Genomic DNA, 115,343 nt, shown 5'->3' on the forward strand with positions numbered 1-115,343 from the left:
AGGTAGTCATGGGATACGAAATTTGATCTTCAATATCCTGAGGGGAACGTCCGGGCCATTGGGTAAAAACAATCTGCTGATTTTCTCCAATATCCGGAATGGCATCTACGGGAACCGGATCCTTTGGTAAAAAACCAATATCCCAATTAAAGGGGGACGTAATTATGCCCCAAGTTACCAATGCCACCAAAATGAGCACCGTAACTACCTTATTTTCTAAAAAGTATTTTATCGCCTTATTTAACATGATCATACATTGTAAAAGAACCTAAATGAGGTGTTCTAGGGCACAAAATGCCATAGCCCCGTTAAAAAATTAACGAGGTCTGCTTTTTACAATGTGTATCAAATACGAAAAACCTGATCTAGAATAAGACGGTCTTTAATGAGTAAAGGAGGTGGGTAATGTTCATGCGGTATCGGTTGCCTTATAGTTCCCTCTAAAAAATCCAAATAGGCATACGTATAGGCAACCAAAAAGAGGTGTTGGCTTGCACTAATATCATTAAAAGCCTGTTTTAAATGGTCTTGACCATCTACCACAATAAGTTCATCACTACAGCACGAGGACACCTCTTGAATACCGTGATCAGCTTCATGATCCATTTGCATGGCCATATCGCAAGGTACAGCATTTTTAAAAAAGGCCATATCCATTAAATGCCCCATACAATAATGCTTGTCTACCATCCAATAGGTAGTAGAGGCCAATAGCATAACTGCCATGGTTACTGCAACGATTTTATGTACACAACGCATTATCATTCGCTACAAAAGTACAAAATACTAGTCAAACGTTTTAAATGTTAACTAATAATTGTGGGTTTTATTATCTGATAAGCACGTATTTAGCAGTTTCCTTTTTCTTAATTTTGCAAAAAATAGATTATGTTTCAAACACTACGCCCTCAAATAATAACGCTTCTTAATCAAAATAACCTATCTGTTAACGATAGATTGCAACAGCTTTGTAGGCTTCTAAAAAACGAAATTCCTCATTATGATTGGGTTGGATTTTACTTTAAAAATGGCACAAAAGAAGAATTAAAATTAGGCCCTTACGCCGGTGCGCCCACGGATCATGACATTATTCCCTTTGGGAAAGGTATTTGCGGCCAAGTGGCCATTTCTAATAAAAATTTCGTTGTTCCCGATGTTAACGCGCAAGACAATTATATTGCTTGTAGTATCTCGGTGAAGTCCGAAATTGTGGTTCCAATTTTTGTCAATGGCCAAAACATAGGTCAGATCGATATCGATTCAGACACCTTGGATCCTTTTACAGAAGCAGATGAACGCTTTCTAGAATTCGTTAATCAAAAAATAGCTGAAATTCTTTAAAACTTTTCTGATTTTGTTGATAACCGTGGCGGTTTTATACTTTCAAAAAAAGTACTTTTACCTGCTTAAAACCAATACGACAACAAATTCATAATGAGCACTAAAAAAGCAACGGCAGCACTTATATCGGTATTTCATAAGGAGGGACTGGAACCCGTAGTACGAAAATTAGATCAATTAGGCATAACCCTATATTCCACTGGAGGCACAGAGCAATTTATTAAAGAACTGGGTATTGATGTTATACCTGTGGAAGACCTTACCAGCTATCCGTCTATTTTAGGTGGAAGGGTAAAGACGCTTCATCCCAAGGTATTTGGAGGAATTCTTAACCGAAGCGACAACCCCTCCGATGCGGCACAGATGAAGGAATATGAAATACCGTCATTAGACATTGTTATTGTAGATCTTTATCCTTTTGAAAAAACGGTCGCCAGTGGTGCTACAGAGCAAGATATTATTGAAAAAATTGATATTGGGGGCATCTCACTTATCCGGGCCGCAGCCAAAAATTACAAAGATGTGCTCTGTGTTTCTTCTATGGATGATTATGCAGAATTTTTAAATTTGATTACCGTAGGTAATGGTAGTACTACCTTAGAAGCACGCCGACGTTTTGCCACCAAGGCTTTCGACGTTTCTTCCCATTATGATACGGCTATCTTTACTTATTTTAATCTGAATACCGCATTAACCAAACTTAAAATAAGCGAACAAAAGGGTCAGGAATTGCGCTATGGCGAAAACCCCCATCAAAAAGGATTTTTCTTTGGTGATTTTGACACTATGTTTACCAAACTTCATGGCAAAGAACTTTCGTACAACAATTTATTGGATGTAGATGCTGCGGTAAATTTAATAAACGAATTTAAAATTGACCCGCCTACCTTTGCTATCTTAAAACACAATAACGCATGTGGTTTGGCTACCCGAGACACGTTACATCAGGCCTATATAGATGCCTTGGCTGGCGATCCTGTTTCGGCCTTTGGCGGTATTCTGATTTGCAATACCGAAATGGATGCCAATACCGCTACCGAAATCAACGATCTATTTTGTGAGGTGGTCATTGCCCCAAGTTTCGCAAAGGAAGCCATTGACATCTTAGTCACGAAAAAAAACCGAATTCTGCTCGTACATCATGAAGCTAAACTGCCCAATAGTGTAGTTCGCACGTGCTTAAACGGCTTTTTGGTTCAAGAAAAAGACAACAAAACCGATGCCGTGGCCGATTTAACCTATGTGACCCATAAAAAACCCTCGCCCCAAGAGTTAGACGATTTAATCTTTGCCTCTAAACTATGTAAGCACACGAAGAGCAATACCATCGTTTTAGCAAAGAACAAACAACTCTGTGCCAGCGGAACCGGACAGACCTCACGGGTAGATGCCTTAAACCAAGCCATTCACAAAGCAAATTCCTTTCAATTTAACCTCCAAGGTGCCGTTATGGCCAGTGATGCTTTTTTTCCCTTCCCCGATTGTGTAGAAATTGCACACAAAAGCGGAATTGGGAGTGTCATACAACCTGGAGGCTCTATAAAAGATCAATTAAGTGTGGACTATTGCAATGAAAATGGGGTGGCTATGGTAATGACAGGCACCCGTCATTTTAAGCATTAATTTTACTACTTTTGTCGATGAAATGTACCGTTAAACCCGAAACCAAACGAAACTATGGGATTTTTTGACTTCTTAACCGAGGAAATAGCCATTGACTTAGGCACGGCCAATACTCTTATTATTCATATGGATAAAGTCGTTGTTGACAGTCCATCTATTGTAGCGCGCGATCGCATAAGCGGAAAAATCATAGCTGTTGGTAAGGAAGCGAGTATGATGCAAGGCAAAACGCATGAAAATATCAAGACCATACGGCCGCTGAAAGATGGAGTTATCGCCGATTTTGATGCTTCCGAAAAAATGATCAATATGTTCATTAAGAACATCCCGGCATTAAAGAAAAAATGGTTTCCGCCCGCACTCCGCATGGTCATTTGCATTCCCTCGGGAATAACCGAAGTAGAAATGCGTGCAGTACGAGAATCGGCGGAACGGGTAAATGGCAAAGAAGTCTATTTAATACATGAACCCATGGCGGCAGCCATAGGTATAGGGTTAGATATTATGCAACCCAAAGGAAATATGATTGTAGATATTGGCGGAGGTACTACCGAAATTGCAGTTATTGCCCTTGGGGGTATTGTGTGCGACAAATCGGTAAAAATTGCCGGTGACGTATTTACGAACGACATTGTGTATTACATGCGTACCCAACACAATTTATATGTTGGCGAAAGTACGGCCGAAAATATAAAAATACAGATTGGTTCTGCCACGGAAGATTTACAATCGCCTCCGGAAGACATGTCGGTACAAGGCCGGGATTTATTAACAGGAAAACCCAAACAAGTACAGATTTCGTACCGAGAAATTTCGAAGGCTTTAGACAAATCTATCCTAAGAGTAGAAGATGCGGTTATGGAAACACTATCGCAAACACCACCAGAATTAGCAGCCGACATTTATAATACCGGTATTTATATGGCAGGCGGGGGTTCTATGCTTCGCGGTTTAGACAAACGCTTATCGCAAAAAACAGATTTACCGGTTTACATTGCAGAAGACCCGTTGCGGGCGGTAGTACGAGGTACGGGAATTGCTTTAAAAAACTTGGAACGATATAGAAGTATCCTTATAAAATAAAGGGCTTTAATACTTATAAACATCGATTGCTTGCCTGAATGGTTTAGGCGAGTGAGTACTAAAAAAAAATGAACAATACCAACCCATATAGAAAAAGTCAAAGCAATGGCTCACGATTTTTTGTTGCGATAAGATGCTCCATTTAAAGCATGTATCGCTTGGAATTCACCAAAACGTAAACTAGGTAATGCAACAGATTATCAATTTTATCATAAGGTATAAAAACTTTCTGTTGTATATCTTTTTGTTTTTATTGGCACTGGTATTCACGATACAATCGCATTCTTATCACAACTCTCGATTTTTTAATTCTGCGAATTGGATTAGCGGTAACATCTACAGGACACAGAGCAGTATTACTGCTTATTTTGACTTGAAAGTGGAAAACCAAACCTTACTGGAAGAAAACAAACAACTTCGAAAGCAGCTCGCCAATCTACCTCAATTAGAAACCTTTGAAATAGATACAGCCGCACTTAGCTACCGCATAATGACCGCAAAAGTTATTAAAAACAGTTACGCTCATCTAAAAAACTACATCACCTTAAATAAAGGTCGTAAAGACGGTGTAGCCCAAGATATGGGTGTGATAACCAGCAAAGGTCTTTTAGGTATTGTGGAAAACACTTCTGCCAATTTTGCAACGGTACAGAGTATTCTAAATACAAAATCGAACATTAACGCTAAAATAAAAAACACCAATTATAACGGTTCTTTAGTTTGGGACACAAAAGCATATAACGTGGTGCAATTAATTGATGTACCTAGATTGGTAAAACTAACCATTGGCGACACTATTGTTACGGGGGGTATGTCTAGCATTTTTCCCGAAAACATACCTATAGGTCGCATTAGAAAATTTGATCTCAACACGGCTAAAAGTGCCTATACCATAGACATTTCCCTATTTAATGATATGACCAATATAAAAAATGTATATATCATTGAAAATCTCAATAAAGGTGAAATTAAAGAATTAGAATCGCAACAACAATAGCTCAAGAAGGAAGCTTATGGGAAACAACATCTCCTTTATTATTATCATACGTTTTTTATTGCTCGCTTTTGTTCAAGTGCTGATTTTTAACCATCTTAATTTCTTTGGATATATTAACCCCATGGTATATATCCTTTTCCTGTATTGGTATCCTATAAAGGAACAGAGGGGACTATTTATTAGTGTATGTTTTTTATTGGGCTTAACAATAGATATATTTTCGGATACGATGGCATTGCACGCCGCCGCAACCGTAACCATCGCCTATTTTAGACCCATACTCATGCGGTTTTGTTTTGGTGTGAATCTCGAATTTCAAAGTTTTAAACTAGCAAATGCCACTAAACTACAACAAATTACGTTTTTGGCGTTATTAATTATATTGCATCATTTGGTTTTCTTTTCGCTGGAAATTTTCAATTTTAGTAACTTGTTTTTAATTTTAAAGAAATTTTTCCTCGTAGGCATTGCAACCATGGTGCTTAGTCTTTTATTAGGCTCACTTTTTAGTACCCGAAAAGAATGAAAAAGATACTTTTATCGAGCATTATAGTACTGATTGGATTCACTTTCATCGGGCGACTTTCGTATTTGCAAATCTTTAGCTTTTCGCCGAATCAGGTTAAAGAAGATCCGGCCATAAAGACGATTTACGACTATCCGGAACGCGGGTACATTTTTGATCGTAATGGAGAACTTTTAGTAGCCAATCAGGCTGCGTACGATGTTATGGTGATTCCCAGAGAAGTGAAGGCCCTGGATACCTTAGAATTCTGTGCGCTTTTGGGTATAGAAAAAGAAACGTTTATCAAAACTATAGCCAAGGCCAAAAACTACTCACCGCGACTTCCTTCTGTATTAGTACCTCAGCTTTCCAAGGATGATTATGCGGGGTTGCAAGAAAAAATGCGCCACTATGAGGGTTTCTATATCCAAAAAAGAACGTTGCGCTACTACGCTACCCAAAGTGGAGCCAATGTATTGGGTTACATTAGCGAAGTAAACGATAACGACCTAAAAAACAATCCCTATTACGTAGCCGGCGAACTTACAGGAAGAACCGGAGTAGAGAAATCGTATGAACATGTACTTCGTGGTAGAAAAGGGGTAAAATACATTCAGAAAGACCGTTTTAATCGTGACATTGGGCCCTATAAAAATGGCCAACTGGACACGCTACCCGATCAGGGTACAGAAATTTACCTCACTATAGACAAAACATTGCAGGAGTATGGTGAAAAGTTAATGAACGGTAAACGGGGCGGTATAGTTGCCCTAGAACCTGGAACAGGAGAAATTTTAGCCCTAATCTCTGGTCCCACCTACGATCCGTCATTATTAGTAGGCAGAGAGCGTTCTAAAAATTATACAAAACTGTATTACGATACTATTGCCAAACCCACATGGGACAGGTCTATTTTAGCAGAACCTTCTCCGGGTTCGCCCTTTAAAACCCTAAATGCCCTTATCGCCTTACAAGAAGGAGTTATAGGGCCCGAAACCACTTTTCAGTGCTATAATGGATTTTATGTAGGCAACAAAAAGAGAGGGTGTCATTGTGGTGGTGGTACTCGCGATTTAAACACCGGTATTTTTAAATCGTGCAATGCCTATTTTGCCGGTGCTTTTCGTAAAATATATGATCATTTTCCAACGACCGATGAAGGTATGGATGTGTGGGAAAAACATGCCAAAAGTTTTGGATTAGGCCAATTTCTAGGCTATGATTTGCCAACCGGGAGGCCCGGTAGAATCCCTAATAAGGAATATTATGACAACGTCTACGGTGATAACCGTTGGTCTTCCTCATACATTATATCTAATGCTATAGGACAAGGAGAAGTAGCGCTTACACCCATTCAGCTCGCCAATATGATCGCTGCCATTTCCAATCGCGGACACTACTACACGCCCCATGTTATAAAAAAAATAGGAGATGACGATATAGACGACCCCAATTATACCACACGAAAATATACGACTATAGACAAAAAACATTTTGAACCCGTGGTTCAAGGAATGGCAGATGTATTCACGAAAGGCACGGCTCGCGGAGTTCAAATTCCGGGCATAACTGCGGCAGGCAAAACCGGTACCGTAGAAAATTTCACTAAAATTGACGGGGTACGAACGCAACTAACAGATCATTCTGTATTTGTGGCATTTGCCCCAGTAGATAATCCAAAAATTGTTTTGGCTGTATACATCGAAAATGGTTATTTTGGTGCCCGATATGCGGGACATATTGCATCGCTACTGATTGAAAAATACCTCAAAGGAGAGATCACGAGAACAGATTTGGAAAAAAGAATGCTAGAAAAAACCCTAGAGCACGAATATGCCAAGCCGTATAGCGGACAACCTTTCAAAATAAACGAACGTGTCTGGTAAAAGCATCCTTGGCCGGATTGACTGGTTTATTGTATTGTTATATGTCGTACTGGTCGCAATAGGCTGGATCAATATTTATTCATCTACGTTTACCGAAACAAATTCCTCTGTATTTAACTTTACTTCCTTACATGGCAAACAGCTTTTCTTTATTGGGGTAAGCCTGATAGCTATTGTATTAGTCTTCGCTTTAGAAACCCAGTTCTACGAGCGCTTTTCCAGTGTCATGTATATCTTTTCTATGGTTTCCTTGTTGGGGCTTTACGTCTTTGGAACAACTATTGCCGGAGCCACTTCTTGGTACAATCTTGGTTTTTTTAACCTTCAACCTTCCGAATTTGCTAAAGTAGCAACCAGTCTGGCCTTGGCAAAGTATTTAAGTGATATTCAGACCGATATTAAACGATATAAAGATCAACTTTATGCCCTGCTCCTTATTCTTATCCCAATAGTGCTTATTGTGCCGCAACCCGATCCTGGAAGCGCTTTAGTGTTCTTAGCCCTTCTTTTTGTGCTTTTTAGGGAAGGATTTCCTTTGTTTTATTTGGCCATAGGTGTCGTACTAATGATCATTTTTATACTCACTTTAATGTTTGGCACCATATGGATTGCTATTGTATCGGCCTTACTTATTGCGCTTTTCTTTTTGGTAAAAAAGAAAGATTTTAAGATTCCTGTCCTTTCGGTAGTGCTTTTTTTTGTGATTTCCATTCTGTTTTCCCTGTCGGTTAATTTTATTTTTAATTCTGTTTTTGAGCAACGCCATAGAGATCGTTTTGCTTTGTGGTTGCGACTGGAAAAAGATCCCGAAAAAATAGAGGAAATACGAAAAACAATTGGTTATAACACCTATCAATCAGAAAAGGCTATTGAGTCCGGAGGATTATGGGGAAAAGGATTTTTAGAAGGCACGCGCACAAAAGGCAATTTTGTACCCGAACAACATACCGATTATATATTTAGTACTGTAGGTGAAGAATGGGGGTTTTTTGGAACCGCTGCCGTGGTTCTTTTGTTTACCATTTTGTTGTTGCGCTTGCTCCATTTGGCAGAACGACAAAAAAGTGATTTTAGTCGTATGTACGGCTATGGCGTTATTTCCATATTATTTATCCACTACGTAATTAATGTAGGAATGGTTATTGGTTTATTGCCTACCATAGGTATACCTCTTCCCTTCTTTAGTTATGGAGGTTCTGGATTGTTGTTTTTTACGATATTACTGTTTATCTTTCTAAAACTAGACGCCAACAGATTAAACGAGTGGAATTAAAACGGCCAATCGGACATATTCGTTTTACTTTCCAAAATAGCTTCTAATTCATGGGGGAGTTCCTTAAAAAAATCGATGCCACTAAGCTGTTCTATGGAATCAACAGGCACCACAAAATGTTGTAAGGATGACCTATTTTCTTCGTGTTTTAGCAAAAATGCAATCGATGTTAGTGCATCTCCATTGTCGCGTACTACAATTTTATAGAAATAATCGGGTACAGCAACCTGCTCCTCACCTATCACAGAAAGATCTTTATTTAAGATACCTGCGGTAATTACATATAACGTAACGTATTGCTTGCCCCATTGACGCACTTTTTGCTCCAAACGATTCCAAATTCCGGCATTAAAATCTCGCTTTTGAGGACTTATATTACTGGTATAAAAGGTTTCATTATAGGCGTCTTCGGAAAATCTTCGATCTCCGGCCGGACATAAATGACCCCGGTCGTATCCACTTCCTTTGTAATTACGCCAATCCGCTGATTGGGTGATGACTTTCGGATCTTGTTCAAAATAAGGTCTTTTTCGGTCGTCATTCGTAAGTTGCTCTTTACTCAAACGATAAATAACCCATTCTGCCTGTTCAAAATTTTCATGGTAAGACAGGGCATAATACGCATGATGCACAATAGCACCTGTGGTAGAACTTGGCCATATACCCGCCGCAATAGCACCAGAAGGGTTTGTTGTTTTATACTGTTTGGTTCGGGGCGCATAGTAGGTATCAAATACCCAAAAGCTAGCTACCACAAAAGCCATTAGTACTGGATACACATATTTTTGTTTCATTATCGTTGCCTTCAATAAAAAATAATTTCCCTCCATGTGGGATGGTCTGCAAAAATAAGTGTAAAAAATAACATTTGATTCTGAAAAGAGTCTCCTATATTTTTGTATTCTTGAAGGAACAAATAAAAACGGTATGCTTACTTGGAAAGACATCATCCGATTTAGTGTTAACGGGAATCCCGATCCCGATAATAGAATTCTCAAGGATGATGGGGAATGGAAAAAAATCTTAACCCCGGAGCAATATAAAATAACCAGAAAAAAAGGTACAGAAATGCCGCATAGTGGATTGTATTGTACTAGCTATGAGGCAGGAAAATATCTGTGCATCTGTTGTAATACGCCGTTATTTGATGCTAGCATTAAATACGATTCGCATTCCGGATGGCCTAGTTTTACACAACCCATAAAAGAAAACGCCATAAAATACGAGAAGGACACGGCCTTTGGCATGGTTCGGGTAGAGGTTATGTGCAATAGTTGCGATGCGCATTTGGGTCATGTTTTTCCGGATGGTCCAGAACCCAGCGGACTACGATATTGTATTAATTCGGAATCCATACTCATAGAAAAACCTTAATATGGCTACTAAAATTTCTGCATTAGCTACCGTAGGTGGTGGATGTTTTTGGTGTACCGAAGCTATTTTTCAAGAATTGAAAGGCATAGAAAGCGTTGTTTCGGGCTATACCGGAGGGCAAGCACCCGGCAAACCTACCTACAGGGAAGTTTGTTCTGGCCTTACCGGCCACGCCGAAGCAGTACAACTTAGGTTTTTCCCGGATGAAATTTCCTATGAAACTATCTTACGGGTTTTTATGAGCACGCATGACCCTACCACATTAAACCGTCAGGGTGCGGATGTAGGAAGTCAGTACCGCTCTGTAATTTATTATCACAATGAAGCACAAAAACAAAGTGCACTAGATGTTTTTAAGGAAATGGCTCCCTTTTTTAACGCACCTATTGTCACCGAACTCAGTCCGGCTGTTATTTTTTACGAGGCGGAGACCGATCATCAAAATTATTATAAAAATAATGCTTCCCAAGGGTACTGTCGTATGGTTATTAGTCCCAAATTAGCCAAATTACGAAAGTTATATTCCAACACACTTAAAGGATCACAATAATACTGCGCAGGGCTAAACCTTCATCCCATCAACCTCATAAAAAATGTGATGTAGTAGGATGTGACTAAGGGTCACTTTTCTATTTGGCACATAATCCATTTTCAATTAGTTACTTTTTAGTCTCAAAATTAACTTTACCTACGGAAGAATCCATACCGGTAACGAAGGCATTTCTTTCCCTGCACTGTGTATATTTTAGTATATTTGAATCGTAAATCAGATTCCTCTTTTTCATGGGTAAAGACACCTATACTATTGCTGTTATTCAACTAAGTTTAAATAACACTGCCGAAGAAAACAGAAAAAAATGCGTTCACTGGATTCGGAAAGCCGCCCAACAAGGTGCCGAGGTAATAGCGCTCCCCGAACTCTACAGCAGCCATTATTTTTGTCAAAGTGAAGATGTTTCCAATTTTGCTTTTGCGGAGCCTTTAGGCGCTATCTCCTTTACCGCCTTTAGTGCCCTAGCCAAGGAATTAGGTGTAGTCCTTATTATTCCTTTTTTCGAAAAGCGTGCATCGGGCATTTATCACAACAGTGCTTATATACTGAATACAGACGGTTCGCAAGCCGGATTGTATCGTAAAATGCATATCCCCGATGATCCTTATTTTTATGAAAAATTCTACTTTACGCCGGGCGACCTAGGTTTTCAATCTATAAAAACGCAAAAAGGCAATATAGGCACTCTTATTTGTTGGGATCAGTGGTATCCGGAAGCGGCCCGACTTACGGCCTTAAAGGGTGCCGAGGTGCTGTTTTATCCTACTGCCATTGGCTGGCATCCTTCTGAAAAAGAACAATTTGGCACCAATCAGTACGGGGCTTGGATGAATGTTATGAAAGGCCATGCCGTGGCCAACGGAGTGTACGTGGCAGCGGCTAACCGTATAGGTTTAGAAAAATATATACCCCATACCGATGGCATTGAGTTTTGGGGAAATTCATTTATTTGTGGCCCCCAAGGCGAAATATTAGCACAGGCATCATCCGATAAAGAGGAAATTTTATTGGCTGAAGTAGATTTAAAGCTGCAAGAAAATGTACGCCAAAATTGGCCCTTTTTCCGCGACCGAAGAATTGATGCTTTTGGGGATATTACCAAACGGTTTATTGACTAAGGCATATGGCAGAGCGAAGATTCCCGGCAGAATGGGAAACCCAACAAGGCGTTCTTTTATGTTTTCCTGGAAATGGTAAAGATTGGCCTAGAAAATACGGAGCAGTTCAATGGGCTTTTGTAGAATATATCAAAAAGATAAGTACCTACGAAAAGGTCTTTTTATTGGTAGAAAATACTGCCCTAAAAGACAAGGTATGCAGTATGCTAAAATTGGCAGATACAACCCTCACCCAAATAACCTTTATCATCCAAAAAACTAACCGTAGTTGGATGCGCGACTCGGGGCCCATTATCGTTAAAAATGGAACAAACTCAGAGGCGTTAGACTTCAATTTTAATGGATGGGCCAAATATCGCAATTGGCATTTAGATGTGCAGGTACCCCAAACAGTAGCCAACTACCTCAACATTCCCCTAACAATTGTGTGCTACAAAGGAAAAAAGGTGGTGTTAGAAGGAGGTGCGTTGGAGGTTAATGGCCAAGGAACACTGATTACCTCCGAGGAGTGTTTATTACACCCCACCATACAGGTACGCAACCCGGGATTTACTAAAATGGATTACGAAGCTATTTTTAAAGAATATCTGGGCATTACCAATGTAATTTGGTTAGATAAGGGAATCGTAGGCGATGACACCCATGGCCATATCGATGATTTGTGCCGTTTTGTGAACGAGCATACTGTGGTTACCGTGGTTGAAGAGAATACCATGGAAAAGAACTACCAACCGCTACAAGAAAACCTTAGTCGTTTGCAAAATGCCACTTTGGAAAACGGAAAGGCACTGAATATAGTGACGCTCCCTATGCCCAAGAAAATTATTTTTGACAGCATTCCGCTCCCGGCAAGTTATGCCAACTTCCTCATCATTAACCAATGTGTTTTGGTGCCTACTTTTAATGATGCCAATGACCGGGTTGCCCTGAATATTTTGGGCAATTGCTTTCCGGATCGGGAAATTATAGGCATAAACTGTATTGATGTCATTTGGGGCTTTGGCACCTTACATTGTCTAAGCCAGCAGATTCCGTTGTAAGAAGATTTCATATTCGTTCTTAGAATAGGCGCTGTCCTTTTCATTCTGAAAAAAACTACACTAATTCTACGAGTTCCGGACATTGGAACTACTTAATCGCATAAAAAATCGAAAATCTAAATTCTTTGCCGATATATTTCAAAAGCAAGATTAGTTTGGTTGTACATTAAAATATTGTCCGTAATTTTGTCCGTGTACGCAAAATCGTCCGTAAATATGGCAACAATTAATTTTTATCTCGACAAACCAGACAAAAAAGGTCTTGCCCCCATTCATCTGCGAATTAATTGTAACGGAAGTCAAATCAAATTGGCTACTGGACAGAAAATTGCAACAGAAAATTTTGACAAGAAAAATCAAAAAGCGTTAAACTATTCAGCAGAAACGGCTGAAATAAATCACTATCTGAACTTTTTAAAAGAACGTGCAGACGAACTTTTGCACCACTCTAATAAAAAAACATTTTCACAGGAAGAAATCAAAGAAAAACTAACCCAACATATTGAAGGGTACAAAGAGAATCATTCTGTTAATATTGTGAAGGAGCAGGTATCACTTTACGGGAAACCTTTCACTTTTGTAGATTTATTTGCTGGAGCTGGTGGATTCAGTGAAGGATTTCTGCAAGCAGAAGTTAATAATAAGTTTTTTGATTTTATTGCTGCAAGTGACATAAACGAAAATTGCGAATTAACTCACGTTGTTCGTTATAATCATCAACTCGGACTAAATGCTGAATTTTTAAGGCAGGATATTACTGAACCTGATTTTCTCGATAACTTTCTTCAAAAAATAGGAGACAAAAAAATAGATGTTGTCTGTGGTGGTCCTCCTTGTCAAAGTTTTAGTCTTGCTGGAAAGCGAAAGAAATTTGATAAAAAAGATGATTTATTCTCACATTACCTTGAAGTAATCAAGATTTTACAACCTAAATACTTTGTGATGGAGAATGTGAAAGGCATTCTTACAAAGGAACAAGGAAAAATTAAAGACTTAATTATCCGAGAAATTAATTCCATTGTTGACACAAACGAAATTCCCGTTTTAGTTTCTTTCATTAGAAAAATGAAGTCTGATAAAAACAGCTTTCTACTTGAATGTATTGTAAAGCGTGTTGAAATTGAAAAGCTAAGAGATGCTGAAATAGAAACTGGTCGAGAAGAATTTATTCGATTTGTAGATTCTCGATTTAAGCAACTTACTCCAAAAATAGCTGACTACAAAACAAGTAAAACCGATTCCAGAATAAACACAATCAGACACGGATTTAATATTTTGGCACGTACTAAGGAATGGGAAAAACTAAAGCGTGATATCATTAAAGAAAAGGATTACTGTAATGTTGACGGTGATGCCTTTGTTGAACAATTCACTTCATTTTTAACTCATATAAGTTCTGACAGTATTATTGAACAAATAGAAAATGCGTTTAATGAACTGAAAGTACCTGCGACCTATAAAAAAGATTGCAAGGACATAATCACAGCACTGAAAATTTATACGGCATCATTTGATGAAACTGTCGAAACTCTCTTAAGCATTTCATCTGCAAAGGAACGAGAAGGATTAAAAGGTATTTTGGAAAGCATTAGGCTTTACAAAATTGAAAAACCATTTGTAGCAAATGCTTCCAATTATGGTGTTCCTCAAAATCGTGAACGAGTACTTTTTATTGGCTGTAGAAAAGACCAAAAATTCATTTCCGAAATACCTTCAACTGTTAAACCAGAAGAAAAAGTAACTGTATTTGAAGCTTTATATGATCTGGACTTTATCGGAAACAACCAAGAAGCTCACCATTATGAATTAGTTGATATTTCAAAACAGTTCAATGGAACAGCAAAAAAAATGATGAGTCTTCTTAAAAAAAGAGCCATTGATGGAAAAGAAAATTCTAAATCTGGAAAATCATTTGCAGAATGGTCTAAAGAAGGTCGTCTAATAGAAAGATATAAGCCTCAAACAAAGCCAATCTATGTTCGAAATTTTGAAGGACTTCAAAAAGGAGAAAAGTATTTCGACATTCTCAACAATCACAAAACAAGTAATCAAAATGATGATGTAGTGAAAAGACTAAAAATCATCTTGGAAAATGGGGATTACAAAAAAGCCCAATGTGAATTAGAAGAATGTGGTTTGTCTTCAAATAAAAGAAATTATAACGTTTTAAAACCAGATGAACAGAGTTCGACCATAATGACTATTCCTGATGATTATGTTCACTACAATTCGCCAAGAGCATTGACCGTTCGTGAAATGGCTCGATTGCAATCGTTTGACGATTCTTTTGTTTTCCAAGGCAAACGTTCAACTGGTGGAAATAACCGAAAAACGGAAGTCCCTCAATATACGTTGGTTGGTAATGCAGTCCCACCATTATTAGCAAGGGCAGTAGCATCAGAGATTTTAAAAAATATTAAATGAGAGTATTATCGCCAGCAGAACAATCCAAAATAAAGCTACTGACAAAAAATCAAGTTTCATTAGCACTTATTGAACCAACAGAAACAGGTTTAAAAAAGTCGATAATGGATGCCACAGGTTCTGTTAGGAGTTTCTTGAAAGAAAATAATATTCACGATTACGATATTCAAGGACAAGGCCCTGAAAATAAAGTACAGATTGACACAAAGATTTATGAAGATTTCCGCATAATAAACTCAACCGCTTCATTATACAGGCCGCAGACAAAGAAGGGCGACCCAAGAACCTGATTTTCTGGACTTACAAAGGTTGCTAATCCGAATGATATTGTTGCTTTAATCTTCTATTCTGGGTCGTTTCACATTTTCAATTTAACTCAATTGAATGTTGAATCTTTATTGAACTCTAACCTTGTAAATCCTTTGAAAGAACTCGTTACAGAGATTAATGGTAAAGCCAGCGAAATAGCATTTGAACTGCTGACAATGTTGAGAAAAGTTGCCAGTTCAGGATCTATTCCATCAATGGTTGCAGCTGACACTTCTGTTGGGAGAACTTTGGAAACCGCATTAGGAATTGACATTAATTCATCCAAACAACCCGACTACAAAGGAATAGAACTCAAATCATTTAGAAGTAGTCGAACAAACAGAAAAAACTTGTTTGGACAAGTGCCAGACTGGTCATTAAGTAAATTCAAAAGTTCGGCAGAAATTTTAGATGCATTTGGTTATCATAGGGAAGATGATTTTAAACTGTATTGTACGGTATCGGCAATAACCCGAAACTCACAAGGGCTATCGTTAAAACTTGACTCTGATATAAAACAACTCATTGAGAATTCAGATAAACCTGAAGTTGGCGACTTTGTAGTCTGGACTTTGGATACACTTCACAGTCGTTTAAAAGAAAAACACAAGGAAACATTCTGGGTTGAAGCAGATAGCACCTACATAGATGGACGGGAACATTTCCAGTATTCACTTGTAGAGCACACCAAAAAGCCAATTACATCTCAATTCGACATTCTTGTTGACCAAGGAATAATAACCCTTGACCATTTAATAAAAAAGAACTCAAAAGGAAAAGTAGTAGAAAAAGGTCCGCTATTTAAAATAAAACCCAAAGGACTTGACTTGCTGTTTCCTCCGAGTGAAAAATATAACTTGATTTAGTATGCCAACCGAAATTATCACTCATCCCAAAAAGTTTTCTTAGGATCCTCTAGCCACGACGATTACGCACTAATTCGTTGCAAAGTAGTTCTGTTATCAACACAAAAATAGCCTACAACCGCCATTAAAAGACAAATCGCAATAAACCCATGAAACTTGTTATATTTGTGCGTTGTGGTTGTCCGTAACATAAAAATTTCACTGCCATGAATCCGTCGTTCCCCAAAAGAATCGGTTTAGTATTAGGGCCTCTTAGCTATGCACTCATCCTTAACTTTTTTCATCCTGCCGGTCTAAGCCACCAAGGCATTGCAGTACTGGCAGTAACCCTTTGGGTGGCCATTTGGTGGATTACGGAAGCGATACCCATTGCCGTAACTTCCATGTTGCCTGTGGTATTGTTTCCCTTAAGTGGTGCCTTATCATTGTCTGAAACCACTGTAGCATTTGGCGATAAATATATTTTTCTCTACATCGGCGGATTTATTTTATCTATCGCTATTGAAAAATGGAATCTACACAAACGCATAGCACTTACCATTATTAATTACATTGGCACCAATAGTAGTAAAATTGTTTTAGGGTTTATGCTGGCTACGGCCTTTCTTTCTATGTGGATTTCAAATACAGCCACAGCAGTTATGATGTTGCCTATTGGTTTGGCCATTGTCAAACAATTTGAAGACCATCCGGATACTGTGAAAAATGAAAATCAAATTTTTGGGAAGGCGTTAATGCTTGCTATTGCCTATAGTGCTTCTATAGGTGGTATTGCGACCCTTATAGGTACGCCACCCAATATTATTTTTGCCGGGGTAGTTCAAAAATTTTACAATACTGAAATTACATTTTTGCAATGGTTCCAAGTAGGTTTTCCGCTAAGTATAATCTTACTTATTATAACGTGGCAATACCTTACTAAATTTGCATTTCCACTAGATAAACAAGCATTTCCCGGCGGCAAAGCGGAAATTAAAAAACAACTAAAAACCCTTGGAAAAATTTCAACAGAAGAAAAATGGATTTTAGTTGTTTTTATCTTTACTGCCCTTAGTTGGATGACCCGGAGTTTTGTATTAGCCAAATTAATTCCGGGTATAGACGATACTATTATTGCGATGATCGCTGCCTTTATACTTTTTATAATTCCCTCGAAAAAAGACATTGGCGGACAATTACTTCATTGGACCGAAGCAGAACGTCTTCCTTGGGGTATTTTATTACTATTCGGAGGCGGTCTTGCTATAGCCGGTGGATTTGATTCTAGCGGGTTGGCATCATGGATCGGAAATCAGGTAGCTGTGCTCGATCATATGCATCTTTTGGTTTTGGTGTTTATTATTGTGCTGATGGTAAATTTTCTTACCGAAATCACTTCTAATCTAGCCACCACAGCCATGTTGTTGCCTGTTTTAGTACCCGTTGCAGCGAAATTAGAGGTAAATCCCTTTATTCTTATGGTGGGTGCTACGTTAGCTGCTTCCTGCGCTTTTATGTTGCCCGTGGCCACACCGCCCAATGCAGTAGTTTTCGGATCTGGCTATTTACGGATTCCGGACATGATGAAAACCGGTATATTTCTCAACCTAGTCTCCATTATACTGATTACTATTTTTGTGTACTGGATTTTACCCCTGATTTGGGTATTGAACGGCTAAGTTTTCGTCTTAATATTACGGGTATTTACCAATAGTTACTGCCAAATTTTTATCTGATCCTCTTCATTATTTTTCAGTTCCCACGTTAAGAAGCTAAAGCAAAAGCTGTTTTTAATGATTGTCTATATCCATGATTTAGCTTTGGCGGTATGCGCTGCCTTTAAAGGTGCCCACAAAATTTGTTTTTTACATCATTTTCGTCTTCAATAATGATGGCGGTCTAAATAAAAAAACCGCCCTTGGCATCCAAGGGCGGTTTTTAGTTTAACGCTTTATACGCTTACATCATTCCGGGCATGCCACCGCCACCCATTGGAGGTGCGGCAGGAGCCTCTTCCTTAATGTCAATTAATGCGCATTCTGTTGTTAAGATCATTCCAGCCACAGAAGCTGCATTTTCTAATGCAATTCGGGTTACTTTCTTAGGATCTATAATACCTGCTTTAAGCATATCTACATAGGTTTCTGTTTTGGCATCGAAACCAAAATCACCCTTTCCTTCAAGAACCTTAGCTACGACTACAGAACCTTCACCGCCCGCATTTTCAACGATAGTTCGTAAAGGCGATTCAATAGCTCTTGCGATAATTTGAATCCCTGTTTCCTCATCAGTGTTTTCCGCTTTTAATTTGGAAAGTGCTGCCTTGGCTCTAACTAATGCTACACCACCTCCGGCAACAATACCTTCTTCAACAGCTGCTCTGGTAGCATGAAGTGCATCATCAACCCTATCTTTTTTCTCCTTCATTTCTACTTCTGAAGCGGCACCTATGTATAAAACGGCCACACCACCAGCTAATTTGGCCAAGCGCTCTTGAAGTTTTTCCCTGTCATAATCTGAAGTGGTACTTTCTATTTGCGCTTTAATTTGGTTCACTCTGGTTTTGATATTTTTCGCAGCACCGGAACCGTTTACGATGGTTGTATTGTCTTTATCAATAGACACTTTCTCACAACTTCCCAACATATCTACTGTGGTGTTTTCTAATGAAAACCCGCGTTCTTCTGAAATTACAGTACCGTTGGTTAAGATCGCAATGTCTTCTAACATCGCTTTTCTTCTATCTCCAAACCCGGGTGCTTTTACCGCAGCTATCTTTAAAGATCCTCTTAATTTGTTTACCACAAGAGTGGCTAAAGCTTCGCCATCTACGTCTTCACAAATGATAAGTAGTGGTTTCCCGGATTGAGCCACCGGCTCTAGTACAGGAAGCAAATCCTTCATGGAAGATATTTTCTTGTCGTACAACAAAATTAACGGATTCTCTAAATCGGCGATCATTTTTTCAGAGTCGGTCACAAAATAAGGTGATAAGTAACCTCTGTCAAACTGCATTCCTTCCACAATGTCCACATACGTTTCGGTACCCTTGGCCTCTTCTACAGTAATAACACCTTCTTTGCCTACTTTTTGAAACGCTTGAGAAATGAGCTCTCCAATGTTTTCATCGTTGTTGGCAGAAATGGTTGCTATTTGCTTTATTTTCTCTATGGAGTCACCTACTTTTTTGGTCTGTTTGCCCAATTCTTCTACCACGGCGCCAACGGCTTTATCTATCCCCCTTTTAAGATCCATAGGATTTGCACCAGCGGCCACGTTTTTTAAACCTTCCTTAACAATGGCTTGTGCCAAAACGGTAGCTGTGGTTGTGCCATCACCGGCAAGATCATTTGTTTTGGAAGCAACTTCCTTTACCATTTGTGCGCCCATATTTTCTAGGGGATCGCGTAATTCTATTTCTTTTGCTACGGTAACACCATCTTTGGTTACTGTGGGTGCCCCAAAAGATTTACTGATTATTACGTTTCTACCCTTTGGGCCTAAAGTTACTTTTACTGCATTTGCAAGAGCGTCGACACCACGTTTTAAACCATCGCGCGCATCTAAATCAAATTTTATGTCTTTTGCCATTTTCTAACTGTTTTTTAATTGATTAAATAATTGCTAAAATGTCACTTTCACGCATAATAAGGTAATCCGTGCCCTCTAGCTTTAACTCGGTACCTGCATATTTTCCATAAAGTACGGTATCCCCTACTTTAACAGTAACTTTATCGTCCTTGGTACCTGGCCCTACAGCCACAACTTTGCCTTTTTGAGGTTTTTCTTTGGCAGTATCTGGAATGAAGATACCTGAAGCTGTTTTTGTTTCAGCCGCTACAGGTTCAATAAGAACTCTGTCTGCTAATGGTTTAATGCTAACTTTAGCCATATGATTATAGTTTTTAAGTTTTAAAATTCTCTCTTAGGTAGGCAGAAATTGTGCCATGGCACATAAACTGACAATTTGTTTAACTAAAAATGCCAGCTTGTCATAAAGCTGGCATTTTTATATTTTTTCGCGAAAACATTAGTTCACCGTGTCTAACGGATTTGAATTGTTTGATGGTGGTAACGGAACCTCTTCCGGCACCACGGTTTCAATTGGAGCAACACCGTCGCCGTCTTGTAATAATTTAGAATCTGCTTCGCCATAATTGCCTTTTAGCGCTACGTTAGATAGGAGGATAAGTACCACCAATAGCGCCGCCAAGGTCCAGGTACTTTTATCTAGAAAGTCGCCTGTTTTTTTTACTCCTCCCACAATTTGGGTTCCACCTCCACCAAAAGAGGAAGAAATACCACCTCCTTTAGGGTTCTGTACCATGACAACAAGCATTAATAAAAGGCAGACAATGATGATTAATATGATAAATATTGAAAATGTACTCATCTCAGTATTATACGTTATTTTGTTGAATTTTTTCTATTTCTTCAATTCGGTCTGCAAAGAAACTACTTTTTTCCGGATATTTCAAACTTAAAATTTTATAGGACTGAATCGCTTTTTTATAGTTTTTCTGTTCCAAATACACCTTAGCCAGGGTTTCTGTCATTAGTTCATGTTTATCCCATTTACTGGATTCTTTGGGATCTATACTAGATGTGATTTTGTCCTGTGGTACAATTTTCGGATTTTGAGCAATAAAAGCATCTATGATCTCGAATTTCTTTGCTCTCTGTAGTGTCTTTTTTGGGGAGACCTTTGACTGCTTATCTTCGCCCACTTTTGCCGTTTTTGGAACAACTCCCGTTTGCTCACTTCTATTGGCCGTAAGTTGCAACCATTGATGAAATGAATATTTCTCTTTTTTTGTAAACGGCAAGGGGCTTCCTATTTCTAAATTTTCATTGGCTTTTTTTTTAGCAGAAGCCAGTTTTTCATCTATTTCAGGGTCTTTTGATGTAAATAATTGAGGATCTAAAATTTGCTCTGCGTCTTTAAGATTTTGAGGTAAGGCCGAATCTTCAGTCGATTCGATCAAAGAGGTATCTATTGCTTCATTGGGATTTACTTCTTCCGAAACTATGGGCGTTTCAGATAAGGGAGCAGTTTTCCCGGCAATAGTATCGGCTATATTGTTTTGCGAAAATTCGGGGGAGGTTATAAAGTCGAATAAAATTTCACGATCCGCAGTGTAGGCTGCGGTGCGTTTTAGGGCATTGTTGTATTTAAAACTGTTTAAATTTTTTAAGCCTTTCAGATGCAACGCATGCGCTGCCTGAAAATAAGGGTATTCGGCCAACACTTCTTCCAAGTGTTGTGTTTGCTCGGGGCTAACCACCTCATCGGGATGCTGCAAAAGATATGTAAAATCGGCCACATTCATAAGGTCCTACCAATTCGCTAAAGAAGCATTAAAGATATCTTGGGTAATCCGTTCAAAAATTGCTTGATGCGCTTCATCTTTAACAGCCGAAAGTTGCGAATTTGCCGGATAATCAAAAAAGAAAGAAAAACGGCGTTCAAAATCGGCATCGGTCTTGGTGCTGTTAAAAAAGCGTACATTAACACCTATAGACAATCTGTTCTGCGCAGCACGTTGCTCAGCCGTTGCCGTCATTGGCGAAATACGGTATTCTACAATTTCACCTTCAAAGAGTAAATCGCCTCCCGAACTTACTAGATCTAAACTGGTTTGATTTAAAATAAGGTCTTGTAATGCTAGCGTAAAATCCCGATCCATGCCCGGTTCAAACGTAGAACCTGCACTTTGGGACGAATAGTTTTGAAAATAATTTACCTGAAAGGTTTCGGCTGTACCCACATCGCCACCGGTAAAATTATACACTCCGCAACCCCAATAACACAACGTAAGGGCAAAGGCTATACTCCAGTTTTTTAAAGGGTTATTCATTTTTTTTTATTTTTCCTGACGGCAATGCCACCTAACCTCAAAAAAGACATTATAAATCGTATTGCTTTATTTTTCGATACAGGGTGCGCTCAGAAATACCTAATTCGTCTGCGGCAGCTTTTCGTTTTCCTCTATTGCGTTCCAGCGATTTTCTGATGAGTTCTAATTCCTTATCGTGTAAAGATAAGGTTTCTTCTTCTTGTATTTCTTCTGCAAAATGATACTTGTCTGTTTGCGTTACAGCAACGGTTTGCTTATCCGCTTTTGGTTCTGGAAGTTGAAAAACATTAACAGAAGCCTGTTCTTCTTCAACAAAAGCATCTTCTTCGTCATCGCCGTAAATTTTGCGAATCAAATTTTCGTTTTCCTTTTGCACTTTTCCGGAATCATTGTTCTTTAGCAATTCTAAGGTCAATTTCTTTAAATCGTTTAAATCCCCTTTCATGTCAAAAAGTACTTTGTACAGTATTTCTCTTTCGTTGCTAAAATCACTATCTCGCTTTTCTTGTGCTATTACTGCCGGCAAATGCGATGCTACCGCATGAGGCAAATAACTTTGTAAGGTGGTTGCTGTGATAGCCCTTTCTTCTTCTAACACCGATATTTGTTCTGCAATGTTGCGAAGCTGCCGAATATTGCCCGGCCAACGGTATTTTGTTAGGTGGTGCACTGCTTCGTCACTTAAACGGATCGTCGGCATTTTGTATTTCTGACCAAAATCGGCCGCAAATTTGCGAAATAACAGATGAATGTCTTCTTTGCGTTCCCGTAGTGGAGGTATCAGTATTTCAACAGTACTTAAACGATAATAAAGATCTTCCCTAAATTTTTCTTTTTTTATAGCTTCAAACATATTAATATTCGTTGCAGCCACAATCCGCACATTCGTCTTTTGCACTTGAGAGGAACCTACTTTAAGAAATTCGCCGTTTTCCAAAACTCGCAACAACCGAACTTGCGTGGTAAGGGGCAGTTCGCCCACTTCGTCTAAGAAAATAGTACCGCCATCGGCTACTTCAAAGTAACCGCTTCGCGTAGCGGTAGCGCCTGTAAAAGAACCCTTTTCGTGCCCAAAAAGCTCACTGTCTATGGTGCCTTCGGGGATAGCACCACAGTTTACCGCGATGTACTTACCGTGTTTACGATGCGATAGGGAATGTATAATTTTGGGAATGGCTTCTTTGCCAACGCCACTTTCTCCGGTAACCAATACCGAAATGTCTGTGGGTGCTACTTGCATGGCCTTTTCTATGGCACGGTTAAGTTTAGGATCGTTCCCAATGATTTCAAAGCGTTGCTTAATGGATTGAATGCTTTCCATGTGGTATTAAAGTCTTTTTCTTTTAAATGTACCCTACTAAAACGCAATATATAGTGTGTTTTTCGGTACTACAGTTTTAATTTCAATTATTGTTTGATAGGCCTTCTGCATGTCCCAATAAGGTAGCGGAGGTACAATCGGTAATAGTAACCATCACGAAATCTCCGAGCGCATAGTTTTCTTTGGGAAAAACGACGACCATGTTTTGCGAATTGCGACCCATCCAATGGGTATCGGACTTTTTAGAGGTTCCTTCCACGAGAACCTCTTCCGTTTTGCCCAAATGCTGTTGGGTTCTAAAATGGCAATGTGTGCGTTGTAGTGCAATTATTTCTGCCAATCTCCGCTGCTTTGTTTCGTTTGGTATGTCGTCTGTCAATTTTCTGGCCGCCATCGTTCCGGGACGTTCAGAATAGGCAAACATAAAGCCATAGTCATACTTTACATATTCCATTAGAGACAAGGTGTCTTTGTGGTCTTTTTCTGTTTCCGTTGGAAAACCGGTGATCATGTCATGAGAAATGCCACAATCCAGGATCATCGTTCTTATAGCGTCTATCAGAGCCATGTATTCCGCTCTTGTGTGCAACCGATTCATCGCCTTTAAAATACGATCACTACCACTTTGCACGGGGAGGTGAATGTTATTGCAAATATTCGGATACTTGGCCATGGTTTTAATGACTTCTAGGGTGAAATCTTGTGGATTTGAAGTAGAAAATCGGATTCTCATCTTGGGTTGTGCTTTGGCAACCATTTCCAGCAATTGAGAAAAATTAACCGCTGTAGCCTGCTGCATTGGTGAGACTTTGGCAAAATCTTTTTTTAATCCCCCACCAAACCACAGATAACTATCTACGTTTTGTCCCAATAGCGTAATTTCTTTGTAGCCTTTGTTCCATAAATCATTTACCTCATCGAGTATGGAAAAGGGATCCCGACTGCGCTCCCTACCTCTGGTAAAAGGCACTACACAAAAGGTACACATATTATCACAACCCCGAGTTATGGAAACAAAAGCAGTAACCCCGTTAGAATTGAGTCGAACCGGTGCCACATCGGCATAGGTCTCTTCACGAGACAGCAGTACATTGATGGCGTTATGGCCTTCATCAACCTCCTCGATAAGATTGGGCAGGTCTTTATAGGCGTCAGGACCTACAATCATATCCACTATTTTTTCTTCTACCAGCAATTGATCCTTCAAGCGCTCCGCCATACAGCCCAGTACCCCAACTTTCAGTTGAGGTTTGTGTTTTTTTACGGCACTAAATTTTTCAAGTCGTTTGCGTATGGTGAGTTCTGCCTTTTCCCGAATAGAACATGTATTAACCAAAACAAGATCGGCTTCCTCTAAAATTTGTGTTGTATTAAATCCTTCGTTCGCCAAAATAGAGGCTACTATTTCGCTATCCGAAAAATTCATTTGACACCCATAACTCTCAATATAAAGTTTACGGGTGTTTTTGTTGTTTTTAGCAATCTCCAGCGCAGTGCCTTGTTTGGCTTCGTCTATTATCTTTTCCATTGTAGTGTTTATGCTGCCCCGTTACGCAGAGGGCACGCAAAGATACTATTTCTGTAAGAAACGTGACAAACTGACAGATAAAAATTTACCATTGGTTGCGTTCACTACGAAATACGTATCGGGTAGTACCCAGCCATAATTGTTGCCGAATATCAGGTTCTTGGGCACAAAAAATTAGTGATATGGTGCATGATTTTTTTTGGGAATTTGGGAGATAAATCGTAAAATTAAAAAATTGATATACTTTTGTCTCACAAAAATGGATGAATGGCAAAGAATTTAGTTATCGTAGAGTCGCCTGCAAAGGCCAAGACAATAGAGAAATTTTTAGGAAAGGATTATAAGGTTGAGTCCAGTTTTGGGCACATTGCAGATTTGCCTTCAAAAGAATTAGGGGTAGATGTAGCCAACGGATTTAAGCCAAAATACATTGTAGACAAGGATAAACAGGCGTTAGTAAAAAAGCTCCGAGATTTGGCAAATAAAGCCGATACCATTTGGCTTGCCAGTGATGAGGATCGAGAAGGAGAAGCCATTTCTTGGCATTTGGCCGAAGAATTGCAGCTCGACAAGAAAAAAACAAAGCGAATTGTCTTTAATTCTATTACCAAAACAGCCATACAGAAGGCCATAGACAACCCACGCGATATTAATTATAATCTAGTCAATGCCCAACAAGCGCGTCGGGTTTTAGATCGTTTAGTGGGTTACGAACTTTCTCCGGTGCTCTGGAAAAAAATTAAACCCGGTCTTTCTGCCGGTCGGGTGCAGTCGGTTGCCGTGCGTCTTATTGTGGAACGAGAAAGAGACATTGAAGGGTTTACACCTGAAGCTTCTTTTAAGATAGCTGCTCAATTTAAAACCAAAGAAGGTACTGTTTTTACGGCAAAACTAAACAAGACATTTGCCACCAAAGAAACCGCTGCGGCCTTTTTAAAACAAAATTTAGAAGGGCAATTTTCGGTTGCCGATTTAGATAAAAAACCGGCAAAAAAATCCCCGGCGGCTCCATTTACCACTTCTACTTTACAGCAGGAGGCGTCCCGAAAATTGTATTTTTCCGTGTCGCGCACCATGCAAGTTGCCCAACGACTCTACGAGGCCGGACTCATAACCTATATGAGAACCGATAGTGTAAACCTGTCACAAGAAGCTTTAGATGCAGCCAAAGAAGCCATTCTTAAAAACTATGGCAAGCAGTACAGCACCGTTCGTAATTTTACTGGTAAAACGAAAGGGGCGCAAGAGGCTCATGAAGCCATAAGACCAACAGAAATGAAAATGCAATCGCCTTCCTTGGAGCGCGACCAGGCCAAATTGTACGAACTTATTTGGAAACGCACCCTAGCTTCGCAGATGAGCGATGCCGAGTTGGAACGAACCAACGTAAAAATAAATTGTAACAAGCACACGGAAGAGTTTACAGCTAACGGAGAAGTGATAAAGTTTGACGGCTTTCTGAAAGTCTATATGGAAGGCATGGATGACGAAGATCTTTCCGAAGAACAAGACGGAATGCTACCTGTAATGAAGGTAGGCGATCCGCTAGAAAACACCCTAATCACTGCCACCGAACGATTTTCTAGAGCGCCCTACCGTTATTCCGAAGCCTCATTAGTGAAAAAGCTCGAAGAACTAGGTATTGGTCGTCCTTCTACCTACGCCCCTACCATTTCTACGATACAAAACAGAGGGTATGTAGAAAAAGGAACCGTAGAAGGCGCAGAAAGGAAGTATGTGCAATTGGTGCTGCAATCCGACAAAATACAAGAAAAAAAATTAACCGAAAATGTAGGTTCCGACAAGGGCAAGATGGTACCTACTGACATCGGTATGATTGTGAACGATTTTTTAGTTACCAATTTTTCTACCATATTAGATTATCACTTTACCGCCAAGGTAGAGGAAGATTTTGATGAAATTGCCTCTGGTGAGGAAGACTGGCAAAAAGTAATGAAAGCTTTTTATGCCGATTTTCATCCGAATGTATTAGATGTAGAAGAAAATGCAGACAGGGCTAGTGGTGAAAGAGTATTAGGCGAAGATCCAAAATCGGGCAGACAGGTTTCGGTTCGTTTAGGTAGGTTTGGGCCCATGGTGCAAATTGGCACGGTAGAGGATGAAGACAAGCCCTTGTTTGCAAGCCTCTTACCGGATCAATCCTTAAACACCATTAGCTATGAAGAAGCCATGGAGCTTTTTAAGTTACCTAAAAAATTAGGAAGTTATAAAGGCGAGGAAATTGAAAGTAATGTGGGCCGTTTTGGGCCCTATGTACGCTATGGCAAAAAATTTGTTTCCTTAGGCAAGGATGAAAACGCTCTAGATCTCACTTTGGAAAGAGCCTTAGAACTCATTGCGGAAAAGGAAAAGGCCGACGCTCCCATTGCTGTTTACGAAGGTAAGGACGTTACAAAGGGCGTGGGTCGTTTTGGCCCCTTCATTAAATGGGATAATACCTTTATTAATGTGCCAAAAAAATACAATTATGACGCCTTGTCGGTTAAAGATATTGAAGAACTTATTGAAACAAAAAAACAAAAGGATATTGACAAGGTAGTTCAGGAATGGCCCGAAGAAGGAATTAAAATTGAAAAGGCCCGTTGGGGTAGGCATACCATTCTAAAGGGTAAACTTAAGATTGAGCTCGCAAAAGATGTTGATCCTACCAAATTACCCCTTGCTGAAGTAAAAGCGATGATAGAAAAACGAACACCCAAAAAAAAGACTAAATCCACCGCTAAGACCAAAAAGTAATCATGGCATTCGATTTTTTAGTCCCTGTTGAAGATATTGTATTGGCACATTGTCAATTGCTACCCGCTCAGGCGCTAGGAAAAAATATTCATATTCATAGCAAAAATGAAGGATTACCCGTTTTGGCCAATGCTACAGTTGCATTTATAGGTGTTCATGAATCGCGAAATGCGTTTCAAAAAAAGCCTTTACGCCTAGATATTACTCAAATACGGCTGCAACTTTACAAATTAATGCTGGGCAACTGGAATGCTACCTTGGTAGATTTGGGCGATGTTGAAGAAGGGCATACGGTGCAAGACACGTATTTCGTCGTTCAAGAAATTGTCTCCATACTATTAGAAGAAAAAGTAATCCCTATTATAATAGGAGCTACTCAAGATCTCACCTATGCCACCTACAGGGCCTTCGATGCGTTTACTAATATGGTCAATTTGGTAGCTGTAGACAGTAGGTTCGATTTTGGCGCGGAAGAGGAACTGATATCATCTAACAGTTACATGAGTAAGATTATTACCGATAAGCCCAATAACCTATTTAACTTTTCTAACATCGGATACCAAAGTTATTTTAACGCTCAGGAAGAAATCGATTTAATGGAGCGGCTGTTTTTTGATGCCTATCGTCTCGGGGAAATTACTGCAGATATTACCTTGGTAGAACCCATCATGCGAAATGCACATATTGTAAGCTTGGACGCACGCGCCATAAGAGCCTCAGAAATAGGCCTATCGGATAATTTTTCTCCAAACGGATTCACAGGTCGTGAAATTTGCGCCATTGCCAGATATGCCGGACTAAGTGAAAAGGTTTCCGTATTCGGTATTTATGAAAGTGAAAATACAGTACAGTCCTTTCAATTAATTGCTCAAATTATATGGTATTTTATAGAAGGGATTACCTACCGTAAGGAGGAGATTCCGCATTCCGATTCCGAAGATTTTATTAAGTATACCGTTCCTACCGATCTGGAAGAACTGATTTTCTTCAAAAGCGTTCGTACCAATAGATGGTGGGTAGTAGTGCCTTCTATTTTTTCTACACATACTAAATCAAACACCGCTGCGTTATTACCATGCACTGAAAAGGATTATCTGGATGCGTGCAGCCAACAGATTCCCGAACGGTGGTTTAAGGCCTACAAGAAAGGCTTTAATTGATCGAAATATTTTAACAGTATATCGGAAATTAAACAATAATTTATTCAAAAAGCAGTTTTAGAGAATAATCATTGTGTTTGCATTTATAACCTTAATCGAAAATTTAACCTAAAGTATGAAGAAGCTATTGTTATCATCTATAGCGTTTGTTTTTTTGCTCAGCAGTTGCGGGTCCAAAACAAAAGGGGAACTAGTTGGTGTCCAAGGAAAGAAGTGGTACCCGGAAAAACCATACGGTATGGTGCTTATTCCCAGGGGAGCATTTATTATGGGAAAAAGTGAGGAAGATCAGGCCAACCAACTCAATGCGCCTACCAAAACGGTTACGGTCCGTTCGTTTTATATGGACGATACCGAAATTACGAACAGCGAATACCGACAATTTGTGGAGTGGGTTAAGGATTCCATTGCACGAACCAAGTTAGCCATTTTAGTAGACGAGTTAGGATTGAGCGCCGAAGACGATGGAATAGGTGCCTATGCCTTTAAAGATGCCGATACCGCAAAAGCAACGGTATACGAAAAGTATATGTTGGACAATTATGCGGGGCTTGGCGAAACCGGATATGAAGGAAGAGCCTTGAACAGGAAGGCAAAACTTGTATGGGATACCAGCAAATACCCGGATGAATATTATGCAGAAGTTATGGACTCTTTGTACATCCCGGAAGAGGAATCCTATAACGGGCAGCGTACCATAGATGTCACCAAATTAAAATACAAATACAGCTGGATGGATATTGAGGCTGCCGCACGCTCCAAAACAGGAAGACGGAAAGACTTTGTGAAGCAAGAAGAAATTACGGTATATCCTGACACCACTGTGTGGATTCGCGATTTTGCCTATTCGTATAATGAACCTATGCATAACGATTATTTCTGGCATGATGCATATAGTGAGTATCCGGTGGTAGGCGTAAATTGGGATCAGGCAAAGGCCTTTTGCAATTGGAGAACCAAATTTAAGAATGACGACCAAAAAAGCAGGGGCAAGCAATTTGTAAACCAGTTTAGATTGCCCACTGAGGCCGAATGGGAATACGCTGCCAGAGGCGGTATAGAAAGTGGTACCTATCCTTGGGGCGGGCCTTACGTGATAAGTGACACCGGTTGTTTTATGGCTAATTTTAAACCCCAACGAGGTGATTATGCAGCAGATTCTGCCCTCTATACTGTAGAAGCGAAATCTTTTGAACCAAACGATTATAACCTCTACAATATGGCGGGGAATGTATCCGAATGGACCAACTCCAGCTACGATCCGGGTTCTTACGAATACGTATCTACCATGAACCCCAATGCAGGTAGTGGCGATAATGCCCGTAAAGTGGTGCGCGGCGGCTCATGGAAAGATGTAGCCTATTTTTTACAAGTGAGTAGCCGAGATTATGAATATAAAGATTCCGCAAGAAGTTACATCGGCTTCAGAACCGTTCAGGATTATATGGGCGAAGAAGACTCACAAAGAAATCTTAGAGTAGGCCGATAAATCCTTTTCATAAAGAACATCAAAATAATCAAATCTTATAGTAATCAAATCTTTAACCAAATAGTAATCAACATTAAATTTAAATCTAAAATTATGGCACAGTCAAAATCAACAAAAAAACTTTTTAACATGGCCTATGGGCTTGGCGCATCGGTAGTAATCATTGGTGCTTTATTTAAAATTCTTCACTGGGAATTTGGTCCGTTTACCGGTGGTTTACTGCTTGCAGTAGGTCTTATCACTGAGGCTCTTATTTTTGCGGTGAGTGCCTTTGAACCTGTCGATGACGAATACGATTGGTCTTTGGTATATCCGGAATTGGCGGGTGCTGAAACTTCAAAAAAGAAGAATGAAGTAGCAGAAGCCAAAGAAGCAGAAGGCCTTCTTTCTCGGAAATTGGATGATTTATTAAAAGAAGCTAATATTGATGCCGAATTATTTAACAGTCTGGGATCTAGCATTCGTAATTTTGAAGGTGCCGCTAAAGGCATTGCACCAACGGCAGACGCCATACAACACACCAAAAAGTATTCGGAAGAGTTGTCTCATGCAGCCGCACAAATGGAATCGCTTAACAGCTTGTACAAAGTACAGTTAGAAAGTGCCAGCAGACAAGCTTCTATTAATGAAGAAGTAGTGCAAAACGCAGGAGCGCTTAAGAATCAAATGGAATCTCTTGCCACAAACCTATCTTCTTTAAATGGCGTTTACGGTGGTATGTTATCTGCAATGAGCAGAAATTAATTAGAATGCTAATTGATCAAACCCAAATCAAATTAATAATTAATATCTAATTACATCACATGGCATCAGGAAAAGCAACACCACGTCAGAAGATGATCAATTTAATGTATTTGATCTTCATCGCAATGTTGGCGTTAAATATGAGTAAAGAAGTTCTATCGGCTTTCGGTCTTATGAACGAAAAACTAGAAGCTTCTAACCAAAAAACTACAGAGAATAACCTAGCATTCTTGAGTAGTTTGGAAACCAAAGCGGAAGAAAATGCGGAGAAGTTTGGCCCTCTTTTAAAAGACGCCAAACAAATAAAGAGTTTGTCGCAAGAATATTTCGACTATTTGGAAAATCTTAAAAAGGAAATGACCAAGGATCTTAAAGATCCCAAAGATTATCAGGTCATGGACAAAACCGATTTTCTAGACCAACGTTTTTTTCAAGGCGATAACCTTAGTAAAGATGGAAAAGAGTTTTTAGATCGCATCAACAATTACCGTACCCAAGTTGCCGGGATTCTACCGGAGTCTTTAGCAGGCGTAAAAGCGGCTTTAAATTCTAGATTTGAAACCGGAGATAAGGACGGCAAAGTGACCAACCGCGACGGCAATAAATTGAACTGGCTAAACTATCATTTTGAAGGATTTCCTGTAGTAGCCTCTTTAACCAAGATTACGCAGTTGCAAGCCGATATTAAGGCTACCGAGCAAGAAGCGTTAAAAGCGATGTTAGAAGGGCAATTGACAAGTGAAATTGCAATGACGAACTACACCACCTTGTTAGAGCAGGAAAAATCGGCCTATTATCAAGGGGAGAAGTTTACCGGAAGCATTGTGTTAGGGCGTAAAGATGCCAGTACAAGACCCAATGAAGTAAACCTAACCCTAGATGGTAGAAAACTAAATGAAGGAGCAGACTTCGTTATAGAAGATGGTAAAGTAAAACTTTTGGTAAGTGCCGGCAGTGCGGGTGACCACAAATTGGCCGGTAACCTCGTATTCTTGCAAGATGGCGAGCGTACTGAAGTTCCTGTTTCAGCAACTTTTGCAACCATTACAAAACCGAATGCTGCCGTAATTTCTGCAGACAAAATGAACGTGGTGTATCGCGGTGTAGCTAATCCTATCACGATTTCTATTCCCGGTATTGCGGATAATAATGTTAATGCACAGGCAGCTGGTCTGTCTAAACAAAGTGGTAGTAAGTATGTCATGAATCCGGGAACCGGAAGAACTGTAGAGATTGTGGCTTCTGGTAAATTGCCCGATGGGCAAACTATTAGGACCACCTCAGAATTCAGAATTAAAGATATTCCAAGACCTGAAGGTTCTATACGAGGCGAAAGCGGTAGCGTAAAAATGCCGAGAAACAACTTAGAAATATCTACGGTGGGCGCTTTATTAGAAGATTTTGATTTTGATTTGAATCTTGCTGTGAGCGGATTTAAATTTAAAGTACCCGGACAACCAACCGTAACGGTAAATGGCAACAAGTTAAACGACCAGGCAAAGTCTGCTTTAAGAAGAGCAGGACGCGGAGATGCCGTTCAAATATTTGATATTGAAGCCTACATAACCAATAATAAGAGTTACAAATTAAAGAAAGTATCTCCTGTGGTTGTTGAGATTACAAACTAGTAAATTTTAAAAGATGAATTGGAAAAATGTTTTTTTAATGGGAATGGTAACCCTGTTACCTTTATCTATCTCGGCACAGGCCAATATTTTAAACGCCAAAAAGCCGGAAGAGATAGGCATTAAAACAGAGGCACAAAAAAAGGTAGACAACGATGCGCCATTACCCTACGGTTATGTAGATGACAGGGATATTCTCTGGTCCAAAACCGTTTGGGAGATCATCGACTTGGATGAGCGTATTAACTTTCCTTTATACTATCCCATAGATACCATTGATATTGGTCCGGATCGTAGGTCGTTATATGATGTTCTGATAAAGAACATTAAGAACGGTAAGCTTCAGGATGTCTATGTAGACTCTTATTTCACAGAAAAGCGAAAGTTTAGTGATCTACAAGCAACACTGCAAAAAACCGATACCACCGATGCGGGATACGAGCAGTATAATGCCGGAGAACAAATCTCGGCAGAGTACATTAATCGTAGAGCGCTTACGGCAGCCGACATCAAAGAATACATGATAAAGGGAATCTGGTATTTTGACAAACGCCAAGGCGAACTAAAATACCGCTTGTTAGGAATCTCTCCTGTAGCTCCGGACGTTAACTTTATTGATAATGATGCCATGAGTACAGATGATGCCAAAGTACCTTTATTTTGGGTGTGGTATCCCAGCGCCCGCGAAATTTTGCACGAGGCGAAGGTGTTTAACCAACGTAATTCTGCACAGCCCATATCTTTTGATATGCTGTTGAATGCCCGAAGGTTTAATGCCGTAATTTATAAAGAAGACAACGTACACGGCGATCGATTAATTAAAGACTATATAGCCGATAATTCTTTGTTTCAGCTTCTGGAAGCCAAACGCATACAGGAGGTTATACGCGACAAAGAACAGGACATGTGGGCCTATTAAACATACGCTTTTATTCCAATTCAAAGCATATAAAAAACACTGCAAGAGATTGCGGTGTTTTTTTATGGTATTTTCAAAGATTGCTGTCCGTATTGCAGTACCGGCCTCTGTAGTGCTATAAGACCAAAATTGAGCTGCTATACCTATGGCTTACTGATGCGCTTTTTAGTATGTTTGCAGAATGATAGCGTACGTGGTGGTCGGGTTGGGTTTGGCCGGCATTTCTTTTTGCGAAATGCTACAAAAGCACCATAAATCCTTTTTGGTATATACCGATGATTCGCAAAGCGCTTCGATGGTGGCGGGCGGACTCTACAATCCGGTGATTCTAAAACGCTTCTCCCCTGTGTGGCAGGCCAGCCAACAGTTAGATATGGCACTCCCCTTTTACGAAAATCTCGAAAAAAAACTACAGTGCAAATTAGATTACAAAATCCCTGTATTACGACGTTTTGCTTCCTTACAAGAACAAAACAGTTGGTTTGAAGCAGCAGATAAATCACTTTTAAAATCATTTTTATCTACTCAACTTAGTACCAACAACAACCCCAATATCGATGCCCCTCATGGCTTTGGAGCCGTTCGGCATACCGGAAGAATAGCCACAAGAAAATTAATTCTTCAGTATAAAGATCATTTAAGAAGGGAAAAATGCCTCAGGGAAGAAACCTTTAATTTTGAAGCCTTACGCCTAAAACCAGATCATATTCAATATAAAGATATCAAGGCGAAACACATCGTTTTTGCAACAGGTTTTGGTCTTACACAGAATCCGTACTTCAATTACCTTCCCTTACAAGGTTCTAAAGGCGAATTGCTGACCATAGATGCACCGGATCTTAAAGAAACGTCGGTTATTAAATCATCTGTTTTCAGTATTCCCTTAGGAGCACATCAGTATAAGATAGGGGCCACCTATCAGTGGGCCGATAAAACGCCTGCCATTACCGTGGAAGCCAAAGAAGTGCTGCTGAACAAACTAAACACCTTTGTGCGATGCAGTTATAATGTAGTGGCACAGGAGGCCGGTATTCGTCCCACCGTCTCGGATCGCAGACCCTTAGTGGGGCGTCACCCAAAATACCAGCAACTGTATGTGCTTAATGGTTTTGGTTCTAGAGGCGTTATGATAGCTCCTTTTGCAGCGCACCAGTTATTTCAGCATATCGAAAAAGGACTGCCACTAGATTCTGAAATGGATGTTTCCCGATTTAATGGGAAGTTTCCTTTAGTTTAGGTTTTAGCTTTTGTGGATCAAAATGTATAAAAAAATTAATCCAAATATTGCGGGATAATCGGATAATAATGGGCAGAAAGGCAATTAAGGTAAGTACAATGGATATAAAGGCCTGCAGTAGCGTACTCCCCAAAAACAAAAAGGAAATCACAAAAGCCGCTACCCCAAATGCAATTCCTACGCCATAACTCACATACATAGCACCATAAAAGAAAGAAGGTTCTATTTTGTATTTGGTATCGCATTGGCAGCAACGTTCGTGCATATCAAAAATTTGATACAGTTTATAGGGGTTCTTGCAGACATACATACTTTCTTCATGGCATTTTGGACAACTTCCTGTTAAAATGCTGTAGACTTTGGTTCCTTTTTTTAACATTTGCAAAAAATTTGTACAAAAGTACGGTTTTGATAACGCTTTAAACGTAACACTGGTCACATAGCATGCTAAATATCCATAATCTTTCAGTTTCTTTTGGGGGCGCATATTTATTTGAAGAAATCGCATTTCGCTTAAATGCGGGCGACAGAGTTGGACTCATAGGAAAAAATGGTGCCGGAAAATCAACTTTGCTTAAATTACTAGCCAAGGATACCGTGCCCGATACGGGTGCCATTGCATCAGACAAAGATCTCAGAATAGGCTTTTTACGTCAGGATATCGATTTTGAGCAGGGCAGAACGGTTTTGGAAGAAGCCTATCAAGCGTTTGAGGAAATTAAACAGTTAGAAGCAAAACTTGATCGTATTAATGAGCAATTGGCCTCCAGAACAGATTATGAAAGTGAAGCCTATAGTCAACTCATTATAGATCTAAACGATATTTCCCAGCATTACGAAATTTTAGGAGGCTACAATTATCAGGGAGAAACGGAGAAAATTCTTCTTGGGCTAGGATTTAAACGAGACGATTTTGAGAAGAAAACCGATACGTTTTCAGGTGGGTGGCGCATGCGGATTGAATTGGCAAAACTTTTATTACAAAACAATGATGTGTTGCTGTTAGATGAGCCAACGAATCACCTCGACATAGAGTCTATTATTTGGTTAGAACAGTTCCTAAGAGCATATTCGGGAGCCGTCGTGATTGTGTCGCACGACAAGATGTTCTTAGACAATGTAACCAATAGGACCATTGAGATATCGCTTGGCAGAATTTACGACTACAAAAAACCGTATAGCGCATACTTAGAATTGCGAAACGAAATACGACAGCAACAGCTCAATGCTCAAAAAAATCAGGAAAAAGAAATACAGCAGGCAGAGCGCCTCATCGAAAAATTTAGAGCTAAAAGTACAAAGGCCTCCATGGCGCAATCGCTTATTAAAAAATTGGACAAAATTGAGCGCATAGAGGTAGATGAGGAAGATAGCAGCGTTATGAAGCTTCGATTTCCGATTTCAATTACCCCCGGAAAAGTAGTGGTAGAAATAGAGAAACTCTCAAAAAGTTATGGTGCGCATACCGTGTTAAACCAGATTAACCTACTCATAGAGCGCGATAGCAAGACAGCTTTTGTGGGTCAGAACGGGCAAGGAAAATCTACCTTGGCCAAAATCATCGTAGACGAACTTAGTTTTGAGGGGCATTGTAAATTGGGGCATAACGTGCAAATTGGGTATTTTGCGCAAAACCAAGCCGAGTATTTAGATGGGGAAAAAACCATTTTAGATACTATGATCGATGCGGCTAACGAAGCTAACCGAAGTAAAGTACGAGATATTTTAGGTTCCTTTCTGTTTCGGGGCGATGATGTTGATAAGTACGTAAGAGTATTGTCCGGAGGAGAACGCAATCGTTTGGCACTTGCCAAAATGTTATTGCAGCCCTTTAATGTATTGGTCATGGACGAACCAACAAACCATTTGGATATTAAATCTAAACATGTTTTGAAACAAGCCCTGCAAAGTTTTGAAGGAACACTGATATTGGTTTCCCATGACAGGGATTTTTTACAAGGCCTAACGAATAAGGTTTACGAATTTAAAGACGGTGCCATTAAAGAATATTTGGGCGATATCAATTTTTATTTAGAACAACGAAAAGTTGATGATTTTAGAGGGATAGAGAAAAAACAAAAAAGCACTCTCGCTAAAGAGAAAAATAAAGCGAAGGATTTTAATGGTGAAGACCTCAAAAAAGTAAAATCGCTCAAAAACCAATTGAGTACCGTGGAACGTGATATTGCCGCCCTTGAAAAGGAACTGGTACACATTGAAAAAACACTGCAATCCCCGCACCATAAATCGGCAGAGAATACAGAATTTTTTGATGTCTATCAAAAGAAAAAAGGAACTTTAGATACGCTTATGAAAAGTTGGGAGCAACTGACCATGGCACTCGAAGAATTTGCAATGTAAGGCCTGAGTAAGGCGACGAACACTTCTAAACCACATTTTTTAAGGGATACACAACAAATATGGACGCTTCGTCGATATTTTTTGCAGAAAGGCTTGGATTTGCTTTAATTTGTAGGGTAATTCTTTCTTTATATATCGATAAGGATTTCATTCATACTAAAGATAATCGCTATGAAAAACCGGATTCTAACCCTTCTAGTCGTTTGCATTGGTGTAGGAGTAACTTATGCCGAAGTGCCAAAAAAAGAGAAAAAAGCACTGTTAGATTTGTATCACAATACCAATGGTGCCCAATGGACTATCCCGTGGAATTTGTCTACACCTGTATCCCAATGGCACGGTGTAAAAGTGATGGATGGCCATGTGGTGGCAATAGATCTTTTTAGAAACAATCTCTCCGGAACTATTCCGAAGAGTATTGGTAAACTCCCTTTTTTGTCGACATTAAATCTGGCTTTCAATCGTATTTCCGGCCAAATACCGGAGAAAATCACAGATTTGAGACAATTGAAAATTTTAAAGTTAGAGATGAATACCTTAGAAGGAACGCTTCCTAAAGGCATGGCCAAAATGACCGCTTTGGTAGAACTCAGTCTTTTCAACAATGTACTATCAGGTAGCATCCCCGTAGGCCTAGGTGCTTTAAAGGAGCTAAAAATGCTTAATTTATCTAGCAATCAATTTTCAGGTCACATTCCTAAAGAATTAGGAACCCTTGTGAAATTGGAAACTTTGGGTCTTTTTGAAAATAAACTAGAGGGTCGTATTCCCAATGCAATAGGAAATCTCAGCAACCTAAAGGAACTGGTACTGGCCAACAATCAACTGGGTGGAGAAATTCCCGTAGAATTCGGAATGCTGGCAAGTCTAAAAGTATTACAAATACAAAATAATAAATTTGATTCCTTTAAAAATTTGCAGCAGATGGATGCGCAACAATTTTTGGTTTTTGATTACGATACCCAAAAAACCGGTATCGACTATAAGGCTACCGATTTTAATAGAACGCGAATGGCCGATACCCTATTTGAAGATGTTGATGATGAGTAGATTATAAAATGTAGTTGGTTTGGTTAAAGGGATGCTTTCGCATCCCTTTTTTAGTAAATGTCGTAAGCCATTTTTAAGACGGATTTAACTAAAACCGCTTAAACTAATACCTAGTTTTGCCGTCTAATTCAACAAACCTTTCTAAAGTTCATGAACACACGCAAAATAGTTCTTACCGTTTTAGGCATCGTACTTATCTTAATTTCTATATATGCCGCGAAGGTAATTGTTGACAACAAAAAGACGCCAAGACCAAGACCTGAAAGGGTTGTAAAGTTGGTTTTTGCAAATACGGTACAAAACGGTACTGTCCCTATTGTGGTAAAAGCCAACGGAAATGTGTTGGCCAAACGAAGGGTAGAGCTATTTTCCGAAGTACAAGGGGTTTTTAAAAGAGGCACTAAGCTTTTTAGAACCGGACAACAGTACAACGCCGGAGAAACTATTATTAGAATAGATGCCGCCGAATATGCGGCAAGTGTACAATCTGCCAAAAGTAATTTGTATAATCTCATTACTACCCTAATGCCGGATTTACGATTAGATTACCCTGAAATTTATCCCAAATGGCAAGCGTATCTAACTAGTTTTGATCTACAAAAAACAACACCCGCACTTCCCGAAATGACCTCTGAAAAAGAAAAATTCTTTATTACCGGAAGAGGCATACTTACCAATTTTTATAATGTAAAGAATTTGGAAGAGCGCTTATACAAATACGTCATAGCTGCACCTTTTAATGGCGTGCTAACAGAGGCTTTGGTTACCGAAGGAACCTTAGTGCGCTCCGGTCAAAAATTAGGAGAGTTTATAGATCCGGGAGAATATGAATTGGAAGTATCGGTGAGTAAAGCCTACAGCGATTTGCTAAAAATTGGGGAACGTGTAAATTTGGCTAATCTAGATCGATCTAAAACCTACCAAGGAAAAGTTGTCCGCGTAAACAGTAGGGTAGATCAGGCGTCACAGACCATTAAAGCCTATATCGAAATTAATGATAACAGCCTTTCTGAAGGCATGTATCTGGAAGCGCTTTTAAATGCCAGAGAAGAACAAAACGCCATTGAAATAGACAGGGGGCTACTTTTAGAAAACGACAAGGTATTTGTGGTGCGCGATTCTGTATTGGATGTCATCGATGTAAAACCAGTTTATTTTTCGGATAAAAAGGTGGTCGTAAAAGACATCCCAGATGGTACTGTAATGGTCTCTAAACCCGTTGTGGGTTCGTACGCAGGAATGCTTGTAAAAATATTTGAGGAGAAAGAAACCGCAGGGAATACCACTAATACCAGTAAGCCATGAGAAATATTATATCCTATTTTATAAAGTATCATGTAGCGGTTGATGTATTTGTTTTTGCCTTTTTTGTCTTTGGTATTTATGGAGCCACCTCCCTTAAGTCGTCTTACTTTCCGTTGGTGGAATCTAAAAATATTGTAATTACAGTTACCTATCCAGGTGCATCCCCTCAAGAAGTAGAGGAAGGGATTGTGCTTAAAATTGAAGATAATCTTAAAGGATTAGAAGGTATCGATAGAGTTACATCTACCTCCAGAGAAAACAGCGGTACCATAAATGTAGAAATAGAAAAGGGTGAGAACATTGACTTTATGTTGCTGGAAGTAAAGAATGCCGTAGACAGGGTTCCATCATTTCCTACAGGCATGGAACCTTTAATAGTGGCAAAACGTGAAGAAATTAGGCAGACCATAAGTTTTGCCATTAGTGGCGAAAATATACCACTGGTAACCCTTAAGGAAATTGGGCGTCAGATAGAAAACGATATTCGTGCCATGGAGGGGATATCGCAAATTGCATTTACCGGGTATCCCGAGGAAGAAATAGAAATTGCCGTAAACGAAAATAGTTTGTTGGCCTACGGGATGTCTTTTACAGAAGTGGCCAATGCCGTAGCCAATGCCAATATTTTAATTACGGGAGGTAATATTAAAACCAATGCGGAAGAGTATCTTATAAGAGCTAATAACCGCTCGTATTACGGGGACGATCTTTCTAATTTAATAGTGCGTGCAGATGTTGGTGGCAGTACCGTTCGGCTAAGGGACGTAGCCGTAATTCGCGATCGGTTTTCCGAAACGGCCAACGCCTCCTATTTTAATGGTAATTTGGCGGTCAATGCCTCTATAACCAGTACCAATTCGGAAGATCTTATTTCCTCGGCAGAACTCATCAAGGCGTACGTAGAAGAATTCAACCAAAAGAACAACAATATCACTTTAGATGTCGTAAACGATCAATCCATCACCCTAACCCAACGCACACAACTTTTGGTAGAAAATGCATGGATGGGTATGGTGTTGGTACTTATTTTTCTTTCGCTATTTTTAAATACCCGACTTGCCTTTTGGGTCGCCTTCGGGTTGCCAATCTCCTTCTTGGGGATGTTTATCTTTGCCGGATTTTTCGATGTTACCATAAACGTGCTTTCTTTGTTTGGGATGATTATCGTAATCGGCATCTTGGTAGATGACGGTATTGTGATTGCCGAGAATATTTATCAGCATTATGAAAAGGGCAAAACACCCATACAGGCGGCAATCGATGGCACTATGGAGGTTATTCCTCCCATTGTATCGGCAATAATTACAACCATTTTAGCCTTTTCTATTTTCCTGTTTTTAGACAGTAGGATTGGTGAATTTTTTGGTGAGGTCTCCGTAATTGTCATTCTTACTCTGGTAGTATCCTTGGTAGAGGCATTAATCATTTTACCGGCTCACTTAGCCCATTCCAAAGCACTACAACCTTTGGAAGACAAGCCTAAAACAGGTATTGCAAAAGCCTTTTCGAAACTGAGGGAAATTAATAAATATGGTGATCGAATCATGCTCTGGATGCGCGACAACCTCTATGCCAAGGTTCTTGCATTTGCACTGCGTTATAAATTTTTAACTTTTTCCTTTTTTGCAGTTGCTCTAATTCTGACATTAGGTGCTACCGGAGGTGGGGTTGTCCGAACTGCTTTCTTTCCTAGAATTGCTAGCGATCAGGTTTCTATTTCGCTTTTAATGCCCAATGGCACTAATGAAAAGGTGACGGATTCTATTATTAGTTTGATAGAAGAAAAAGCACTAATCGCCAATGAGGAATTAACCGCAGAATATTTAAAAGGTGGCACTAAAAAATTGTTTGAAAATACGATTAAAAATTTAGGCCCCGGATCATCTGCTGCCACTTTAGTCATTAATTTGTTGCCGGGTGAAGAACGACCGGATGCTGTGGTCACTGAACTGGTTGCCAATAGAATACGAGATCTTGTAGGCCCTGTAGTGGGCACGGAAAGTCTTATTTATGGTTCTGGTGGTAATTTTGGAGGGAGTCCGGTATCTGTGTCTTTATTAGGCAATAATATTAGCGAATTAAAAGCAGCTAAAAATGAATTAAAAACGGCTTTGGTAAACAATGCGTTGCTAAAAGATGTCGCAGATAATGACCCTGCAGGAATTAAGGAAATTCGGCTAGAACTAAAAGAAAGTGCGTATTTATTAGGACTAGACCTTAGGAATATTATGGATCAGGTACGCGCCGGATTTTTTGGCGTACAGGCGCAGCGTTTCCAAAGAGGGCAAGACGAAATCCGGGTATGGGTGCGTTACGATAGACCCAACCGCTCGGCCATTGTTGATTTAGATGAAATGCGCATTCAAACACCCAATGGTAACAGAGTACCTTTAAAAGAAATTGCCAATTATACCATAGAGCGGGGCGATGTTGCCATAAACCATTTGGATGGTCGCCGAGAAATTCAAATCTCGGCAGACTTGAAAGATGATAAAACCACTACAGCGACAGATATTATGGCCGATATTCAGACCCGGATTATGCCCGATATTCAGGCCAAATACCCTACCGTAACGGCGTCTTATGAGGGTCAAAATAGAGAGGCCAACAAATTGAGCAAATCATTCAAGCCTGTTGGGTTTACTGTGTTAGTATTGATTTATATCACCATCGCTTTTACCTTTAGAAGTTTTAGTCAGCCCTTAATGTTACTTCTTATGATACCTTTTAGCCTAACAGCCGTTGCTTGGGGTCATTGGATTCATGGATTTCCGGTAAATATTTTGTCTTTATTGGGCATCATAGCCTTAATTGGGATAATGGTGAATGATGGTTTGGTACTTATAGGTCGCTTTAATGCCAATTTGCGCAGCGGACTAAAGTTTGATGTAGCTCTTTACGAAGCGGGCAAATCTCGTTTTAGGGCTATATTCTTAACTTCTGTTACCACTATTGCAGGTCTTGCTCCCCTGCTGTTAGAAAAAAGCAGACAAGCTCAATTTTTAAAACCCATGGCTATTTCCATTGCCTATGGTATTGCCTTTGCCACAGTACTTACACTCGTTATGTTACCTATCTTTTTATCCTTTAGTAACAACCTAAAAGTAGGTGCAAAATGGCTTAAGACGGGAAAGGATATTTCCAAAGAAGAGGTAGAAAGAGCTTTAAAAGAAGAGGAAGAAGAAATGTTCATGCAAGGCATAATAGATCCTAATACCAATGGTACGCACAAAGTCGCAAAAAAAGAAACAACCAAAAACAAAGAAATACCCCAAGAATTTGAGATCTAGTACTACAAAAACAAACAAGATATTCGGCATCGTTACTCTTGTTTTATGGGCAACGCATGCTATTTACGGACAAGAAACCATGTTGACCAAGCAGGAAGCAGTAAATCTGGCCTTGGAAAATAATTTTGGTATTAAAGTAGCCAAAAACGAATTGGAAATAGCTGATAATAACCAAGGTATCCTTAATTCAGGTTATTTGCCCAGTTTAAATGGCGTAGCAGGAGCCACCTATAATACGAATAACACGGAAACGGAGTTTCCAGGGCAATTTTTAGAGGATGGAACACCACGCCCTAATGTTTCCTTGGATAATGCAGAAAGCCAACGGTACAATTCATCCATCAATTTAAATTATACCTTGTTTGATGGTATGGGGAGATACTACAACTTCAAAAGGCTTAAAGAACAATATCAACTCAGTGCGTTACAAGCCCGTGAAACCATAGAAAATACAACCATACAGCTATTCAGCGTGTATTTTGAAATTGCGCGACTCACTGAAAATGAAAATGTACTACAACGCGCCCTCGAAATTTCCAAAGATCGAATAAAAAGAGCAGAGTATGCCTTTGATTATGGTCAGAACACCAAACTAGATATCTTAAATGCGCAGGTAGATGTAACCAACGACAGCATAAACCTTCTTAATGTGAAGCAGCAAATGGCCAATGCCAAACGTGACTTAAATGTGTTACTGAGTCAAAACCTAAATGCCAAATTTAGTGTGGATACGGTGGTGCAGTTTATTCCTAAATTGAAATTAGAAGAATATGTGGGTTTGGCCACACAAAATAATGTGGCTCTTTTGCAGACCGAAAGAAATTTGGCCATTACAGACTACGACATTAAGGTAAGCCGAGCGGGCTATTTACCTACTATCGGACTCACAGGTACCTACGGGTGGAATTTAAATCAGGGGGCACCATCGGCTTTCTTATCCGGGGTTGTCTTCCCTGGAACTAATACAACTACAACCAATGTATTACTGGCTGCTAATTTAACTTGGAATCTTTTTGATGGAGGTGGCACTACCGTTCGTATTAAAAACGCTAAAATTGCCCATGAAAATCAGGAATTACTGCGCGAACAAGTGAAATTAGAGGTAAACCGGGATATTGAAAATGCGGTAGCGATATACGAAAACCGACTTCAAATATTTAATATCCAACAACAAAACGTGATTACAAACCAAAATAATTTTGAACGATCTAAAGAACAGTTTCAATTAGGGCGCATTACCTCTATAGAGTTTCGGCAAGCGCAAATCAACCTTTTAAATGCACAAACCAATAAGAACTTAGCCAAGTACGATGCCAAGCTGGCCGAACTGCAATTACTACAACTTACTGGGCAGCTACTCAATGTCGATTTTTAGGCACAACCTTAGATTTCGGCTTTTTTAATGCCCTTCCATTTTTTAAGCGTTTACTAAACAAAAACACAGCTTCATCGGGAATCAAAATCCTAAAAGTAGGATTATTTTCATTGTGATATTTCCAACGCACAACGGCAAACATATAAACCACTGATCGCATATTTTCTATATCTTGCTATAGGTAAATAGGTGCAGAATACGAGCAACACCTTAAAAATAGAAGAAAAGATCGTGCGATAAATTATCTATTTTTTTTTGGATTGTCTATCTTGGGCAGCACGTTATTTAATAAACAAGCTAAAAAAGCGCGCAGGAAAAAATATCGCAAAATAAAACAATACGTATGGAAGTAAAAAAGGTAGCGGTAGCGAAAAGGAATTATGGACAAACGCCGAATGGAGAAACCGTAGCCCTATATTCGTTAAAGAACACGAATGGTATGCAGGTAGACTTCTTAACCTATGGCGGAATTATTACAACACTTAAAGTACCGAATAGAGAAGGCTATTACGAAAATGTAGTATTAGGTTTCAATTCTTTAACCCAATACGTGGAGCGTAATCCATTTTTCGGTGTTATTGTGGGACGGTTTGGAAATCGTATTGCCAAGGGCAAATTTAGTTTAGATGGTACGGAATATAGCTTGGCAATAAACAATGGTAAAAATCATTTACATGGAGGTCTTAAAGGGTTTGACAAAGTGCTTTGGACGGTGAAAGAAGTGCTTCAAGACGCTTCTAAGGCGACCGTAACACTCGCCTATCTAAGTCCTGATATGGAAGAAGGCTATCCGGGAAATTTGGCAGTGGAAGTTAGCTATTCACTAAATACCAACAATGTCTTTAGTGTGCACTATGGAGCTACTACCGACAAAGCCACTATTGTGAATCTTACCCAACATTCTTATTTTAATTTATCCGGAGATTTCACCAAAGCTATTGTAGACCATGAAGTTGAGATTAAAGCTAATCATTACCTACCCGTAGATGACGGATTGATTCCTTTAGGCGAACTTGCAGCTGTAGCCCATACGCCCTTCGATTTTAGAATCCCTAAACCCATTGGCAGCGCAATTGATGCCGATCATATCCAGCTTAAAATAGCAGGAGGTTATGACCATTGCTGGGCATTAAATGGGGCTGAAACCGGTCTTAAACATGCATTGTCTGCCTACCATCCAAAAAGTGGTCGGCATATGGAAGTATTTACCGAAGAACCTGGATTACAGTTCTATACGGGTAATTTTTTAGATGGCACTATACCGGCACCTAACGGCGGATTTTATACTGGACGAAGCGGGTTTTGTGTAGAAACCCAACACTTTCCGGATGCCCCCAATCAAAAGGATTTCCCCTCAGTAGTACTCCGCCCCGGTGAGCAATACAGTACCACAACCCAGTTTAAATTTTCCGTGAAATAAAAGCAAGGATACTATTAATCGTTCTTGAAACGGACTATCCTCGAGGCAGGCCTAAGGGTATACCCATTAGATAAGCGTAGCGCAGGTTTCACCGGTTTTATTTCGACGAGTTTTGTACACTATAATTTGACATTTGAATCAAAAACCGAAATTTTGTTTCTTACCACACGCAAAACAGCAAAAAGGGCGCTCTTACCGCTCCAACGAAGAAATAAGACCGAAACCCCGACCCATGGATCGGGCAGTCTTTAGAGTAAAGCACCTTATTTTGGTTTTTAGGTAAGGAGTGCGATTTTTTTCAAAAAAGGGTATTCTTTAGATCAATTTTGCCTATTTTTGCGGGCTCAAAATAATATTTAGGTCTGCTAATAGTAAAAGTCATACATTTTAAAGACCATGGCAGTAAGGGCATTGAAAACAACGGGATGTAGCGCAGCCCGGTAGCGCACACGGCTGGGGGCCGTGGGGTCGCAGGTTCAAATCCTGTCATCCCGACGAACCATATACCAAATGGAACCAAAACACTGTTAATCGTATGATTATCAGTGTTTTTTGTTTTTTGCGCATTTTATTAAATGCTATTAAATGGCATCTGTTACACCTAGCTAGGTGCGCAATTAGGTGTACAATAGGCTTCTAAAAAAGTTGTAACTTTAGTGAACTTTAGAGTACGATTTGACTTTCGTCTTTACCATTTATTGTGTAACTAAAGTCAATTAAAATGAAGAAAAATGAAAACTTTGCCATCCAATTCTATACTAGAAAATCACGAAGTATCCCCAATCAACTATCTGTTTATGTGCGTATTACAGCTAAGGGCAAGAGAGCTGAAATCAGTTTAAAACAAAGTATTGACTCTTTGGAGTGGTATAACAGAGGTGGTAGGGGAAGAAATCATTCCCAAAGAGGTCGTTCCATTAATGCCTATCTCGATCAGGTGCGCATTCAACTCTTACAATGCCATGACCAACTTATGGAAGAAGGTAAAATTGCCTCCTCAGCGGCTATAAAATTACGTTTTCTAGGGGAAGATGATGTGGGTAGGACTTTGATGGATTTGATTGCCTATCATAATGAAACTATGGTGCATGTTCTTAAGCGAGGCGCTTCCAAGAATTATTATACCACGGAAAAATACTTGCGTAGGTTTCTATCCGCAAAGCTAAGAACAGATGATGTGCACTTAAGGCAACTCAATTACCGGTTTATATTGGATTTTGAACAGTATCTAAGGAACTGCACGGACTCAAAGAAAGTCCTTATTTTGGGCAATAATGGAGTGATGAAGCATCTGGAAAGGTTGAAAAAGATGGCAAATCTAGCGGTTAAATTAGAGTGGATAGCAAAGAACCCCTTTGACCAATTTCAGCTGAAGTTCAATAAATTCGATAGGATTTATCTTACAGAACGGGAACCACAGTTGATAGAGGAAACCATATTTATGCAGCCCCGTTTAGAGCATTCACCAAAGTCGGTATCATCATGAAAAAGGAAAAACTAGAAGAAAACCCAAACTACTTCTTACAACCGACTTCATTTTTGAATATAATTTTAGAAAATGAAAGAGTAGACCTATAATCTTAAACGTATGCAAAATTTCAGTTACGAAAGCCTGAATATATAATAAAAAACGCATTGCATATCTAAATATGCAAATAATAAGTTAAATTGCACATGTAAATATGCAATATGGAACGATTATTGGAAAAATCCGCAACTTTGGTACAACGGGTTCGTGCCGAAAAAAAGCGCTATCTCTACCATGAAATCAATTGGAAAAACAGGTTAATCGGTATTAAAGGCGCACGGGGCACCGGCAAAACCACGCTATTGCTGCAAAAATTGCAGCAGTTACAATTGGCTCCAACAGAAGGCACCTATTGGTCTTTGGATGATTTTTATTTTACGACCCATTCCTTGGTAGAAACAGCAGAGGAATTTTACAAAAGGGGGGGGAAGTACCTCTTTTTGGATGAAGTGCATAAATATGAAAATTGGTCTTTGCACATAAAAAACCTTTATGATTTTTACCCGGAATTAAAAATTGTTTTTACCGGGTCTTCCATCATCGATATTTCACGGGAAGAAGGGGATTTGAGCCGTCGGGTACTCATGTACTCTTTATTCGGGCTCTCCTACCGGGAATATTTGGCCTTTAATGATGTATACAATTTTGAACCCATATCCCTGAAAGATATACTTTCCGGCGATCGTAAGTGGAGCCATATGTTTCCACAAGATTTTAGACCTTTAGCCCATTTTGAAGCTTATCTGGAACATGGTTATTATCCGTTTTCCATGGAGGACAAAGAAGGTTATGCTACCCGATTACAACAACTGTTGCGCCTGATCGTGGAATACGACATGGCCGAATTAAAAGGGTTTGATATACGCAATGCCAAAAAAATGCTGCAACTGCTACACGTGGTAGCTTCCAATGTGCCCTTCCAACCCAACTTAAGTGCGGTTGCCGTAAAGAGTGGCATACACAGAAATTCGGTATTATTGTACTTGCATTTTTTAGAGCAGGCTCAATTAATAAAACTGTTATATCCCTCTGGCATCAGCTTGGCCGGACTGCAAAAACCCGAAAAAATATATTTGGACAATACCAACCTCGTATTTGCTCTGGCAGGATCAAAACCGAACGCAGGAAATTTACGGGAAACGTTTTTTATTTCTCAGGTGTTGGTACGGCATAGGGTGGCTTACCCAAAACAAGGCGATTTTTTAGTGGAGGATACCCATACTTTTGAAGTTGGCGGAAAGGATAAATCCAACAAACAGATTAAAGATGTCCATAACGCCTTTGTGGTGGCGGACAATGTGGAGTTCCCGGTAGGGAAATTGCCCCTTTGGCTCTTCGGTTTTTTATATTGATATGAATATCATAGCAACACATATCAATTACCAGATTGTATATTTATGGAGGAGGGCAATAATCAAGAACTAATTTTACGCTCTTTTATGTAATATGGTCGCAATTCGGTTAGCAAAATCGTTTTAACATTTATACTAACCGAGATGTTAAAATTTATGAGTTGACCGGAAAATTAAATGTATATTTAAAGTGATTTGACTTTCGTCTGACAAAAACCAAGTGTTAACTAAAAGACGAAATCACGAAAACAACTTCAACATTCAGTATTCTGTTCTGGGCCAACTTTTCCAGAGTAAAAGACGGGCAGACAATGCTTTATCTGAGTTTAATAAAAGTCTAAAAGTACTCTCTAAAATGGCCGGTATTACCAAGAACGTAACCAGTTATGTATCCAGGGACAGTTTTGCGATGTGTCTCCGTGAAAAAGGGGTTAGTATTGACATTATCGGGGAGACCCTTGGCCACCAAAGTGTAATTACTACGAAAGCTTATGTTCGGGATTTTGGAGTAGAGGTTTTGGATGATGCTGTAGAAGTATTGTTATGGTAAAGATTAACTTGATATGAAACGACTAATATATTATCTATTTTTTGTATATTTACGTATAATTAGCTAATATATTGTCTATTTATGAATAAATATAGTGTAGATAAACTTCCAAGAGAAGTTCGCTTAGAAATTGCAGAAAAACATAAAAAGCTTAGGAAACAGAAAGGACTTTCCCAAAATGAACTTGCAGAACGTTCGGGAGTATCCCTTGGTAGCTTAAAACGTTTTGAAAGCAAAGGACAGGTGTCTTTAGAGTCGTTATTGAAATTGGTATATGTATTAGGGCGATTATCTGATTTTGAAACGGTATTGAAACCTGCAGAAGATCTTCGGCATATAGAGAAATTATTTGATTCAAAAAAGAGTAGCTGATGAAACCCATTGAGCAACTACAAGTTAGTCTTAATTTTACCGACACACCTATACCCGTTGGACAAATGGTCTACGATAATGGGAAAATTTTCTTTAAATATGATCCAGATTTTATTGAAAGAGGTTTGGAGATTTCTCCTTTTAAATTGAAACTCTCAGACCGTATTTTATTACCTGAAACAAACATTTTTGAGGGGCTCTTTGGCGTTTTTAGTGATTCTCTTCCTGATGGTTGGGGTAGGTTATTATTGGATAGAACGTTGTTATCAAAAGGGATATCTTTAAACTAAATCACCCCTTTAGACCGTTTGACCCTTATTGGTTCCGGTGGTATGGGCGCCTTGACCTATAGCCCAAATTTAAACGTTATGGTTCAGGCCGACAAGCCATTGCAGCTGGACAACATATCGCAAGAAATGAATAAGGTTTTGGAGGGCACACCTTCAGAAATAATTGAAGAATTGTACCAACTTGGAGGTTCTTCGGGCGGTGCCAGACCAAAAATCTTTGTAGGTTACAACTCCAAAACGAATCACCTTATTCATGGGAGTTCATCCCTGCCAGAGAAATACGAGCATTGGATCATAAAGTTCCCGTCTTCAACCGATCTGCCTGATATCGCTCAAATAGAATATGCGTATTATAAAATGGCACTCGATGCAGGTATCGAAATGTCCGAAAGCAAGTTATTCGAAGGTCCATCCGGAAAAATGTATTTTGCAACCAAAAGATTTGACAGAGTACGGAATGACCGTTTACACTTACATTCTGTTAGCGGACTTTTACATGACAATTTTCGGTATAGCACCCTAGACTATGGTAATGTTATGGATTGTGCTTTCCGACTCGAAAATCATGTTGCTGCCTATTCAAAGGTACTTCGACTAGTGGCATTTAATGTTTATAGTCATAATAGAGATGACCATAGTAAGAATATATCCTTTCTAATGAGTGCTGCCGGAGAATGGAAATTGGCCCCGGCATATGACCTTACCTATTCAAATTCATCACACGGGATGCACAGCACTTTGGTTGCCGGAGAGGGCAAAGCCCCTAGTCAAAAACATTTGTTGGAATTAGCAAATACCTTTGAACTAAAACATCCGGAAACCATTATTAGTGAAGTAAAAAGTATTGTTGCCAATTGGGAGATTTATGCCAAGGATTGTGGTATTAGTTATGACTCCAAGAAGCAAATTGCACAGGCGATGAAGGAAATTAGTAAGGGCTAGATACGGCTTGGGATAAACTTCTCGCCCACTCGGGTCCACAAAAAATTTCAGTTTCACGCTGGTTTCACCCCTACCAAAAGAGAAAGGCCTCGCATTTCTGCGAAGCCTTTGCTAAAAGTAGCTCCCCCTCTTGGGCTCGAACCAAGGACCCTCTGATTAACAGTCAGATGCTCTAACCAACTGAGCTAAGGAGGAGTGTTACGCAAACCGAATATGCCCGGTAAGCGGCTGCAAATATAATTGTATTTTTTAATTCCCCAAAATAAAAAAACTGCCTTTTCTAGAATACTGCCCTAAACATTTTGGATTGCGAACGAAAGGAGCGGCTATACGCTTATGCATGTGTATTTTATTTGGATTTTAAAAAGATGGAACTGATGGCTCTAAACACATGCAAATGCCAAAGGGAATCGAAAAATTAAAGGCTTTACTATATACTTACTTAAGTTCACTTATAAATTGTGCTATCTCTTTCTGAGTATACTCTCCGGCTTTTTTTTTAAAAGCGCCATTTTTATGAATGATTACAACACCTTCACAAGTGAGATCCTTAGAAAAAAAACGAGTTAAAAAGAAGTCTTCAAAATCGGCAAAATGATTTAAAGAATCTATCCTGCTTTTTGTCCTTTTGGAATCGGAATACACAAAGATGTTTTGGGCATTATTCAAATCCATTTGCGAATAAAAATCAGTCCACCATGGTGTTGATGCCTTTAAATTTTGATAAACATCATAATGACATTTGTTTCTAGGTTGTTTAAAATTTACAATAAGCAAATCTTCTGTTGTCCAGTTGAAGTTTTGTTTCACAAATTGCAATTGTGCCTCATTTAGATTTCCTTGAACTAGACCTTTCTGGGACCCGAAGAAACTAAAAAAGCTATAAACTACAAATGCTACCAACAGTATTTTATTCATAGGAGTACTGCTATTCTATAAATCAATATTTTAACTACTACTTTAAAGGTTGTTTAGGATTACTTCTTAAGAACCAGATCTATCGCTTTTTGAACAATCGCGATATCATTAAAACCTCGAAATCCACTAAAGCCAATAGAAAGTTGTGTTTCATTGTCAATGGCAATGGGCTGTCCGCCAACCCAACCAATTAAATCAGGAAGTTCAATAGGAGAATAGGCCTCCGGGTCTACCTTACCACTAAAGACCATTTGTTCATACACTCCCGTTTTCTGACCTGTAATCCAAACCTGACTGGCCTTGTGCCATGCTATTTTAAAAAAACTTCGTTGCCTTAATTTATCGCTGCCATACAATTTTCCGAAAACCTTGCCTTGTTCCGTGATAATACAAACTGCAACGTTGCCCTCAGAAATCTGCCAATCTTCCGGATTACTCTTATAGGTAGGGATAAGAAGTTCCAATTCCTCAAAAATCTCGGTAATCAGTTGCTCTAAATTTCGAGTCCCCATTTCTTTTTATTTAATGCATTAAATTAAAGGATTTTTTTCATTAACCTGCATTACCGACAACTATTTCGGATTACCGTTTCTTAGTGCTGTATTTCCCTTTTCGCTTGTTAATTCGGTACCTGAAATCATGGCAAAACAAACTTAAAAGTAAAATTAAAGCGGAAAAAATAAGGGTGCCTCACAAAGATGTCAACATCGTACCATTCTAAGTGCGCCAATTTTAGTAGGATGCAAAGTTGCAAACTTCGCAGTGCGTTGAGTTCGTATGGTTACATTCGCCTTAGCATTTTAATGTTTCAAGGTTACTTCAATACTTCGCTACGCTCAGTATGACAAACGAAAAACGATCAACCATCAACCAACAACGGACAACTAACCCTTTAAATCCTCGCCTGGTACGTAAACAAATTATAATACCTCCCCTCTTTCGCAATTAACTCCTCATGAGACCCTTGCTCTGCAATACGACCGTTTTCTATCACCAATATTTGGTCGGCCTTTCTAATGGTACTCAGTCGGTGGGCAATTACAAAAGTGGTTCTCCCTTTTGTTAACGTTGCCAAACTTTTTTGAATCAACGCTTCGCTTTCCGTATCCAAATTGGAGGTGGCTTCGTCCAAAATCAATACTTTGGGATTAGCCAAAATGGCACGGGCTATGGCAATGCGCTGCCGTTGTCCGCCCGACAGTTTTACGCCCCGTTCCCCAATTAAGGTGTCCAGTCCACTTTCAAAACGGTCGGTAAACTCATCTACGTAAGCGGCTTTTACGGCTTCTTTTAATTCGGCTTCTGAGGCATTAGGCCTTGGAAAAAGAATGTTTTCCCGGATAGTGCCTTCAAATAAGAACTCATCTTGCAATACCACCCCTAAATATTTACGATAACCAGGCAGGTTTACTTTGGATAAATCCTTGCCATCAACAGTAATCGTCCCCGATTGTGGAATTAAGAAAGTAGCCGCCAAGCCTGCAATGGTCGATTTTCCGGAACCGGAACTCCCCACCAGAGCGACGACATCTCCGGAGTTTACCGTAAAACTAATATTGTGAAGTACTTCCTTATGTTCTTCATAAGCAAATGAAACATTGGCAAAAGCGATATTGCCTTCAATTTCATCTAGAACGATGGTTCTATCTGCATCATTGACCTCAGGGGTCATATTCATCAATTCTTCGGTGCGGTCCAGTCCGGCCAAGGCTTCTGTAAGCTGACTCCCAATATTACTCATCTGCACAATGGGGGCAATCATTAAGCCCAATAAAAAAGTAAACGACAAAAATTCCCCAATGGTCAACTGATCCATCATAATTTTATAACCCCCAATGCCCATGATGCCCGTAGTGGCCACCCCAAGCAAAAAAGTGGAGGAACTGGTCATAAAAGCAGTCGCCGTCAAACTCTTTTTTACGTTTAGAAAGAGCTTTTCTACCCCACGTTCAAATACCTTGTGCTCCTGCGCTTCCGCATTAAACCCTTTGATGACCCGGATACCACCAAGCGTTTCGGTAAGTCTACCAGTTACCTCGGCATTTATTTTCCCGCGATTTCGAAAAATAGGACGAATAATTTTAAAGGCTTTTAAAGCCACCAACGCAAAAATAGCAAGTGGAATAAGCGTGAACAGCGTCATAGACGGACTTATGCGCAACAATAAAATTAAAGAAACTACCGCCGTTACCGAGCCACCCACCAATTGCACTAATCCGGTACCAATTAAATTACGAACCCCTTCCACATCGGTCATAATTCTTGAAACCAGTGCTCCGGATTTGGAATTATCAAAAAATCGAATGGGCAGCGAAAGTACCTTTTTCTGCACTTGCGCCCTTAGTTCGGAAATTAAATATTGTGCCTGTACACTTAGAATTTTGGTAAGTAAAAAAGAGGTTACAGCTTGTACCAAAATGGCAAATGCCACTGCCAACACCAGAATTTTAAGCATGTCTAAATCCTTGTTGGGGATCACATCATCCATAAAATATTTTAGGGAAATAGGACCCACAAAACTGGCGGCATTACTAATTACGATGAGGATGAGGCCTATGAAAACCAAATTGCGTCGGGGCCAGATAATGGTCTTAAAGGCTTTAAGAATGCTTACTTTTTTATTGGACATAATCGAGTTCTTGACTAAGAAAATTGAAGTTGCAAGGTACTTGAAAAATAGAGGAGTTGAAGTGGAAATTCTTTGAAGTTTATTTTAAAGGGTAAAAAATTAGCATTTGATGACGGAGAAATTTAAATTCACTTTTTATAGTTAAAATGGGTGTTATGAAATTGGTTTATCTTCTTCTTTTTCTAGGAATTTTTGGATGTAAAAACGAAAAGCCGCTTACAGAAACAGCACGCTGGCAGGCGCAAGCGAATCAGGTAACGATTATCCGGGACGATTTTGGTGTGCCTCATATTTATGGTAAGACGGATGCCGATGCGGTTTTTGGGTTGCTTTATGCGCAATGCGAGGACGATTTTAACCGGGTAGAGCAAAACTACATTTGGGCTACCGGCAGATTGGCTGAGGTGGAAGGAGAAGAAGCCCTTTACAGTGATTTGAGAGCCAAACTCTTTATGACGGAGGAAGAGGCGATTGCCAACTATGAAAAAAGTCCAAAATGGTTAAAGGAATTATGCAATGCTTTTGCCGATGGCATCAATTATTATTTACATACCCACCCCGAAGTTAAACCCAAATTGTTGACCCGCTTTGAGCCCTGGATGCCCATGTACTTTAGTGAAGGCTCTATAGGAGGAGATATTGAACAGATCTCTTTGGCTAAAATAAAAGCCTTTTATGAATCCGGTGTAGCCCTTTCTGAAGCTCAGGAATCCCTTCATCAAAAAGAGCAAAAAGAAAAAGAACCCCAAGGCTCTAACGGTATTGCGATTTCCGGGAAACTTACCCAAACCGGTAACGCCATGTTGCTCATCAATCCACATACTTCCTTTTATTTTCGGGGTGAAGTGCATGTAGTAAGCGAGGAAGGCCTGAATGCATACGGGGCAGTCACTTGGGGACAGTTTTTTGTGTACCAAGGGTTTAATGAAAAAACGGGATGGATGCATACGTCCACTTATGTGGATATCATGGATGAATTTATGGAGTCGGTGGAAAATCGTGATGGAAAACTGGTATATCACTATGGGGAAGAGATACGTCTGGTGAGCACGTATGATATCACCTTAAAATACAAAGACGGGAACGAAATAAAGCAAAAGACTTTTCCCGCCCATCGTACGCATCACGGCCCTATAACCCACTTGGAAGATGGTAAATGGGTAGCCACGGCCATAATGTGGGATCCTGCAAAGGCTTTGGAACAGTCCTATATACGAACCAAGCAAACAGGTTATGACGGATTCCGAAAAATGATGGATATACGCACCAATTCCTCCAACAATACGGTCTATGCCGATGCTGATGGGAACATTGCCTATTTCCACAGCAATTTTATTCCCGTTCGCGACACTATTTTTGATTTTAGCAATTATGTGGATGGGAGCGACCCCCGAACCGATTGGCAAGGACTGCATACGGTGGATGAAAATATTTTGATAAAAAACCCAGAAAATGGGTGGATTCAAAACTGCAATTCAACCCCCTATACTGCAGCTCTTGAGTTTAGCCCGAAGCGGGTAGCGTATCCCAATTATATGTCCACCGACGTGGAAAATTTCCGTGGGGTGCATGCAATTAGCTTATTGACCAATAGAAGTGGGTATACCTTGGATAGTCTCATTCAACTGGCGCATGACCCGTATTTGCCTGCTTTTGAAAGATTGATTCCCGACGTTGTAAAAGTCTTTGATAAAAACGTTGTGGGTGACGATAAATTAAAAATACTTGTTGAAATACTTAGGAATTGGAATTTTAGAACCTCCAAAGAATCAGTAGCCATGACTTTGGCCCATTATTATGGAACGTTGGTTTATGAGAGAATGTCTAAGCCAAAGGGATTATCTGAAATGGAGCTTATAAATCATTGGGTAAATAGATGCGATTATGTAGGTAAGTTACAACTTTTGAAAGAAGCAGTAGGTATCCTTGAAGCCGATTTCGGCACCTGGAACATTCCTTGGGGCGAAATAAACCGATACCAACGCCTTAACGGGGATATCCGCCAGTCTTTTGATGATGCTCAACCCAGTTTGCCCATTGGTTTTGCATCGGGACGCTGGGGTGCCTTGGCGGCCTATGGAGCCAACTATCACAACAACACAAAGAAAATATATGGTACCCGCGGCAACAGTTTTGTGGCCGTAGTAGAATTTGGCGAGAAGGTAAAGGCCAAGACCATCATGGCAGGCGGACAAAGTGGGGATCCCAACTCCCCGCATTTCAATGACCAGATCCAACGCTATGCCGATGTGCAATTCAAGGAAGTGCCCTTTTATAAGGAAGAGGTGTTAAAACGGGCGAAAAGGACGTATATACCGGGGGAATAGGTAACCTAAACCAAAGACCCATATTTTTATGTAACTTGTTCTTTCGGCAACGCAGAAGGCAGACACAGATTACAAATCCGCACCAGAGGGAACGCTGGTTTTTTTTTGCAGCATGGAGGGCTTATAAAATGAGAACTAAAATTTTTCCTAATTTAGCCTCATGACCGCTACAGACCAAACCCTAACGCTGCTTAAAAAACATTTCGGTTTCGACAGCTTTCGACCAAATCAAGAAGCCATTATAAGCGACCTCCTTTCGGGAAAAGACCTTTTAGCCATTATGCCCACGGGAGGCGGAAAATCGCTTTGTTTTCAGCTTCCGGCCCTACTGCTTTCGGGTACAGCCATTGTGGTTTCTCCACTGATAGCCCTCATGAAAGATCAGGTAGATGCCTTACGCGCCAATGGCATTTCGGCCGCATTCTATAACAGTTCGCAAAGCGCAGACATACAAAACGCTGTGCTTCAAAACCTAAAAAATAGAACCTTAAAACTGCTATACGTTGCCCCGGAAAGTTTATCGTTTCTTTTGCCACACCTGCATGAGAACCCTGTTAGCCTATTTGCGATAGACGAAGCGCATTGCATCTCGGCATGGGGTCATGATTTTCGTCCATCATATACGCAGCTGGGCATCCTTAAATCACAATTCCCCAATACGCCCGTAGCTGCATTTACAGCTACTGCCGATGTAGCTACACAAGATGATATCGTTCAGCAATTACAGATTCCTAAGGCACAGAAACACTTGGCTTCATTTGACAGAAAAAACCTCTATCTGGAAGTGCGTCCGGGCACAAACCGTTTGCCACAAATCCTTAGATTTTTAAAAAACCGAAAAGAAGAAAGTGGCATCATCTATTGTCTAAGTCGTAAGGGAACAGAAACGCTGGCCGAAAAGCTAGCAAGCAGCGGTTTTAAGGCGCAGGCCTATCATGCCGGATTGCAGCCCGACCACCGCAACCGTATTCAGGAAGATTTTGTAAATGATCGTGTACCCATAATTGTAGCCACCATTGCCTTTGGTATGGGCATTGATAAGAGCAATGTGCGTTGGGTTATTCATTATAATATGCCTAAAAACATTGAAGGCTATTATCAAGAAATTGGCCGCAGTGGTCGGGATAATCTAGCTGCCGAAACGCTGTTGTTTTACAGTTTTGCTGATGTGGTTAAACTCCGACAATTTATGGAGGACGCGCCCAATCGCGAATTTCAAATGGCCAAACTGGAACGCATGCAACAATTTGCAGAAGCCCTAAGTTGCCGCCGCATTGCCTTACTAAACTATTTTGGCGAACATGTTACCGAGGACTGTGGCAACTGCGACAATTGCAAAACCCCACCACAATTTTTTGATGGTACTGTATTGGCTCAAAAAGTGTGTTCGGCAGTGGTGCGTCTTTCCGAAAGCGAGCCACTTGGAATGCTGGTAGATGTATTACGGGGCGCTAAAAATGCCAATGTGCTGGATAAGGGCTATCAGCGCATTAAAACCTACGGCGCTGCTAAAGATGTGCCGTGGTTAGATTTGCAACAATACATTGTTCAAATGGTAAATCAGGGAATTTTGGAAATTCGCTTTCACGAAAATGGACGGATCCTATTAACTCCTTTAGCAAAAAAAATACTCTTTGAGGGTAAAAAAGTGAATCTGGCTTCGCTGCAACTTAAAGAAAAAATGGCAGTAAAAGCCCAAATAGAACCTAGTGAACCTTCTGGGTTGTTTCAAAAACTAAGGCAACTACGTCAGCGCATCGCCATAGAAGAAAATGTGCCGGCCTACATAATTTTTAGTGATACTACGTTAAAGGAAATGGAAAAACATTTGCCAAAAACGGAGGAAGAATTTCTGCAATTGAGCGGTGTGGGCGAGGCAAAAAATGAAAAATACGGAAAACAATTTTTAGATCTTATTCATGATCAATGGGTTGCGACACCCCCAGTACGTCTTAAAACTCCAAAAATTGCAACACAACAACTAAGTTATGACCTTTTTAAAAAAGGGTTGTCTATTGCTGAAATTGCGGCGCAGCGAAACTTAAAAGAGGATACCATATATGGACACTTACAAAAAATGCATCACGAAGGAAAACCAATAAATCTCTATGATTTTATCACTTCAGAAGAGGTTGCGAAAATCGTGGAAGCAAGAGACATTTTGCCACTGGATGAACCTAGCCTGAAACCAATTTTTGAACATCTAAACGAAGAAGTATCGTATTGGAAAATAAGGATGGGGCTTTATATAGGAGATACCTCTAGGGAGGGTTCTAGATAACGGTTAAACCAGAAGAGGTTACGTACTAGCGCTTCTGAGGTTATAAAGTGGGCAAGCTGTTCTTCAAAAAATCGAGATGCACGTACTTGTTTTTGGCTACCATGACAGAAAAGTTCAATTCCGAGTCTGACACTACTCTAACTAACGTAATTTGAATTAATCCAAATCGGGTTACTGCATTTAATCATTTTATACTTAAAACCTACTTTGAAAAACGATCATTCTTTAACAATGATTAAGGTAGCTTTGGAACCTGTAGACAGATTCCATCGGTTAGCGTAGATCAGTTGCCCTTTCTCATCAAAAACACTTACCTGCGCGGTGTTAGGCCCGGAAGAACCTTGGTTTAAAGCTTCAAAATCCAGTCGGTTAAACCCTTTTTCTAGGTCTACGTTTATCCCTTTGAAACCACCGGTTAAAAGAAAATTAGCATCTATAACTCTGTCGTTTATCGTTATTTTGATGCGATCGCCATCAACAAATTCATGATCTCGGGCTACAATACCCACATAGTTGCCATTGTGTTTTATATCGCCTAAATACATATCTCCAAAATGCTCCGTAGAACCTTTACCTTTTTCTTTGTTGCCTACCTTCGTATCTATTATTAGGCCATGACCTGCCTGTACCAGTTCTCTATCTGGAAGCATTTTTATGTTTCGTGCCGTGAGGGAATCCCTGAGATTTGTCTTAGACGTGTTGGGCTCTAGCAAGGAAGGCATTCGCAAGGACGTACCTTGATTACTGGGATTGGGACTTAATGTGTTATCCGATCCTATTTGCAGCGGTTGGGTACTAGACCCATCCAAAATTTGGGCTTGCCCCAAAAAGGGGAACACGGCTATACAAAGTAAAAAAACCAATCGCATACGATTTACAGTCGAAAATATGATGGAAAAATAACAAATACCCTGCCATAAAGGGCTTAATTTCCTGTTAAATTCGATAGCGCTACGGTAGGGTATGCCCTGTAATTGCGACACTTTAGCAAAAATTTTCGAATTAGATAACGGAAGTGCTGTCTTGTTCATTAAATGTATTAGAGTCTAACCCTTGTATGTAAAGGGAATAGTTCGATTCCTAACTACCCTTTTAGACCCATACTTCTTTAATAAAGTTGATGAAATTTAGATGCATGATGTTGTCAATATCTGCTTTGGAATAGCCTCTATTGGCCAGTAATTCCGGTATTTTTTGAAGATCCGCAATGGTATCAACATCCGTGGGGCCCTGTTCCTTTCCGAAACCGCCGTCGAGATCGGTGCCGATACCAACGTGGTAGGAGTTCCCGGCAAGCTGGCAGATATGGTCTATGTTGTCTAGGATTTGCATCAGGCTTACACCCATTCCTTCCGGGCTGGAGGTGCCCCTTACCCAGTTGGGAACCATCATCCACGCATCGAGTGCCATGCCGATGACCCCTTTTCTGGAAATGAGTTCTAGGAGTTGCTCGTCCGAAAATTGGCGGTTGTGCGGCACAAATTTTCTACAGAGGTTATGGCTCGCCCAAACCGGCCCGTTATAAAATTTCATAGTTTCCCAGAAACTTTCGTCGCATAAATGGGTAGCATCCAGAATAAGATTCAACCGCTCAATTTCCTTTAAAAGCGCTTTGCCCTTTACCCCAATACCACCGGCCGAATCGGTGCCATGTGCATAGGAGCCGGGGCCGTAATGTGCCGGACCAATAGCACGCAATCCCTGTTCGTAGGATTTTTCCAAGTGTTCAATAGTAACTAACGAATCTGCACCTTCCAAACTCAGAATATACCCGATGGGTTTCTTTGCAGAGGAATCTTCCCAAAGCTCCAGATGCCGTTGCAGTTGAGCCATGTTGGTAATCTGCACCAATTCCCCGATGGCTTCCATGGATTTGTACCAGGCCAGTTGCCCTTGGGTTTGTGCCCAAGCTTGATGGGGCGAATGCCACCCGGGGAGGGCGTTCCCCTGTTTTACATAACGAGCGATTTGTGTAGCCACACAGAGCCCCACATTTCCTTTGCGCATGGCATCAAAGGAGACGGTATTTTTACTGCGATCGGGCTTATCCGTCATGCCTTCTTCGCTTTTTCGAATATCGGCCACCGCCCACGTTAAATCCCTATTCCATTCCATGGCGTTCATGGAGAGGTCTAAATGGGCATCAAATATCAACATAATAGTGCTTTATATTTCGGTTTGATGGTCTCTGGCCGCTACTTGCCATCTTTCGGTTATTTCGCCTCGGTGTACCACCGCCGCATTTTTGTATTTGGTCACCGTGGGGCAAATATGATTCGGAATGGCATAAAACACATGTCCGATACTGTAGGTGTGCGCCTCTTGGGTTTCAAGAACCAAATGCTCTTCGCTTTGGCTTAGGTGTTTGGCGTTTTCCAGACCCAAAACAACGACTCTAGGTAACGGCATTTCCGAAGCTACCGATTTATGGCCTAAATCTAGACACAGCAGTCCGGGCGCTGGTTTACTTACCACGCGTGTAAAAAGTACGGCCGCAGGCAGCATGCCCAAATCCGAAAAATTTTTACCGTACCCGGCGTCCCACATAAGGGTCGTCCCTGGACTGCACGTAACTCCGTTTCTTTTGGCATGGATAGGAAAAGTAGGCGACCCACCAGCGATAATCGCAGGAATCTGTACTCCTTTTTCTTCTATATTTTTGGTTAATTTCAATAGCTTTTGAAAAGCATCATCGCATACCGTTTTGCGTTTATCGGGATCAGATTCACGAATATGACCATCATAGGCATGGAGTCCCAAAAGGTTTATATTTGGATTTTGTGCAAGGCTTACACAAAGTGCTTCTGCTTCAGCATCCGGGACTATGCCTGTTCTATTCATACCCAAATTAAGATCTAACCATAGCCCTATACGACTGTTTTTGGCCTTGGCTTTAGACGCTAATTGCTGCATGGTCTCGGTATTGTCTACAAGGGTAGAAAAAGTTGCGTTCGGGTATTTTTCAATCAGCGTAAACAACCGATCTATATGAATACCTACGGGTTGCATGGCGAGTAGAATTTCTTTGGCTTGGCATGTTGCCAATAATTGAGCCTCTGCAATGGTAGCGCATTTGAATTTAAAAATACCATGAGCCATTTGCATTTGTATAATTTCAGCCATTTTATGAGTCTTCACATGGGGTTGCAGAAAGGCGGTACCCCCAGCCATGGAAATCATGGTTTGTATGTTTTGTTCAATCCGATCCGGGTATAGCAAAAGAGAGGGAGAAATAACGTGTTCCGGGGCGTTGAGTGTATACCAATGTAGTGTCTCCATAATGATTTAATAAAGTTCAAAGATGGCTTCAATTTCTACCGCAATATTTCCGGGAAGCATCATGCCTACAGCACTTCGGGCACCTACACCGCTTTCCATCCCGAACACTTCGGACATTAATTCACTAAACCCATTGATAACCAACGGGTGTTGTCCAAATTCCGGGGTACTGTTTACCATTCCGAGTACTTTTATCAACCGTTTGATCTTATCCAATTCCCCAAAATGAGCCTGTATTGTAGAGAGCATGGTAAGTCCTACTTGATGCGCAGCGAATTTCCCCTGTTCCAACGTTAGGTCCTCCCCTACGCGACCCACAACTAAAGTTCCATCAGGTTTCATGGGTCCCTGGCCCGATACATATAAAAATTTATTGACCACGACTACCGGTTTGTATAAGCCGGCTGGGGCTGGGGCTGGTGGCAATACCAACCCTAAGGATGCTATTCTTTTTGAAATACTGTTATTCATTTGTATCAATTTAAAGTAGTGTATTTAAAACTAAAACACCCAATAACCCCATAACGCCCACCGTGGTTTCCATAATCGTCCAGGTTTTAATTGTATCTTTTACCGAGAGGTTAAAGTACTCTTTAAATAACCAAAAACCACTGTCATTGACATGAGAGAGCATGAGGCTTCCCGAACCAATGGCCAACACCATGAGTTCTTTGCTTGCCGCACCATTGCTAACCAATGGTAAAACAATGCCTGCCGTGGTTAAACCTGCCACAGTCGCAGACCCAACGCAGACTCTTATGGCTGTAGCTACCAGCCAAGCCAAAAGCAACGGCGAAAAAGATGAATCTTTTAACAAATTGGCGATGTAGTCGCTAACCCCACTATCTACCAATATCTGTTTTAAGGCACCGGCACCGGCGATAATGAGCAGCACCATAGTAATTCCGGAAACCGCACTTCCCACAGAATCCATAACTTCCCTCATTTTTTTCTGCCGAGCCAATCCCAACGTATAAATAGCTACCAGGACAGCAATGAGCATGGCAATGGCGGGTTCGCCCATAAAAACAACAACTTTCTTTAGCGTTAAATCATTGGGTAGCACATGCTCTGCTATGGAAGAAGCTGCAATAAGAATGATAGGCAATAAGGCACTAAATATGCTTATACCGGTACCGGGCATCTCCGCATCGGTGAGTACCTTGGGATTGATAAATTCTTTTAAAGGCGTCGCAGTTACATTTTTGATGGTTCTAGAAAATAGCGGTCCCGCTACAATGATGGCCGGAATGGCGATGAGAATGCCATAAAGCATTGTTTTGCCAATATCGGCACCAAACATAATCGCAATTCCTGTTGGAGCAGGATGGGGCGGTAAATACCCATGTGTTACTGATAATGAGGCCAACATAGGCAAGCCCACATACAATAAAGGCAGTCCGGTAGACACCGCAATGGTAAACACCAAAGGGATAAGGATAACGAAGCCAACGGAATAAAACATGGGAATGCCCACAATAAAGCCAGTGAGTACCAATGCCCATTGAATGTTTTTGATCCCAAATTTCGCGACCAATTGAGTCGTTATTCGCTGGGCTGCACCACTGTCTGCCACCAATTTGCCCAGCATGGCTCCAAGCCCCAAAATAAGTACCAATTCTCCTAGGGTAGCCCCAATTCCTTTTTGGATGGCACTAACTACATTTTTTAATTCCATGCCTTCGGCAATACCCACAAGCAGTGAAACAATAATAAAAGAAATAAAGGCGTTTAATTTGAATTTGGCGATGAGAATAAAAAGAAGTAGAATTCCAAAAATTACAATAACAAGCGGCATAAAATAAGGTGGGTGTTGAATTATTATCGGCTTAAATATACATTTTTTTAGTGGCAGTTGTTTTTTTCTATGGTACTTACCAACGCATCTAAACCAGCAGTACGTCTGGGATATCCAGAAAAACAAATCATTTAATACCAAATCAAAAACTAAGTAAAGTCCCGTGTATAATGGGTAGTAAATAGTATATTAGCACGAATAACATCCTAAAAAATGAAACGCATAGCTACCTATCTGCCCCTTGTTCTACTAGTCTTTACAGTTCTCGGTTGTAAAGAGACACAAAAAAAAACGCAAAAAGCAGTAGCGAACCAAACGTTTGTGGCTGCCGAAAGCAGGGAACTTCTTGTAGGCACCTACACCGGAGAAAACAGCAAAGGTATTTACCGACTGCAATTTGATCCCGAAACAGCTACCTTAACCGACCTGGAGTTAGTGGCGACCACGGAGAATCCTTCTTATTTGCAAATTTCAAAAGATAAGAAAACCGTGTATGCCGTGAATGAGACCAAACCGGGCACACTCACTTCATTTGTTTGGAATGCAGATAGAACTAAGTTAAACTTTATGAATACAGCCTCTAGTGAGGGAGCGCATCCATGCTACATTGCGCTTGACCCCAGCGAGGGTCTTGTGGCAGCGGCTAATTATTCAACCGGGAATATAGCGCTATATACGCTAGAAAATGCAGCTACGTTTAGTGATGATGTGCAGGTAAAACAACATGAAAGTGGCACTTCTTTAGCATCTAATGAAACCACTCCCAAGGCACACTTTGTTACCTTTGATGCCCAAGGAAAGTACCTTTATGCAGTAGATCTGGGGCTAGACCAAGTACTGTCGTATCCGGTAGATGCCCATGGAAATTTGGGAAATGCACAGGTGGCATTGCAATTAGATCAGGGCGATGGGCCGCGCCATTTGGTGTTTCACCCTACTAGGGATTTGGTTTTCGTGGTAAACGAATTGTCTAGCACCGTGGTTTCGGCTCAGGTTGACAGCACTTCGGGTATTTTTAAAAAAATAGAAAAAATAAGCACTTTGCCCGAAACTTTTACAGATCAAAGCTTTTGTGCCGATATTCATATCACCGCCAATGGCAACTTCCTTTATGCTTCCAATCGAGGTCATAATAGCATTGCCATTTTTAAAGTGGGCGAAAACGGATCCTTAGAACTATTAGGCACGGAGGCCGTGCGCGGCGATTGGCCTCGGAATTTTACGCTAACCCCGGGAGATACGCATATGCTGGTGGCCAATCAAAAATCCAATAATATCACTGTTTTTAAGGTCGATGCACTAACCGGACAACTTCACTTTACAGGCCAGGAAATAACCGTAGAACAACCCGTTTGCATACAATTTTAATTAGCTATAACAAGCCTTGGATATATAGAAATAGAAGATAAAAAACGTTCTTTATGCTAGGCAATGTGCTATAATTGAACCAAGCGCAAATCAGCCTTTTCATTCCGCACCGCACATGGCGAAACTATTCGATTACACCTGAAGGCTCTGTCCTTTAAAGGTTTTATCGTTTCCTTTTAAATTTTAACATTTCAAATATAGGTTTATTTCGTTTATTTCGTTTATTATTGTAAAAAAGAAAACTATTAAACAAAATGGAAACTTTTAATAACGTTAACAAAGCTTCAAAAGAAGAGCAAAAGGTTGCGATGCAATCATGTGATGTTCTTTCTTCTGTTATTAAAGAATTAAAATCTAACAATCCTGAAATTGAGATAGATGAGACTCAAGAAAGAATTAAAATTCCATTAAGCGCATTGAAACTTTTAGGAGATATTTTAGAAGCAATGAGTAAAGGGAAACCATTTTCTTTGGTGCCCATTGCTACTGAAGTTACCACGCAAAAAGCAGCTGAAATTCTTGGTTGTTCAAGACCTCATCTGGTTAAACTTTTAGAGGAAGGAAAAATAGATTTCACAAAGGTTGGCAAACATCGTAGGATCAAGTTTGAAGATGTAATGAAACACAAAAGAAAAATGAAAGAAGTGCAGAAAAAGCATATTATTGGAATTATGCAGTCTGATGAAGAAATCGGATTGTATGATACATAGTGTTCGCTTTATTGGTGTCTTAGATACAAATGTGATTTATCCGATTGAGATAAGAGATTTGCTTTTTTGGTTTGCGCATTATGATTTATATACTCCAAAATGGAGTGAACATATTTTTAATGAATGGATGGATGTTATGAGAAGAAAAGGGGTTTCAGAAGAAGAAATTATCAAACGTATTACGAAGGCAAACTTGGCGTTTCCTGATGCTTTCGTGCCAAACTATTCGGGGCTTATTTCTGGTTTGGAATTACCTGACAAAAAAGATTGTCATGTTCTGGCAGCCGCAATCAAAACGAATGCTAACGTAATTGTCACGAATAACATAAAAGATTTTCCGAAAGAATATTTATCTTCTTTTGGACTTTCTGCCAAAACTGCTGATGATTTCTTAACTGATATTATTGATTTAAACCCTGAAGAATCCATAAATGCATTTAAAGAAATGGTTCTATATCGGAGAAATCCTGATTTGGATGAGTTTGAAGTCTTGGATATACTCAGAAATATAGGATTGAAAGATACTGCTGACTTTTTGCATTCACAACTTTGAGCAAATTAATGATTACAAACATATAAAAACCACATGGTAGATACATTATTTTTAGCATTGCGCAACTACGAGAATGAAGGAATCGATTCTATGGATTGGGCAGAATGGGCCGGAACGGATATTGAGGAAAAAATTGTTTCTTGTTTAACTTTAGAGCATTGGATTGAAATTAAGGGTCGCATTTCCGGACAATCAGATCATTTTAAATCCCTTTTAATTTCGGTGATCGCTTTAAATGATGTTGCGCTCGCTCCTGTGCAACTTTCGATATTACGAAATTTTGTGCTTCACGAGAATACGGACGTTGCTTTCGAAGCTTTACGAAAAATAACCTTTGGATTTGTCACTTCGGGAAGAGACTACGAGACCGAAGCCCTCTTTCATAAGAAGGCTCTTAAAGGTGTTTTTTCGAGTTTGGAAAGACATCAATTCGCGCAGACCTATTTTGATGAGGATTTTAAAGAGAAAGCCAAAGAAATCGCAACGGACTGTGCTGATTTTTACAAGGACGAAATCCGTACCTTTTTAAGTATAATTTCCGAGAAGGATAGTTTCTAAATTCAACTTTTTCTTATAAACATATAAAGAAGCAAGTACAAATACCTAATTCTTCACCTTAAAAAACACAAAAGAATTATTCTAGTTCTAAAGCAGCACAATATTAGCATAAGCATGACAAATATCATTTGATTTTGACCCTATAGTATTTATCTTCAAGGGATTAATACGTACTGCCATGCAACTCAAGAAGCACCCAAAGGCCGATTTAAACCGCTATCGAGGTTTATTCTTCGCTATAGGACTTGTTGTTTCGCTTTTTATAACTTGGCGGGCTTTAGAATACAAATCCTACCCTTCCCCAATTTCGGTTGTCCCGCAGATAGCACCCATAGATGAACTCACGGAAGAGGTTTCCCCTTCAGATGTTAGCATCGTAACACCACCACCGGATGTGCCTCTTACTCCAGAAATTATAACCGTTGTGGAAGATATAGAAGATGTCGAAGAAACAGTGATTCAGAGTACAGAATCCAATCAGGAAGCCGTTGTAGATACCCGCGTCATACACGTAGAAGACATTGTTTTGGCAGAGGAGGATGAAGAAGTTTTTGTACCCTTTGCCGTGGTAGAGGAGGCACCTGTTTTTCCCGGCTGTGAAGCGCTACCTAAAGCCGACAGAAAGACATGTTTTAACGCAAAAATACGAGAACATGTGAAAACGCATTTTAAATATCCGGAAGGCGCTTTGGAGCTTGGAATACAAGGAAAGGTATATGTACAGTTTAGCATAAACGCACAAGGTTATATACAGCATATAAAGACCCGAGGGCCCGACAAATCTCTTGAAAACGAAGCCAAACGAATTATTGCCCTGCTCCCACAAATGAAACCCGGGTTACAGCGCGGCAAGGCGGTTAGTGTACCCTATAGTTTGCCCATAACTTTTAGAATGATGTAATGCCTTATGATACAGAACTTTTATACTCCTTTAAAGGTCGTGGCCCTTCCAGTAAAATGCGAACTACCTGTAGCGTGCCATCTTCTTTCGTTGCAATTTGCCATTTTATGAGGGCTATAGTGCCGTCTGCGATCTCAATACCTGTAATACTTCTTGGATGCACACAGCTTCCATCATTAAAAAAGGGGATTTCTCCCGGAGCAGGAAATCGAGGGCGATGGGTATGACCCACAATAGTGAGCGTTAGCCGGTTTAGCAAAATCCATTTTTTTATACGTTTTTCAATCCTTATGAGTTCTTTGTAGTTTTTTGCCGGACTAGTAGGATCTGCAATGCCCCAAACCTGAAGGGGTTTCCAAAGAATTCGCACTAAAAATCGCCCCCATCGCCAAAAGGTATAGTTCCACCAGTCAGCTTGGTGACCGTGCGTTAAAAACAACTCTTGGCCACTCTCTTTGTGTTTAAGTACGATAGCTTCATGATACGTAATATCTTTAAAAAGTTCCTTAACATCATTATCTATCGGTTCAAAATAATGGGATAGGTTCTTTTTTACGTAATCCGGATCTTTGTACACCATGTCATGATTACCCCATATCATGTGCAGTCGCCCTTGCTGGTGATACCGTTTCAATAATTGAAATACATTTTTATGGGCTTCAAAAATACTTTCGAAATTCAAATTTTCCCATAGTTCGTCGCCATCACCAAGTTCTACATAGGTATAATTTTCGGTGAAATAATGTGTCAACGCATGGAAATAGATATTTCTGTTATTAGCAAAATCGTCGGCAAAACTATTATCCCCCCTATGACAATCACTAAACAGAATAAATTTTGAAGAATCATCAAAAGGCACAACAAGTGCATTTTTAAAAGCTCTGGACAACCTAAAATTAGAAGACATGGTAAAAATTTGTTTAAATATCTAAAAAAGTATCCAATTTGATTCCTTTGGCGGGGACAAAAAAAATGATTATTCTTTTGTAATTTTGAAACCGGAAATCGGACTTAGTTTGTACAACAGCCCATACCCTGACCCAATGGTACAGGATGGTGCACAATTAAAAAGACTGTACACGGCGCCCCTCTCGAAATTACGGGATCGGAAGTAAAGCAGAAAGCCCTATAATTAGGGGGAGGATTTTTTGTAAATGAAACACCCATGTAAAAAAATTGCAGACAGGGCAATGATTCTTTGGGGTGTTCCATGTGACCATTGAAAATCAATACATATAATCACATGAAACAAAACTACGACGAAATAGAATTACCTATAAAACAACTCATTAGCTTTAATAAGTTAGTAGAGCGATACGAACATTTGGCCAAGGGCAGTGATGTGTTTTGGAGTAGAAGGGCACGCCATATACTAGAGATGCAAGCGCCCTATCCTGAACTTCGCGAAGGCTTTACCGATCTGCGGATACTAGATACGCATGCCGATGTTATTCGTGTTATCTTACAAGATACCTTTTCCGAATTGTTGCAGGAGAATGAGATAAAGGTGGCTGCGCTTCCTTATAACAATGTCATTTTTAACGGATCTAAGCGTTTTCAACAAATTCTTGCAGAAGCCGGTCCCAATTTTGAACCAAAGATTAGCAATCAAGAGCACGGTCCGGACTATATTATGGCCTGTACCGTAATTCTAAATTTTTACTATGGCTATAAATTGGATTTTAAAAGACCATACTTTTATAGCATCCCCGATAGAAATGGGGTAACAAGGCATTATCGCATCTTGTATAACGCCGATTTTATGGAAATACTTCCTACCGAGAAAGCTATACCGCTTACTCCGGAAGATATTGATGAATTATTAGAAAATCAAGATAATTTAGCCCTTTGGAAGGAAAAATTCCCACCGGGAAGCTATATCGCCAGAGGATTTGTAATATCAAATATGTTTGATGTTACCGCAGAACATTCCATTTCGGAAATAAAATCGAGTTTAATTGCCAATAGCAAATGGCGCAATGAGAATTTTTTAAAAAATATTGAGGAAACCTTTCGGTCGTTCTTTGCCATGCCCGATATTAAAGTAGGTTTTGCCGTATACAACCCTAAATTAGACAGCTTTGAACGAGCGCACGATAAGGATATGGATAGTTATCTTTTGTGCGACTCTGAAACCGATGGCTGTCATAAGCTTTTATGCAATTCCTCTTATGACACCTTGCTGCATCAACAAAAGTTCTATATTATCACCGATGTAGAAAAATACTATGAACTTTCCCAAGGGAAAGCACCCTATAAAAATCTGTTCCAAAAAGGGGTCAAGAGTGCTATTTTTGCGCCTGTGGTACAAGAAGGTCAATTACTTGGGGTTTTAGAACTGGTTTCCAAAAAAGTAAACGCTCTTAATAGTATTAATGCTACCAAGCTGTTAGATGTAATGCCCTTTATAGCATCGGCGGTACAGCGTAGTAAAATAGAAGAAGAAAATTTAATCGACGCTATTATACAAAAGGAGTGCACCTCGGTACACCCGGCGGTATATTGGCATTTTCAGCAAGAGGCCAAACGATTCATCCTAGAGGAACAAGGTGGTGGCCAACCCTCTTTTAAGGAAATTGCGTTTAAAAATGTATACCCTCTTTACGGACAAACCGATATTTCCGGTTCTTCTCAGGCGCGAAACAAGGCCATACAGCGCGATTTAATGATTGAACTGTCTGAAATAAACCATATTTTGTCAACAGCATGGCATAATTACAAGCTGCCCGTATACGAGGAGCTCATGTTTAGGGTAGGCAATCATATTGATGCTATTAAAGAAGTGCTGCACACCAATAGTGAACAGGCTATTTTTGACTTTGTAAAAGATGAAATCAATCCTGTCTTTGAGCATTTGAAAGACATGGATGAGACAATCAGAGAAATGATTGAAACCTATGAATCGCATATCGACTCAGGAACAGAATCTTATTACGACCACAGACGGAATTACGATGAAAGTGTAATGCTGATCAATAAAAAGCTGGCGTCCATCTTAGATAAAAGACAGGTTGAAGCCCAAGCCATGTATCCTCATTATTTCGAGCGTTTTAAAACGGATGGGGTAGAACACAATATGTATATTGGGAATGCCATCACTCAAAAAAACGATTTTAACCCGTTGTTCATTAACAATTTAAGATTATGGCAATTGCAGGTAATTTGCGAAATGGAAAATGCCTACTATACGTTAAAATCAAAACTACCCATTCAATTAGATGTAACCTCTTTGATTCTGGTGTACAATACCTCCTTGTCTATCCGTTTTAGAATGGATGAAAAACGATTTGATGTCGATGGTACGTACAACGCCAGGTATGAAGTGATCAAAAAAAGAATAGACAAGTCGTACATTAAAGGAACTACAGAACGACTTTCGCAACCCGGAAAATTAGCCATTGTCTATTCCCAAAAAAAAGACGAATTAGAATACCTGCGCTATATTCAATTTTTAAAGGCCAAGGGCTATTTGGGCAACCACCTGGAGATTGTAGAATTAGATGGATTGCAGGGCGTTAGTGGTTTAAAAGCCATCCGTGTAGAAATTTTGTATAGCCTAAGTGATGCGGATAACAAAGTGACCGCTAAGACCTATAGCTATCAAGATTTAATGGACGAATTAAAGTTTTGAATAAAAAATTTCTTGAAACTGACTATCCCCGAGGCAAGTCATAGGGGTATTTCGCCAGTTTCATTTTGGCCTTTGGGCCAAAAACCGAAATTTTGTATTTTTCACCTCACCCGGAACTGCAAAAAGACAGTTCCGACCTCTCCAAAGGAGAGGTAAATAGGAAACCCCGACCCAAGGGTCGGGGAATCTTTAGATTGAAGGGTATTACAAAATTCGAACAGGGCCAAAATATTTAAATGCAATCCCAAAAGAGATGACCGATACAATAATCCCTGTCATGAAAATGGTATAGGTTATTCGCAAAATCCGATATTTTCGATCTAAAACCTTGCCTAAAAAATAAAGATCTTTTATTAAAGATTTGTACACATATTCCTGATCCTTTATTAATTCCTGAATAGCCCATTCATATTCGGAAAGTCCCATTTTATGAAAATTTCCAAAAAACAATAGATTCACATTACGATTTACTACATCCTCCTTGGTAAACTCGCCTCGGGTTACATTAGGACGCGTGGCCAAAATGGATAGTACCATAGAAATGGTGCTGAAAACGATAAAAATAATCGTGGGGTAAATTAAATAATTGTTCGAAGGATTGTCTAATTTCGGAATAAGATTGGCCAGTACCAAAGAAATGATAATGGCGTTTACCGAGAGTAAGATATTGGCTTTTGTATCTGCAATATCACTCAGTTTTAAATGGTTTCGCATGGTTACCCGAAACATGGTTTGTATGCCTCGTTCCGGACTTTCATTCTTTAATTTTACTTTTAGCTTTTCCTTTTTAATCAGTTTTTTGGTTGCAGCTTCCGTTTTTTCAAGAATTTTTAAGTTCTGCTGTTTTCCTTCTTCCCAGTTTGTTTTGGCAAATTCTGTGTAAAAACGGTGATCTTCGCGAAACATTTTGATATTTTCTTTGCGCCATTCCCTTGGACTGTACGATGCAATTCCCAAAAGATCCAACTCTTGTCGCAAAAGCTCGGAAGTTTCCAAATAACTCTTTTTTGCCAAATGCGACGAATCGGCATCTTTTATAATCTCCTGTAGCAATCCTTTAGGTTCATGACGGTGTTTGGTGGCCATAATTAAAGCACATATCCGCTCAATGGCCTCTGTTGTGTATCCTTGGGAAGTCAAAAATTCACTCGCTAAGGAACAACTGCTTTTTTCATGCGCTTCGTGGCCTTTGATATAACCAATATCATGAAGCCACGTAGCTAAGAGTAATTCTTCCCTTTCTTTTCCGCTTAAATTATAAAAATTGATGAATTCTTCCGTATTTTTAACAACCCGCTGCGTATGTCTTAGATTATGGTAAAGGTATTTGGCATCCAAATTTTCGGTCAATAATTTGACTACGTACGTTTTAGTTTTTTCAATGATTTCCGACATAAGAACTAAATTAGATTAATCCAAGTTACAAAAATTTATAGTCAACCTGTCAAGTTGCATGCCCCGAATGGCTTTTTTAGTGAGATTCATAATCTCGCATTCTTTAAAATACACGCAAAAATTTAATTATCAATAGTTTACAGACGCTATGTCACAAAAACAATATTATCTAGTTATCCTAATTTCCTTTTTATTTCTGGGTTGCGCTACGTACCACTCCAAGATGGCAACACCAATGCCGCCGCAAACAAATAGTCGTAGTTCGGAACCATTACATACGTTTTATTTAATTGGTGACGCCGGGCTATCGCCTATGGACTCTATAAACGAAGCCCTACAAATCTTTAGAAAAAAATTAGAAGATGCAGACAGCAACAGCACCGCATTGTTTTTAGGAGATAATATTTATCCGGCAGGCTTACCCGATAAAAAGGATGCTCCCAAAGAGTATGCCTTGGCCAAAAATCATCTGGACGCACAATTAAAAACATTAGAGGGTTTTAAAGGGAAGCCTATTTTTATTCCGGGCAACCATGATTGGTATGCTAACGGACTGAAAGGATTAGAACGACAACAGGAATACCTACAGAAAAGATTGGGGAAAAAAAATACGTTTCTTCCGGAAGATGGTTGCCCCATTACCGTGCTAGACATCAATGACGATATCGCCGTTATTTTCTTAGACACAGAATGGTATTTAACAAACTGGGATAAGCATCCTACCATGAATGATGAATGCGATATAAAAAGCCGGGAAAAATTTATGTTAGAATTAGAAGATAAGATAAAAGACAATCGCGATAAGACCACACTAATCGCCATGCATCACCCGATGTTCAGTTATGGCAATCACGGAGGTGAATTCTCTTTAAAACAACAATTATACCCGGGTCACAACACGGTTCCTTTGCCCATTTTAGGCTCAATCATTAACGTCCTTAGAGAAACGACCGGGGCTTCGCGAACCGATCTTAATAACGTCCGCTACCGCGAACTTAAGAACAGATTAGTTACTTTGGCTCAATATTCCGAAAGAGTCATTTTGGTTTCGGGTCATGAGCATACATTGCAATATATTGTTGAAAATAACACCCCGCAAATTGTAAGCGGAGCAGGTGCCAAAAAAGGACCGGTACGTTTATTGAACGGTAGTCGATTTGCTTCTGGGCAAATGGGGTACGCTGTTTTAGAAATTTATGCGGATGGAGCCTCTGATATTGTATTCTACGGTGTTGGCGAAGATGGTAATGAACAGCTATTGTTTCGGGACGAAGTGCTTCCGGCCACTAAAAAAACCATTGTACAGGCGTATCCAAACACATTTCCTAAGGCAGTAAAAGCCACAATATACACACCAAATGAGATCGATAAATCTGGTTTTCACACCTATTTTTGGGGCGACCGCTACCGAAAATACTACGGCATGGAAGTGGAAGCGCCAACCGTAGATCTCGATACGCTTTTTGGAGGTCTCGTACCCTTACACAAGGGTGGCGGTAATCAATCTAAATCCTTACGCCTTGGGCATAAATCCGGCAAGGAGTATGTAATGCGAGCCGTTCGTAAAAGTGCCGAGAGGTATTTGCAAGCCGTGGCTTTTAAAGAACAATACATTATTGGTGATTTCAAGAACACCTATACGGAAGGTTTGTTATTAGACTTTTATACAGGGGCACATCCTTATGGATTACTTACCATTCCCAAATTATCGGCAGCACTCGGCATTTACCACACCAATCCCAAGTTGTACTACATACCCAAACAAAAAGCTTTAAAAGAATTTAATGCAGAATTTGGTGACGAACTTTATTATTTGGAAGAGCAGGTGTCTGACGGTCATGGCACATTGGCTAGCTTTGGATATATGGAAGAAATTAAAAATACGGACAAAGTATTAGAAAATATTAGAGAAGACGAAAAATATCGAATTGATCAGCGTGCCTATCTAAGAGCGCGCCTTTTTGATATGGCTCTGGGCGATTGGGATCGCCATGTAGATCAGTGGCGTTGGGGAGAGTATGAAGACAAAGAGAGCGGTACTATTATTTACAAACCTATTCCAAGAGACAGGGACCAGGTTTATTCCAGATGGGGAGACGGTGCGTTTATGAATCTCGCTACCCGCATTAGTCCTCCACTACGCATTTTCGAGGGTTTTCATGAAGAAATCAGAAATGTAAAAGGATATAACTCTTCTCCCCTAACCTATGCCTTAGACCTTATTGCCCTATCGGAAACTACGCGTAGTGAGTGGCTTGATGAAGCCAATTTTATTAAGGAAAAATTGACAATGCAGGTCATAGATGACGCTTTTGAAGCGTTGCCTGCAGAAGTAAATGATACCACCGCACATGAATTGAAACAAATCTTATGGGCCAGAAAGAAATCCATAGCGAAAACCGCATTAACTTATTTCAAAATTTTGAACAAATACGCCATAGTAACGGGTACAGATAAAGACGACTGGTTTCAAATAAATCCAATTTCAAAAAATGAAATAGAAGTGGTAGGATATAGGATCATTAAGGGAATAAAGGATACCGAATTTTTCAGAAAAACCTATACTTCTAAAGAAACGAAAGAAATTTGGGTTTATGGGTTAGATGATACAGATCATTTTGAAATGCAGAAAGCGAACCGAACCGGCATAAAAATACGATTGATTGGAGGGCAAAACAACGACACTTATGATTTGCCTGTAGGACATAAAACCGTGGTCTATGATTACAAGACCAAAAAAAATACCTTTGTAAATACAGAAGGTGCCCGAGTAGTCCTTACCGATGATTATGAAACCAACACCTATAGACCTTTGCAAATTCGAAGTTCTAACAATCAAGTGGTGCCCGCTATCGGCTTTAATCCGGATGATGGGGTTAGATTGGGGCTAACCAATACGTACACGTTTAATGGTTTTAGGCAAAATCCGTTTACTCAGCAACACACCTTTAGTGCCTTATTTTATTTTGCCACCAATGGCATTGATCTTACATACAAAGGGGAATTTGCCAACTTATCTGAAAATCTAAACTTGGAAATAGGTGCGCGGTTTACCAGCCCCAATTTTAGTGTTAATTTCTTTGGATTTGGCAATGAAACAGAAAATTTTGACGATGATCTTGGACTCGATTTTAACCGAGTGCGCATACAAACCTGGCAATTAACACCTTCCTTGGTTTGGCGCGGACAAATGGGCGGAAAGCTTAGGCTGGGTTTTGTAGCCGAAACTATTGAGGTAGAAGAAACCGAAGATCGGTTTATTAATACGTTTTATTTAGAAAATGGCGCAGATAGCAGAAAGAGCTTTTTAGGTAGCGAAGTGGCCTATTCCTTTGCCAATGCCGACAGCAAAGCCTTCCCAACCAAAGGAATGTCGGCCTCCTTGTTGTTGGGCTATAAGGCGCTAATAGGAGAAGGCGAACAAAGTTTTGGGTATGTAGTACCCAGCTTTTCCATAGATTATAAATTGGCGCCGGATGGCCGATTGGTGCTTGCCTCCAAGTGGAAAGGACATATCAACATTGGCGATGGTTTCGAATTTTACCAAGGTGCCAGTATTGGTGGGTTCGATGGCTTGCGCGGATTTCGAAATCAACGCTTTACCGGAAAAAGATCGTACTATCAGAATACCGACATCCGCTATAGTTTGCGAAGAATGCGTACAGAAATAGTACCGGTTACGCTGGGTCTTTACGGCGGTTTCGACTATGGGCGGGTTTGGCAACCTAATTTGGAATCTAAGATTTGGCATACCTCCTATGGAGGCGGATTTTTTGTGAATGGTGCAGATTTGCTTTCGGCTAACTTCGGATTATTTGGCAGTGATGATGGGTTGCGATTTTTCTTTGGCTTGGGCTTTGGATTTTAGTACCCATAGTACCTAAAATACATTATTTTTTAAGCGTATACGTATATAAATTACCGCCATGAGGCCCTATGCGTTCATCGGAAAGTAGCAAGGTAGAATCATTTAAAAACCGTATCGCCTCTAATTGGCTTGCAGTTTGTAAGTCTATTGTGCGCTGTGTTCCGGTATTAAAATCAGCTTCGTTAAAATCGGTATATACCCAAAGTATCCCGTTTCCCAGTAGCACTACGGTTTTTTCATCCGGAGATATGTCTGCCCCGGTAACCTTACACCTATTTTCATCGAGACAAGTAGTTATTTTTCCTATGCGTTTTGCTTTGTGATTTCCTATAGCGGCTGGTATTTTGTACACAAAAGCCTCACCGGTAAAGGGTTTTGATCTATTTTTGGTAATAAGAAACAGGTGATCTTTATGGTGAAAAAGAGCTTCTGCATCATAGCGTAAATGTTTCTTTTTGGGTGGAAATTTTTTCTGTTCCGGATACCAAAATTCAATTTTTTCGGCTGCTATTTTAGCTCCTTTTTCATGCGTTGGATTACCTACTTTGTAAATAACGAGATCTTTGCGCGAATTGTTATTATTGCCGGTATCTGCAATATATAAATTACCTTCCTTATCTTGAGCAAGATCTTCCCAATCTTTGTTAGTAGCACCTTTAACCAATAGCGTCCTAAGAATGTTGCCCTGAAAGTCTACCTGGTACATTTCGGGCTTGTTGCCACTATCTTCAATAAGCCAGACCGTGTTATCTCCGTAGGCAGCCATCCCCGAATTTTCTTTAAGCATGGAAGGTAGGTCTGCTACTATTTGCAACTGCCCGTAATTAGAACACGAACACAATAGAATAACACTACTCAGAAGGATGGAAAATTTATTCATCTTAGGGTTTTAGAGGTAAGAAAATCTCGGCTTTCCAGTTGAGCTCATCACCGCCATAATTCGGATTGTTGTAAAATATTTCAACAGGAGCGTTTTCAACCTCATACCCCTTTTCTTTGGCATAATCAAGTAAGGCATACCAAGCTCTGTCAGATGTAACGTAATTTCCGTTATAGATTGCCTTTAAAGCTTTTCGGCCTTTAAGATTTTTATATTTAATTTCGGGGTGATATGGCAGGCTGTCTCCTTTTAGAATAGGAAAACAGAAATCGAAAATGATACTATCGTTTTCCATATCCCATCGAGTCACTTCTATCCTTGGCGGACCATTGGGTTCAATATTGTTATTTGCTACAATCTGATTTAAGAGCGGATAGTCATGCATCATTTTTTTTGCCTTTTCTATCTGTAATCCTTTTTGAGATACATAAACGCAAAACGTGGGACTCAGCATGTCCTCACCAACGATGGTCACCTTAAAATTATCCAAATGTCCTTTTAACTTTTTATGAAAATCATACAAAGTGTTTTTTGTGCGCTTTTCAAAAACAGGTTCAGAGAACGGAAGAAAAATACGATTATAAAGGGAGTTGTCAATATCTTTTACGAAGATATTTACTCGGGTGAGGGAGTCGTTTAGTCGTTTTATTTCCCATTTATAGCGGTGTATGGAGTCGTTAAAATTAAATTGCTGGGTTATGTTATTTTTATTTTTTGGGTCGATAAACTTTGCGTTTTCCAAATCGGCACCCCATTGTTTAATACTTTGTTCTATGGTTCCCGGACTAGCTATTACAGAAAATCCGACCAAATAATCATAAGGTTTTAAAAATAAATACCAAATAAGGCTTATTGCTACTACTACCAACAGGCTATACAGCACAATTTTTTTCATACGTTTTACTAATTGGAGACTAGATTCGTGTTCTTTTCCATTTGTAATTTGCTAACCACAAAATCGCCCAAATCTCGCCCTTGTTTTACGCCTACCTCTACTGCGGCGCGGTAGTGAATGCCACCATACATTCTACTGATGGCTGCTTCGTCGGCCGCCTCTTTAAAAGAAGCAAAGGAACGAATGGGCAGTCCGTAAGGAATTTCAGTATCGTCATCAAAGGCGAAATTATCGCCAAAAATACTGGTTAATGCGGTTGATGCCGCACCGGATACCACGCTATGACCGCTGGTGTACTCCGGAAATGGAGGTGTTTGCAGCACAGGTTGCCAGTTGTCATCTATATGCTGGTTTATTAGTGTTTCGGGCCGTATGAGGTTGCTCCGATATTTTTCATCCCAGCAGCTTATAAAAGCATCCGCAATAGCGATGGCTGTTTTTGTTTGGGCATAGATCGTTCGATCAAAATCAGCATTGGTTTTTATACAGGCTATTTTTGAAATTCCCATCCAATGTGCGCCCGGTGTAATTTTTTTAGTAGCAAACATTAAATGCCCCCTATTTACTGACACATAGGGGTTACAGTCCCAGAATTGTGCAATTGCAATTTCTTCGGAGTCATCACCTTTTTGGGTAATTTCCATACTTATGTCATATACTTCTTGAATTTCTTTATAAAATACAGAACCCTTTTCCATAGAAAACGGTGGTGGTGGTTCGGGTTTAAATTGTGCCGCAGAATCGAGCAAAAAAGGTCTAATTTTATTCCAATGCGGTTCAATACCGTCCATATAAGCCGGTGGCGTGGGTTGCCATCGGGAGGGGTTGTCCGAATCTACTGTAAATTTTGGCATCGTCCTTGTTTGCTTGTAGTTATCCTTATCCATCCATTCCCCAATGTGGGCTGCTACTTGAAGGCCATAATCCTTGGAAACTGCAAAAAGCTTTGGGTTTTTAGGTTCCCAAACCCCGTACAAACTATCTCGAAACGTTTCCAACCGTTGTTCTGAAAAGATCAACTGCTTGCTCAACTCCATATGCGCCACCAGTGCTGCTAAAGGATAGTTTATTTGGGTTCCGGCAGCAGGTTTCGGAATGGGTGAAAGCCCTGATACTTGACCTTCTAGAGACGCATATGCTTCGTTTTCTAAAGCTACAATTTCGTATGCAGCGATATTGGGATATACATAGACCCTACTTGCCACAGGGGGCGAAAAGATATCATGAATCATGATTTCGGTAACCTTGTCTACCGCAGTATGGTATTGTGCCGGGGTAATGTCTATGGCCTCGTTTCGTTCTGGTGCTCTGCAGGAAGCGAGTACTGCGATTGCGATGATGATACAATAATTTTTCATGTGTTTCTATTTATTTTATTAAATCGGTGATGCTTCGACTGCGCTCAGCACAGGAATAGAACTCGCCAAAAATCATTCTCTTGAGTGTTACCCCTTTTAGCACGGCTTGTTTCATGACACTTTACTTTAGTGTTCTAAGAGGTATACCTGTACTTTGTCGTTGTTGACGGTTACCAACAGGTAATTTGTGTTATTTAAGGTAATCATATTTAAATGACGGACCGACTTATGTGCTAATTCCAGCCCAATTTTATGCCCTAAAATTACGGAATTCTGATCTTTTACTAGTGCACCCGGAAAAGAATCGAACCTGCCATGGAGTGGTTTCACCCCAAAATAGTTTCCGGCCGCCAGTACGTCTTCTTTGCCATCTCCATCAAAATCATATTTCACAAAAGCCGTTATGGGCGACACTTGTAATTCGGGCTGAAAGGGCACAAAAGTGAATTTTCCATCTTCATTTTTTAAAAAGCCCGATCGTATTTCGTTGACGGTAAATAAAGTAGCCTGATCCAATTGTTTTTTGTTGAAAATTTCCTCTACGACTTTTCCAGCAAAGCTTTTATGAGTGTTAAATTTCTTTTTTAACCATTGCATTTGCCCAGAAAGATTTTCAAAATCTTCTAAAGGATAGTAGCCTCCTTTTTTATGTATAGCCACCACGGTTTCCGAGTTACCGTTTCCATCGAAGTCCGAATAATACATTTTTAAGGGGGTTTTTTCCGAAGCCCTAAATTTTGAGTTTGTCCCCCAGTTGCCAAGAAGAAGATCCATATCGCCATCCTGATCTATATCGAAAGTAATGATACGTTGCCAAAGTCCATTTAGCGGTTGTCGTAAAACATTGGTCAGAACAAGCTTGCCATTATTATTCTTAAAAAATTTTGGCGACATCCATTCTCCAACAACAATTAAATCCTTAACCCCATCGCCATCAAAATCTTCCCAAACCGCATCGGTTACCATACCCAACTTTTTAAAATCGGAATTTTCTACAATAGAAAAATGCCCTTGATTATTTTCTAAAAGAAAGGATTCAGGTAGTTTACCATAATCACCGGACACCATTTGATTGCCTACAAAAACATCCACAAAGCCGTCTCCGTTAAAATCAAAAGGTGCTAAAACCGAAGCGTTTTCAAAATATTCAGGAAACTCTGAAGCAACAAAAATACCATCTTTTTGCAGAAAGTAGCTGTCCTTTAAAGGATCCATGCGACCATAAAAATCGGCACCACCCGTTCCTATAAGGATATCATTTTGACCATTTAGGTCAAAGTCCCCTATAAGTGCAATAACGTCTTCAGTAATAGCGTTTTTTTCTATTTCGGGCATTGGAAATGCCTCAAAGACGGAGTCCTTTTGAACATAAACCTTAGCGGGAATAAATTTAGATCCTCCAAAGAAAACATCAACTTTTTCATCATTATTGAGGTCGCCAAGAGCGGTAGCAGGGCCACGATCTGAGAATTGGAAGGGAATCAGCGGCTGCCGATTAAAATCTACATAGCCGTCTTCAACATGGCTATAATCAATTCCAAGAGTATGATTTACTTTTGAAAAAAGTTTTTTAGTGGTAGTAGAAAGCGTAGTATAGTTAAAAGGCGCGACGTTTTCGGGCGACAGCGTAAGCGTTTGGTTTACGGCTACATTCCGAATAACCTGAAAGGAACGATCTGGCCATACAATTTTGATAGAATCTACCTCGCTTTCTGTGCCATAACCAAAATGAATTATTGGTTCTGAGGATGCCTGAAAACCTCTTGTGGTATATAATTCTTTGTATTGCAATATACCCTTATGATAAGAAAATACTTTGGTTCCAATTCCAAAAGTATTTTTACCTGCTAGGGAAAATTTAAGTTTTAGATAATTGGCTTGTTTGTTCGTTACATTTTTGTACACGGTCGCAGTATGGTTCACATTGTTTGTAACAATATCCAAATCACCATCGCCATCCAAATCTCCCATTGCGGTGGCTCCCGAAGAATTTATGTCTAAGGAAGCCCATGTTCCGGTTTGGTTGTGAAACGCAAGGTTTCCTATTCCTTGAAAAAATTGATTAGAGGTGTTTCCCCGAGGCATTAGATCTAATGCCTGCTGATCCATAAGCTTGGTGTTATTTATTTTCTTTTGAATTTGTTCGTTAGAAACAAAGTTGATAAAATCAAGGTCGTTGGGTCTCTTTGGGATACCACTGGAAATGAAAATATCCTGTTCTCCATCTTGATTGTAATCCCCAAAGAGCGCACTCCAACTCCAATCTGTTGCAGCTACGCCGCTCAATAAGGCAGTTTCTAGATAAGGGGAATTTTGCTGATTAATATTGAGCATATTCCGGGTGTATTGGTAGTAGTAGCCAAATCTTTCCGTTCTCAGTTTTTGAATTTGAATACTCTCGTCGCCTTGAGAGGCTTTTAAAACGTTTTCATCTTCCGGTAGCATATCTAAAGAGAGTAAATCTGGCCACCCGTCATGGTTAATATCGGCCACATCATTTCCCATAGAAAACTTTGATGTATGGCCAAAGTATTGGCGCAAACTTTCTGTAAAGGTGCCATTACCGTTATTAAGATAATAAAAATCATCTTCATGAAAATCATTGCCTACATAAATATCAGGCCAGCCATCCATATTAAAATCAGCAACCGCAATACCCAAACCATACCCATTTACTCCGCCAAAAATTCCAGCCTCCTCACTTACATCTATAAACTTACCGTTGTCGTTGCGTAAGAGCTTGTCTCCCGTTTGATAATTTCTTTTAAGTCGTTGATCAACTGTGCCATAAGAATCTTGCGTATGCACCGCATGATTAAGTAGGTAAATATCCAAATCGCCATCGCCATCATAGTCAAAAAAAGCGGCAGAGGAACTAAATGAATCATAGTCAAGTTCGTATTTTCCCGCACTTTCTGTAAAAGTAGTATCCCCGTTATTTATATATAGTTCATTATGCCCATTAAATCCATTAATACCTACTACAGCACAAACATAAATATCTAAAAAACCATCCCCATTAACATCTCCCATGATCGCACCAGTGTTCCAACTACTGTTTCCCGTTACTCCTGCACTTTCAGAAATATCTTCAAACTGAAGGTTTCCTTTATTTAAGTAAAGCTTATTTTTTACTTGGTTTCCTGAGAGAAAAATATCGGGCAAACCATCATTATTAATATCTCCAATGGCAACACCTCCTCCATTGTAAAAATAGAGATAATCTAAAATGTTCAGGTTTTCTGTATCGCTTAGTTTATTTATAAATGTAATTCCTGTTTCTTTCGGAGTAGGATTTACAAATAGCCTACCCTCTTTTTTGCCACAACTGGCACAAATTAGTAGAAGCCATGCCGAAAAAAGTATAGATTTATTCATTCAGGGTAAAAATCTTTGGTTTCTCATCGTTAATTGCGGTAATAAAAAACAGTTTTCCGTTTTTATCCAAGAATTTTTGTAAATGCTTCATTTCTCCTTTCACAAAAAAACCACTGCTGTTATAATTCTGCCATTCAAAATTTAAATTTCCATCGCCTAAGAGCACATGACCAAAGCTGGCATCTTGTCTTGAGTACTGGGGTTTGTATTCAAAGTTATTACCGCCCATGAGTAAATCTAAATTACCATCCCCGTTAATATCTGTACATACAATTGCACAAATACAAGATAATTGGGTGCGATAAGGAAGCTCTTTTACAGTAAAATTGCCATTGCCTTCATTTATAGCGATAATGGAAGATGCAATAGTATTAGACTTTTGGATAGATGCATTAAAAACGGCATCGGGAAAAAGTTCTGCCACTGTTTTTTTAGCATATTCCGAGGCCTTTATAGCCTGTTTTTTTAAAGAAACTAATTGGGTGGTCATTTCCTTTTTTTGATGTAGCGGATAGTCTTGTCCATTAAATGATTGCGAAATTATTTGCTCAATGCTGCCATTACCGTCGTAGTCATTTATCCATAATTTCATAGGGGATTCTGTTGTCCCATAATAAGGAACATTTTTTCCTTGATTCCCTAAAATGAGATCCAAGTCTCCGTCATTATCTAAATCTGCGACCTGAACCACGTTCCAAAGACCATGTAGGCTATCTAGGGTAGACGGTAATTTGCGTAAATTTCTGCCTGTGTTTTTATATATTTTTGGGGTTCCCCACTCCGAGGTTATTAGAAGATCCTTTTTGCCATCTCCATCTATGTCTGCCCATTGGGCATCTGTTATCATACCTGCTGTATTGGTGTCATAAGCAAAACGCTCTGTGGCGTTTGTAAAAGTACCGTCTCCATTATTTTGTAAAAATAAATGCTTTGGGTCTACACCGTAGGTGCCTACAACACTTCGGGAACCAACAAAAATATCGGCATAGCCATTCCCATTAAAGTCAAAAGGCGCTATTACTGCTATGTTGTCATTAGTGGTGGGGAAAGTTACTTTTGAAGGACTGAAGTTACCACGACCATTATTAAGATATAATCGAATTCGATATTTTCTTTCCTCTCCCACTTCATTACCTCCGGCGCCCACCATAAGATCTACATCTCCATCATTATCAACGTCAAAAAATACCGCCGCAGTATCTTCATAATCAGCATCTTCTACAAAAACTGGCTGAGAAGTTAGGGCTAATTTTCCGTTTCCTAAATGGGAGTAAAGCATAGCTGATTGCCCTGCTGCGCCCCCAATAAAAACATCTTCGTTGCCGTCGCCATCAATATCTCCTACGGCTAGCGCTGGCCCTTCTTGCGATAATTTTTTGGAGATGAGACCTTCGTAATCAAAATCGCTATAAGTGTTCTCTTGGTGCGTAATTAGTTGATTTTGAGCTATTTCATTTAAAAGTGTTTTTGAGGTGCTTGACTTAATAAACGCAAACTTTTCCAGAGCATCTTCTTGATATAAAGTTAGTGTTTGATTTGCCTTTAAAGCAATTAATTTCTGTGTTTGATCGTTAGGCCAAATAACTCTCAGTGAGTCTATTGTTGCTGTTGCTCCTAACCCAATTGCCATAGTATAATCTACAGAGGACTGAAATCCTCGGGAGGGCATTAATTCTTGAACTATTTCGTTCTCGTTGTAGTATAATTTTACTCTTGTTCCAACACCAAATTTATTGCGGTCTTTTCCTTCAAACCGTAAACGTATAAAATTATTACGGGTCTCTTTATCAGCATTGTTTCGATATATAAATGCCTCCATATTTACATTGTTTACGACCAGATCTAAATCTCCATCATTATCTAAATCTCCATAAGCCGTACCATTGGAAAATCCAGGAAAATGAAGCCCCCATTTTTTGGTGTCATTTTCAAAAGTTAAGTCTCCTTTGTTGCGATAGGCATAATTGGACAAAGGCTTCACAGGCATTTTACTAATAATGGAGTCTATAGATTCCTTTTTGCCCGTAAGGGCCATTTTTTGAATAATTTCATTGGCAAAGAAATCTACAAAATCCAAATCTGTCAGATCATGATTTATACCATTGGTAACATAGATGTCTTTTAGACCATCATTATCCATATCAAAAAATAAGCCTGCCCAGCTCCAGTCGGTTTTGGCTACCCCGCTGTAGTGTGCTATTTCTGAAAAGGTTCCGTTTCCATTGTTGAGTTGTAGTGTATTTTGAATGTATTGTTGAAAAAAGTCTTTACTTTGCTTGAGTTTGAAGATATCATAGCCTTCAAATTCCATAACCGATTTTACCCGTTGATCGCCTTCGGGCAACATATCAGTAATAAAAATATCTACTAGACCGTCATTATTAATGTCTGCAATGTCTATACCCATAGCCGAGAGGCTTAAATGACCTGTACGTTCCTTGATTTCTTCTTTAAATGTTCCATTTTTCTGATTGATGTAGAGGTAATCTCGTTCATAAAAATCATTTGAGACATATATATCTGAGTAACCATCTTCATTAAAGTCTGTAATCATTACTCCCAATCCAAAACCTATTAGGCTTCCGTAAATACCGGCTTCTTCACTTACATCTACAAATTTACCGTTGTCGTTTCTCAAAAGCATATCACCCACACCCTTAAAAATATCGGGGACACCTTCCCAATCCTGTGCCCTAACCTCTCTTTGCGCTGCATAGCCCAAACTGCTTACAGGAATATTACTGTTATTAAGAATATAAGCATCCAAGTCGCCGTCTTTGTCATAGTCAAAAAAAGTAGCGTGCGTAGAAAAGCCCGTGGTAGCAAGATTATACGCATGGGCACTTTCGGTAAAAGTGAGGTCACCATTGTTAATGTACAGGTCATTGTCATGATTGTTGCCTTCCATATTCCCGGCATTACTGACATAGATATCTAGAAAACCATCGCCATTTATGTCTGCCATTACCACACCGGTAGACCATGGCTTATTACCGCTTACCCCTGCAGTTTCCGAAATATCCTCAAAAACAAAGTTTCCTTTATTGAGATACAGTTTATTGGCACCCATATTGGCCGTTAAAAAAATATCTGCCAATCCATCGTTGTTAATGTCTCCTATAGCAACTCCACCACCGTTATAAAAATTGCGATATTTAAAAATGTTAAAATCTTTCTGATTTTTAATTGTATTGATAAAGTCAATTCCGGTACTATCGGAAGACAAAAGTGTAAAAAGCGTATTCGATTCTGGCATAGCGCCGCCTGTTAAGTCACCATTATTCGAAGTGCAAGCGATACCTAAAGTAAGGATAGTGAAAAAGAAAACTCTTTTTTTATTTAAAAAGCAATATATCTCATGCATACTTAGATCGTATTTCATCGTTACTACTTCATCGTTTTATAAAACCTTATGGCTTGAAAAGTTCAACAACTTTTGATGGTCTGTTGTCCTTTCTTTATCAATTCCTTGTTACGTTAGCGATGCACCTTTTTAAGAAAGATAGGTCAGTTATCGTCTAGACTCATTATGAATTCCCTTAAATCAGACTTAAAAAACGAAGTCGCAAGGTACAAAATCCTTACAGAGCAATAGATTAATGAAAAATTAATAAGCCCTAATAATATGCTAAACCGCTTTATTTTATGGGGATTAGTATCCGCATCTATCCTGGATTAAGCGGTGCAGTTCACTAATTTCTAGGCTGTGATTATATAATTCGCAGATTTTACTTTTTTTAATAAATAATCCAATATATTTATGCAACTAAACAAACCAAATTAATAAAATGTTAGGAATTTTTTCTTTTGTAGGCTTTACACTCCTCGTAGCAGTGATATCCTATTTTGCTACCCGAAAAACGGACGAAGGCACCTCTGATGGCTACTTTTTAGGCGGTCGCAGTTTAACGGCCGGAGTCATCGCAGGATCCTTGTTGTTGACCAATCTTTCTACAGAGCAAATTGTGGGGCTCAATGGTAGTGCCTATACCGATGGTCTGTCGGTGATGGCTTGGGAAACCTTGGCAGCCATTGCCATGGTGGTAGCGGCTATTTTTCTACTGCCCAGATATCTAAAAGGAGGCCTTACCACGGTGCCACAGTTTTTAGCCAAGCGTTTCGACGTCATGACAAAAACCATAACTTCCGGTCTTTTTCTAACGGGGTATGTAGTGGTCCTATTGCCGGTAATTCTCTATTCAGGATCCGTAGCAATCAGTGGAATGTTTAATGTTCCCGAGCTTTTGGATGTTTCTAAATCTACGGCTTTAGTGATTTGTATTTGGGGCATAGGCATTATAGGGTCTATATATGCCGTTTTTGGGGGTTTAAAGGCAGTCGCCGTGTCGGATAGCATTAATGCCATAGGTCTTATTATTGGAGGCATTTTAATTCCCGTGTTCGGGTTAATGGCTATTGGAGATGGCAATGTGCTAACAGGACTGGATAATTTGATAGCCGCAAATCCTGAACGATTTGATTCCACTGGAGAAAAAGGTCAGGAAGTCCCTTTTCATACCATTTTTACCGGAATGATGTTGGTACAGCTTTTTTATTGGGGCACCAATCAACAAATTATTCAACGGGCTTTGGGTGCTAAGAACTTGGCTGAGGGTCAAAAAGGCTTATTGTTAGCTTCTTTTCTAAAGATTCTAGGGCCGTTAATTTTGGTCTTACCCGGCATGATCGCCTATCATTATTTTGATGGCGGATTAGCCTCTAGTGATTTGGCTTATCCCGAATTGGTACGAGAGGTGCTGCCAAAGCCGTTGATTGGCTTTTTTGCCGCTGTGCTTTTCGGTGCCATATTAAGTTCGTTCAATAGTGTACTCAACAGTTCGGTTACGTTATTTGGTATAGATATCTATAAACAACATATCAATCCTGAAGCCTCGGAGAAGGTGGTGGTACGCTATGGTAAAATATTCGGTATTTGTTTGGCTTTGGGTGCCATGTTCATAGCACCTTTAATTGAAAACGCAGGAAGCTTATTCAACTATTTACAGGAAATAAACGGGATTTACAGCATTCCTATTTTTACCATCATCGTTATAGGGTATTTAACCAAAAGAGTACCCGCTATTGCTGCAAAAATTGGGATTTTATCCGGTTCCATCTTATACATTATCAGTCAGTTTTGGTTGGGACCAAGCCGGGTTGCAGCGGCTTTAGAGGAGGCAGAAGCGTCCGGAATCACAGACCCGACCGCATTGAAATTGATACAGGCCGATGCCTATCCGCATTATTTAGACATTATGGCAATGCTCTTTGTATTAAATATTGCAATTATGCTCATCATCGGAAAATTTTATCCTCGTAAAGAACCCTTTGTATTAGAATACACCAAACAAGTATCTATAGAACCGTACAAATATGCAAAACAAGTTGGCGCTTTAGTGGTCTTCATCGTAATTGCCATTTACATCTATTTTGCTAAGTAGTGGTTTGGGAGTTTTAATTTGTTAGGTGAAGATGGCTCGTTGAGGTGGGCATTTTAAATTATAAAATAAAAAAGGAACCCATGTAGGGTTCCTTTTTTTAGCAATGTCTGTAGCAAACGTTTAGATATACTGATTTATAATATTTTCAAACAATTCCTGTTTACCGCTTTGCAATTCTAACTCACCATTTTCCTTGGCTATTTCATAAAGATTTTTAAAATCTAATTCGCCCTTTTCAAAAGCAGCACCCTTTCCGGAATCAAAAGAACTGTATCTTTTCTTGCGCAGCGTATCATAAGGTGATGAGGTGATGATTTTATCGGCAATCAATAAAGCACGGGCAAAAATATCGGCTCCGCCAATGTGTGCATGGAACACATCGTCCAGATCGGTCGAATTTCGTCGAATTTTGGCATCAAAATTAATTCCACCTCCTTGCAATCCTCCGGCCTTTAAAAAGACCAACATGGCTTCGGTTACTTCATTGATGTTATTTGGAAATTGATCGGTATCCCATCCGTTTTGATAATCGCCACGGTTTGCATCAATACTTCCCAACATACCGTGCGCAGCCGCAATGGCCATTTCATGTTCCATAGTGTGGCTGGCCAAGGTCGCGTGATTCACTTCCAGATTTAATTTAAAATCGTCTTGCAAACCGTATTGATGCAAAAACCCGATTACGGTAGCAGCATCAAAATCATATTGATGTTTCATAGGTTCCATAGGCTTTGGTTCAATAAAGAAACTTCCTTTAAAACCTTGACTTCGGGCATAATCTCTTGCCAGACCCAGAAATTTACCCATATGATCTAATTCTCTTTTTATATCGGTATTCAAGAGCGACATATACCCTTCTCTTCCTCCCCAAAAAACATAGTTTTCACCGTCCAAGGCTATGGTGGCATCCAAGGCTAATTTTACCTGTCCGGCAGCGCGCGCAAGGACATTAAAATCGGGATTGGTAGCTGCTCCGTTCATGTACCTGGGGTTAGAAAAGCAATTTGCGGTACCCCATAATAGGTTTACACCGGAGGCGTTCTTTTTTTCTTTAATGTAATCTACAATCGTAGCTAATCGTTTCTCCGATTCTGAGAATGTGGCCGCTTCGCGCACCAAATCAAAATCGTGAAAACAGAAATAATCAAAGCCCATTTTGGTAATAAACTCAAAAGCGGCGTCGGCCTTTTCTTTGGCTGCTGTGATAGCGTCTGATGACGAATCCCATTCAAAGTTTTGAGTGCCAGGCCCAAACGGATCGGCACCTACGCCACAGAACGTATGCCAATAGGCAATGGCAAACTTAAAATGTTCCCGCATGGTCTTCCCCGCCACAACCTGATCCGGATTATAATACTTGAAGGCCATGGGATTGTCTGAATCCTTTCCTTCAAATTTTATGTCTCCTATTCCTTTAAAATACTCTTTGTCTCCGATAAGTGCCATAATGTGTGATTGTTTATAATTGTTGTTTAAAATTCGATTTTATAAAAGACTTTCAAAAACCTAGATTCCCGGATCGAACCATGTGCCATCCCTTTACAAGCGTTAATTCTCCTTGGCTAAGGATAGTTTAAAGCCTTATTGTTTGCTCATTAGAAGAACTTGCAGTTCTTTCTTCCATCTTTTATAGGCCAAAAGATAGGGTTCCTTCTTTGCCAAAGGTTTAAAACTTTGTACATAGTCATTTTTCATAATCTGTTCCCCAAAGGTATTAAAATCTCCCTTATGCAATACACAAGCTCTTGCAGCACCGATGGCACCCGTAGTGTTGTAAATTTCGATTTCAGCATCTAACAAGGTAGCAATGGTATTGGAAAATATGTCGGAGCGAAAAAGATTGTCGTTTCCGGCTCGTAACACTCCTGAGGGAATGCCGTCAGATTTCATAATCTCCATACCATATACAAAGGCAAATGCAATGCCTTCTAAAGCTGCCCTACACAAATGCCCTTTATGGTGATTGTTAAGGTTAAGATGAAGTATCCTTGTTCCAAGTTCCGTATTATGAAGCATACGTTCTGCCCCATTGCCAAAAGGAAGTATAACCACCCCGTCTGCCCCAATCGGAATTTCTTGGGCCAAGTCATTCATTTCATCGTAAGATGCAACACCCAAATTATTCAACAGCCATCTGTACTGTATTCCTGAGCCGTTGATACATAGCAATTTACCTATTCTAGGATGATCTTTTCCATGATTTACATGGGCAAAGTTATTTACCCTAGCACTTTCTTTAACAGACATATTGTCTGTGATGGCATACACAACGCCGGAGGTACCACCTGTAGCCGCTATTTCTCCGGGGTTGAAAACATTTAATGACAGCGCATTGTTCGGTTGGTCTCCGGCACGGTATAAAATGGGCGTGCCTTGTGCCAAACCCGATTCTATTGCGCCTTGTTCCGATACATGCCCTTGAATGGAAAATGTATCCACAAGGTTTGGCACGACATCTTCGTTAATCCCATAATAATCTAATACCCATTTTGCGAGGGATTGGGTAGAAAAATCCCACAGAATCCCTTCGGACAATCCAGAAATTGTGGTTGCGATAGCACCACTTAATTTATAGGCGATATAATCCCCGGGGAGCATAAATTTATCAATTTTGGCGTATACCTCAGGTTCATTATCTTTTACCCATTTCAGCTTTGAGGCGGTAAAATTACCCGGAGCGTTCAATAATTTACCAGCACAGGTTTCTTCCCCTAGTGCTTCAACGGCTTCTTGCCCCGTAGCTACCGCTCTACTATCGCACCAGATGATTGCATTTCTAAGTGGTACACCTGTCTCATCTACCACCACAAGACCGTGCATCTGATAAGATATTCCAATACCTACTATATCCGTTGGGTCAATATTATGGTTTTTTATGAGGGTTTGGGTGGCGGTACATACATGCTTCCACCAATCATCGGGATGTTGCTCTGCCCATCCGTTTCGCAATGCCAACATATCCATCTCCTTTTTGGGTTCGCTAACTACGGCAATACTTCTGCCCGAGCTAACTTCCACAAGTGCCGTTTTAATAGAAGAACTCCCTATATCATAACCAATATAATACATGTGTTTTTTACATTTAATTAATGGGGTTGAAGGTATCAATTTTAGAAATAGGGTACAAATGTAATTTTTCATATTTGATTTCCTGCTTTTGGTCTAATACAGTACCCTTACACTACACACGCCCCTTGCATTTAAAAAGAGCAGCGAAATAAAACGAAATATACAAGATGGCGCGAGTTACTCCCAAAACACTCATACTATTGAATGTTTAAAAGCACCGCATACACCCCTCAATACAATGGGCGTTCTCTGTTATCAAGTTCCCTTTGACCTAAAAAATAGCTACAAAAAAAAGACCACCTCGTAAGGTGGTCTTCTTAAAACACTTAAAAATAATACGCTTTTTATTAATACCCCGGATTTTGCTCCAAATTAGGGTTTGTAATCAATTGTGTTGCTGGTATCGGGAAAAGTTCTTTGTCCGGATTATTCACCGCACTAGGGTCTTTAAATTCCCAATCTCTGGTATATTGCCCAAAACGAATAAGATCATTTCTTCTCCATCGTTCGGTATACAATTCCCTTCCTCTCTCTGCTAAAATATCACTTTCCGTAATGGAACCTAAGGGGGTAGCGTTTCTTAAAACACGAAGCTCATTTATTAAAGGTAATGGATCTCCACCACTACGGAATAAGGCTTCAGCTTTCATTAAATGAGCATCTGCATATCTAAAGATAACCTGATGTCCTTGGAATTCCCCATATCGCGGGTTATATTTCAAAAGACGTATTCCGGTAACTTCATTATTATTTTGAAGATTCTTTGCGCCAGTACCATCCACAAAGTCTCTAGAGAACTTTAGTAGATTGGAACCGGAACGATCTTCTAATGGGGTGCCGTCAATGTCGTATTGCTGACCAATTAAAAAGCCAAAACCAACGTTAGATCCGTCTGCAAACCCATCGCCATTATCGTCTTTTGTACCGGGAGCTCCCGCAGGTAATCCACGTGGAGGCACATAGCCTCTACGTTCTTCTTGTCCGCTAAGTGGCGTACCATCTACGGTGCCCAAATTTTCATTAGGATCGCCTTCAAAAAGGTCATAAAATTCTGCCAACGTACTAAAACCATTCCATCCGCCACCTTGCTCGAACGCTTGTGTATAGTGCAAGGTATTAAAAATCCGAGGTCCCGTATCATTTCTAATAGAATAAATCGTCTCAGAATCGGGTTCAATTCTAAATATGTCGAAGAAACCTTCTTGCAGTGCAAAACCATCAGCAGCAATAGCGTCAACAAGGCTAACCACTTGTGCCATATCAGCAGACGAGGGTGTTCCCGATCCGTTATAAACATGCTTGTTTAATAAAACCTTCGCCAAAAGATGTCGTGCAGTGGCTTTACTTGCCTTACGAGTACTTTCAAAAGAACCGGGACCCACAGTGGGTAAACCTGCAATGGCATCGTTAAGGTCTTGTATGATAAGTTCCACCACGGTAGGGCCATCCAATACCTCAGGTAAGACACTTGGTGGTAGACTTAAATCCCGTACAGGAACTTTGCCCCACATATCCAAAATATGGAATTGGCTTAGTGCTCTTAAAAATTTAGCCTCAGCAATTTGTGCCGGGGTGGCGTTACTTTTAGGATCAATGATCTCGGTAGCCTGTAATTGGGTAGTGTTCCACCCATTCCAAGCATTTTGTACAAATTGGTGTTGCGAATTCCAGGCATGTTGGTGAAGTACTCGCCATAAGCCGTTATCTCCCCAATCCGTACCTCTGGTAGGAATTAGAAATTCGTCGGTAGTAACTACGCCCAAGGCGAATTCATTTTCTTGATTGCCATAATTGTTTCCAATTGCATTGTAAGTACCATCAAGAGCTGAGGCTACGTCGGAAACTCCATTAAAGGTGGTGCCGTCGGGGTTCGTTGGGGTAATAAGCGAATCCACCTCTTCGATCTCCAGATCGGTGCAGGAGATTGCAAATATTGCGGTGCATGCCAGCAATACATACGATTTAAATTTCATTCTTTTCATGACTATTTTTTTATAATTAAAATGTTGCGTTAATTCCAATGGTTACCGTTCTAGGTTTTGGGAACGCCGTTAAATCAATACCTGCAGATGGGATGCCACTGCCTAAATCTCCGGTGTTCGTCGTTACTTCAGGATCTAATCCTGTATAATCTGTAATCAAAAATAAATTCTGACCGGTAGCCGAAATTCGGAATGATTTAAAAAGACCTTCACCACTCACAGGCACGTTATAAGAAACACTCGCATTCTGCAATCTTACAAAATCACCCTTTTCTAAATAACGTGTAGATACATCGGCAGCGGTACCGGGAGCTTCCCCGCTATTGACTACGGAAGGAATTACGTTTCTGGCATTGGAAATTGCACCGGAGGTAAAGAAGGCATTGGCGGTGTTGTTATACACATAAAAACCAAACTGCCCAGTAAAGAAAGTGCTAAAATCCCAGTTTTTAACCGATAAATTCAAGGAAAGCCCTGTGGTTACATTGGGAAGTGCATCTTTATCAACAAACTCTTTGTCCAAACTTGTATCTATACTTCCGTTGCCATCTACATCTTTAAAAGTAGGCTGTCCGTTGGCATCTAAACCTTCAAAAACAGCCATATAATATGAGAATAAGGAGCGTCCACCGGTTAGACGTTGCGCAAAGGCATTGGAAAGACCTTGCCCGCGAATGGCACCTGTATCGATAAATCCATCAAAATCTTTTACTTCGTTATCGTTATAGGCAATGTTAAAACTGGTAGAGAAGGTTACATCGGCAGTTCTGATCCAATCGTAATTTAAAGCCAATTCAACACCTTGGTTTACGACCGTGCCGTCAGATAAGTTTCTAAAGAAAAAGGGATCCGTAGAAGGTGCCGGTGCCGGCGTTCTTAACAACAAATCTTCCGTTTCTTTTCGGTAAAAATCCAAACTACCATTAAAACGATCGTTATTAAACCCAAAATCGATACCTAGGTTTAAATCTAATGTTTCTTCCCATTTTAAATCTGGGTTGGCCGTGGCTACGGCAACGGTTCCGGAAGGGTTGGCATCGCCACCATCAGCAATTCCAACACCTGCAAAACGTGTTCTGCGCACAAATTCCCCAAACCCAAGACCTTCTTGGTTTCCTACCAGACCGGCACCTACTCTAAGCTTAAGAGTTGAAAAAGCATCGCCAATAAAATCTTCCTCTGCCAATTGCCAAGCAAAGGATGCAGAAGGGAAATAGCCATATTGTTCATCGGGTCCAAAACGAGAAGAACCATCCGCGCGAATAGTAGCACTAAAGATATACTTATCAGCTAAGGTATAATTAACTCGTCCAAAAAAGGATTGTATTTCATCGGTAACATCAAAGGTGTCAGCAACCAATGAGCGTACTCTGGAATCAACAGGTACCGTTACAAAGTCAGTTACTACCGCTGGAAATAGCCGGTTCACAAACATTTGATTGGAGCGCGCATCGTATCCAAACTGCTGAAAACTACCATCAATGCTGTTTTGAGCTGCATTTGCGCTTTGTGCCAAATCGGTACTCATTTGGTTCATGTCGGTTGTATTGAATCCAAAGCCCTCTGCATTTCGACCCCAACGTTGAAAATCTTGGAAAGAATACCCGACAAGGACATCCAGATTCGAATTTCCAAATGTTTTTGTATAATTTACAGTAGCTTCCAATAATCTGTTCTCTACATTTAGATTATTGAATACCGCACGACCGTTGCCAAAAACACCTCGATCTAAGTTTCTTGCTAATGATGAGGATGCAGAATTAGTCCATGCCTTAGATTTGTCGAAACCAACATTCACCTTGGCCGATAATTCTGGTGTAAATTTATAATCTGCAGAGCCGTTAAGTAAATACCTGTCGGTATTGGTTAGGTTTTGTGTAAAAGCCAATACGGTGGCAGGGTTTAACTGGCCTCCGGTGTCAAAACCGGGGTTGTTGGGCCAGGTAGGGTTTGCAGAATAGGCAGCACCTAACAAATCGCCACGGAAGCCTGCGGTTCCACTTAAGGGTGCTGCTTCGTCATTTACTCTAGAGATAGTCGTTTGTAGATTAATGGTTAGTTTATCCTCTAAAAAACGATGTGTTGCATTAATTCTACCCGTAAGTCTTTCTAAGGAAGAATTTTCTATGATACCAAATTGTTTCCCATAACCAAGAGTAGCTCTTACATTTCCCTTACCATAATTATTGGAATAGGACAAATTTTGATTTTGGGAAGCTACGGTTCTAGTGACTACATCTTGCCAATCGGTATTATTGCCAAAATCTTGAGCTGAAGGGTCTCCGCCGAATTGACCTACCGCCGCTAGAAACTGATTTCTATTAAGCAAATCAAATTCTTCAGCTGGTTCAGAGATGCTTAAGGAAGAACTGAACTCGAATACCCCGCCGGCACTTCCTTTACCGCTTTTGGTGGTAATGATGACCACACCATTCGCTCCTCTGGAACCATAAATAGCCGTTGCAGACGCATCTTTAAGGATGCTCATACTTTCGATATCCGCAGGGTTAAGGAAGTTTAAGGGGTTTCTTGTTTCGGAATCTCCAAAACCGGTATTACCGGCACCCGGGGCGCTTCCACCACCTAAAGGCACACCATCAACCACGAATAAAGGGTTGTTATTAGATCGTACCGAATTAGAACCACGTATTCTAATGTTAACACCTGCACCCGGTTCACCACTGTTTTGGGTTATTTGAACCCCTGCGGTTTTACCTTGGATTAACTCTTCCGGAGAGGCAATAACCCCTGCGTTGAAGTTTTCTGAGGTCACCGAAGAAACAGAACCAGTAGTGCTTTTAAAGGTGGTAGTACCATAACCAATAATAATAACCTCATCTAAGGCCTGTGCATCTTCTTCTAATGTCACATTAATCGTACTTCTTCCGTTAACGGCAATTTCTACCGATTTAAAACCGATGTACGAAAAAACCAAGGTAGCGTTGTTAGGCACATTGCTAAGGGAATAGTTACCATCAAAATCGGTTTGAGCACCGTTGGTAGTTCCCTTTACGACAATACTGGCACCCGGCAAGGGGCCTGAGGCATCTGAAACCGTACCTGATACATCCTGTGCTTTTGCTAGGCCAAAAGACAAAAAGGCACCGAACAGCAAAAAGCTTTTTAGTAGCGTAATCTTCATAAATTGTTAATTTTAAGTTGAGTTAATTTTAATTCAAGGGTTAAACTTAGAAAAAAATAATGTTAAAAAATGACTGTCGCTATTTATCCATGAAACGAAAACGGTTTCGTGTTCATAACTTTTAATAACTGGTATACTCTAAATTATAGGTGCATTTGAATATACATTTCTCAATACTAGGATAGTGTTTGTGCGAAAATAGTAATTTTTGATGAAAAATAGGAATTTTCAAGACATTAATTAAATATGATCTTGAGAACAGAAACTGTCATTAATATCACTCAACCAGATTTAGATGTTAAAAATACAATATTTTATCGCTTAAAGTTTTTTTAAAACTTTAACTTCACGTCGGCAAAAATCATCGCAACGAAAATTGAAACAAAAGATCACTTTAAAGCAGCTAGCCCGTGAATTGGAAGTGTCCATCTCTACGGTGTCCAAGGCATTAAAAAACAGTGATGAAATAAGTCAGGATACCAAAGACAAAATCCAAGCCTTCGCCAAGTTTTACAATTACAAACCCAACAATATCGCCGTTAGCTTAAAAAATAGGCGCACAAAAAATATTGGAGTCATAATTCCAGATATTGTACATCACTTTTTTACTACGGTCTTTAGAGGCATAGAAAAGTATGCCAACGGCCACGGCTACAATGTCATTGTGTGTGTGTCCGATGAATCTTTTGACAAAGAGGTAATCAATATGGAGATGTTGGCCAATGGCAGTATCGATGGTTTTATCATGGCACTTTCGGCAGAAACACAATTAAAAAAAGATTACAATCATTTAAGGGAAGTTACCGAACAGGGGATTCCTTTGGTGCTTTTTGACAGAGTTACGGAGGACATCATCTGCGATAAGGTAGTTATAAACGATGAAGAAGCTGCATTTACTGCCGTTGCAAAATTAATAGAAAGTGGTTGTAGGGACATAGCTTTGGTTACAACCGAGGACTTTTTTAGTGTAAGCATGGCACGAGGAGATGGGTATCGGCGTGCGCTTCGGGATCATGGGCTTACCACGAACGAAGATTTAATCCTTAAGCTATCCTATTGGGATATTGATGACACGGTAATTCAACATTTTTTTGACAACCATGAGGTTGATGCCGTATTGTGTGTGAACGAAATTTTTGCCATGCACTGCATGCGTATCGCTCAAAAAAAAGGGTATAAAATACCCGAAGATATTTCTTTTATTGGGTTTACGGATGGCATCCTATCCAAATATGCAAGTCCCACACTTACGGCAGTGGCACAGCACGGTGAGCGTATGGGAGAAATAGCGGCACGTCTTCTTATTGAAAAAGTAGAGTCTAATAAGGATGAAGAAATCTACGTACAAGAAGTAGTGCAGGCAACCCTAATTGAAAGGGAATCTACACGAAAACGATAATACAACAACATAGATAATGAATAAAATTGGCTTTATATTTGATTTGGACGGCGTTATAGTAGATACCGCAAAATACCATTATCTCGCTTGGAAAAAATTGGCCGACGATCTCGGTATCCCTTTTACTCAAAGTGATAACGAACTTTTTAAAGGAGTAAGCAGAAAAAGATGTCTGGAGCTATTGCTAGAAATGGGACACAAAAAAGCTACACAATCACAGATCGATGCGTGGCTCATTGAAAAAAATGAAGATTATTTGCAATATATAAACCAAATGGATGCGTCGGAAATACTCCCCGACGTGCCCAAGGTGCTGAACTATTTAAAGGGAAATAATATCCCGATGGCTTTGGGCTCTGCCAGTAAAAATGCCCGCCCAATTTTGGAAAAGGTACATCTTTTGTGTTATTTTGATACTATTGTGGATGGCAATGAGGTTACCAAGGCAAAACCCGATCCCGAAGTTTTTTTAAAGGCGGCCCACCAACTAGGCGTTGCGCCAGAAGATTGTGTGGTTTTTGAAGATGCCTTAGCGGGTATTGAAGCTGCCAATACAGCCGGTATGGTGAGTGTGGGCATTGGGGATTCTGAGGTGTTGCGTGCTGCTAAATTTAATTTTCATAATTTTAAAGAAATTAATATCGATTTTTTAAAAGAACTAATTCATCACTAAATGAACCAAGATTATATTATTCCGAATGCGTGGTCTATCATTGAGGAAGGTTTTGACCCGGAACAGGTAGAATCCTCCGAGAGTTTATTCAGTTTGGGCAATGGCGCCATGGGGCAACGCGCTAATTTTGAAGAAACCTATACCGGACACAGTTTTCAAGGCAGTTATATAGGAGGTGTTTATTATCCCGACAAAACCCGCGTTGGTTGGTGGAAAAACGGTTATCCCGAATATTTTGCAAAAGTGCTCAACGCCCCTAATTGGATCGGTATCCATATTTGTATTAATAAGCAACCCTTAGATCTCCATACCTGTAAAAAAGTAGTAGATTTTAAGCGGGAACTGAATATGAAAGAGGGCTGGTATCAACGGTCATTTGTGGCAACCCTCCCCAACAATAAGGATATAGTACAGGTTAGTGTAACACGCTTTCTAAGTCTCGATTTAGATGAAGTAGGTGCTATTAAGTATCAAATAAAGGCGCTCAGTGGCGATTTAGACATTACATTTAATCCCTATTTAGATAGTGGCATAACCAATGTTGACAGCAATTGGGACGATAAATTTTGGAATACTACCCACGTTTTTTCCGAAGGCAATCAGGCCTTTATTGAGGCGCATACCATGAAGACCCATTTTGCAACCTGCACCTTTATGCAGGCGCATCTTACCCATAACGATAGCGAAGTATTCGATGAGGGAATCGCAACGGTAGCCGATTTACGTGTAGGTCTGGATTATGCGGTGCAGGTAAAAGCCGGAGAAACAGTAACGCTTGTTAAGTACGGCGGATATACGGTTTCCAGAAGGCATAAGCCCTCCAATCTTGTTGCTGCTGCTAAAGAAGCTTTAGCGAAAGCCACCACCTTGGGTTTTGATGGATTATTGGAAAATCAGAAAAAGGCCTGGGCTAAAATTTGGGAAATGAGCGATATTACCATTTCAGGAGATGTAAAGGCACAGCAAGGCATACGCTTTAATATTTTTCATCTTAACCAAACGTATTTGGGTAAAGATTCCGGACTTAATATTGGCCCTAAAGGATTTACCGGCGAAAAATACGGAGGCAGTACCTATTGGGACACGGAAGCCTATTGCATTCCTTTTTACATGGCCACCAAAGACCAACAAGTGGCTCGTAATCTGTTGAAATATCGGTACGACCATTTAGAAAAAGCCATTGAAAATGCCAAAAAATTAGGCTTTACCAATGGCGCAGCCCTATACCCTATGGTCACCATGAACGGGGAAGAGTGCCATAATGAATGGGAAATTACCTTTGAAGAAATACACCGCAACGGCGCCATAGCCTTTGCCATTTATAATTATTATCGTTTTACGGGAGATTACTCTTATATTCCGGACATGGGGTTGGAGGTGCTTATTGGCATCGCCCGATTTTGGAGCCAAAGGGCCACTTTTTCAGTTCCGAAGCAGAAATTTGTGATTCTGGGCGTAACCGGCCCCAACGAATATGAAAATAATGTAAATAACAACTGGTACACCAATTATCTGGCAAAATGGTGTCTTACCTATACCTTAGAGCAATTAATGAAGGTTAAGGATGGTTATCCGGAAGATTACGACCGCATCATAGGCAAAACCAAATTAGCAGAATCCGAAACAGAACGATGGCAAACGGTAGCCAAGGAAATGTATTTTCCCTATGACAAAGAACGAGATATATTTCTGCAACAAGACGGCTTTTTAGACAAAGAATTAATCACTGTGGCCGATTTAGATCGAAAAGAGCGCCCTATTAATCAAAAATGGAGTTGGGATAGAATTTTGCGTTCCCCTTATATTAAACAAGCCGATACCTTGCAAGGATTCTATTTGTTTGAAGATCAATTTTCCCTTGAAGCTTTAGAACGGCATTTCGATTTTTATGAACCCTTTACCGTACATGAGTCGTCTTTATCGCCTTGTGTTCACAGCATTCAGGCGGCCAAGCTCAACAGAATGGAACAAGCCTATACTTTTTATTTACGTACCTCACGGCTAGATTTAGATGATTATAATAAGGAAGTAAAAGAAGGCTTGCACATTACGTCTATGGCCGGAACTTGGATGAGCATTGTTGAGGGTTTTGGGGGCATGCGCGTTATCGATGACAAACTCTCCTTTATTCCCAGAATTCCTTCGCAATGGGAGGCCTACTCGTTTAAAATTAATTTTAGAAATCGTATATTAAAGGTTACGGTGACCGATAAAAAAACCAGTTTCGAATATCAGGGCACCGCACCCATGTCGTTACGTGTTAATGGCAAACGCGTGGAATTGAATCCCGGAAAAACGGAAGTAGTATAAGATGAAAAGGGGATTTGCAGGTTTTATTTTTATGTTGATTGCCGTATGTCTCGGATGTCAAAGCAAAACGAAAGAACTGCAACAGGAAACCGGAATTATGAATGAAACACAAAGTAAAAAGATCGTATATCAGGTTTTTACGCGTCTTTTTGGAAATACCAACACCACCCATAAACCGTGGGGCACAATTGAAGAAAACGGCGTCGGAAAATTTAGTGATTTTACCGATACTGCCTTACAAGAAATTAGAAATCTGGGCGTTACGCATATTTGGTATACCGGCGTTCCCCATCATGCAGTAATTACCGATTACAGCACATACGGCATTTCTAACGACGACCCCGATGTGGTAAAAGGCAGGGCCGGATCGCCCTATGCTGTTAAAGATTACTACTCCGTAAATCCGGATTTGGCAGAAGATCCTGCAAACCGTTTGGCAGAGTTTAAAGCCCTTATCCAAAGAACCCATAAGGCCGGGTTAAAACTCCTTATTGATATCGTTCCCAATCACGTGGCACGAAATTATGAAGGCAAAACATCACCAAAGGGCGTAGTTCCTTTCGGAAAAAATGATGATACCTCCGTGGAGTATCACCGAAATAATGATTTTTATTACATTCCGGGATCAGAATTCCAAGTACCTCAATGGAAAGACGGATACCTGCCTTTAGGAGGGGAAAATCATAAAATGGCCGATGGAAAATTTACCGAGAAACCGGCAAAATGGACCGGTAATGGATCGCGTTTGGCACAGCCCGATTTTAACGATTGGTACGAGACGGTTAAAATTAATTACGGCATTAGGCCCGATGGCAGTATCGATTTTGACACCCTTCCTGCGCATTATGCCACTGAAGATTACCAGCAACATTTCAATTTTTGGGCCACCAAAGAGGTTCCCTCTTCTTGGAAAAAATTTAAAGACATTGCTCTTTTTTGGATCGATCACGGGGTGGATGGATTTCGATACGATATGGCGGAAATGGTACCCGTAGAATTTTGGAGTTACCTTAACGCACATATTAAAACTAAAAATCCGGATGCTTTTTTGTTGGCCGAAGTGTACGACCCTTCGCGGTATAGGGATTATATTTTTAAAGGAAAAATGGACTACCTCTACGATAAGGTAGAAATGTACGATTCTCTGAAACACATTATGAAGGGTTATGGCTGGACCGACCACATTCCTGTAGTACAAGATGGCTACCAAGATATTGCGTCTCATTTGCTATTGTTTTTGGAAAACCATGACGAACAGCGTATAGCGAGTCCGGAGTTTGCCGGAGATGCCCAAAAGGGGAAACCGGCCATGGTTGTTTCTGCTACCATTTCCAAAGCCCCGGTGATGCTCTATTTTGGACAAGAGGTGGGTGAACCCGGAGCGGAAGCTGCCGGATTTGGAAGCCCCTCTCGCACGTCAATTTTTGACTACATCGGGGTGCCCCATCACCAACGTTGGGTAAACAATAAAAAGTTTGATGGAGGCCAGCTTCGTCCGGAAGAAAAGGAACTACGAGAATTTTATAAGCGATTGCTCAACTTTACCAAAGCGAGTAAAGCGCTTATGGGTGCGTATCGGGATATCCATTATTACAATAGAGATCATACCGAAAATTATAATCATCGTGTGCTGTCTTATGTACGGTGGGTCGCTGATGAAAAAATCGTTGTAACTACCAATTTTGATGCCAACGACACCTATTCGTTTCAGCTTCAGATTCCCCCGGAAATCATCACCCAATGGAACCTTTCACCCGGAGAATACAAGATCGAAGATGCGCTCTACGGTGCTTTTAATCGGCTTTCCGTTCAAGATGGTGTAGGGAAAATTGAGGTGGTGCTTCGTCCGTTAGAATCGTTTATTTTTAGAATTAATTTGTAGCTATTATGAGCAAAACCGTATCACTTTTAAGCATTTCCTTCTTTTTTATTCTTTTAAGCTGTACAAATATGAATACACCATTAGTCATAGGGCATCGCGGAGCCATGGGGCACGAAACAGAAAATACATTGGCATCCATTCAGAAAGCTATGGATCTTGGGGTAGATATGATAGAAATAGATGTCTTTAAGATTCACAGTGGTGAAATTGTTGTATTTCATGACGAAACTGTGGAAAGATTAAGTAATGGAGGCGGCCGTATTGAGGATTATGATGTGGTAGATTTAAAAAAACTAACTTTAGATGGAAATCATAAAATACCCTTGCTGCAAGATGTGTTAAAGCTCATAGACCATAAAACCCGATTAAATATTGAGTTAAAAGGTGCCAATACTGCCGATAGAACCAATTTTATCATCAATTACTACATTAAAGAAAAAGGATGGTCCTTGGATGATTTTGTGATATCGAGCTTTCGTTGGGATGAATTAAAGGCATTTCGAAAACTCAATCCGGACATTGCCATTGCCGTTCTTACAGAAGATGAAGATCCCTTAGATGCCATTCCGGTTGCCAAAGAATTAAAAGCTGTAGCCATAAATCCGTATTTTAAGAAGCTCACCACGGAAAACGCAAAGCAGATACAAAATGCCGGTTTCAAGATTTATACCTGGACAGTGAACGAGCCGGAAGATATCGCCAGCGTAAAAGAACTACATGTAGACGGCATCATTACCAACTTTCCTGAGCGCGTACGCTAATGCTCGATGTCTTAATTATAGGAGGCGGAGCTGCCGGATTCTTTACGGCAATCCAAACGGCTTTGGCAAATCCGAAGTTAAACATTGCCATACTGGAACGCGGCAAAGAGGTGCTTACCAAGGTAAAGGTATCCGGTGGTGGTCGCTGTAATGTAGCACATGCCGAATTTGATCCTAGGGCGTTGACCACAAATTACCCCAGAGGGGAACGGGAACTTTTGGGGCCTTTTCATACTTTTTCCAGTGCAGAGACTATGGCCTTTTTTCAGGAGCGCAATGTGCCTTTAAAAATTGAAGCTGACGGACGCATTTTTCCGGAATCAAATACGTCTCAGAGTGTAATCGATTGTTTTGTGCAAGAAACCGATCGGTTGGGTATTACCGTTCTCAAAAATAGTTCGGTTATAGCCATACAACCATTAGACTGCGAAAAGGGTTGGCAGGTGCAGTCGATTCGAAAGGTATATCAAGCACAAAAAGTTGTAGTAGCTTCTGGTAGTAATCCTAAAATATGGGAACTTCTCAAAGGATTAGGCCATAGCATTGTACCACCGGTACCCTCTTTGTTTACCTTTAATATTAAGGACGATCGCATTATAGGTATTCCGGGGGTAAGTACTACGGCAAGGGTTATGATTACGGGGAAATCGAAACAAAATTCTAAAATTACCGTTCCTCTAAAAAGCTTGGCGCCTCCTGAGGCCTTGTTACAAAGCGAAGGTCCGGTATTAATTACGCATTGGGGATTAAGCGGGCCTGCAATTCTAAAGCTAAGCGCATGGGGCGCAGTACTTTTAAACACCTACGATTATAAATTTAAGATTCGGGTAAATTGGTTGCCCGATTTTCATGAAAATGCAGTTCTTCCTTACTTACTGGAAGTGAAGGACATAGAAGCAAAAAAAACAGTCTTGCGCACCCATGCCGTAGCACTGCCGCGGCGGTTGTGGATTAATTTGGTAAAAGCGTCTGGCATTTCCGAGACCACAAAATGGGCCGATATTTCCAAAAATCAATTGCAACAATTAGCCCAACATCTTTGCAGTTCTGAATTTCAAGTCGATGGGAAAAGCACCTTCAAAGAAGAGTTTGTTACGGCCGGAGGTGTCGATTTAAAGGAAATTAATTTTAAAACATTTGAAAGTAAACTACATCCTAATTTATACTTTGCCGGAGAAGTGATTAATGTAGACGCCCTTACGGGCGGATTTAATTTCCAAAATGCATGGACCGGTGGCTATATTGCTGCCCAAGCTATAGCTCAAACAAAATAGATACAAAATAAATGCGTCTGCCATTTGGCAAACCTTTCGTGAAAACGCCGGTATTTAAGCCAATAAACGCATTAAAATTGCGGCGATAGCAGCGCCCACAATAGGCCCTACAATGGGTACCCAAGCATATTCCCAATCACTGGAATCCTTATCTTTTAAAGGAAGCAAGGCGTGCACAATTCTAGGGCCTAAATCTCTTGCGGGATTAATAGCATAGCCCGTAGTACCCCCAAGCGATAATCCTATAGCCCATACCAAAAAAGCCACAGGAATGGCGCCCAAAGAGCCCAAACCTACCACGGTTTCCGTATCGGAAATGCTGGCGTTGGTAAAGTACAAAATTGTAAAAATGAGCACAAAAGTGCCCACTATTTCACTTATAACGTTGCTAAATGGATTGCGAATGGCCGGTGCCGTGCAAAAAACCGCAATTTTGGATCCCTTTGTGTCGGTAGCATTAAAATGATCCCTATATACCAACCAAACTAAGAATGCGCCTATCATGGCTCCTATCATTTGTGCTAGCACAAAAAGCGGCACTTCCTGCCACGCAAATTTTCCCGCAATGGCCAAGCCTACAGACACCGCAGGATTTAAATGAGCACCGCTGTAGGGGCCGGCTACCACTACGCCTACGTACACAGCTAATGCCCATCCTGTGGTAATAACGATCCAACCGCTATTATTTCCCTTGGTGCTGTTGAGCACTACGTTGGCAACCACACCGCCTCCGAGGACGATTAACAACATAGTTCCTATTATTTCCGCGATAAATGGAGTCATATCTTCTTCTTTATTTTTAGGATTTGGGTTTTTTATTTAGAATAATATTGTACCGCATCGATGGCTTTGTACCAGCCGGTAATGCCAGCATCTATAGCTGTTCTTTCTTGGGTAGGACTAAAATGGATATCGGTTTGCCAAATTTCTTGAATTTCGTCAAGGTCTTTCCAATACCCTACAGCCAGTCCGGCGAGATAGGCCGCCCCCATAACAGTGGTCTCCACAATTTTGGGCCTTACGGTAACGGTATTAAGGACATCGGCCTGAAACTGCATCAGCATCTTATTTACGGTAGCGCCTCCATCAACCCGTAATTCTTTGATGGAAACGCCAGAATCGGCTTCCATAGCCTTTAAAATGTCCATGGTTTGATACGCAATAGATTCTAGAGCCGCTCTAGCAATATGGGCATCTGTACTACCCCGAGTAAGGCCAAAAATAGAACCTTGCGCTCTTTGATTCCAATGCGGTGCACCCAGTCCGGCAAAGGCAGGCACAAAATACACCCCTTCTGAAGCCTCCACAGAGGCCGCCAATTTTTCGACATCGGCCGAATTTTTTATAATTTTTAAACTATCGCGCAGCCACTGCACCACCGCTCCAGCAATGAAAATACTACCTTCGAGCGCATAGGTGGTTTTTCCATTAATTTGCCATGCCACGGTAGTTAATAGGTTATTGTTTGATACGATAGGTGTGTCACCGATATTCATCAACATAAAACAGCCGGTACCATAGGTGTTTTTTACCATTCCGGGTTTTGTACACATTTGCCCAAACAATGCCGCTTGCTGATCGCCGGCAATACCCGCAATCGGAATTTTAACGGCAAAAAAATTGGGGTGGGTGTGCCCATATACCTCACTGGATTGCTTTACCTCCGGCAACATACTTTTGGGAATGGTAAGCAATTCTAGGAGCTCATCATCCCACTCTAACGTGTTTATGTTAAACATTAATGTTCTGGCGGCATTGGTAACGTCTGTGATGTGCAGATTACCCTTGGTCATGTTCCAAATAAGCCATGTATCTATAGTGCCTAGAAGTAATTCTCCCGCCTCGGCTCGTTCTCTGGCACCCTCTACATGATCTAGAATCCATTTTACTTTGGTACCCGAAAAATAAGCATCGATTACCAATCCTGTTTTTTCCCGAATCATGGACTCTTTTCCCATTTTTTTTAAGGTATCGCAATAATCGGCGGTTCTCTTGTCTTGCCACACAATGGCATTATACACGGGTTCACCTGTTTTCTTGTCCCAAACTACCACAGTTTCGCGTTGGTTGGTGATCCCTATGGCCGCAATATCGGCACCGGTAAGTCCTTTTTTTGCCGTGGCTTCGGCAGCCATACCAGCCTGTGTAGACCAAATTTCAACGGCATCGTGCTCTACCCATCCCGGTTTTGGGAAATATTGGGTAAATTCTTTTTGAGCAACGGAAACGATAGTTCCTTTTTCATCAAAAACTACGGCACGGGAACTGGTAGTACCTTGGTCTAAGGCAAGGATAAACTTATTCATGGGTCTTTTTATTTTGTTTTTATCATGGATTTTTCAGAACAGCATGGCGTAACTTTCATCAAGTTGTTGGGGTGAATTTAAAAATAATGTCATCGTATCTATTTTTTTTATTCCACACGCATATATCCCTCAAAAGTTTCTAAACTACTAAAAATAGCTTACTTTCTTTATGTATTTGGCGTTGAATTTACTAAATAATTACAGAAAACATTTTTTTACATTGTACAATCCTTTTGCAACTCACCACAGCTAGGTAGTATTTGTATGAGGCGAAACTCCGAAACGAAAAAAAACTTTAAGATTTAATTGAGTTCCCAAATCTTATAATTAAGCATAGTGGCGAAACCAACCCAAAGCAAATAAGGAATAAGTAAAGCCGCTGCGGTTTTGCTTACCACTCTAAACCATTTTATAGTAAACAGTATAAGAATAAGCAAACTCAGAATTATCAGCAATGCTCCAAAGGGATTTTTAAATCCGAAAAAAACAATACTCCAAAGTGCGTTGAGTAGCAATTGAAAACCAAAATGATACAAAGCGGTTTTTACCCATATATGATAAAACCCCTTGGCCCATACCAAACCGGCCGCTACGCCCATCATAATATAGAGAAGCGTCCATACTGGGGCAAATACCCAGTTAGGGGGACTAAAACTTGGTTTTTGCAAGGTAAGGTACCAATCGTTTACCGAACTTTGGGTAGCCAAACTGGACAGGAAGCCAATGGCAAGGCAAATACTTATTGCAACACTGATATAGGTTAGTTTCTTTTTCAAATTGAGTTAGATCAATAGCCCTAAAGTAGCAATTTATTTTAATTGTCGCCACAGTAAAACCACTTAAAAGCTATCTTTGCCAAAATTGCCATGTAAATGACCGAAAATGATTTTGTGCCATTGATAAATGCCGAAGGTAAAAAGGGCGGTAAGGTCACCTGGCAAGCACCAAGTAATATTGCTTTGGTAAAATATTGGGGCAAACTAAAAAATCAAATTCCAGCAAATCCTTCCTTAAGTTTTACCTTAGATACCTGTGTTACTACTACCAGCGTTTCTTATACCAAATTGAAAAATCCACGAAACGATTTTTCTTTTGATTTTCTCTTTGAGGGCAAGCCTAAGCCCGATTTTGAACCCAAGATAAAGCTATTTTTTTCCAGAATTGAACCTTACAGTCCTTTTTTGAAAGACTATCATTTGGTTATAACAACCTCAAATTCATTTCCGCATAGTAGTGGTATTGCTTCGTCTGCAAGCGGTATGGCTGCACTTTCCCTCTGCATAATGGCAATGGAGCGCGAGTTTTATCCGGACATGGAGCCGGAATATTTCACTAAAAAAGCGTCCTTTTTGTCGCGCTTGGGCTCCGGAAGTGCTTGTCGTAGTATACAAGGCGGGGTCATACATTGGGGACAACACCAAGAAATTTTAGGAAGTTCTGATAGGTACGCCATTCCATACCCTTTCTTGATCCATAAGGTCTTTGCAGATTATCAAGACACCATTTTATTGGTAGACAAAGGACAGAAACAAGTAAGCAGTTCATTAGGGCATGATTTAATGCTGAACCATCCGTATGCCAAGAGTCGATTTTTGCAAGCGCACGAAAATATAACACGGTTACAAGCCGTTTTTAAAGATGGTAATCTCGATAAATTTATTGAAATTGTAGAAAGTGAAGCCCTTACGCTGCACGCCATGATGATGACGGCAAATCCGTATTTTATGTTGATGCGACCTCATACTTTGGAAATTATTTCAAGAATTTGGACATTTCGGAAAGCTACACGTACTCCGGTTTGTTTTACGTTAGACGCAGGTGCTAATGTCCATTTGCTTTATCCGAAAAAAAATCAAAATGAAATTTTGTATTTTATTACAAATGAGTTAGTTGCCTATTGTGAAAACGAGCAGTATATTTGCGACCAAATTGGTTTTGGCGCCAAGGAGATTTTAAGTAAAGATGTGTAATTTATATCTGAGTTATGCGTTATCTTTATCGATGTAATGGGCAGTAAGACCAAAATTATTGATTTTACCTTATAAAGTCTATATATTTGGGATTCAGCAACCTATTTCGGTATTGCACTTAATTAACAAATAGAATTTTTAATTTATGTTTATAAAATGAGCCCTAACCATGACGTTGATACCAACCGAAAATGTAGATTGGCAAATTTTACCTGCCTGTCGGCAAAGGCAGATCTGACAACTAAAAATTTAATGAATGAATGAACCATCCATGATTCATTTTTGATTGCACAGAAAAATGATCACTTGGATGTTCGTTAAGACCACTAAAAAACAATATACCGATACCCTATGAAAGGACCATTATTCTACGCTAAAATTCTACTTTTTGGAGAGTATGGTATTATAAAGGACTCTAAAGGCCTTTCCATTCCGTATAATTTCTTTAAAGGTGCGCTTAAAACAAGTAAAAACTTATCCGGAACCGCTAAGAAATCAAATGAACACCTAAGTGCTTTTTTAGATTATTTACAAAAAATACAACACAATGACCCACAGCTCGTCCGTTTTGATTTAGACGCACTTAAAGCAGATATTGACGGAGGCATGTATTTTGACAGTTCTATTCCGCAAGGCTATGGGGTTGGCAGCAGTGGCGCCCTAGTTGCTGCGATCTATGACAAATACGCCACAGACAAAATTACAATCTTAGAAAATTTAACTCGGGAGAAACTATTAAAATTAAAATCCATTTTCGGAGCAATGGAATCCTTTTTTCATGGAAAATCTTCCGGATTAGACCCACTGAACAGCTATCTTAGCTTGCCCATACTCATCAATTCTAAAGACAATATAGAATCTACCAGCATACCCTCTCAGAACCTCGGGGGTAAAGGAGCCGTCTTTTTGTTAGACAGTGGCACCACCGGGGAAACAGCACCGATGGTTCAAATTTTCATGGAGCAAATGAAGCATGAAGGTTTCCGAAATATGCTTAAAACTCAATTTATTAAGCATACCGATGCCTGCGTGGATGATTTTATAAATGGCAATATAAAATCGCTCTTCAGCAACATAAAACACCTTTCGCATGTGGTACTCGACAATTTTAAACCGATGATTCCTGTAGAATTCCACAAGCTATGGAAACAGGGCATAGACACCAACGAGTATTATTTAAAACTTTGTGGTTCTGGTGGTGGTGGATATATTTTGGGATTCACAGAAGATATTGAAAAAGCAAAAAAAGCACTAAAAGGGTATAAATTAGAGGTGGTCTACAACTTCTAAATCCAACATCATGCGACACAGAAAAAACAAGCTCCTTCTTTTAAAGTTGCTGAGTCTTTTTTCTGTAGTACGGGGGTACAACATCCTCATGATTGTGCTGGCACAATATTTAGCGTCTATCTATATTTTAGCACCCAGTTTACCGCTTCGTGAAGTGGTTTTTGATGGCCATCTTTTTGTCATTGTATTGGCATCGGCGCTGGTCATTGCCGGCGGCTATATCATTAATAATTTTTATGATGCCGAAAAAGACCTCATCAATAAACCCACAAAAACAATGTTAGATCGTCTTGTGGGGCAACGGATTCAATTAACCACCTACTTCATCCTTAATTTTCTTTCTGTTTTTTTGGCTAGCTATGTTTCGTTTAGGGCGGTTTTGTTCTTTTCCGCCTATATTTTTGGCATCTGGTTTTACTCCCATAAACTAAAAAAAATAGCTTTTGTAGGCAATTTTGTATCTGCCACCTTGGCTATTACACCTTTTTTTGCCGTATTTGTGTATTACAAAAATTTTGAGACGGTCATTTTTGTGCACGCCATGTTTCTTTTTCTACTCATATTGGCGCGTGAAATGATAAAAGATTTAGAGAATATGGCCGGAGATTTGGTGCAGAATTACAAAACCATCCCTGTGCTCTACGGCATTAAAGTATCCAAGCAACTCATTACAGTTTTGGTAACATTAACGCTGGTACCCGCTCTTTTGCTCATTTATACATTTGATGTGGGTTTTATGTACCTCTATTTTGCGGGAAGTGTGGTTTTCTTGCTGCTATTTTCTATACTGCTATGGAAATCAGATTCTAAAGGACATTATGTGGGGTTGCACAATATTCTTAAATTGATCATTATTTGTGGCGTTTTTAGTATTTTATTGATTGATATTGATTTAGTGCTCAATAGAATCCTTTGGTGATCTGTGTTTCATAGCGAATGCACCCAAAATCTATTACCTTTACACAAAAATTTATATGTCCAGATCTGATTTTAATAATGATAAAAAAGCCTCAGGAAGACAAGGCGGTACTTTTAGGAAAAAAAGCTATGCACGGGGCAATGCCCCGATTAAGCGGACGGCTGCCGTGGACAAACCCTCCGATCCTAACAGCATACGACTAAATCGTTATGTGGCCAATTCCGGGGTTTGTTCTCGGAGAGAAGCCGATATCTACATTCAGGCAGGCAGTGTTACGGTAAATGGCATTCCCGTAACAGAAATGGGGCATAAAGTAAAACTTTCTGATGTAGTTAAGTTTGATGGGCGTGTGCTAAATCCTATAAAAAAAGAGTATGTCCTTTTAAACAAACCCAAGGATTTTGTAACCACCACAAAGAACGAACAAGGTAGGCGCACCGTCATGGGGCTTATTTCTAGTGCTTCTAAGTCGGTGCTGCCACCTGTGGATAAATTGGACAAAAATACGACAGGGTTATTGTTGTTTACCAACGATACCGAACTCACCGCAAAATTGGTACGCCCTAAAAATGGGCTTCGCAAAATTTTTCATGTAGAACTTAATAAAAATTTAATTAGTGCCGACTTAAAGCAGATTAAAGACGGACTTATCATCGATGAAAATCCGGTACGTGTGCAAGATATAAGTTATGTAGAAAACGCACCTAAAAATCAAGTAGGGATTGAAATCTATAGTTCTAAAAGTAATATTGTACACCGTATTTTTGAAACGTTGGGCTACGAAATCGTAAAACTAGACCGGGTGGTGTATGCCTCGCTCACTAAAAAAGATCTTCCCCGAGGGCATTGGCGGTATTTAACAGCGCAAGAGATTGTTAATTTGGGGATGATAAAATAAAATGACGTAGCCCCGATTTGCTTTTTTGTATTTTTGATCTTCCAAGCTTCGATTCTTACGGCATCGAAAGTTTTATACTTCTACGCCCATTTTTTTCCTCTATCGTAGGTTTTTAGGTTATTTTAATCCATTGTTTTTCCTGTAGGCATCACTCATATCCGTTAAGAATTTCCATATAGCAAGTGTATCGCTTGCGGCAATTGTAGCTTCAAATTTGGGATCTGCTTCACAGTAAAACATAAAATCGTCAATCTTTTCCTTCGGAATTTTTAATTGGACTATAAATAAGGAGTCGGCTATATGTTCATAAGACTTTACAAGTCTGGCTGCCTTTTTATCCCGTGTCACTTTATTTTTAAGCCTTTTTGTTCTACCAGAGAAATAATTGATCAAGGGATCCAATTTTATGGAATTCCCTGTAAAATCCCATGTTCTGGCCGTGTAAAGCTGTCGTTCACTTTGTGTAAGTACTTGCACATGCGCATTGGGTAACTCCAAAGAAGAAGCGGTTACGAGCAGATCGATGGAAATATGATCTACATCACGTGCCAAATCCCCTGAAAGGTTAAAAAGCCTTACAACTACTTCCTCTAATTCTACTAACGATGCTACCAAAGACACAGTTAAAAATTCGGTTTGAAGTATTGTGGCGGAAACTACAATCTGCTTTCTTTGAAACTGAATGGCCGAAAATACCAAGGTATCCCCTAATGTAACACCAATGCTAAAGTTTCCGTTTTCATCGGTGATAGCAGCTCTTTTTGAGGTAATATTAAGAACATGAACGTCTGAAATATCCTTTTCAGTACTCTGCACTACGCCACTGAGATCCATGGTTAATTGCTGAGCCTTTGCGGTACTGAACACCAAACAAACCAATACAAAAAGAAGAAGAATATTACGAAACAAGAATTCCTATTTTAGTATGGTATTAAATTACAAAAAAAAAGGATCGTAATTTATACCCATTCATCAATTTCAGGATGAGGTGGTTTTCATCTTTTTATCTATTCCTAAAGGCAAATTAACACTAAGAATTGTTTGGAAATCTTTGAATAAAAAGAAAATAATAACCGACTAGAAACGACGAACCGATAACGGCATAAAATAGAAACTGTACTTTCCAATAAAATTTAGGTTTAAATCCTTATTTTTGATTTAAAACATTACGAGATGAATCTTCAAACGGAAAAAATAGAATTGGTTAAAATGCTTTTGGATACTGAAAATCCAAAAATAATCGAATCAATTAAGAGAATCTTCAAAAAAGCAAAAACAACTGACTTTTGGGATGATTTATCTGTTGAACAACGTAAGGAAATTGAAAAAGCTTCTCTTGAAATAGAAAACGGAAAAGTAAAGGATTACGACTCTTTTATGCAAAAACACAGATAAATTGAGTAGAAAAGTTTTTATTTCAAAAACAGCTGAAAGGAAATTAGATAAACTTTTGGAGTATTTAATTACGGAATGGTCGATCAGGGTTAAAACCGACTTTGTTGAAAAATTCAATTCATCAATTGAAACAATTAAAAACCAGCCTGAAATATTTCCTGAATCTAAAAAAGGAAAAGGTTTAAGAAAATGTGTAATAACAAAGCAAACGATTTTATTCTATCGCTATAATTCCAAGCGAATTAATATTGTTACGATATTTGACACAAGACAAAACCCGAATAAACTAGATAAAGAAATATAAAAAACGAAAGCCCCGCTAGCGCTCGTCCAATGTCATTAAGTTAGCGATTTAAATATCTGATTTTCAGTATTTTAAATTTGTTTTTTGTTAAAATAAGTTGTATATTTAATTGATAATCAATGACTTATTTATGAAAAAAAACAGCTAGCTTTATCTTCGAAAGGATAAAGACAGAGATTTTTAGTGATCGTCTTAAATCTTTATATAAATCACATCCGGTTCCCATCAGGCCTAATCGGAAATTTGAAAGAAATCCAAGAAAATACCGATCAAGAATAAAGCCTAAAGTGACTAAAAACCAAAAAGATGGAGTTTAAAAAAACCTTAACTTAATGACATTGGACGAGCGCTATCGGGGGGCTGCGAAGTTATAAACTTCGCAACGCGGGGAAAAACACTCCCTATCAATTTTCAAATTGACACATTTTCACATTAACTACATTGGTATATTTCCACATTGGTACATTTTCAAATTATCAAACCTTCAACATCTTCTCCCGTATCTCATTCAGGCATAAATTTCCCAAACTACCCTCATGAGTATGCTTAATATCGCGTTTAGGGGAAAAAGTGCCCTCATTAATTTCCTTACCCATTTTCTTATAGGCATCCCGGAAAGGCATACCACTTAAAACCAATTCGTTTAAAGTGTCTACACTAAAGAGATAATCGTATTTTGAATCTTCTAAAATGGTTTCATTCACCTTAATTTCTCTAAGACTAAAGGTAAGAATCTCGATACAGGCTTTTATATCCT

91 protein-coding genes and 2 tRNA genes (2 of these 93 cut by a window edge) are annotated in these 115,343 nt (G+C 39.9%); 57 read left to right on the plus strand and 36 right to left on the minus strand.

The features are described 5' to 3' along the window. Window positions 1-247 carry the 5' end (the start) of an efflux RND transporter permease subunit gene (locus tag U1E44_RS05165; RefSeq protein WP_322929985.1) on the minus strand. The gene continues 3,599 nt to the left of window position 1, outside the view, so the window shows 247 of its 3,846 coding nt (coding positions 1-247); the start codon lies at window positions 245-247; its stop codon lies off the left edge, out of view. 98 nt (window positions 248-345) lie between these two features. Further along, window positions 346-765 (minus strand): HYC_CC_PP family protein, encoded by a 420-nt coding sequence (locus tag U1E44_RS05170; RefSeq protein ID WP_416242047.1) that lies wholly within the window; start codon window positions 763-765, stop codon window positions 346-348. 123 nt (window positions 766-888) lie between these two features. Between U1E44_RS05170 and U1E44_RS05175 the strand changes: the two genes are divergently transcribed. The 7 genes from U1E44_RS05175 to rodA all read left to right on the plus strand — a co-directional run bounded on the left by U1E44_RS05175 (window position 889) and on the right by rodA (window position 8,708). Beyond that, complete coding sequence (locus tag U1E44_RS05175; protein ID WP_322929987.1) at window positions 889-1,341, plus strand: GAF domain-containing protein; 453 nt, start codon at window positions 889-891, stop codon at window positions 1,339-1,341. Window positions 1,342-1,434: 93 nt separating this feature from the next. After that, the gene (purH, locus tag U1E44_RS05180; protein ID WP_322929988.1) at window positions 1,435-2,964 is read left to right on the plus strand and encodes a bifunctional phosphoribosylaminoimidazolecarboxamide formyltransferase/IMP cyclohydrolase; all 1,530 of its coding nucleotides are present in this window, start codon (window positions 1,435-1,437) and stop codon (window positions 2,962-2,964) included. 54 nt (window positions 2,965-3,018) lie between these two features. Continuing rightward, complete coding sequence (locus U1E44_RS05185) at window positions 3,019-4,047, plus strand: rod shape-determining protein (protein ID WP_322929989.1); 1,029 nt, start codon at window positions 3,019-3,021, stop codon at window positions 4,045-4,047. A 187-nt stretch (window positions 4,048-4,234) separates the two neighbouring features. Further along, window positions 4,235-5,044, plus strand: coding sequence for a rod shape-determining protein MreC (gene mreC / locus U1E44_RS05190; protein WP_322929990.1), 810 nt, complete (start codon window positions 4,235-4,237; stop codon window positions 5,042-5,044). A 16-nt stretch (window positions 5,045-5,060) separates the two neighbouring features. Next, window positions 5,061-5,570 (plus strand): hypothetical protein, encoded by a 510-nt coding sequence (locus U1E44_RS05195; protein ID WP_322929991.1) that lies wholly within the window; start codon window positions 5,061-5,063, stop codon window positions 5,568-5,570. Further along, complete coding sequence (locus tag U1E44_RS05200; RefSeq protein WP_322929992.1) at window positions 5,567-7,435, plus strand: peptidoglycan D,D-transpeptidase FtsI family protein; 1,869 nt, start codon at window positions 5,567-5,569, stop codon at window positions 7,433-7,435. Before U1E44_RS05195 ends, U1E44_RS05200 begins: the two co-directional genes overlap by 4 nt. Next, window positions 7,425-8,708 (plus strand): rod shape-determining protein RodA, encoded by a 1,284-nt coding sequence (rodA, locus tag U1E44_RS05205; protein WP_322929993.1) that lies wholly within the window; start codon window positions 7,425-7,427, stop codon window positions 8,706-8,708. Before U1E44_RS05200 ends, rodA begins: the two co-directional genes overlap by 11 nt. Here rodA and U1E44_RS05210 read toward each other — a convergent pair. Then, window positions 8,705-9,502, minus strand: coding sequence for a DNA/RNA non-specific endonuclease (locus U1E44_RS05210; protein ID WP_322929994.1), 798 nt, complete (start codon window positions 9,500-9,502; stop codon window positions 8,705-8,707). The two genes, rodA and U1E44_RS05210, sit on opposite strands and share 4 nt — an antisense overlap. Window positions 9,503-9,635: 133 nt before the next feature. Here U1E44_RS05210 and msrB point away from each other — a divergent pair, with 133 nt between their 5' ends. From msrB to U1E44_RS05250, 8 genes are all read left to right on the plus strand, one after another. After that, complete coding sequence (gene msrB, locus U1E44_RS05215; RefSeq protein WP_322929995.1) at window positions 9,636-10,082, plus strand: peptide-methionine (R)-S-oxide reductase MsrB; 447 nt, start codon at window positions 9,636-9,638, stop codon at window positions 10,080-10,082. 1 nt (window position 10,083) lies between these two features. After that, on the plus strand, window positions 10,084-10,632 hold the full coding sequence (gene msrA / locus U1E44_RS05220) for a peptide-methionine (S)-S-oxide reductase MsrA (protein WP_322929996.1): 549 nt from the start codon (window positions 10,084-10,086) through the stop codon (window positions 10,630-10,632). 233 nt (window positions 10,633-10,865) lie between these two features. Further along, a complete protein-coding gene (locus U1E44_RS05225) occupies window positions 10,866-11,753 on the plus strand; it encodes a carbon-nitrogen hydrolase (protein WP_322929997.1) in 888 nt (295 codons plus the stop codon). Window positions 11,754-11,758: 5 nt separating this feature from the next. Continuing rightward, on the plus strand, window positions 11,759-12,793 hold the full coding sequence (locus tag U1E44_RS05230; protein ID WP_322929998.1) for an agmatine deiminase family protein: 1,035 nt from the start codon (window positions 11,759-11,761) through the stop codon (window positions 12,791-12,793). A gap of 216 nt (window positions 12,794-13,009) precedes the next feature. Next, complete coding sequence (locus U1E44_RS05235) at window positions 13,010-15,217, plus strand: DNA cytosine methyltransferase (RefSeq protein WP_322929999.1); 2,208 nt, start codon at window positions 13,010-13,012, stop codon at window positions 15,215-15,217. Beyond that, entirely contained in the window at window positions 15,214-15,507 is a 294-nt protein-coding gene (locus U1E44_RS05240) for a hypothetical protein (RefSeq protein WP_322930000.1), read from the plus strand. The genes U1E44_RS05235 and U1E44_RS05240 overlap by 4 nt, the downstream gene beginning before the upstream one ends. Window positions 15,508-15,639: 132 nt before the next feature. Then, window positions 15,640-16,392 (plus strand): MvaI/BcnI restriction endonuclease family protein, encoded by a 753-nt coding sequence (locus U1E44_RS05245; protein WP_322930001.1) that lies wholly within the window; start codon window positions 15,640-15,642, stop codon window positions 16,390-16,392. Between the two features lie 206 nt (window positions 16,393-16,598). Continuing rightward, entirely contained in the window at window positions 16,599-18,050 is a 1,452-nt protein-coding gene (locus tag U1E44_RS05250) for an SLC13 family permease (protein ID WP_322930002.1), read from the plus strand. Between the two features lie 280 nt (window positions 18,051-18,330). Here the strand turns inward: U1E44_RS05250 and groL are convergent, their stop codons facing one another. The 7 genes from groL to miaB all read right to left on the minus strand — a co-directional run bounded on the left by groL (window position 18,331) and on the right by miaB (window position 25,078). Next, window positions 18,331-19,962, minus strand: coding sequence for a chaperonin GroEL (gene groL, locus U1E44_RS05255; RefSeq protein WP_322930003.1), 1,632 nt, complete (start codon window positions 19,960-19,962; stop codon window positions 18,331-18,333). A 22-nt stretch (window positions 19,963-19,984) separates the two neighbouring features. After that, window positions 19,985-20,263, minus strand: coding sequence for a co-chaperone GroES (locus U1E44_RS05260; protein ID WP_322930004.1), 279 nt, complete (start codon window positions 20,261-20,263; stop codon window positions 19,985-19,987). A gap of 138 nt (window positions 20,264-20,401) precedes the next feature. After that, window positions 20,402-20,764 (minus strand): preprotein translocase subunit SecG, encoded by a 363-nt coding sequence (gene secG, locus U1E44_RS05265; protein WP_322930005.1) that lies wholly within the window; start codon window positions 20,762-20,764, stop codon window positions 20,402-20,404. A 7-nt stretch (window positions 20,765-20,771) separates the two neighbouring features. Then, window positions 20,772-21,701, minus strand: coding sequence for a hypothetical protein (locus U1E44_RS05270; RefSeq protein WP_322930006.1), 930 nt, complete (start codon window positions 21,699-21,701; stop codon window positions 20,772-20,774). A 6-nt stretch (window positions 21,702-21,707) separates the two neighbouring features. Beyond that, complete coding sequence (locus U1E44_RS05275) at window positions 21,708-22,229, minus strand: LptE family protein (RefSeq protein ID WP_322930007.1); 522 nt, start codon at window positions 22,227-22,229, stop codon at window positions 21,708-21,710. A 49-nt stretch (window positions 22,230-22,278) separates the two neighbouring features. Then, window positions 22,279-23,550, minus strand: a complete 1,272-nt coding sequence (locus tag U1E44_RS05280) for a sigma-54 interaction domain-containing protein (RefSeq protein ID WP_322930008.1) — start codon at window positions 23,548-23,550, stop codon at window positions 22,279-22,281. Window positions 23,551-23,632: 82 nt separating this feature from the next. Then, window positions 23,633-25,078: a tRNA (N6-isopentenyl adenosine(37)-C2)-methylthiotransferase MiaB gene (gene miaB / locus U1E44_RS05285; RefSeq protein WP_322930009.1), complete on the minus strand. Its 1,446-nt coding sequence runs from the start codon at window positions 25,076-25,078 to the stop codon at window positions 23,633-23,635. A gap of 267 nt (window positions 25,079-25,345) precedes the next feature. Between miaB and topA the strand changes: the two genes are divergently transcribed. From topA to U1E44_RS05320, 7 genes are all read left to right on the plus strand, one after another. Then, complete coding sequence (gene topA, locus U1E44_RS05290) at window positions 25,346-27,835, plus strand: type I DNA topoisomerase (RefSeq protein ID WP_322930010.1); 2,490 nt, start codon at window positions 25,346-25,348, stop codon at window positions 27,833-27,835. 2 nt (window positions 27,836-27,837) lie between these two features. Further along, window positions 27,838-28,995 (plus strand): formimidoylglutamase, encoded by a 1,158-nt coding sequence (locus tag U1E44_RS05295; RefSeq protein ID WP_322930011.1) that lies wholly within the window; start codon window positions 27,838-27,840, stop codon window positions 28,993-28,995. Between the two features lie 115 nt (window positions 28,996-29,110). Then, window positions 29,111-30,484 (plus strand): T9SS ring complex lipoprotein PorK/GldK, encoded by a 1,374-nt coding sequence (porK, locus tag U1E44_RS05300; protein ID WP_322930012.1) that lies wholly within the window; start codon window positions 29,111-29,113, stop codon window positions 30,482-30,484. A gap of 93 nt (window positions 30,485-30,577) precedes the next feature. Beyond that, window positions 30,578-31,228 carry a type IX secretion system motor protein PorL/GldL gene (porL, locus tag U1E44_RS05305; protein ID WP_322930013.1) on the plus strand — a complete coding sequence of 217 codons (651 nt, stop codon included), beginning with the start codon at window positions 30,578-30,580 and terminating at the stop codon, window positions 31,226-31,228. 59 nt (window positions 31,229-31,287) lie between these two features. Next, complete coding sequence (gene porM, locus U1E44_RS05310; protein ID WP_322930014.1) at window positions 31,288-32,856, plus strand: type IX secretion system motor protein PorM/GldM; 1,569 nt, start codon at window positions 31,288-31,290, stop codon at window positions 32,854-32,856. Window positions 32,857-32,869: 13 nt separating this feature from the next. Beyond that, window positions 32,870-33,772, plus strand: coding sequence for a type IX secretion system ring subunit PorN/GldN (gene porN, locus U1E44_RS05315; RefSeq protein ID WP_322930015.1), 903 nt, complete (start codon window positions 32,870-32,872; stop codon window positions 33,770-33,772). A gap of 181 nt (window positions 33,773-33,953) precedes the next feature. Further along, on the plus strand, window positions 33,954-35,009 hold the full coding sequence (locus U1E44_RS05320) for an NAD(P)/FAD-dependent oxidoreductase (protein ID WP_322930016.1): 1,056 nt from the start codon (window positions 33,954-33,956) through the stop codon (window positions 35,007-35,009). Here the strand turns inward: U1E44_RS05320 and U1E44_RS05325 are convergent. After that, the gene (locus tag U1E44_RS05325) at window positions 34,984-35,388 is read right to left on the minus strand and encodes a DUF983 domain-containing protein (protein ID WP_322930017.1); all 405 of its coding nucleotides are present in this window, start codon (window positions 35,386-35,388) and stop codon (window positions 34,984-34,986) included. The genes U1E44_RS05320 and U1E44_RS05325 overlap by 26 nt on opposite strands. A gap of 65 nt (window positions 35,389-35,453) precedes the next feature. Here U1E44_RS05325 and abc-f point away from each other — a divergent pair, with 65 nt between their 5' ends. The 13 genes from abc-f to U1E44_RS05390 all read left to right on the plus strand — a co-directional run bounded on the left by abc-f (window position 35,454) and on the right by U1E44_RS05390 (window position 50,844). Then, window positions 35,454-37,370 carry a ribosomal protection-like ABC-F family protein gene (gene abc-f, locus U1E44_RS05330; protein WP_322930018.1) on the plus strand — a complete coding sequence of 639 codons (1,917 nt, stop codon included), beginning with the start codon at window positions 35,454-35,456 and terminating at the stop codon, window positions 37,368-37,370. Window positions 37,371-37,541: 171 nt separating this feature from the next. Beyond that, window positions 37,542-38,420 (plus strand): leucine-rich repeat domain-containing protein, encoded by an 879-nt coding sequence (locus tag U1E44_RS05335; protein WP_322930019.1) that lies wholly within the window; start codon window positions 37,542-37,544, stop codon window positions 38,418-38,420. A 150-nt stretch (window positions 38,421-38,570) separates the two neighbouring features. After that, entirely contained in the window at window positions 38,571-39,725 is a 1,155-nt protein-coding gene (locus tag U1E44_RS05340; RefSeq protein ID WP_322930020.1) for an efflux RND transporter periplasmic adaptor subunit, read from the plus strand. Next, window positions 39,722-43,015 (plus strand): efflux RND transporter permease subunit, encoded by a 3,294-nt coding sequence (locus tag U1E44_RS05345; protein WP_322930021.1) that lies wholly within the window; start codon window positions 39,722-39,724, stop codon window positions 43,013-43,015. Before U1E44_RS05340 ends, U1E44_RS05345 begins: the two co-directional genes overlap by 4 nt. 19 nt (window positions 43,016-43,034) lie before the next feature. After that, window positions 43,035-44,390, plus strand: a complete 1,356-nt coding sequence (locus U1E44_RS05350; protein ID WP_323673855.1) for a TolC family protein — start codon at window positions 43,035-43,037, stop codon at window positions 44,388-44,390. Between the two features lie 343 nt (window positions 44,391-44,733). Then, window positions 44,734-45,810 (plus strand): aldose epimerase family protein, encoded by a 1,077-nt coding sequence (locus U1E44_RS05355; protein WP_322930023.1) that lies wholly within the window; start codon window positions 44,734-44,736, stop codon window positions 45,808-45,810. Between the two features lie 421 nt (window positions 45,811-46,231). Next, window positions 46,232-46,305 (plus strand) — tRNA-Pro (locus tag U1E44_RS05360). 226 nt (window positions 46,306-46,531) lie between these two features. Further along, complete coding sequence (locus U1E44_RS05365; RefSeq protein ID WP_322930024.1) at window positions 46,532-47,296, plus strand: phage integrase SAM-like domain and Arm DNA-binding domain-containing protein; 765 nt, start codon at window positions 46,532-46,534, stop codon at window positions 47,294-47,296. A gap of 203 nt (window positions 47,297-47,499) precedes the next feature. Further along, window positions 47,500-48,690 (plus strand): ATP-binding protein, encoded by a 1,191-nt coding sequence (locus U1E44_RS05370; RefSeq protein ID WP_322930025.1) that lies wholly within the window; start codon window positions 47,500-47,502, stop codon window positions 48,688-48,690. 220 nt (window positions 48,691-48,910) lie between these two features. Further along, entirely contained in the window at window positions 48,911-49,240 is a 330-nt protein-coding gene (locus U1E44_RS05375) for a tyrosine-type recombinase/integrase (protein ID WP_322930026.1), read from the plus strand. Between the two features lie 81 nt (window positions 49,241-49,321). Then, window positions 49,322-49,612: a helix-turn-helix domain-containing protein gene (locus U1E44_RS05380; protein WP_322930027.1), complete on the plus strand. Its 291-nt coding sequence runs from the start codon at window positions 49,322-49,324 to the stop codon at window positions 49,610-49,612. Then, window positions 49,612-49,902 (plus strand): HipA N-terminal domain-containing protein, encoded by a 291-nt coding sequence (locus U1E44_RS05385; RefSeq protein WP_322930028.1) that lies wholly within the window; start codon window positions 49,612-49,614, stop codon window positions 49,900-49,902. Before U1E44_RS05380 ends, U1E44_RS05385 begins: the two co-directional genes overlap by 1 nt. An 18-nt stretch (window positions 49,903-49,920) precedes the next feature. Continuing rightward, entirely contained in the window at window positions 49,921-50,844 is a 924-nt protein-coding gene (locus tag U1E44_RS05390) for a type II toxin-antitoxin system HipA family toxin (protein WP_322930029.1), read from the plus strand. Window positions 50,845-50,965: 121 nt separating this feature from the next. On the opposite strand, the gene U1E44_RS05395 is transcribed toward U1E44_RS05390, so the two are convergent. From U1E44_RS05395 to U1E44_RS05410, 4 genes are all read right to left on the minus strand, one after another. After that, a tRNA-Asn gene (locus tag U1E44_RS05395) sits at window positions 50,966-51,039 on the minus strand. 243 nt (window positions 51,040-51,282) lie between these two features. Next, on the minus strand, window positions 51,283-51,762 hold the full coding sequence (locus tag U1E44_RS05400; RefSeq protein WP_322930030.1) for a hypothetical protein: 480 nt from the start codon (window positions 51,760-51,762) through the stop codon (window positions 51,283-51,285). A 59-nt stretch (window positions 51,763-51,821) separates the two neighbouring features. After that, window positions 51,822-52,274 carry a hypothetical protein gene (locus U1E44_RS05405; RefSeq protein ID WP_322930031.1) on the minus strand — a complete coding sequence of 151 codons (453 nt, stop codon included), beginning with the start codon at window positions 52,272-52,274 and terminating at the stop codon, window positions 51,822-51,824. Window positions 52,275-52,654: 380 nt separating this feature from the next. After that, entirely contained in the window at window positions 52,655-54,391 is a 1,737-nt protein-coding gene (locus tag U1E44_RS05410; RefSeq protein ID WP_322930032.1) for an ABC transporter ATP-binding protein, read from the minus strand. A 155-nt stretch (window positions 54,392-54,546) separates the two neighbouring features. Here U1E44_RS05410 and U1E44_RS05415 point away from each other — a divergent pair, with 155 nt between their 5' ends. Both U1E44_RS05415 and recQ read left to right on the plus strand, forming a co-directional pair. Beyond that, window positions 54,547-56,718, plus strand: coding sequence for an acylase (locus tag U1E44_RS05415; protein ID WP_322930033.1), 2,172 nt, complete (start codon window positions 54,547-54,549; stop codon window positions 56,716-56,718). 160 nt (window positions 56,719-56,878) lie between these two features. Next, a complete protein-coding gene (gene recQ, locus U1E44_RS05420) occupies window positions 56,879-58,999 on the plus strand; it encodes a DNA helicase RecQ (RefSeq protein WP_322930034.1) in 2,121 nt (706 codons plus the stop codon). Window positions 59,000-59,217: 218 nt separating this feature from the next. Here recQ and U1E44_RS05425 read toward each other — a convergent pair whose 3' ends face one another. The 5 genes from U1E44_RS05425 to U1E44_RS05445 all read right to left on the minus strand — a co-directional run bounded on the left by U1E44_RS05425 (window position 59,218) and on the right by U1E44_RS05445 (window position 64,076). Then, on the minus strand, window positions 59,218-60,030 hold the full coding sequence (locus U1E44_RS05425) for a hypothetical protein (RefSeq protein WP_322930035.1): 813 nt from the start codon (window positions 60,028-60,030) through the stop codon (window positions 59,218-59,220). 61 nt (window positions 60,031-60,091) lie between these two features. After that, complete coding sequence (locus U1E44_RS05430; RefSeq protein ID WP_322930036.1) at window positions 60,092-61,156, minus strand: dipeptidase; 1,065 nt, start codon at window positions 61,154-61,156, stop codon at window positions 60,092-60,094. Between the two features lie 9 nt (window positions 61,157-61,165). Continuing rightward, a complete protein-coding gene (locus U1E44_RS05435) occupies window positions 61,166-62,278 on the minus strand; it encodes a D-TA family PLP-dependent enzyme (RefSeq protein WP_322930037.1) in 1,113 nt (370 codons plus the stop codon). A 6-nt stretch (window positions 62,279-62,284) separates the two neighbouring features. After that, window positions 62,285-62,749, minus strand: coding sequence for a RidA family protein (locus tag U1E44_RS05440; RefSeq protein WP_322930038.1), 465 nt, complete (start codon window positions 62,747-62,749; stop codon window positions 62,285-62,287). Window positions 62,750-62,759: 10 nt separating this feature from the next. After that, entirely contained in the window at window positions 62,760-64,076 is a 1,317-nt protein-coding gene (locus tag U1E44_RS05445; RefSeq protein ID WP_322930039.1) for a gluconate:H+ symporter, read from the minus strand. A gap of 213 nt (window positions 64,077-64,289) precedes the next feature. Between U1E44_RS05445 and U1E44_RS05450 the strand changes: the two genes are divergently transcribed. From U1E44_RS05450 to U1E44_RS05470, 5 genes are all read left to right on the plus strand, one after another. Continuing rightward, on the plus strand, window positions 64,290-65,444 hold the full coding sequence (locus tag U1E44_RS05450; RefSeq protein ID WP_322930040.1) for a lactonase family protein: 1,155 nt from the start codon (window positions 64,290-64,292) through the stop codon (window positions 65,442-65,444). A 254-nt stretch (window positions 65,445-65,698) separates the two neighbouring features. Beyond that, on the plus strand, window positions 65,699-66,154 hold the full coding sequence (locus tag U1E44_RS05455; RefSeq protein WP_322930041.1) for a helix-turn-helix domain-containing protein: 456 nt from the start codon (window positions 65,699-65,701) through the stop codon (window positions 66,152-66,154). After that, entirely contained in the window at window positions 66,144-66,707 is a 564-nt protein-coding gene (locus U1E44_RS05460; protein ID WP_322930042.1) for a PIN domain-containing protein, read from the plus strand. The genes U1E44_RS05455 and U1E44_RS05460 overlap by 11 nt, the downstream gene beginning before the upstream one ends. Before the next feature lie 33 nt (window positions 66,708-66,740). Next, entirely contained in the window at window positions 66,741-67,265 is a 525-nt protein-coding gene (locus U1E44_RS05465) for a hypothetical protein (protein WP_322930043.1), read from the plus strand. Between the two features lie 178 nt (window positions 67,266-67,443). Then, window positions 67,444-68,166 carry an energy transducer TonB gene (locus U1E44_RS05470; protein ID WP_322930044.1) on the plus strand — a complete coding sequence of 241 codons (723 nt, stop codon included), beginning with the start codon at window positions 67,444-67,446 and terminating at the stop codon, window positions 68,164-68,166. A gap of 4 nt (window positions 68,167-68,170) precedes the next feature. Here the strand turns inward: U1E44_RS05470 and U1E44_RS05475 are convergent, their stop codons facing one another. Then, on the minus strand, window positions 68,171-69,073 hold the full coding sequence (locus U1E44_RS05475) for a metallophosphoesterase (RefSeq protein WP_322930045.1): 903 nt from the start codon (window positions 69,071-69,073) through the stop codon (window positions 68,171-68,173). 336 nt (window positions 69,074-69,409) lie between these two features. On the opposite strand from U1E44_RS05475, the gene U1E44_RS05480 reads away from it, so the two are divergent. Continuing rightward, on the plus strand, window positions 69,410-71,797 hold the full coding sequence (locus U1E44_RS05480; protein WP_322930046.1) for a GAF domain-containing protein: 2,388 nt from the start codon (window positions 69,410-69,412) through the stop codon (window positions 71,795-71,797). A gap of 204 nt (window positions 71,798-72,001) precedes the next feature. On the opposite strand, the gene U1E44_RS05485 is transcribed toward U1E44_RS05480, so the two are convergent. Further along, the gene (locus U1E44_RS05485) at window positions 72,002-73,192 is read right to left on the minus strand and encodes a Pycsar system effector family protein (RefSeq protein WP_322930047.1); all 1,191 of its coding nucleotides are present in this window, start codon (window positions 73,190-73,192) and stop codon (window positions 72,002-72,004) included. A gap of 223 nt (window positions 73,193-73,415) precedes the next feature. On the opposite strand from U1E44_RS05485, the gene U1E44_RS05490 reads away from it, so the two are divergent. Then, window positions 73,416-77,060 (plus strand): metallophosphoesterase, encoded by a 3,645-nt coding sequence (locus U1E44_RS05490; RefSeq protein ID WP_322930048.1) that lies wholly within the window; start codon window positions 73,416-73,418, stop codon window positions 77,058-77,060. Window positions 77,061-77,082: 22 nt separating this feature from the next. Here the strand turns inward: U1E44_RS05490 and U1E44_RS05495 are convergent, their stop codons facing one another. The 5 genes from U1E44_RS05495 to U1E44_RS05515 form a co-directional block, all read right to left on the minus strand. Then, window positions 77,083-77,940, minus strand: a complete 858-nt coding sequence (locus tag U1E44_RS05495; RefSeq protein ID WP_322930049.1) for an NHL repeat-containing protein — start codon at window positions 77,938-77,940, stop codon at window positions 77,083-77,085. A 1-nt stretch (window position 77,941) separates the two neighbouring features. After that, window positions 77,942-78,835 carry a GyrI-like domain-containing protein gene (locus tag U1E44_RS05500; RefSeq protein WP_322930050.1) on the minus strand — a complete coding sequence of 298 codons (894 nt, stop codon included), beginning with the start codon at window positions 78,833-78,835 and terminating at the stop codon, window positions 77,942-77,944. A gap of 8 nt (window positions 78,836-78,843) precedes the next feature. Next, window positions 78,844-80,193, minus strand: a complete 1,350-nt coding sequence (locus U1E44_RS05505) for a vanadium-dependent haloperoxidase (protein ID WP_322930051.1) — start codon at window positions 80,191-80,193, stop codon at window positions 78,844-78,846. 126 nt (window positions 80,194-80,319) lie between these two features. Next, complete coding sequence (locus U1E44_RS05510; protein ID WP_322930052.1) at window positions 80,320-83,571, minus strand: VCBS repeat-containing protein; 3,252 nt, start codon at window positions 83,569-83,571, stop codon at window positions 80,320-80,322. Further along, window positions 83,564-86,827, minus strand: a complete 3,264-nt coding sequence (locus tag U1E44_RS05515) for a VCBS repeat-containing protein (protein WP_322930053.1) — start codon at window positions 86,825-86,827, stop codon at window positions 83,564-83,566. The genes U1E44_RS05510 and U1E44_RS05515 overlap by 8 nt, the downstream gene beginning before the upstream one ends. A gap of 532 nt (window positions 86,828-87,359) precedes the next feature. Here U1E44_RS05515 and U1E44_RS05520 point away from each other — a divergent pair. After that, window positions 87,360-89,012, plus strand: coding sequence for a solute:sodium symporter family transporter (locus tag U1E44_RS05520; protein ID WP_322930054.1), 1,653 nt, complete (start codon window positions 87,360-87,362; stop codon window positions 89,010-89,012). A 120-nt stretch (window positions 89,013-89,132) separates the two neighbouring features. Here the strand turns inward: U1E44_RS05520 and xylA are convergent, their stop codons facing one another. The 4 genes from xylA to U1E44_RS05540 all read right to left on the minus strand — a co-directional run bounded on the left by xylA (window position 89,133) and on the right by U1E44_RS05540 (window position 97,205). Further along, window positions 89,133-90,458 carry a xylose isomerase gene (gene xylA / locus U1E44_RS05525; protein WP_322930055.1) on the minus strand — a complete coding sequence of 442 codons (1,326 nt, stop codon included), beginning with the start codon at window positions 90,456-90,458 and terminating at the stop codon, window positions 89,133-89,135. 135 nt (window positions 90,459-90,593) lie between these two features. After that, window positions 90,594-92,081 carry a xylulokinase gene (locus U1E44_RS05530; protein WP_322930056.1) on the minus strand — a complete coding sequence of 496 codons (1,488 nt, stop codon included), beginning with the start codon at window positions 92,079-92,081 and terminating at the stop codon, window positions 90,594-90,596. A 347-nt stretch (window positions 92,082-92,428) separates the two neighbouring features. Further along, window positions 92,429-94,063, minus strand: coding sequence for a RagB/SusD family nutrient uptake outer membrane protein (locus tag U1E44_RS05535; protein WP_322930057.1), 1,635 nt, complete (start codon window positions 94,061-94,063; stop codon window positions 92,429-92,431). A 16-nt stretch (window positions 94,064-94,079) separates the two neighbouring features. Next, on the minus strand, window positions 94,080-97,205 hold the full coding sequence (locus tag U1E44_RS05540) for a SusC/RagA family TonB-linked outer membrane protein (RefSeq protein WP_322930058.1): 3,126 nt from the start codon (window positions 97,203-97,205) through the stop codon (window positions 94,080-94,082). A gap of 376 nt (window positions 97,206-97,581) precedes the next feature. Between U1E44_RS05540 and U1E44_RS05545 the strand changes: the two genes are divergently transcribed. The 6 genes from U1E44_RS05545 (at window position 97,582) to U1E44_RS05570 (ending at window position 105,504) form a co-directional block, all read left to right on the plus strand. Next, entirely contained in the window at window positions 97,582-98,604 is a 1,023-nt protein-coding gene (locus U1E44_RS05545; protein WP_322930059.1) for a LacI family DNA-binding transcriptional regulator, read from the plus strand. Between the two features lie 16 nt (window positions 98,605-98,620). Then, the gene (pgmB, locus tag U1E44_RS05550) at window positions 98,621-99,277 is read left to right on the plus strand and encodes a beta-phosphoglucomutase (protein ID WP_322930060.1); all 657 of its coding nucleotides are present in this window, start codon (window positions 98,621-98,623) and stop codon (window positions 99,275-99,277) included. Next, window positions 99,278-101,587, plus strand: a complete 2,310-nt coding sequence (locus U1E44_RS05555; RefSeq protein ID WP_322930061.1) for a glycoside hydrolase family 65 protein — start codon at window positions 99,278-99,280, stop codon at window positions 101,585-101,587. It abuts the gene before it with no gap. Between the two features lies 1 nt (window position 101,588). Then, window positions 101,589-103,469, plus strand: a complete 1,881-nt coding sequence (locus U1E44_RS05560) for an alpha-amylase family protein (RefSeq protein WP_322930062.1) — start codon at window positions 101,589-101,591, stop codon at window positions 103,467-103,469. Between the two features lie 68 nt (window positions 103,470-103,537). After that, window positions 103,538-104,230 carry a glycerophosphodiester phosphodiesterase gene (locus U1E44_RS05565; protein ID WP_322930063.1) on the plus strand — a complete coding sequence of 231 codons (693 nt, stop codon included), beginning with the start codon at window positions 103,538-103,540 and terminating at the stop codon, window positions 104,228-104,230. Beyond that, the gene (locus U1E44_RS05570; RefSeq protein WP_322930064.1) at window positions 104,230-105,504 is read left to right on the plus strand and encodes a BaiN/RdsA family NAD(P)/FAD-dependent oxidoreductase; all 1,275 of its coding nucleotides are present in this window, start codon (window positions 104,230-104,232) and stop codon (window positions 105,502-105,504) included. Before U1E44_RS05565 ends, U1E44_RS05570 begins: the two co-directional genes overlap by 1 nt. A 54-nt stretch (window positions 105,505-105,558) precedes the next feature. Here U1E44_RS05570 and U1E44_RS05575 read toward each other — a convergent pair whose 3' ends face one another. The 3 genes from U1E44_RS05575 to U1E44_RS05585 all read right to left on the minus strand — a co-directional run bounded on the left by U1E44_RS05575 (window position 105,559) and on the right by U1E44_RS05585 (window position 108,586). Continuing rightward, on the minus strand, window positions 105,559-106,287 hold the full coding sequence (locus tag U1E44_RS05575; protein ID WP_322930065.1) for an MIP/aquaporin family protein: 729 nt from the start codon (window positions 106,285-106,287) through the stop codon (window positions 105,559-105,561). A gap of 32 nt (window positions 106,288-106,319) precedes the next feature. Next, the gene (gene glpK, locus U1E44_RS05580) at window positions 106,320-107,810 is read right to left on the minus strand and encodes a glycerol kinase GlpK (RefSeq protein WP_322930066.1); all 1,491 of its coding nucleotides are present in this window, start codon (window positions 107,808-107,810) and stop codon (window positions 106,320-106,322) included. 302 nt (window positions 107,811-108,112) lie between these two features. Continuing rightward, window positions 108,113-108,586 (minus strand): TspO/MBR family protein, encoded by a 474-nt coding sequence (locus U1E44_RS05585; RefSeq protein ID WP_322930067.1) that lies wholly within the window; start codon window positions 108,584-108,586, stop codon window positions 108,113-108,115. A gap of 96 nt (window positions 108,587-108,682) precedes the next feature. On the opposite strand from U1E44_RS05585, the gene U1E44_RS05590 reads away from it, so the two are divergent. From U1E44_RS05590 to U1E44_RS05605, 4 genes are all read left to right on the plus strand, one after another. After that, window positions 108,683-109,780 carry a diphosphomevalonate decarboxylase gene (locus U1E44_RS05590; protein WP_322930068.1) on the plus strand — a complete coding sequence of 366 codons (1,098 nt, stop codon included), beginning with the start codon at window positions 108,683-108,685 and terminating at the stop codon, window positions 109,778-109,780. Window positions 109,781-110,131: 351 nt separating this feature from the next. Then, window positions 110,132-111,070: a mevalonate kinase family protein gene (locus U1E44_RS05595; protein WP_322930069.1), complete on the plus strand. Its 939-nt coding sequence runs from the start codon at window positions 110,132-110,134 to the stop codon at window positions 111,068-111,070. A 10-nt stretch (window positions 111,071-111,080) separates the two neighbouring features. Further along, the gene (locus U1E44_RS05600) at window positions 111,081-111,989 is read left to right on the plus strand and encodes a geranylgeranylglycerol-phosphate geranylgeranyltransferase (protein ID WP_322930070.1); all 909 of its coding nucleotides are present in this window, start codon (window positions 111,081-111,083) and stop codon (window positions 111,987-111,989) included. Between the two features lie 55 nt (window positions 111,990-112,044). Next, window positions 112,045-112,887, plus strand: a complete 843-nt coding sequence (locus U1E44_RS05605) for a pseudouridine synthase (protein WP_322930071.1) — start codon at window positions 112,045-112,047, stop codon at window positions 112,885-112,887. A gap of 117 nt (window positions 112,888-113,004) precedes the next feature. Here U1E44_RS05605 and U1E44_RS05610 read toward each other — a convergent pair whose 3' ends face one another. Then, window positions 113,005-113,796, minus strand: a complete 792-nt coding sequence (locus U1E44_RS05610; RefSeq protein ID WP_322930072.1) for a carboxypeptidase-like regulatory domain-containing protein — start codon at window positions 113,794-113,796, stop codon at window positions 113,005-113,007. Between the two features lie 264 nt (window positions 113,797-114,060). Here U1E44_RS05610 and U1E44_RS05615 point away from each other — a divergent pair, with 264 nt between their 5' ends. Together U1E44_RS05615 and U1E44_RS05620 are read left to right on the plus strand one after the other, a co-directional pair. Next, window positions 114,061-114,282 (plus strand): hypothetical protein, encoded by a 222-nt coding sequence (locus U1E44_RS05615; protein WP_322930073.1) that lies wholly within the window; start codon window positions 114,061-114,063, stop codon window positions 114,280-114,282. 1 nt (window position 114,283) lies between these two features. Beyond that, entirely contained in the window at window positions 114,284-114,586 is a 303-nt protein-coding gene (locus tag U1E44_RS05620; RefSeq protein ID WP_322930074.1) for a type II toxin-antitoxin system RelE/ParE family toxin, read from the plus strand. 476 nt (window positions 114,587-115,062) lie between these two features. Here the strand turns inward: U1E44_RS05620 and argH are convergent, their stop codons facing one another. Further along, window positions 115,063-115,343, minus strand: the final stretch of a protein-coding gene (gene argH, locus U1E44_RS05625) for an argininosuccinate lyase (RefSeq protein ID WP_322930075.1). 997 nt of this gene lie beyond the right edge of the window; only the last 281 of its 1,278 coding nucleotides appear in the window; the start codon falls outside the window, past its right edge; the stop codon is at window positions 115,063-115,065.

It is taken from the genome of Aurantibrevibacter litoralis (genome assembly GCF_034651555.1).
In the GTDB taxonomy this organism is placed as follows: domain Bacteria; phylum Bacteroidota; class Bacteroidia; order Flavobacteriales; family Flavobacteriaceae; genus Aurantibrevibacter; species Aurantibrevibacter litoralis.

Coding starts and splice junctions, on each gene's coding strand:
- U1E44_RS05170 (WP_416242047.1), bottom strand. CDS start 765: ATGATAATGCGTTGTGTACATAAAATCGTTGCAGTAACCATGGCAGTT.
- U1E44_RS05175 (WP_322929987.1), top strand. CDS start 889: ATGTTTCAAACACTACGCCCTCAAATAATAACGCTTCTTAATCAAAAT.
- purH (WP_322929988.1), top strand. CDS start 1,435: ATGAGCACTAAAAAAGCAACGGCAGCACTTATATCGGTATTTCATAAG.
- U1E44_RS05185 (WP_322929989.1), top strand. CDS start 3,019: ATGGGATTTTTTGACTTCTTAACCGAGGAAATAGCCATTGACTTAGGC.
- mreC (WP_322929990.1), top strand. CDS start 4,235: ATGCAACAGATTATCAATTTTATCATAAGGTATAAAAACTTTCTGTTG.
- U1E44_RS05195 (WP_322929991.1), top strand. CDS start 5,061: ATGGGAAACAACATCTCCTTTATTATTATCATACGTTTTTTATTGCTC.
- U1E44_RS05200 (WP_322929992.1), top strand. CDS start 5,567: ATGAAAAAGATACTTTTATCGAGCATTATAGTACTGATTGGATTCACT.
- U1E44_RS05210 (WP_322929994.1), bottom strand. CDS start 9,502: ATGAAACAAAAATATGTGTATCCAGTACTAATGGCTTTTGTGGTAGCT.
- msrB (WP_322929995.1), top strand. CDS start 9,636: ATGCTTACTTGGAAAGACATCATCCGATTTAGTGTTAACGGGAATCCC.
- msrA (WP_322929996.1), top strand. CDS start 10,084: ATGGCTACTAAAATTTCTGCATTAGCTACCGTAGGTGGTGGATGTTTT.
- U1E44_RS05225 (WP_322929997.1), top strand. CDS start 10,866: ATGGGTAAAGACACCTATACTATTGCTGTTATTCAACTAAGTTTAAAT.
- U1E44_RS05230 (WP_322929998.1), top strand. CDS start 11,759: ATGGCAGAGCGAAGATTCCCGGCAGAATGGGAAACCCAACAAGGCGTT.
- U1E44_RS05235 (WP_322929999.1), top strand. CDS start 13,010: ATGGCAACAATTAATTTTTATCTCGACAAACCAGACAAAAAAGGTCTT.
- U1E44_RS05240 (WP_322930000.1), top strand. CDS start 15,214: ATGAGAGTATTATCGCCAGCAGAACAATCCAAAATAAAGCTACTGACA.
- U1E44_RS05250 (WP_322930002.1), top strand. CDS start 16,599: ATGAATCCGTCGTTCCCCAAAAGAATCGGTTTAGTATTAGGGCCTCTT.
- groL (WP_322930003.1), bottom strand. CDS start 19,962: ATGGCAAAAGACATAAAATTTGATTTAGATGCGCGCGATGGTTTAAAA.
- U1E44_RS05260 (WP_322930004.1), bottom strand. CDS start 20,263: ATGGCTAAAGTTAGCATTAAACCATTAGCAGACAGAGTTCTTATTGAA.
- secG (WP_322930005.1), bottom strand. CDS start 20,764: ATGAGTACATTTTCAATATTTATCATATTAATCATCATTGTCTGCCTT.
- U1E44_RS05270 (WP_322930006.1), bottom strand. CDS start 21,701: ATGAATGTGGCCGATTTTACATATCTTTTGCAGCATCCCGATGAGGTG.
- U1E44_RS05275 (WP_322930007.1), bottom strand. CDS start 22,229: ATGAATAACCCTTTAAAAAACTGGAGTATAGCCTTTGCCCTTACGTTG.
- U1E44_RS05280 (WP_322930008.1), bottom strand. CDS start 23,550: ATGGAAAGCATTCAATCCATTAAGCAACGCTTTGAAATCATTGGGAAC.
- miaB (WP_322930009.1), bottom strand. CDS start 25,078: ATGGAAAAGATAATAGACGAAGCCAAACAAGGCACTGCGCTGGAGATT.
- topA (WP_322930010.1), top strand. CDS start 25,346: ATGGCAAAGAATTTAGTTATCGTAGAGTCGCCTGCAAAGGCCAAGACA.
- U1E44_RS05295 (WP_322930011.1), top strand. CDS start 27,838: ATGGCATTCGATTTTTTAGTCCCTGTTGAAGATATTGTATTGGCACAT.
- porK (WP_322930012.1), top strand. CDS start 29,111: ATGAAGAAGCTATTGTTATCATCTATAGCGTTTGTTTTTTTGCTCAGC.
- porL (WP_322930013.1), top strand. CDS start 30,578: ATGGCACAGTCAAAATCAACAAAAAAACTTTTTAACATGGCCTATGGG.
- porM (WP_322930014.1), top strand. CDS start 31,288: ATGGCATCAGGAAAAGCAACACCACGTCAGAAGATGATCAATTTAATG.
- porN (WP_322930015.1), top strand. CDS start 32,870: ATGAATTGGAAAAATGTTTTTTTAATGGGAATGGTAACCCTGTTACCT.
- U1E44_RS05320 (WP_322930016.1), top strand. CDS start 33,954: ATGATAGCGTACGTGGTGGTCGGGTTGGGTTTGGCCGGCATTTCTTTT.
- U1E44_RS05325 (WP_322930017.1), bottom strand. CDS start 35,388: ATGTTAAAAAAAGGAACCAAAGTCTACAGCATTTTAACAGGAAGTTGT.
- abc-f (WP_322930018.1), top strand. CDS start 35,454: ATGCTAAATATCCATAATCTTTCAGTTTCTTTTGGGGGCGCATATTTA.
- U1E44_RS05335 (WP_322930019.1), top strand. CDS start 37,542: ATGAAAAACCGGATTCTAACCCTTCTAGTCGTTTGCATTGGTGTAGGA.
- U1E44_RS05340 (WP_322930020.1), top strand. CDS start 38,571: ATGAACACACGCAAAATAGTTCTTACCGTTTTAGGCATCGTACTTATC.
- U1E44_RS05345 (WP_322930021.1), top strand. CDS start 39,722: ATGAGAAATATTATATCCTATTTTATAAAGTATCATGTAGCGGTTGAT.
- U1E44_RS05355 (WP_322930023.1), top strand. CDS start 44,734: ATGGAAGTAAAAAAGGTAGCGGTAGCGAAAAGGAATTATGGACAAACG.
- U1E44_RS05365 (WP_322930024.1), top strand. CDS start 46,532: ATGAAGAAAAATGAAAACTTTGCCATCCAATTCTATACTAGAAAATCA.
- U1E44_RS05370 (WP_322930025.1), top strand. CDS start 47,500: ATGGAACGATTATTGGAAAAATCCGCAACTTTGGTACAACGGGTTCGT.
- U1E44_RS05380 (WP_322930027.1), top strand. CDS start 49,322: ATGAATAAATATAGTGTAGATAAACTTCCAAGAGAAGTTCGCTTAGAA.
- U1E44_RS05385 (WP_322930028.1), top strand. CDS start 49,612: ATGAAACCCATTGAGCAACTACAAGTTAGTCTTAATTTTACCGACACA.
- U1E44_RS05400 (WP_322930030.1), bottom strand. CDS start 51,762: ATGAATAAAATACTGTTGGTAGCATTTGTAGTTTATAGCTTTTTTAGT.
- U1E44_RS05405 (WP_322930031.1), bottom strand. CDS start 52,274: ATGGGGACTCGAAATTTAGAGCAACTGATTACCGAGATTTTTGAGGAA.
- U1E44_RS05410 (WP_322930032.1), bottom strand. CDS start 54,391: ATGTCCAATAAAAAAGTAAGCATTCTTAAAGCCTTTAAGACCATTATC.
- U1E44_RS05415 (WP_322930033.1), top strand. CDS start 54,547: ATGAAATTGGTTTATCTTCTTCTTTTTCTAGGAATTTTTGGATGTAAA.
- recQ (WP_322930034.1), top strand. CDS start 56,879: ATGACCGCTACAGACCAAACCCTAACGCTGCTTAAAAAACATTTCGGT.
- U1E44_RS05425 (WP_322930035.1), bottom strand. CDS start 60,030: ATGAACAAGACAGCACTTCCGTTATCTAATTCGAAAATTTTTGCTAAA.
- U1E44_RS05430 (WP_322930036.1), bottom strand. CDS start 61,156: ATGTTGATATTTGATGCCCATTTAGACCTCTCCATGAACGCCATGGAA.
- U1E44_RS05435 (WP_322930037.1), bottom strand. CDS start 62,278: ATGGAGACACTACATTGGTATACACTCAACGCCCCGGAACACGTTATT.
- U1E44_RS05440 (WP_322930038.1), bottom strand. CDS start 62,749: ATGAATAACAGTATTTCAAAAAGAATAGCATCCTTAGGGTTGGTATTG.
- U1E44_RS05445 (WP_322930039.1), bottom strand. CDS start 64,076: ATGCCGCTTGTTATTGTAATTTTTGGAATTCTACTTCTTTTTATTCTC.
- U1E44_RS05450 (WP_322930040.1), top strand. CDS start 64,290: ATGAAACGCATAGCTACCTATCTGCCCCTTGTTCTACTAGTCTTTACA.
- U1E44_RS05455 (WP_322930041.1), top strand. CDS start 65,699: ATGGAAACTTTTAATAACGTTAACAAAGCTTCAAAAGAAGAGCAAAAG.
- U1E44_RS05460 (WP_322930042.1), top strand. CDS start 66,144: ATGATACATAGTGTTCGCTTTATTGGTGTCTTAGATACAAATGTGATT.
- U1E44_RS05465 (WP_322930043.1), top strand. CDS start 66,741: ATGGTAGATACATTATTTTTAGCATTGCGCAACTACGAGAATGAAGGA.
- U1E44_RS05470 (WP_322930044.1), top strand. CDS start 67,444: ATGCAACTCAAGAAGCACCCAAAGGCCGATTTAAACCGCTATCGAGGT.
- U1E44_RS05475 (WP_322930045.1), bottom strand. CDS start 69,073: ATGTCTTCTAATTTTAGGTTGTCCAGAGCTTTTAAAAATGCACTTGTT.
- U1E44_RS05480 (WP_322930046.1), top strand. CDS start 69,410: ATGAAACAAAACTACGACGAAATAGAATTACCTATAAAACAACTCATT.
- U1E44_RS05485 (WP_322930047.1), bottom strand. CDS start 73,192: ATGTCGGAAATCATTGAAAAAACTAAAACGTACGTAGTCAAATTATTG.
- U1E44_RS05490 (WP_322930048.1), top strand. CDS start 73,416: ATGGCAACACCAATGCCGCCGCAAACAAATAGTCGTAGTTCGGAACCA.
- U1E44_RS05495 (WP_322930049.1), bottom strand. CDS start 77,940: ATGAATAAATTTTCCATCCTTCTGAGTAGTGTTATTCTATTGTGTTCG.
- U1E44_RS05500 (WP_322930050.1), bottom strand. CDS start 78,835: ATGAAAAAAATTGTGCTGTATAGCCTGTTGGTAGTAGTAGCAATAAGC.
- U1E44_RS05505 (WP_322930051.1), bottom strand. CDS start 80,193: ATGAAAAATTATTGTATCATCATCGCAATCGCAGTACTCGCTTCCTGC.
- U1E44_RS05510 (WP_322930052.1), bottom strand. CDS start 83,571: ATGAATAAATCTATACTTTTTTCGGCATGGCTTCTACTAATTTGTGCC.
- U1E44_RS05515 (WP_322930053.1), bottom strand. CDS start 86,827: ATGCCAGAATCGAATACGCTTTTTACACTTTTGTCTTCCGATAGTACC.
- U1E44_RS05520 (WP_322930054.1), top strand. CDS start 87,360: ATGTTAGGAATTTTTTCTTTTGTAGGCTTTACACTCCTCGTAGCAGTG.
- xylA (WP_322930055.1), bottom strand. CDS start 90,458: ATGGCACTTATCGGAGACAAAGAGTATTTTAAAGGAATAGGAGACATA.
- U1E44_RS05530 (WP_322930056.1), bottom strand. CDS start 92,081: ATGTATTATATTGGTTATGATATAGGGAGTTCTTCTATTAAAACGGCA.
- U1E44_RS05535 (WP_322930057.1), bottom strand. CDS start 94,063: ATGAAAAGAATGAAATTTAAATCGTATGTATTGCTGGCATGCACCGCA.
- U1E44_RS05540 (WP_322930058.1), bottom strand. CDS start 97,205: ATGAAGATTACGCTACTAAAAAGCTTTTTGCTGTTCGGTGCCTTTTTG.
- pgmB (WP_322930060.1), top strand. CDS start 98,621: ATGAATAAAATTGGCTTTATATTTGATTTGGACGGCGTTATAGTAGAT.
- U1E44_RS05555 (WP_322930061.1), top strand. CDS start 99,278: ATGAACCAAGATTATATTATTCCGAATGCGTGGTCTATCATTGAGGAA.
- U1E44_RS05560 (WP_322930062.1), top strand. CDS start 101,589: ATGAAAAGGGGATTTGCAGGTTTTATTTTTATGTTGATTGCCGTATGT.
- U1E44_RS05565 (WP_322930063.1), top strand. CDS start 103,538: ATGAATACACCATTAGTCATAGGGCATCGCGGAGCCATGGGGCACGAA.
- U1E44_RS05570 (WP_322930064.1), top strand. CDS start 104,230: ATGCTCGATGTCTTAATTATAGGAGGCGGAGCTGCCGGATTCTTTACG.
- U1E44_RS05575 (WP_322930065.1), bottom strand. CDS start 106,287: ATGACTCCATTTATCGCGGAAATAATAGGAACTATGTTGTTAATCGTC.
- glpK (WP_322930066.1), bottom strand. CDS start 107,810: ATGAATAAGTTTATCCTTGCCTTAGACCAAGGTACTACCAGTTCCCGT.
- U1E44_RS05590 (WP_322930068.1), top strand. CDS start 108,683: ATGACCGAAAATGATTTTGTGCCATTGATAAATGCCGAAGGTAAAAAG.
- U1E44_RS05595 (WP_322930069.1), top strand. CDS start 110,132: ATGAAAGGACCATTATTCTACGCTAAAATTCTACTTTTTGGAGAGTAT.
- U1E44_RS05600 (WP_322930070.1), top strand. CDS start 111,081: ATGCGACACAGAAAAAACAAGCTCCTTCTTTTAAAGTTGCTGAGTCTT.
- U1E44_RS05605 (WP_322930071.1), top strand. CDS start 112,045: ATGTCCAGATCTGATTTTAATAATGATAAAAAAGCCTCAGGAAGACAA.
- U1E44_RS05615 (WP_322930073.1), top strand. CDS start 114,061: ATGAATCTTCAAACGGAAAAAATAGAATTGGTTAAAATGCTTTTGGAT.